The sequence below is a fragment of the Pseudohaemophilus parahaemolyticus genome, from assembly GCF_938021905.1.
GTDB classification, from domain to species: domain Bacteria; phylum Pseudomonadota; class Gammaproteobacteria; order Enterobacterales; family Pasteurellaceae; genus Haemophilus_A; species Haemophilus_A parahaemolyticus_B.
This window is the reverse complement of sequence record NZ_CALIFA010000030.1, coordinates 1-89,009: the sequence shown is the minus strand read 5'-3', so window position 1 is coordinate 89,009 and position 89,009 is coordinate 1. Positions and strand designations below refer to the sequence as shown.

General features: G+C 39.4%; 83 protein-coding genes and 2 pseudogenes. 58 read left to right on the top strand and 27 right to left on the bottom strand.

Annotated elements, in window-relative coordinates:
- Positions 1-67 precede the first annotated feature (67 nt).
- A pseudogene (locus QMF79_RS03205) lies at positions 68-1,073 on the top strand (tyrosine-type recombinase/integrase).
- On the opposite strand, the gene QMF79_RS03200 reads toward QMF79_RS03205, so the two are convergent.
- The gene (locus tag QMF79_RS03200; protein ID WP_281772742.1) at positions 1,070-1,396 is read right to left on the bottom strand and encodes a hypothetical protein; all 327 of its coding nucleotides are present in this window, start codon (positions 1,394-1,396) and stop codon (positions 1,070-1,072) included. The pseudogene QMF79_RS03205 and the gene QMF79_RS03200 overlap by 4 nt on opposite strands.
- A 27-nt stretch (positions 1,397-1,423) precedes the next feature.
- A pseudogene (locus QMF79_RS03195) lies at positions 1,424-1,600 on the bottom strand (IS1595 family transposase); the annotation flags it as partial.
- Positions 1,601-1,851: 251 nt separating this feature from the next.
- Between QMF79_RS03195 and glmU the strand changes: the two are divergent.
- The 16 genes from glmU to QMF79_RS03115 all read left to right on the top strand — a co-directional run bounded on the left by glmU (position 1,852) and on the right by QMF79_RS03115 (position 18,263).
- On the top strand, positions 1,852-3,219 hold the full coding sequence (gene glmU, locus QMF79_RS03190; RefSeq protein ID WP_281772741.1) for a bifunctional UDP-N-acetylglucosamine diphosphorylase/glucosamine-1-phosphate N-acetyltransferase GlmU: 1,368 nt from the start codon (positions 1,852-1,854) through the stop codon (positions 3,217-3,219).
- A 58-nt stretch (positions 3,220-3,277) separates the two neighbouring features.
- A complete protein-coding gene (gene fabI, locus QMF79_RS03185; protein ID WP_111427228.1) occupies positions 3,278-4,066 on the top strand; it encodes an enoyl-ACP reductase FabI in 789 nt (262 codons plus the stop codon).
- A gap of 74 nt (positions 4,067-4,140) precedes the next feature.
- Positions 4,141-6,132, top strand: coding sequence for an exoribonuclease II (locus QMF79_RS03180; RefSeq protein ID WP_281772740.1), 1,992 nt, complete (start codon positions 4,141-4,143; stop codon positions 6,130-6,132).
- Positions 6,133-6,212: 80 nt separating this feature from the next.
- Positions 6,213-6,839 carry a LysE/ArgO family amino acid transporter gene (locus QMF79_RS03175; protein ID WP_281772739.1) on the top strand — a complete coding sequence of 209 codons (627 nt, stop codon included), beginning with the start codon at positions 6,213-6,215 and terminating at the stop codon, positions 6,837-6,839.
- Between the two features lie 135 nt (positions 6,840-6,974).
- On the top strand, positions 6,975-8,027 hold the full coding sequence (locus tag QMF79_RS03170; protein ID WP_281772738.1) for a rod shape-determining protein: 1,053 nt from the start codon (positions 6,975-6,977) through the stop codon (positions 8,025-8,027).
- Positions 8,028-8,117: 90 nt separating this feature from the next.
- Entirely contained in the window at positions 8,118-9,182 is a 1,065-nt protein-coding gene (mreC, locus tag QMF79_RS03165) for a rod shape-determining protein MreC (RefSeq protein WP_281772737.1), read from the top strand.
- Positions 9,182-9,670: a rod shape-determining protein MreD gene (mreD, locus tag QMF79_RS03160; protein WP_281772736.1), complete on the top strand. Its 489-nt coding sequence runs from the start codon at positions 9,182-9,184 to the stop codon at positions 9,668-9,670. Before mreC ends, mreD begins: the two co-directional genes overlap by 1 nt.
- A gap of 11 nt (positions 9,671-9,681) precedes the next feature.
- The gene (locus tag QMF79_RS03155; protein ID WP_281772735.1) at positions 9,682-11,019 is read left to right on the top strand and encodes a replication-associated recombination protein A; all 1,338 of its coding nucleotides are present in this window, start codon (positions 9,682-9,684) and stop codon (positions 11,017-11,019) included.
- Between the two features lie 68 nt (positions 11,020-11,087).
- A complete protein-coding gene (gene znuB / locus QMF79_RS03150) occupies positions 11,088-11,870 on the top strand; it encodes a zinc ABC transporter permease subunit ZnuB (protein ID WP_281772746.1) in 783 nt (260 codons plus the stop codon).
- A gap of 1 nt (position 11,871) precedes the next feature.
- Positions 11,872-12,390, top strand: a complete 519-nt coding sequence (locus QMF79_RS03145; RefSeq protein ID WP_281772734.1) for a hemerythrin domain-containing protein — start codon at positions 11,872-11,874, stop codon at positions 12,388-12,390.
- A 4-nt stretch (positions 12,391-12,394) separates the two neighbouring features.
- Positions 12,395-12,865 carry a hypothetical protein gene (locus QMF79_RS03140; protein ID WP_281772733.1) on the top strand — a complete coding sequence of 157 codons (471 nt, stop codon included), beginning with the start codon at positions 12,395-12,397 and terminating at the stop codon, positions 12,863-12,865.
- A gap of 473 nt (positions 12,866-13,338) precedes the next feature.
- Complete coding sequence (locus tag QMF79_RS03135) at positions 13,339-14,271, top strand: ABC transporter permease (protein ID WP_281772732.1); 933 nt, start codon at positions 13,339-13,341, stop codon at positions 14,269-14,271.
- Positions 14,272-14,273: 2 nt separating this feature from the next.
- On the top strand, positions 14,274-15,071 hold the full coding sequence (locus tag QMF79_RS03130; protein ID WP_005705545.1) for an ABC transporter ATP-binding protein: 798 nt from the start codon (positions 14,274-14,276) through the stop codon (positions 15,069-15,071).
- An 86-nt stretch (positions 15,072-15,157) separates the two neighbouring features.
- A complete protein-coding gene (locus tag QMF79_RS03125) occupies positions 15,158-17,080 on the top strand; it encodes an ATP-dependent DNA helicase (RefSeq protein WP_281772731.1) in 1,923 nt (640 codons plus the stop codon).
- A gap of 176 nt (positions 17,081-17,256) precedes the next feature.
- The gene (locus QMF79_RS03120) at positions 17,257-17,568 is read left to right on the top strand and encodes a CidA/LrgA family protein (protein WP_370447475.1); all 312 of its coding nucleotides are present in this window, start codon (positions 17,257-17,259) and stop codon (positions 17,566-17,568) included.
- Between the two features lie 8 nt (positions 17,569-17,576).
- Positions 17,577-18,263: an LrgB family protein gene (locus QMF79_RS03115; RefSeq protein ID WP_281772730.1), complete on the top strand. Its 687-nt coding sequence runs from the start codon at positions 17,577-17,579 to the stop codon at positions 18,261-18,263.
- A 29-nt stretch (positions 18,264-18,292) separates the two neighbouring features.
- Here QMF79_RS03115 and QMF79_RS03110 read toward each other — a convergent pair whose 3' ends face one another.
- A complete protein-coding gene (locus QMF79_RS03110; protein WP_281772729.1) occupies positions 18,293-18,997 on the bottom strand; it encodes a 3-deoxy-D-manno-octulosonic acid kinase in 705 nt (234 codons plus the stop codon).
- 99 nt (positions 18,998-19,096) lie between these two features.
- Here QMF79_RS03110 and folE point away from each other — a divergent pair, with 99 nt between their 5' ends.
- Together folE and truA are read left to right on the top strand one after the other, a co-directional pair.
- Positions 19,097-19,771, top strand: coding sequence for a GTP cyclohydrolase I FolE (folE, locus tag QMF79_RS03105; RefSeq protein ID WP_425591878.1), 675 nt, complete (start codon positions 19,097-19,099; stop codon positions 19,769-19,771).
- A gap of 6 nt (positions 19,772-19,777) precedes the next feature.
- Entirely contained in the window at positions 19,778-20,563 is a 786-nt protein-coding gene (gene truA, locus QMF79_RS03100) for a tRNA pseudouridine(38-40) synthase TruA (protein ID WP_281772728.1), read from the top strand.
- A 73-nt stretch (positions 20,564-20,636) separates the two neighbouring features.
- Here truA and hpf read toward each other — a convergent pair whose 3' ends face one another.
- On the bottom strand, positions 20,637-20,921 hold the full coding sequence (gene hpf, locus QMF79_RS03095) for a ribosome hibernation-promoting factor, HPF/YfiA family (protein WP_005708841.1): 285 nt from the start codon (positions 20,919-20,921) through the stop codon (positions 20,637-20,639).
- Between the two features lie 170 nt (positions 20,922-21,091).
- Here hpf and QMF79_RS03090 point away from each other — a divergent pair, with 170 nt between their 5' ends.
- The 4 genes from QMF79_RS03090 to QMF79_RS03075 all read left to right on the top strand — a co-directional run bounded on the left by QMF79_RS03090 (position 21,092) and on the right by QMF79_RS03075 (position 30,009).
- The gene (locus tag QMF79_RS03090) at positions 21,092-22,036 is read left to right on the top strand and encodes a Kdo(2)-lipid IV(A) acyltransferase (RefSeq protein ID WP_281772727.1); all 945 of its coding nucleotides are present in this window, start codon (positions 21,092-21,094) and stop codon (positions 22,034-22,036) included.
- A 31-nt stretch (positions 22,037-22,067) separates the two neighbouring features.
- The gene (gene pepN / locus QMF79_RS03085) at positions 22,068-24,674 is read left to right on the top strand and encodes an aminopeptidase N (RefSeq protein ID WP_281772726.1); all 2,607 of its coding nucleotides are present in this window, start codon (positions 22,068-22,070) and stop codon (positions 24,672-24,674) included.
- 45 nt (positions 24,675-24,719) lie between these two features.
- A complete protein-coding gene (locus tag QMF79_RS03080; RefSeq protein ID WP_281772725.1) occupies positions 24,720-29,237 on the top strand; it encodes a S6 family peptidase in 4,518 nt (1,505 codons plus the stop codon).
- A 178-nt stretch (positions 29,238-29,415) separates the two neighbouring features.
- Entirely contained in the window at positions 29,416-30,009 is a 594-nt protein-coding gene (locus QMF79_RS03075) for an SGNH/GDSL hydrolase family protein (protein WP_281772724.1), read from the top strand.
- 34 nt (positions 30,010-30,043) lie between these two features.
- Here QMF79_RS03075 and QMF79_RS03070 read toward each other — a convergent pair whose 3' ends face one another.
- Together QMF79_RS03070 and yjgA are read right to left on the bottom strand one after the other, a co-directional pair.
- Positions 30,044-30,418, bottom strand: coding sequence for a SirB2 family protein (locus QMF79_RS03070; RefSeq protein ID WP_005705519.1), 375 nt, complete (start codon positions 30,416-30,418; stop codon positions 30,044-30,046).
- Positions 30,418-30,948, bottom strand: coding sequence for a ribosome biogenesis factor YjgA (gene yjgA, locus QMF79_RS03065; RefSeq protein ID WP_119222897.1), 531 nt, complete (start codon positions 30,946-30,948; stop codon positions 30,418-30,420). The genes QMF79_RS03070 and yjgA overlap by 1 nt, the downstream gene beginning before the upstream one ends.
- Before the next feature lie 100 nt (positions 30,949-31,048).
- Here yjgA and pmbA point away from each other — a divergent pair, with 100 nt between their 5' ends.
- Positions 31,049-32,398 (top strand): metalloprotease PmbA, encoded by a 1,350-nt coding sequence (gene pmbA / locus QMF79_RS03060; protein ID WP_281772723.1) that lies wholly within the window; start codon positions 31,049-31,051, stop codon positions 32,396-32,398.
- A 48-nt stretch (positions 32,399-32,446) separates the two neighbouring features.
- Here pmbA and QMF79_RS03055 read toward each other — a convergent pair whose 3' ends face one another.
- The 4 genes from QMF79_RS03055 to mazG all read right to left on the bottom strand — a co-directional run bounded on the left by QMF79_RS03055 (position 32,447) and on the right by mazG (position 37,554).
- Complete coding sequence (locus QMF79_RS03055; protein ID WP_281772722.1) at positions 32,447-34,369, bottom strand: MacB family efflux pump subunit; 1,923 nt, start codon at positions 34,367-34,369, stop codon at positions 32,447-32,449.
- A 109-nt stretch (positions 34,370-34,478) separates the two neighbouring features.
- The gene (gene cpxA / locus QMF79_RS03050; RefSeq protein WP_281772721.1) at positions 34,479-35,882 is read right to left on the bottom strand and encodes an envelope stress sensor histidine kinase CpxA; all 1,404 of its coding nucleotides are present in this window, start codon (positions 35,880-35,882) and stop codon (positions 34,479-34,481) included.
- A gap of 53 nt (positions 35,883-35,935) precedes the next feature.
- Positions 35,936-36,670, bottom strand: coding sequence for a response regulator (locus QMF79_RS03045; RefSeq protein WP_281772744.1), 735 nt, complete (start codon positions 36,668-36,670; stop codon positions 35,936-35,938).
- Between the two features lie 80 nt (positions 36,671-36,750).
- Positions 36,751-37,554 (bottom strand): nucleoside triphosphate pyrophosphohydrolase, encoded by an 804-nt coding sequence (gene mazG / locus QMF79_RS03040; protein ID WP_281772720.1) that lies wholly within the window; start codon positions 37,552-37,554, stop codon positions 36,751-36,753.
- A gap of 168 nt (positions 37,555-37,722) precedes the next feature.
- Here mazG and QMF79_RS03035 point away from each other — a divergent pair, with 168 nt between their 5' ends.
- The 8 genes from QMF79_RS03035 to yciH all read left to right on the top strand — a co-directional run bounded on the left by QMF79_RS03035 (position 37,723) and on the right by yciH (position 44,301).
- Entirely contained in the window at positions 37,723-38,796 is a 1,074-nt protein-coding gene (locus tag QMF79_RS03035; protein ID WP_281772719.1) for a trypsin-like peptidase domain-containing protein, read from the top strand.
- A 26-nt stretch (positions 38,797-38,822) separates the two neighbouring features.
- Complete coding sequence (gene cmk / locus QMF79_RS03030) at positions 38,823-39,494, top strand: (d)CMP kinase (protein WP_111313081.1); 672 nt, start codon at positions 38,823-38,825, stop codon at positions 39,492-39,494.
- 96 nt (positions 39,495-39,590) lie between these two features.
- A complete protein-coding gene (rpsA, locus tag QMF79_RS03025) occupies positions 39,591-41,252 on the top strand; it encodes a 30S ribosomal protein S1 (RefSeq protein ID WP_281772718.1) in 1,662 nt (553 codons plus the stop codon).
- Between the two features lie 131 nt (positions 41,253-41,383).
- On the top strand, positions 41,384-41,665 hold the full coding sequence (locus QMF79_RS03020) for an HU family DNA-binding protein (RefSeq protein WP_040216137.1): 282 nt from the start codon (positions 41,384-41,386) through the stop codon (positions 41,663-41,665).
- Between the two features lie 18 nt (positions 41,666-41,683).
- Complete coding sequence (locus tag QMF79_RS03015; protein WP_281772717.1) at positions 41,684-41,971, top strand: LapA family protein; 288 nt, start codon at positions 41,684-41,686, stop codon at positions 41,969-41,971.
- Positions 41,971-43,167, top strand: a complete 1,197-nt coding sequence (gene lapB / locus QMF79_RS03010; protein WP_281772716.1) for a lipopolysaccharide assembly protein LapB — start codon at positions 41,971-41,973, stop codon at positions 43,165-43,167. Before QMF79_RS03015 ends, lapB begins: the two co-directional genes overlap by 1 nt.
- Before the next feature lie 11 nt (positions 43,168-43,178).
- Positions 43,179-43,871, top strand: coding sequence for an orotidine-5'-phosphate decarboxylase (pyrF, locus tag QMF79_RS03005; protein ID WP_281772715.1), 693 nt, complete (start codon positions 43,179-43,181; stop codon positions 43,869-43,871).
- A 118-nt stretch (positions 43,872-43,989) separates the two neighbouring features.
- Entirely contained in the window at positions 43,990-44,301 is a 312-nt protein-coding gene (gene yciH / locus QMF79_RS03000; protein WP_281772714.1) for a stress response translation initiation inhibitor YciH, read from the top strand.
- Between the two features lie 290 nt (positions 44,302-44,591).
- On the opposite strand, the gene QMF79_RS02995 is transcribed toward yciH, so the two are convergent.
- Together QMF79_RS02995 and rpsO are read right to left on the bottom strand one after the other, a co-directional pair.
- A complete protein-coding gene (locus QMF79_RS02995; protein WP_281772713.1) occupies positions 44,592-45,449 on the bottom strand; it encodes a DUF808 domain-containing protein in 858 nt (285 codons plus the stop codon).
- Between the two features lie 71 nt (positions 45,450-45,520).
- A complete protein-coding gene (gene rpsO, locus QMF79_RS02990) occupies positions 45,521-45,790 on the bottom strand; it encodes a 30S ribosomal protein S15 (protein ID WP_039851642.1) in 270 nt (89 codons plus the stop codon).
- Positions 45,791-45,993: 203 nt separating this feature from the next.
- Between rpsO and glnE the strand changes: the two genes are divergently transcribed.
- Together glnE and QMF79_RS02980 are read left to right on the top strand one after the other, a co-directional pair.
- On the top strand, positions 45,994-48,855 hold the full coding sequence (gene glnE, locus QMF79_RS02985) for a bifunctional [glutamate--ammonia ligase]-adenylyl-L-tyrosine phosphorylase/[glutamate--ammonia-ligase] adenylyltransferase (RefSeq protein WP_281772712.1): 2,862 nt from the start codon (positions 45,994-45,996) through the stop codon (positions 48,853-48,855).
- Between the two features lie 59 nt (positions 48,856-48,914).
- The gene (locus tag QMF79_RS02980; protein ID WP_281772711.1) at positions 48,915-49,292 is read left to right on the top strand and encodes a YacL family protein; all 378 of its coding nucleotides are present in this window, start codon (positions 48,915-48,917) and stop codon (positions 49,290-49,292) included.
- A gap of 97 nt (positions 49,293-49,389) precedes the next feature.
- On the opposite strand, the gene bioD is transcribed toward QMF79_RS02980, so the two are convergent.
- Positions 49,390-50,109: a dethiobiotin synthase gene (gene bioD / locus QMF79_RS02975; protein ID WP_281772710.1), complete on the bottom strand. Its 720-nt coding sequence runs from the start codon at positions 50,107-50,109 to the stop codon at positions 49,390-49,392.
- 103 nt (positions 50,110-50,212) lie between these two features.
- On the bottom strand, positions 50,213-51,415 hold the full coding sequence (locus QMF79_RS02970; protein WP_281772709.1) for an ROK family protein: 1,203 nt from the start codon (positions 51,413-51,415) through the stop codon (positions 50,213-50,215).
- A 153-nt stretch (positions 51,416-51,568) separates the two neighbouring features.
- Here QMF79_RS02970 and rnd point away from each other — a divergent pair, with 153 nt between their 5' ends.
- The 5 genes from rnd (at position 51,569) to tsaB (ending at position 58,260) form a co-directional block, all read left to right on the top strand.
- The gene (rnd, locus tag QMF79_RS02965; protein ID WP_281772708.1) at positions 51,569-52,687 is read left to right on the top strand and encodes a ribonuclease D; all 1,119 of its coding nucleotides are present in this window, start codon (positions 51,569-51,571) and stop codon (positions 52,685-52,687) included.
- A gap of 15 nt (positions 52,688-52,702) precedes the next feature.
- Positions 52,703-53,185 carry a leucine-responsive transcriptional regulator Lrp gene (gene lrp / locus QMF79_RS02960; RefSeq protein WP_005705549.1) on the top strand — a complete coding sequence of 161 codons (483 nt, stop codon included), beginning with the start codon at positions 52,703-52,705 and terminating at the stop codon, positions 53,183-53,185.
- A gap of 11 nt (positions 53,186-53,196) precedes the next feature.
- Complete coding sequence (locus QMF79_RS02955; protein ID WP_281772707.1) at positions 53,197-56,175, top strand: DNA translocase FtsK; 2,979 nt, start codon at positions 53,197-53,199, stop codon at positions 56,173-56,175.
- A gap of 201 nt (positions 56,176-56,376) precedes the next feature.
- Positions 56,377-57,459 carry a 3-deoxy-7-phosphoheptulonate synthase AroG gene (aroG, locus tag QMF79_RS02950; protein ID WP_281772706.1) on the top strand — a complete coding sequence of 361 codons (1,083 nt, stop codon included), beginning with the start codon at positions 56,377-56,379 and terminating at the stop codon, positions 57,457-57,459.
- 105 nt (positions 57,460-57,564) lie between these two features.
- Positions 57,565-58,260: a tRNA (adenosine(37)-N6)-threonylcarbamoyltransferase complex dimerization subunit type 1 TsaB gene (gene tsaB / locus QMF79_RS02945; RefSeq protein ID WP_281772705.1), complete on the top strand. Its 696-nt coding sequence runs from the start codon at positions 57,565-57,567 to the stop codon at positions 58,258-58,260.
- A 29-nt stretch (positions 58,261-58,289) separates the two neighbouring features.
- Here tsaB and purK read toward each other — a convergent pair whose 3' ends face one another.
- From purK to purE, 3 genes are read right to left on the bottom strand one after another with little or no spacing between them, the layout of a single operon-like run.
- A complete protein-coding gene (purK, locus tag QMF79_RS02940) occupies positions 58,290-59,396 on the bottom strand; it encodes a 5-(carboxyamino)imidazole ribonucleotide synthase (RefSeq protein WP_281772704.1) in 1,107 nt (368 codons plus the stop codon).
- A 21-nt stretch (positions 59,397-59,417) separates the two neighbouring features.
- Positions 59,418-60,383: an asparaginase gene (locus QMF79_RS02935; protein ID WP_281772703.1), complete on the bottom strand. Its 966-nt coding sequence runs from the start codon at positions 60,381-60,383 to the stop codon at positions 59,418-59,420.
- A gap of 2 nt (positions 60,384-60,385) precedes the next feature.
- Complete coding sequence (gene purE / locus QMF79_RS02930) at positions 60,386-60,883, bottom strand: 5-(carboxyamino)imidazole ribonucleotide mutase (protein WP_281772702.1); 498 nt, start codon at positions 60,881-60,883, stop codon at positions 60,386-60,388.
- A 203-nt stretch (positions 60,884-61,086) separates the two neighbouring features.
- Here purE and sspA point away from each other — a divergent pair, with 203 nt between their 5' ends.
- On the top strand, positions 61,087-61,731 hold the full coding sequence (gene sspA, locus QMF79_RS02925) for a stringent starvation protein SspA (RefSeq protein WP_281772701.1): 645 nt from the start codon (positions 61,087-61,089) through the stop codon (positions 61,729-61,731).
- Positions 61,731-62,147 (top strand): ClpXP protease specificity-enhancing factor, encoded by a 417-nt coding sequence (locus tag QMF79_RS02920; RefSeq protein ID WP_119222878.1) that lies wholly within the window; start codon positions 61,731-61,733, stop codon positions 62,145-62,147. The genes sspA and QMF79_RS02920 overlap by 1 nt, the downstream gene beginning before the upstream one ends.
- Before the next feature lie 47 nt (positions 62,148-62,194).
- Here QMF79_RS02920 and QMF79_RS02915 read toward each other — a convergent pair whose 3' ends face one another.
- Positions 62,195-62,848: an NAD(P)H-dependent oxidoreductase gene (locus tag QMF79_RS02915; protein WP_425591877.1), complete on the bottom strand. Its 654-nt coding sequence runs from the start codon at positions 62,846-62,848 to the stop codon at positions 62,195-62,197.
- A 145-nt stretch (positions 62,849-62,993) separates the two neighbouring features.
- The gene (locus QMF79_RS02910) at positions 62,994-63,344 is read right to left on the bottom strand and encodes a helix-turn-helix domain-containing protein (RefSeq protein ID WP_281772700.1); all 351 of its coding nucleotides are present in this window, start codon (positions 63,342-63,344) and stop codon (positions 62,994-62,996) included.
- Between the two features lie 147 nt (positions 63,345-63,491).
- Here QMF79_RS02910 and QMF79_RS02905 point away from each other — a divergent pair, with 147 nt between their 5' ends.
- From QMF79_RS02905 to QMF79_RS02840, 14 genes are all read left to right on the top strand, one after another.
- The gene (locus QMF79_RS02905) at positions 63,492-64,277 is read left to right on the top strand and encodes an ion transporter (protein ID WP_281772699.1); all 786 of its coding nucleotides are present in this window, start codon (positions 63,492-63,494) and stop codon (positions 64,275-64,277) included.
- Positions 64,278-64,337: 60 nt separating this feature from the next.
- A complete protein-coding gene (locus QMF79_RS02900) occupies positions 64,338-65,228 on the top strand; it encodes a helix-turn-helix transcriptional regulator (RefSeq protein WP_281772698.1) in 891 nt (296 codons plus the stop codon).
- A gap of 36 nt (positions 65,229-65,264) precedes the next feature.
- Complete coding sequence (locus tag QMF79_RS02895; protein ID WP_281772697.1) at positions 65,265-66,449, top strand: hypothetical protein; 1,185 nt, start codon at positions 65,265-65,267, stop codon at positions 66,447-66,449.
- 52 nt (positions 66,450-66,501) lie between these two features.
- The gene (locus QMF79_RS02890) at positions 66,502-67,995 is read left to right on the top strand and encodes a hypothetical protein (RefSeq protein ID WP_281772696.1); all 1,494 of its coding nucleotides are present in this window, start codon (positions 66,502-66,504) and stop codon (positions 67,993-67,995) included.
- Entirely contained in the window at positions 67,976-68,239 is a 264-nt protein-coding gene (locus QMF79_RS02885) for a YkgJ family cysteine cluster protein (protein ID WP_281772695.1), read from the top strand. The genes QMF79_RS02890 and QMF79_RS02885 overlap by 20 nt, the downstream gene beginning before the upstream one ends.
- Before the next feature lie 104 nt (positions 68,240-68,343).
- Entirely contained in the window at positions 68,344-69,003 is a 660-nt protein-coding gene (locus QMF79_RS02880; protein WP_281772694.1) for a HEPN domain-containing protein, read from the top strand.
- 214 nt (positions 69,004-69,217) lie between these two features.
- The gene (gene pheS, locus QMF79_RS02875) at positions 69,218-70,201 is read left to right on the top strand and encodes a phenylalanine--tRNA ligase subunit alpha (protein ID WP_281772693.1); all 984 of its coding nucleotides are present in this window, start codon (positions 69,218-69,220) and stop codon (positions 70,199-70,201) included.
- 199 nt (positions 70,202-70,400) lie between these two features.
- A complete protein-coding gene (pheT, locus tag QMF79_RS02870; protein ID WP_281772692.1) occupies positions 70,401-72,788 on the top strand; it encodes a phenylalanine--tRNA ligase subunit beta in 2,388 nt (795 codons plus the stop codon).
- 18 nt (positions 72,789-72,806) lie between these two features.
- On the top strand, positions 72,807-73,100 hold the full coding sequence (locus QMF79_RS02865) for an integration host factor subunit alpha (protein ID WP_281772691.1): 294 nt from the start codon (positions 72,807-72,809) through the stop codon (positions 73,098-73,100).
- Positions 73,101-73,155: 55 nt separating this feature from the next.
- Positions 73,156-73,671, top strand: a complete 516-nt coding sequence (locus QMF79_RS02860) for an NlpC/P60 family protein (protein WP_281772690.1) — start codon at positions 73,156-73,158, stop codon at positions 73,669-73,671.
- A 267-nt stretch (positions 73,672-73,938) separates the two neighbouring features.
- Entirely contained in the window at positions 73,939-74,388 is a 450-nt protein-coding gene (nrdR, locus tag QMF79_RS02855) for a transcriptional regulator NrdR (RefSeq protein ID WP_005705531.1), read from the top strand.
- A 19-nt stretch (positions 74,389-74,407) separates the two neighbouring features.
- A complete protein-coding gene (gene pepP, locus QMF79_RS02850) occupies positions 74,408-75,694 on the top strand; it encodes a Xaa-Pro aminopeptidase (protein WP_281772689.1) in 1,287 nt (428 codons plus the stop codon).
- 83 nt (positions 75,695-75,777) lie between these two features.
- A complete protein-coding gene (hpt, locus tag QMF79_RS02845) occupies positions 75,778-76,320 on the top strand; it encodes a hypoxanthine phosphoribosyltransferase (RefSeq protein WP_005705584.1) in 543 nt (180 codons plus the stop codon).
- A gap of 91 nt (positions 76,321-76,411) precedes the next feature.
- On the top strand, positions 76,412-78,589 hold the full coding sequence (locus QMF79_RS02840; protein WP_281772688.1) for a transglycosylase SLT domain-containing protein: 2,178 nt from the start codon (positions 76,412-76,414) through the stop codon (positions 78,587-78,589).
- 55 nt (positions 78,590-78,644) lie between these two features.
- On the opposite strand, the gene QMF79_RS02835 is transcribed toward QMF79_RS02840, so the two are convergent.
- From QMF79_RS02835 to ybeY, 3 genes are read right to left on the bottom strand one after another with little or no spacing between them, the layout of a single operon-like run.
- Positions 78,645-79,841 (bottom strand): amino acid aminotransferase, encoded by a 1,197-nt coding sequence (locus tag QMF79_RS02835; protein ID WP_281772687.1) that lies wholly within the window; start codon positions 79,839-79,841, stop codon positions 78,645-78,647.
- Between the two features lie 46 nt (positions 79,842-79,887).
- Complete coding sequence (locus QMF79_RS02830) at positions 79,888-81,834, bottom strand: GNAT family N-acetyltransferase (RefSeq protein WP_281772686.1); 1,947 nt, start codon at positions 81,832-81,834, stop codon at positions 79,888-79,890.
- A 12-nt stretch (positions 81,835-81,846) separates the two neighbouring features.
- Positions 81,847-82,338 carry an rRNA maturation RNase YbeY gene (gene ybeY / locus QMF79_RS02825; protein WP_281772685.1) on the bottom strand — a complete coding sequence of 164 codons (492 nt, stop codon included), beginning with the start codon at positions 82,336-82,338 and terminating at the stop codon, positions 81,847-81,849.
- Between the two features lie 180 nt (positions 82,339-82,518).
- Here ybeY and QMF79_RS02820 point away from each other — a divergent pair, with 180 nt between their 5' ends.
- Positions 82,519-84,345 carry a monovalent cation:proton antiporter-2 (CPA2) family protein gene (locus tag QMF79_RS02820; RefSeq protein WP_281772684.1) on the top strand — a complete coding sequence of 609 codons (1,827 nt, stop codon included), beginning with the start codon at positions 82,519-82,521 and terminating at the stop codon, positions 84,343-84,345.
- A 233-nt stretch (positions 84,346-84,578) separates the two neighbouring features.
- Here the strand turns inward: QMF79_RS02820 and QMF79_RS02815 are convergent, their stop codons facing one another.
- The 5 genes from QMF79_RS02815 to QMF79_RS10405 all read right to left on the bottom strand — a co-directional run bounded on the left by QMF79_RS02815 (position 84,579) and on the right by QMF79_RS10405 (position 87,235).
- On the bottom strand, positions 84,579-84,785 hold the full coding sequence (locus QMF79_RS02815; RefSeq protein ID WP_281772683.1) for a hypothetical protein: 207 nt from the start codon (positions 84,783-84,785) through the stop codon (positions 84,579-84,581).
- A gap of 482 nt (positions 84,786-85,267) precedes the next feature.
- A complete protein-coding gene (locus tag QMF79_RS02810) occupies positions 85,268-85,414 on the bottom strand; it encodes a hypothetical protein (RefSeq protein ID WP_281772682.1) in 147 nt (48 codons plus the stop codon).
- 297 nt (positions 85,415-85,711) lie between these two features.
- Complete coding sequence (locus QMF79_RS02805) at positions 85,712-86,113, bottom strand: hypothetical protein (protein ID WP_281772681.1); 402 nt, start codon at positions 86,111-86,113, stop codon at positions 85,712-85,714.
- A gap of 275 nt (positions 86,114-86,388) precedes the next feature.
- Positions 86,389-86,733, bottom strand: coding sequence for a hypothetical protein (locus QMF79_RS02800; protein WP_281772680.1), 345 nt, complete (start codon positions 86,731-86,733; stop codon positions 86,389-86,391).
- 1 nt (position 86,734) lies between these two features.
- Complete coding sequence (locus QMF79_RS10405) at positions 86,735-87,235, bottom strand: toxin C-terminal domain-containing protein (protein WP_281772679.1); 501 nt, start codon at positions 87,233-87,235, stop codon at positions 86,735-86,737.
- A gap of 364 nt (positions 87,236-87,599) precedes the next feature.
- Between QMF79_RS10405 and QMF79_RS02790 the strand changes: the two genes are divergently transcribed.
- Both QMF79_RS02790 and QMF79_RS02785 read left to right on the top strand, forming a co-directional pair.
- Positions 87,600-87,920 carry a hypothetical protein gene (locus QMF79_RS02790; RefSeq protein WP_281772678.1) on the top strand — a complete coding sequence of 107 codons (321 nt, stop codon included), beginning with the start codon at positions 87,600-87,602 and terminating at the stop codon, positions 87,918-87,920.
- Between the two features lie 416 nt (positions 87,921-88,336).
- A partial coding sequence (locus tag QMF79_RS02785) for an acetate/propionate family kinase (RefSeq protein WP_281772677.1) occupies positions 88,337-89,009 on the top strand: 673 nt, incomplete at its 3' end.

The following is an 89,009-nucleotide window of genomic DNA, read 5'->3' as shown; positions in this document are numbered from 1 at the left end:
TATTTTGTTTATTTTTATTCTGGTTTATATTTTACTACACCAAAATTACACCAAGTGAGGGAATAAAATGGCAACAATAATTAAACGTGGGGATAAGTGGCGGGGGCAAATCAATAAAAAAGGTATTCGCAAAAATGCTACCTTTGCTACTAAAACCGAAGCAAGTAAATGGGCTTTATTTATTGAGTATTGAGAGTCAGATTGATGCGGGGGAATATTCGCCCGTTCCGAAAATGACATTTGCTGAATTGATTGATAAGTATGTCGACGAGGTAACACCAAGTAAAGGTGGGGCAAGGTCTGAAGCGTTGCGGTTAAATCGGATTGCAAAAACACCTTTGGGAAGAGTGCCTCTAGAAGAGTTGAGTAAAGCGGACTTTGAAAAATGGCAGGAACAGCGTTTGACCGAAGTGTCGGTATTAAGCGTGTTACGTGAACGGGTAAGTTTATCTGCGGTGGTTACGCAGGCAATTAAGTGGGAATTTCTGAAAAATAATCCACTTTCATTGGTGGAAAAGCCCAAAGAGCCACCTCCGCGCACAAGACGTTATTCTCAAGAAGAAATCGACCGCTTGTTGTTTGTATCTGGCTTTGATTTCGAGAACCTACCCGAAACAATGATCAGCAGGGTAGGTGCTTCTGTTCTGTTTGCGATTGAAACGGCAATGCGGGCGGGGGAAATCTGTCATTTAAAGTGGGAAGATGTGAATTTTGAGAAATCTACCGCTTTTTTGCCTAAAACGAAGAATGGGTTTGCCCGTACTATTCCGCTTTCATCAATGGTGCTGAAAATTTTGAAACATTTGGAAAGGGTGAAAAGTGAAGAAAATCCGACTGTGTTTCAGGTGAAATCAGGATCGCACGATGCTATTTTCCGTAAGATGAAAGAGTTGGCGGGCCTAGTAGAGGAGGATTTACATTTTCACGACACAAGAAGAGAGGCGTTATCTCGTTTGGCGAAAAAGGTTGATGTGATGACGCTTGTCAAAATATCAGGGCATAGAGATATTAAGATTTTGCTGAATACCTATTACGCCCCAGATATGAGTGATGTGGCAGGATTGCTGGATTAGGTGTATTTCTTGCGTTTGTGTCGGGCAAAAAAAGCCTTTATTTCCTCACTCACAAAGAGTTTTTTGGGGTCTTTATTGGTTCGGCTTTCAATATCTATGGGAGCAGGGAAACGTGGATCGGGGATAATGTTTTTGAATACGTGTCCATAAGAAAACCCCATATAATCGGCAATATCTTGAATTGTCCATAAGCCTTTTTCTACTTTTGGCTTGGTGAGCAACTTTTCCACTTCGCACAATTTAGCAAAAAGCTGGTTGTTGCTGATTGGTTGCTCATCAAGTTCTTGTTTTCTATTTGTTCCAGTTTTTCTCTCTTTTCCCACGGCACTGCGACCATGTTTGCCTTTTCAAGTACCGCCGAAATAGCTTTCATCGGCTTCAATCTCGCCTTCAAATATTTCCAAATGTGGGCTTGTTTGATAGATGAGTAAGCGTCATTGATGAAATTAATAAGCGGCTGTATTTTTGTTTACATTAACCAATTCACTGACTGTTCTTGCTGTGACACCTGCGACAAACAGTTCAATGAGTTTATTTTAATCTAAATGGGATTTTTAGTCGTTATCTAGTACAGCCCCCCTAGTTTAATTTTGTAAAGGGAAAGTAGTTTTTTGAGATGCATTTGAATTTTGCGTTTACCCATTAAGCAGGAAGAAAAAGTTTCGCAAATGAAATTCATATATGTAATTATATGATTTATAAGGTAATTTTGCCTACTGTTGTAGGGCTCTATTTTCTGATAGAATATGCCTAATTTTTCTTTTAAAAGGACATTTTTATGACACAACCATTAAGCGTGGTGATTTTAGCCGCGGGCAAAGGTACGCGTATGTATTCTGACTTACCAAAAGTATTACACCCAATTGCGGGCAAACCGATGGTAAAACACGTGATTGATACGGTAAAACAACTTGATGCACGTCAAATCAACTTAATCTACGGTCACGGTGCAGATTTATTAAAAGATCGTTTAGCTGCCGAGCCTGTGAATTGGGTTTTCCAAGCAGAACAGCTTGGCACAGGGCATGCGATGCAGCAGGCTGCCCCTTTCTTTGCAGATGATGAAAACGTTTTAATGCTTTATGGCGATGGTCCATTAATTCAAAAAGAAACATTAGAACGCCTCATTGCAGCGAAACCTGAAAATGGGATCGCATTATTGACTGTAGAATTAGACAACCCAATGGGTTACGGTCGTATTATTCGTGAAAATGGTTCTGTGGTGGCGATTGTTGAGCAAAAAGATGCGAATGCAGAACAGCTCAAAATCCAAGAAATCAACACTGGCGTAATGGTTGCAAGTGGTGCAAGTTTTAAAAAATGGTTGGGCAATTTAAATAATAACAACGCCCAAGGTGAGTATTACATTACCGATGTGATTGCGATGGCGAATGCAGAAGGCAATCAAGTGCAAGCAGTGCAAGCAACGGAATTTTTAGAAGTTGAGGGTGTAAATAACCGTCAGCAACAAGCTACTCTTGAGCGTTTTTACCAAAAAAAACAAGCTGAAAAATTGATGCTTGCAGGTGTGACTTTACTTGATCCAAATCGTTTCGATATTCGCGGAACGATTGAACACGGTAAAGATGTGACCATTGATGTGAACGTGATTTTAGAAGGCGACATTAAACTTGGCAACAATGTAAAAATCGGTGCAGGTTGCGTATTGAAAAATGTGGTGATCAGCGATAACGTTGAAATTAAACCTTATTCTGTGTTAGAATATGCGGTAGTTGGAGCTAGATCAGCGATTGGTCCATTCTCACGCTTACGCCCAGGGGCAGAATTAGCCGAAGAAGCACACGTGGGCAACTTCGTGGAAATCAAAAAAGCGATTGTGGGTAAAGGCTCAAAAGTGAATCACTTAACCTACATTGGCGATGCAGAAATTGGTAGCAATGTGAATGTAGGTGCGGGCGTGATTACTTGCAACTACGATGGAGCAAACAAATTCAAAACCGTTATTGGTGATGATGTATTCGTCGGTTCAGACAGCCAATTAGTTGCTCCTGTGGAAATTGCCAAAGGTGCAACCATTGGTGCAGGTGCGACCATTACCAAAAACGTAGGCGAAGGCGAATTAGTCATCACCCGCGTGGCACAAAAACATATTCAAGGCTGGAAACGTCCGACCAAGCAGAAATAATCCCCCAAGCGGTCGAAATTTCTATATAATTTGCAAAAATTTTTAAAGAGGAAAAATTATGGGTTTTTTAACTGGTAAACGCATTTTAATCACAGGTTTAGCAAGCAATCGTTCAATCGCATACGGTATTGCACAAGCGATGCACCGCGAAGGTGCGGAACTTGCGTTCACTTATTTAAACGATAAATTAAAAGGTCGTGTAGAAGAGTTCGCAAAAGAGTTCGGTTCAGACATCATTTTACCGATGGATGTTGCCGAAGATCAAAACATCACAGATTGTTTCGCACAATTAAGCCAACGTTGGGAAAAATTTGACGGTTTCGTTCACTCAATTGGTTTTGCACCAGCAGACCAATTAGATGGCGACTATGTGGCAGCAGCAACGCGTGAAGGTTTCCGCATTGCACACGACATTAGTGCATATAGCTTTGTAGCAATGGCACAAGCGGCTCGCCCATTTTTAAACCCTAACTCAGCGTTATTAACCCTTTCATACTTAGGTGCTGAGCGTGCAATTCCTAACTACAACGTAATGTGTTTAGCAAAAGCGTCATTAGAAGCAAGTACACGCGTAATGGCAGCAGATTTAGGTAAAGAAAGTATCCGTGTAAATGCGATTTCTGCAGGTCCAATCCGTACTTTAGCAGCTTCTGGTATTAAAGACTTCAAAAAAATGTTGTCTAATTTTGAGAAAACAGCTCCTTTACGCCGTACTGTAACGATTGAAGATGTGGGTAACTCAGCTGCATTCTTATGTTCAGACTTAGCTGGTGGTATTACTGGTGAAGTGGTTCACGTAGATGCAGGTTTTAGCATCGTGGCAATGGGTGATATTAGTGCGGAATAATTGCCTAAGTTGAACTAAAATTAACCATTTTTGCCCGCCCTTGTACAGGGTGGGCTTTTTATTAAGAGAGAATTATGTTTTCAAACAATCCCCTTTTGACTCAATTAAAACAACAAATGGAAGCTAATAAAGAATATGCGGAAGGACGCGTTAAAGCGACCGATAAATCTTACGGCTTTTTAGAATGCGAAAAAGAGAGCTTTTTTATTCCGCCTACGGAAATGAAAAAAGTGATGCACGGTGATACCGTAAAAACGGTGGTAAAACGTGAGGGTGATAAGGCTTCAGTAGAAATTGATAGCTTAATTGAACCGATATTAGAGCGCTTTATCGCTCAAGTTCGCTACAATCGCGAGGGTAAATTACAGCTTGTGGTGGATCATCCAAGCATTAAAAATATCATTTCAGCCAATACGCACAAAAGTGTAAAAGAAAAATTGGAAAATGGCGATTGGGTTGTGGCGCAACTTAAAACCCACCCATTGCGTGATGATCGCTTTTTCTTTGCTCAAGTGACGCAATTTATTTGCCACGAAAGCGATAATTTCGCCCCGTGGTGGGTAACGTTGGCTCGCCACGAACAACCGCGTGAGCCTGTGGCAACCGAGAAAAGTTATAGTTTAAATGATGAATTAACACGTCAAGATTTAACCGATCTTTATTTCACCACCATTGACAGCGAAAGTACGCAAGACATGGATGATGCTTTGTTTATCAAGCCAATTGAAGAAAATGGTACGCAAACAGGTTGGCGTTTAGTGGTGGCAATTGCCGATCCGACTGCCTATATTCCTGAAAATTCAGCGATTGAAAAAGCGGCTCGCCAACGTTGTTTTACCAACTACTTACCTGGCTTTAACATTCCAATGTTACCGCGTGAATTATCGGATGATCTTTGCTCACTTGTGCCTAATGCGAAACGCCCTGCATTAGTGGGTTATATCGAAACCGATTTAGCGGGTAATATCAGCAAAGAGGTGGAGTTTGTTTCTGCGTGGGTAGAGAGCAAAGCAAAATTGGTTTACGACCATGTTTCAGATTATTTGGAGAGCGTGGAAAATGCGTGGCAGCCTGAAAATGAACAAGTGAAACAGCAGATTGATTGGCTATATCAATTCACCCAAGCTCGCATCAACTGGCGTAAAGAAAATGCCTTGATGTTCAATGAGCAAGGCGATTATTCATTTGAGTTAAATGAAGATGGTTCTGTGCGTGAAATTCACTTAGAATTCCGCCGTATTGCTAACCAAATCATCGAAGAGTGTATGATTATAGCCAATATTTGTGCGGCACAATTCTTGGCAAATCACGCAAAAACGGGCGTATTTAACACGCACGCAGGCTTCGACCCGAAAAATATGGAAGCCGTTAGAACCTTCTTGTTAAATACTTTAACCGATGAAACCACAGCAGAAGATCAACTTTCTGAGCTTAATGATCGTTATTCGGCAGAAAAATTGGCAACATTAGAAGGCTATTGTGCAATGCAACGTGATGTGCGCGAGTTCCCTGAAAACTTCTTGGAACTACGTTTGCGTCGCTATCTCACGTTTGCTGAATTTAAAGCAGAAGTTGCTCCGCACTTTGGCTTGGGTATTAGCCATTATGCGACTTGGACTTCACCAATCCGTAAATATGGCGATATGGTAAATCACCGTTTAATTAAGCAAGTGTTGGTAGATAAAGAGGTACATGGTGTAGAGCAGAGTATTTTAGACCGCTTGCAAGAAGCACGTAAGCAAAACCGAATGGTAGAACGCGATATTGCAGATTGGCTTTACGCTCGCTACTTGCATCCAATGGTGGAACAAGCGGTTGAATTTGAGTGCGAACTTGCTGATGTTTCCCGTGGTGGTTTGCGTGCAAGAGTGATTGAAAATGGCGCCTCTATTTTTGTCCCGTTCTCAAGCCTTCACGATGAGAAAGCCGAAATGGATTTCCGCCCTGAAGAGTTAGCGATTTACATCAAAGGCGAAAAAACCTACCAAATCGGGCAGAAAGTGAAAGTAAAACTTACGGAAGTGCGTTTGGATACCCGCTCAATTGTAGGGCAAGTAGTTGAGTAATAAGTTGATTTAAAATATACAAGCGGTTGATTTTTGTAAGAGTTTTACGAAAATGAATCGCTTATTTTTTGGAGAGTATAATGGAGTTTTTTATTCAAGGTCTAATTGTTTGCTTTGGGTTGATTGTTTCCATTGGGGCACAAAATGCTTTTTTACTTAAGCAAGGCATTTTAAAACAGCACGTTTTTGCTGTTGCATTAATTTGTTTTCTAGGCGATGTGTTTTTGATGACGGTTGGTGTATTAGGGCTTGGAGAATTGATTAGTCGATTACCTGTTGTGAGCTTGCTTCTAGCTATTCTTGGAGCTGTTTTTCTTTTTACGTATGGAAGTCGATCTTTTCTAAATATATTTAAAGCAGATGGAGCTTTAACGCAGAGTAGTGAAAATATAACAAGTTTAAAACGTATCTTGATGGTTACTTTTGCGGTTACGTTTTTAAATCCGCACGTTTATATTGATACGGTAGCGATTTTAGGTGCGATTGGAGGAAAACTCGCTTTCAGCGAGAAAATTGCTTTTTTATTTGGAGCATTAAGTTGCTCATTCATTTGGTTTTTTGGGATAGGTTATGGAGCGGGATTTTTTGCCCCTTACCTTGCTAAACGCCATACTTGGCAGATGCTAGATTTTATTACGGGTGTGATAATGTTTGTGATTGCAGCAAGTCTTGTCATTTATGCTTGGCGTTTAATAATGCAACTTTAAGTAAAGTTTATCTCAAAACGTCCAAATTATTCGTTGAAATAAATGCCTATTTTTTGCTATATTATACGGCAATTTTTGGATCGCTTTGGAGCGGTCGGTGGTGCGTGAATAACAATAAATAACGGATTTCTTTTTATGTTTAAAAAATTTCTTGGATTATTTTCTAACGATTTATCAATCGATCTTGGTACAGCAAATACGTTAGTTTATGTAAAAGGACAGGGTATTGTGCTTGATGAGCCTTCTGTAGTGGCAGTGCGTCAGGATAGAATGGGATCGTTAAAAAGTATTGCTGCTGTTGGTTCAGATGCAAAATTGATGCTTGGTCGTACGCCAAAAAGTATTATGGCGATTCGTCCGATGAAAGATGGCGTAATTGCTGATTTTTTTGTAACAGAAAAAATGTTGCAGCATTTTATTAAACAGGTGCATAGCAATAACTTTATGCGTCCAAGCCCTCGTGTGTTAGTGTGTGTGCCAGCAGGTGCAACGCAGGTTGAACGCCGTGCAATTAAAGAGTCTGCAATTGGTGCAGGTGCTCGTGAAGTTTATTTAATTGAAGAGCCAATGGCTGCAGCTATTGGTGCTGGATTGCCAGTCCATGAAGCAACAGGTTCTATGGTTATTGATATTGGTGGTGGTACAACCGAAGTGGCTGTGCTTTCATTAAATGGTATTGTGTACTCAAGCTCTGTGCGCATCGGTGGCGATAAATTAGATGAAGCGATTATCGCTTATGTACGTCGTCACTTCGGTTCAGCAATTGGTGAAGCAACAGCAGAGCGCATTAAAAAAGAGATTGCCACAGCAAAAATCGAAAATGATGATGATATTGTAGAGATGGAAGTACACGGTCATAACCTTGCAGAAGGAGCTCCTCGTACGTTCACTTTAAATTCAAAACACGTGTTAGAAGCAATCGAACAGCCATTAACTGGAATTGTAGATGCAGTAAAAGCTGTGTTAGAACAATGCCCACCAGAATTAGCAGCTGACATTTTCGAACGTGGTATGGTATTAACTGGCGGTGGTGCTTTATTAAGAAATTTAGACCGCTTGTTATCAGATAGCACGGGCGTAATGGTGGTTACAGCTGAAGAGCCTCTAACTTGTGTGGCTCGTGGTGGCGGTAAAGCGTTAGATATGATCGATATGCATGGTGGCGATGTTTTCAGCCATGATGAGTAATATCGGCTAATTATTCAAAAATAGAAATGGACATCAGCTTATGTCCATTTTCTATTTAACCCCAACTCTTTTCATTTTATTAGCAACTCTATGAAGCCAATTTTTGCGAAAGCCCCCTCTTTAGGGGTTCGCCTCTTCTTTGCAATTTGTATTTCAATCACGCTGATTACATTAGATGGTCGAAGCAGTGCGATGATCCAAATTCGTAATATGCTCGAAACCGCAGTCAGTGGCTTATATTATTTTGCCAATACACCTCGCTCTGTGTTAGATGGCATCAGTGATAATTTTATTGATACTAACAAATTGCAGCTTGAGAACCGAGTGTTAAAAGAGCAACTTCGCGAGAAAAATGCCGATTTGTTGTTACTCGATCAGCTAAAAGTTGAAAACCAACGTCTGCGTTTGCTGTTAGGCTCACCATTGCGTCAAGATGAATATAAGAAAATCACTGAAGTTTTAACCTCAGAGATGGATGCTTATCGCCAGCAAGTAGTTATCAATCAAGGGCAAAAAACAGGTGCTTATGTTGGGCAGGCGGTAATTGACGAACGCGGTGTTGTGGGCCAAGTAATTTCTGTGGGCGAGAATATGAGCCGCGTGTTGCTGATTACCGATATTACTCATGCTGTGCCTGTGCAGGTATTACGTAATGATGTGCGAGGCATTGCAAATGGTACAGGGCATAATGACGAACTTGTTATCGATAATCTGCCTCGTTCGACTGATATTGTGAAAGACGATGTACTTGTTACTTCGGGCTTAGGTGGTCGCTTTCCAGAAGGTTATCCCGTAGCAATTGTAGAAAGTGTAACCAATGATACAAAAAGCCAATTTGCTCGAATTATTGCAAAACCGCTTGCTTCTTTAGACCGCTTGCGTTACTTGCTGTTACTTTGGCCAATTAACGACGAAATGCGTAAAGCCCAAGCCCTTTCTCCCCAAGAAGTGCGAGAGGTGGTTGAAGAGCGTCGTCGTAGCGTTAGCCCAATTGATCGTTTGCGTAATTTAACAAATAAGAAAGAGCAGGTTGAGGATAAGTCAGAAGAGAAACCAGAGGTTCTTGATCAAACAGATGAAGCTTCGGATAACCCTGCAGCCCAACCAGAACCTGTGCAAGACCAAGAACATCATACTGAACAGGGAGCAGAATAATGCGACAGCATCCACTTTTCCAAATTATTGTGTTGGCGTTTATTTTTGTGGTCGCCTTGATTTTAGAAATTATGCCTTGGCCTGTTGGTTTGCAAGGCTTTCGCCCTTCTTGGCTTATTCTTGTGTTGATTTATTGGGCATTGGCACTGCCTGATAAAGTCAGTGTGGGTACGGCTTTTGTAGCTGGCATCATTTGGGATTTGATTTTAGGCTCAGTGCTTGGTGTTCACGCACTTGTGCTTTCTATAGCGATCTATTTTGTTGCAAAACACCATCTTATTTTGCGAAATCTCTCTCTTTGGTTACAAGGTGTGATTGTAATTGCTTATATTATTGCCATTCGCATTTTTATCTATTTAATTGGAACACTGTTGCATTCTGCTACTTTCAATAGTCAAGAAATTATTGGAGCAGTAATTAGCGGTATTCTCTGGCCTTGGGTCTTCTTGCTCATGAGACAAATTCGTCGTCAATTACGTTTACGTTAGAGGAGGGAAAAATGAGCACTCTCTCTTTAGATTTTGCTGAAGATTTTCGACCGCTTTCAGCCCGAATGCGCCCTCGTACACTGACAGAATATCGTGGACAATCGCATCTAATTGCCGAAGGCAAGCCACTGCAAAAAGCGATTGCAATGCAACGAGCTCATTCAATGATCTTCTGGGGTCCCCCTGGCACGGGTAAAACCACATTAGCAGAGATTATTGCGTATCATCTGAATGCAGAAGTAGAGCGTCTTTCAGCAGTAACATCTGGCATTAAAGAGATCCGTGAAGCCATTGATAAAGCAAAATTAAATCAGCAAACAGGTAGAAGAACGGTGCTGTTTGTGGACGAAGTGCATCGTTTTAATAAAAGCCAACAAGATGCGTTTTTGCCTCATATTGAAGATGGCACGATTATTTTTATTGGTGCAACAACCGAAAATCCATCCTTTGAATTAAATAATGCCTTGCTTTCTCGGGCTAGAATTTACATTCTCAAACCACTTCAAAAGCAAGATATTCTAAGTGTATTAGAGCAAGCTTTGACCGATAAAGAGCGGGGCTTGGGTAGCGAGATTTTTGTATTTGAAGATGAAGTACTTGATTTACTTGCCGATTATGTGAATGGTGATGCTCGTTATGCATTAAATTGCTTAGAGTTAATGTCGGATATGGCGGAAACGACCGCAAAAGGCAAGTTACTCAATAAATCCTTGTTAACAGAAATTTTAGGCGAACGACAAGCCCGTTTTGATAAAGGAGGAGATCACTATTACGATCTAATTTCAGCACTACATAAATCTATTCGAGGCTCTTCGCCTGATGGTGCATTATATTGGTATGCCCGCATTTTAACTGCAGGCGGTGACCCACTTTATGTTGCACGCCGATTATTAGCCATTGCCTCTGAAGATATTGGGAATGCCGATCCACGTGCGATGCAAATTGCAATTAACGCTTGGGATTGCTATACCAGAGTAGGAGCTTATGAAGGTGAGCGAGCTATTGCACAAGCGGTCATTTATTTGGCTGTTGCCCCAAAAAGCAATGCAGTTTATACGGCGTTCAATGAGGCAAAACGTTTGGCAAAAGAGGCGAAAGATTATGATGTGCCAGAGCATTTACGTAATGCACCAACACAGTTGATGAAATCACTGGGTTATGGCGATGAGTATCGTTATGCTCACAATGAATTGAACGCTTATGCCGCAGGTGAAAATTATTTCCCACCTGAGTTGAAAGATACAGCATTCTATTTTCCAACTGAGCGTGGAATGGAAAAACAGATCAAAGAAAAAATGGCGTGGCTGAAGGTACAAGATATTCAAAGCCCACAAAAACGATATAGATAGTCCAATATAAATAGAGGAAAGTGGTGGGATTTGCAGAAATATTTGCAAATTTGACTGCCTGTAACATTATGCTTGATATTCTACTTCCTGCCTGGCTTGCAGGCTTATTACTCTCAATGATTACCGCACCGCTTGGTGCTTTTGTTGTTTGGCGGAAAATGGCGTATTTTGGCGATACGCTTTCTCACTCGGCACTGCTTGGCGTGGCACTAGGCATCTTTCTTGAGGTTGATCCTTATATTGCTGTGATCGTCATGACAGTTATTCTCGCAATGGCTTTAGTCTGGCTTGAGCACAAAACCAATTACTCAGTCGATACCGTACTCGGCATTATCGCCCATTGCAGCCTTTCGCTTGGGGTGATTACGATTAGTTTGCTTGATAATGTCCGCGTAGATTTAATGTCTTACCTATTTGGTGATCTTTTGGCGATCAACTTTAACGATGTTATTTTTATCGGTATTGGTGTCATTGTGATTGGTGGAATTTTAGCCTTCTTCTGGTCTAAACTACTTTCTATTACGATTAGCCCAGAATTGGCACAAGTTGAAGGATTGAATGTTGCTCGTGTGCGATTATTACTGATGCTTCTTACCGCATTAACAATTGCCTTGAGTATGAAATTTGTTGGGGCGTTAATTATTACTTCACTTTTAATTATTCCATCTGCCACGGCAAGACGTTTCGCTCGCACACCAGAAGCAATGGTTATTTATGCCACTGTTTTTAGCATTATTGCGGTCTCTCTCGGACTGCTATTTTCAGGGATTAAAGACACCCCTGCAGGACCATCAGTAGTAGTGTGTGCGGGGGCATTGTTTTTGTTAAGTTTATTTAAAAAAGAGGCATAATATGCAACAATTTGAACCACAACAATTCGCAACTTGGGCAGAGCCAGTTGATATGCTTTATGCTTGTCATAGTAAGGTAAAACGCTTTTGCAAGCAGTTACAAATTTTACCTGCTTATTTGGCTGAGCATGGTGTGAATCAGGCGGTAAAAAATGATGTACAACAGATTTTGACCTACTTTAACGTTTCTGCACCGTTGCATCATGAGGACGAAGAACGGGATTTCTTCCCCGCATTGGTGGCTGTTTACCCCCAAGCACAAGAACAGATTGATGCACTTGAAAGTCAGCATATTCATTTGCATCAGAGTTGGGATGCACTGGCGATTCAATTGAGAGAATTATTAGAGGATAAACGAAATTCTGTGGATGAGGCGTTAATCAAGCGGTTTATTTCGGGCTATGATTTGCATATTCCACTTGAGGAGCCATTATTTGAATTAGGAAAGGAACATCTCTCTCAAGAAAAATTAGCGGAAATAGGGCAAGTAATGGCAGAACGCAGAAAAATAAAAGGGTAATTAAATGAAATTATTAAACTGGATAGCCTTATCAACATTTGTTTTTAATGTTTCTTTTGCTATTGCAGCACCTAAAAACAGTGAAGTAAAAGAGAATCAAGCCTCGTATTCTATGCAAAATGCTTTGACTATTACAACACAAGAACGAGAGATAATTATTGACCAAAATGGGCAGGCATTATCTCAATTTAAATATAAGATTACGAATAATACGGATAAACCTATGGCTAACATTCAGTGGATCAGTGTTTATGTTCATAATCGCCAAGTTGTTTATAGTCAAGATATGCAGTTAGATCTAGAAAATACCTTACAGCCTAAACAGTCATTGTCACTCAATTTACAAATTCCTTTTGCGAAAATTGAAGAAAAGTATCGTCCTGCTTTTTTAAATACCCAAGAAAAAATTGAAGTATATAAAGTGGCAAGATTGATTGTATTTAGTGATAAAACGACATTAACTGAAAAGGAATAGAACTCGACCGCTTGATCGTTCCAGATGAAGCGGTTATTTTTTGCCAGAATTATGCGAAACTACCAATTAGATTTAACGGAATATCTTTGCCCAATGCCTCTATTATTCTTTAAAAAAAAGAGCAGGACTTATGTGAGACCTTGTCACGTTATACTTCTTCTTCGCCAAGAAAGTGTGCGAGATATTGAATTAGTATGTGATGAAGAAAATATTTTGCTCTTAGAAAAGAAAAAAATGTGTTCTTCCTACTTTTTTTTGAAACTAAAAATGATTTAAATAAATCTTTATGAATTTTAGTCAAATTGAACACTTTATCAATGGTAAGTCGTTAGTCTAAGATAGTAAAGTGAAGATTCTCTTCGTTTTTCTTTTTGGCTCAAGTGGCTAAATTTGCGGAAAAATTGCAAATTTTTGTGAAATCCCTTAAAATCACCGTACTAGTTTAGTAGTGTAATTTGCAAAATAATTTTACAATGGATATTCTCGTTCACTTTCTTCAGCAGTTTTTAAGCAATATCTCTTGGATTGGAGCGTTGGAGCTTGGTTTGATTTATGCTCTTGTTGCTTTGGGCGTGTTGATTTCTTATAAAATTTTAGATTTCCCTGATTTAACCGCAGATGGCTCTTTTCCTTTAGGTGGAGCAGTTTGCGTGGTTTGTATCTTGCAAGGTCTAAATCCTTGGATTGCGACACTTTTGGGCACATTAGCAGGTGCATTGGCAGGTGTGATTACGGCAAGCCTTTACATTGGCTTTAAAATCGAAAAATTGCTTTCCAGTATTTTAATGATGATTGCCCTTTATTCCATCAATCTTCGCATTATGGGAATGCCAAATCTTGCCTTACTTGGTGAAGCGACAATTTATGATGTGATGCCCATTGAAGATGATGTGCAACTTGCATTAGTGCGTTTGTTGATGGCGTTTTTTGTGGTGATTATTGCCAAAATTTTATTTGACCTTTTCTTCTCAACTCAAATCGGCTTGGCTGTAAGAGCGACAGGTACTAATACCCGAATGGCAAAAGCACAAGGGATTAACATCAATAAAATGACCATTTTAGGGATGGCAATTTCTAACGGCTTGATTGCTTTAGCTGGAGCATTGTATGTACAAAGCAATGGTGGAGTGGATATTTCCATCGGCGTGGGCACAATCGTAATTGGCTTGGCGGCGGTTATTATCGGCGAAGCATTATTCTCAGCAAAACGTATTATCTGGCTAACTACTGCAGTTTTAATTGGCTCGGTGTTGTATCGTGGTTTTATTGCATTAGCCTTGAATAATGAAGCGTTAAATTCGATTGGTTTCGGGCCGCAAGATCTGAATTTAATTACAGCACTTTTGGTCGTTTTTGTGTTAGTATTACCAAAATTAAAACAACGCTTTTTGGCAAAACGGGGTTAATGATGATTGAGCTAAAAAATGTATTCATTACCTTCAATAAAGGCACGGCAATTGAAAACTCAGTATTAAAAGGCTTATCATTAACAGTTGGGCAAGGCGAATTTGTTTCCGTTATTGGTAGCAACGGAGCGGGGAAGTCTACTATGCTGAATGCGATTAGTGGCGATTGTTCAGTGGATAGCGGTGAGATTTTAATTCAAGGTCAGAATGTGAATCAAAGTAGCAGCTGGCAACGTGCGAATCGTGTTGCTCGCGTGTTTCAAGACCCAATGGCGGGTACGTGTGAAGATCTTACCATTGAAGAGAATATGGCACTAGCTTATCAACGCGGGCAAAAACGTGGTTTTTCATTTGCTATTAAACGCCAACAACGTGAAATTTTCCGTGAAAAATTGGCTCTGTTAGGTTTAGGCTTAGAAAACCGCTTAACCGATCGAATGGGGCGTTTATCGGGCGGTCAGCGGCAAGCAGTGAGCCTATTGATGGCCTCGCTTCAACCCTCAAGTATTCTCTTGCTGGACGAACACACCGCAGCACTCGACCCAAAAACAACCGATTTTGTGATGCAACTGACTGATAAAATTGTTCGAGAACAGAAACTAACCACTTTAATGGTAACCCATTCAATGAAACAAGCACTAGAATATGGAGATCGCACTGTGATGTTGCATCAAGGGCAAGTTGCGTTTGATGTGTCTGGCGAAAAGCGTAAACAAATGGATGTGCCCGATCTATTGCAACTTTTCCAACAAAACCGCCACGAACAATTAGCGGATGATGGATTGCTGTTGGGTGTTTAATTTATTGATTAAGAAATTGTAGCAACTGTGTTGCTCTTAGCATAGGGGCGTGTTGAACACGCCCTTTTGTGATCTAGATAAATACGATGAAATACACAGACAAAATTGACCATGCTTTCAGTAAAGATGGCTGGTTAAGCACCAATATTCAAGGCTTTCGCCCACGGGCTGTCCAGCTTGAAATGGCACAAGCGGTCGGAAGAGCAGTAAAATTTGCAACTCCTGCGGTGGTAGAGGCTGGGACAGGCACAGGAAAAACCTTTGCCTATTTAGTGCCTGCCTTGCTTTCGGGCAAGAAAACGATTGTTTCCACAGGCTCAAAAAACTTACAAGATCAGCTGTTTAATCGCGATTTGCCAACCATTCAAAAAGCTTTGAAATATAAAGGCAAGGTCGCCTTACTTAAAGGGCGCGCGAATTACCTCTGTTTAGAACGTTTAGATCAGCTGATTGCGATGGGGGTGGCAGGCGATCGTTCGGTGCTTAATGATCTTTCAAAAGTGCGAAAATGGCATCAATCCACTAAAACGGGCGACTTAAGTGAATGTACGACGATTGCCGAAGATAGCCCGATTTTACCGCAATTGGTCAGCACAACAGAAAGCTGTTTAGGTTCAGACTGCCCGAATTATAAAGATTGCCACGTGGTACAAGCACGTAAAAAAGCGATGGATGCGGATATTGTAGTTGTCAATCATCACCTTTTTTGTGCGGATATGGCAGTGAAAGAAACAGGCTTTGGTGAGTTGATTCCTGAAGCTGAGTTGGTGATTTTTGATGAAGCCCATCAGCTGCCTGATATTGCCAGCCAATATTTTGGGCAATCGCTAACGTCCCGTTTGCTGTTTGATCTTTGCAAAGATTGCAACATCGTTTACCGCTCGGAGTTAAAAGATTTATCACAGCTTGGTAAAGCAGCCGATCATTTGCAGAAAACGGTACAAGATTTTCGTCTCTTAATGGGAACAGATGGGCAAGTGCGTGGCAATTTACGTGAACTCTTTACCGATCAAAAAGTGGTAAATGGTCTAACCAAAATTAGTGAAAATATCGATTTCTTGAGTGAAGTCATCAAAAAATCGCTTGGTCGTTCAGAAATGCTCGATAAAATTTTTGAGCGCCTTGCCGAAGTGAAAAATTTGCTCAAAAAATTTGGCGATACTACAGTAACAGGCTATTGCTACTGGTATGAGGCTAATGGGCGTTCATTTGGCTTACATATTACTCCATTAACAGTGGCGGATAAATTCAGCGAACAGATGAAAACATTGCAATCGGGCTGGGTTTTTACTTCTGCAACGCTTGAAGTTGGCGAAAGTTTCGATCATTTTTGCTATCGTTTAGGTATTTCAAATGCAGAACAACTGGTGTTGCAAAGCCCGTTTGATTATGAAAAACAATCTCTGCTTTGCGTGCCTCGTTATCTACCTGATAGTAATAAATCGCATACGCTCACAACGCTTGGTGAAATGCTTAAGCCTGTGATTGAAGCCAACAAAGGGCGTTGTTTTTTACTTTGCACTTCTTATTATATGATGCGAGGGTTTGCCGATTATTTGCGTGAGCATACCAACCTGAATGTATTACTGCAAGGCGAAACTAGCAAAGCAAAACTGCTTGAGAAATTTGTCAAAGAAGAGCACTCTGTGCTGGTGGCTACTCAAAGTTTCTGGGAAGGCATTGATGTGCGAGGCGATGATTTGTCACTGGTGATTATTGACAAACTGCCGTTTACCTCGCCTGATGAACCATTATTTAAAGCAAGAATGGAAGATTGCCGCTTGCAAGGTGGTGATCCGTTTAACGATATTCAAATTCCAGAAGCAGTTATTACCTTAAAACAGGGGGTTGGGCGATTGATTCGCGATGTTACTGACCGCGGTGTGGTGATTATTTGCGATAACCGTTTGGTAATGCGTAACTATGGTGCAACCTTCCTCAAGAGTTTACCGCCCTCAAAACGCACAAGGGATTTAGGGAAAGTGGTAGATTTTTTGAAAAAACCTTAAGCTAAATCAAATTTTCTTACTTCTAAAGCGGTATAATTTGGCTTATTTTTTACAAATCATAAAAAAATTCGATTGTGATTTGCAAAAAGTAAGTGAAATGATACCGCTTGTTTTTAGGAGGAACTGTGATTTTTAAAGTCATTCGCCTTTTACTCTCACTTGCTTTGCTCTTTGGAATGCTTTATCTAGGGAAGCTGATTGCCTACTTAATTCCAATAGGTATTTCAGATAGCATCTGGGGAATGTTATTACTCTTCGCTTGCCTTGTGATTGGTGTGGTTAAAGTGGAGTGGGTTACGCCGAGTGCTCGTCCATTAACGCGTTATATGACCGTGTTTTTCATCCCTGTCTGTGCAGAAATTATTGAACACGTGGATGTGTTATATTCGCACGCAGTCTCATTCTTGCTCGCTAATATCCTTAGCACTACCTTATCGTTAGTGTTAATCGGTTTATTCGCACAAAAAATGTTCCATCGATATAAATAGGGGCAGCTATGATTTATCTCTTTTCTCTCCTAACCATTTTTGCTTTTCTTGCAGGGCAACAAATCAGCAGAAAATTGCGTTCTAGCGTGCTAAATCCATTCCTGATTGCGTTGGTGATTGTGGTGGCATTGCTCTATTTTTGGGATATTCCCTATCATTCTTACTATCAAGGTAATTTCCCGCTAAATAATTTACTTGGTGTTTCGGTTGTTGCTTTAGCTTTACCCTTTTATGAACAGCTCCCACAAATTCGCAAAAAATGGAAGCCTATTATGGCAGTATTACTTTTTAGTACCTTTGTCGCAATGTTCACAGGTGTATTCTTTGCTGTAATTCTGGGGGCACATCAAGATATTTTAGCGACTATTATTCCTAAATCCGTTTCAACACCGATTGCGATTGCGATTGCAGGACAAATTGGCGGAAGCTCTGCGATTACTGCTGTGGGTGTAATGATTGCAGGTTTATTGGGTTCTGTTTTTGGTTTCTCTATTTTACATTGGTTGGGCGTACGAAATGTACGTGCAATCGGTTTAACGATGGGATCAGTTTCCCACGCATTAGGTACGGGGCGTTGTATGGAATACAGTGTAAAAACAGGGAGTTATAGCTCAATTGCACTAGTGGCCTGCGGTGTACTTTCTTCTATTTTTGCTCCAATAATGTATAAATTAGCTATATGGATTTTCTATTAGTAGAGAGTAAAAGATGGGGTATCTATCTTTTATGCTTTTTGATACCCATTCATCAAAGCCTGCCAATTCTGTTCACTAAAGTGAATATTTAGTCGGTTTTGCTCTTTGTGAAACGATCTTAACAAGCGGTCTAAATTGTGTTTTTTCCAGCTATCGCCTTGTTGAATATAGCACTTGTCAAAATCGATAAGCCAAAATTGACCGCTTGTATCTTGTAAAATATTGTGAATATTAAGATCTGTATGGTGCACTTGATGATTGTGCAGTTGTCGGATAAGTTTTCCGATTTGCTGATATTGTTCATCAGTTAGTGTTCTATTTCGTAAAATCTGGCTTAAATCACGCGTATTTTCAACTTTTTCGATCATAATATCGGCACGGTAACAGCAATACTTTTTCTCAATTTGAATAGCAATTGGGCGTGGAACAGGAAGTCCCCAAGTGTGCATTTTTTCTAGCAAGTTAAATTCTTGAAAAGCTCGTGTGTGTTCAATGCCGTTGAAAAAGTAGTGATCTTTGATCATTTTGCCAAATAATCCCCCTCTTCGATAATGGCGTAAAACGCTGTTTACTCCTAATTCCGCTTGAGTATTTAAAAACCACGTAATGCCTCGCCCTTTTGAAAAACCGAGTAAGCGGTCAGATTTTTCAAAATTTTTGCAAGTGAAAAGTTGTTCAAGTAACTTTTCTTGATGTTTTGGAACAAGGTTTGCATTAAAACGGTAGTAAAACATAGGAAGAATAAGGCTATTAAATCAATTCCCTAGATTTTAGAGCTATTTTTTTCGATGTCAATTTGTTAAAATTCCCGCCTTAAATTGAGAGGAAACCAAATGACAACGATCTCACCTATTTTAGGTCTTTCAGACGAAGCACAGAAAGTGCGTAATGCATTGCTTGCCAAAGGCATTGAAACGCCCACTGTGCCACACACCAAAGATAAAGACAGCCGTCGTGCTGAAATTCAAGTGCATATGCGTTCAGTATTGGAATTGCTAGGGTTAGATTTGCAAGATGATAGCCTTGAGGAAACGCCAAATCGTTTAGCGAAAATGTATGTTGATGAAATTTTCAGCGGCTTGGATTATGCTACTTTCCCGAAAATTACTAACATTGAGAACCGTATGAAGGTAAGCGAAATGGTATTGGTGGATGATATTACTTTGACTTCTACCTGTGAACACCATTTTGTGACCATTGATGGTAAAGTGGCTGTGGCATATTATCCGAAAAAATGGGTGATCGGGTTATCAAAAATCAATCGTGTGGTGCAATTTTTTGCACAACGTCCGCAAGTGCAAGAGCGTTTTACTGAGCAGATTTTAACTGCTTTTCAGACGATTTTGGAAACCGAAGATGTTGCGGTGTATGTAAAAGCAACCCATTTCTGCGTGAAATGTCGTGGTGTGAAAGATACGAATAGTTATACAGTAACATCGGCTTTTGGTGGCGTTTTCTTAGACGATCGTGATGTTCGTAAAGAATTTTTAACATTAATTAAAAAATAAATTCAAATGAAAATCGCGTTAGGGATTGAGTATGACGGCAGTCAATATTTTGGTTGGCAGCGTCAAGAGAGTGTATTAAGCGTACAACAAAAACTAGAAGAGGCGTTATCCGTTATTGCTAATTCTCCGATCGAAGTGTTTTGTGCGGGAAGGACAGACTCTGGCGTACACGGTACGGGGCAAGTCGTGCATTTCGAAACTGAGGTGCAACGTCCTTTAGAAAGTTGGTGTTTCGGTACAAATGCACATCTGCCTGATGATATTTCGGTGAAGTGGGCGGTGGATGTGCCTGAAAATTTTCACGCACGTTTTAGTGCAACTGCTCGTCGTTATCGTTATATTATCTTAAGTTGCAAACTACGTTCTGCGATTTTACCGCACGGTGTTTCCCATTATCACTGTGACCTTGAGCACGAAAAAATGCATGAAGCTGGGCAATTTTTATTGGGTGAAAATGATTTTTCGTCTTTCCGTGCAGCCAAATGTCAGTCACATACGCCTTGGCGAAATATTCATCATCTCAATGTATCTCGAATGGGAAATTATATTATCGTGGATATTCAAGCGAATGCTTTTGTGCATCATATGGTGCGTAATATTGTGGGCAGTTTGATTGAGGTGGGTAAAGGGGCTCAGCCTGTCGAATGGATTAAGTGGTTGCTTGAACAAAAAGATCGCAAGTTAGCTGCACCAACGGCAAAAGCAGAAGGTTTATATTTGGTCGATGTGAATTATCCTGAGCATTTTGGTATTCCTAAAACTGCACTAGGGCCGTTATTTTTACCAGAGTAAAGATACAAAAAAAAAGCCAAATGGCATTTTGTTTTGCCACTTGGCTTTTGTATTTTATTTTATCGATTAAAGATTAGTGCTCTTTTTTCTCTTTTAATTTAATGAGCTGAGCTTCTAATTTTTTCGCAAGATCATTGATTGCATTATACAGATCTTCATTTTCTGCTTTAGCAACTAAATCACCTAGAGGCGAACCAATGGTTGCATCCACTTCATAGCTATTAGGCTGTTTAATAATAATGAAATGTGGGTTAATCAATTGGAGTTGAAATTTATCGAATTTCGCTAAACGCTCCTCAATATGAGTACGGATTGCAGGGGTAATGTCCATTTGTTTGCTAGAGATATTGAGTGACATAACGTTTTCCTCTTCGTTAGTTTAGTTGTTCTTGATGGTTTTAAAATATGCCTTTTGCTCCAACCTTTCAAGAATAATTTTTCATTAAATTTCAAATTTGTGATCAACTTAACATTTTTTATTGTCTTTTGGCTATAATTTAGCACTACAGAAATCAACATACATAATCTATGATAGAAAACAAACAACTTCCTCCTTTTCAGTCTGCTTTCTTAAAACCTCGATATTGGGGCTTATGGTTTGGGCTTGGTATTTTTAAGCTTATTTTAGTGCTGCCTTACCCCGTATTGGTATTTTTAGGTAAAGGATTAGGCAAACTATTTTCCAAATTTAGCTTTGGAAAACGCCGTATTTGTATCGCTAAACGTAATCTTGAATTGTGTTTTCCTGATTATTCTCAAGAGCAAATTGAACAAATTTTAGCGAAAAACATTGAATCTGTCGGAATGGCTATTATTGAAACAGGAATGGCGTGGTTCTGGTCAGATAAACGTATTTTAAAATGGTCTAAAGTGGAAGGCATTGAGCATTTAAAAAATGTACCTAAAGATACAGGGATTCTTTTCGTCGGCGTGCATTTTTTAACACTTGAACTAGGCGCAAGAATTGTTGGATTACATCATCAAGGGATAGGTGTTTATCGCCCTAATGATAATCTGTTACTCGATTGGCTCCAATTTCGCGGTAGAATTCGCTCAAATAAAGCAATGCTCAATCGTAGCGATTTACGTGGAATGATTAAAGCATTAAAAGCTGGAGAAACCATTTGGTATGCTCCAGATCACGATTACGGTCGAAAAAACAGCGTATTTGTTCCCTTTTTTGCGGTAAAAGAAGCTTGCACGACAGCAGGAACAAGAATGCTTTTAAAATCTGCTCCACAAACAAAGGTTGTGCCATTTTCGCCAATACGAAATGAGGATTTTTCGGGTTATACTGTAAAAATCAGCCCAGCAGTTGATTTTTCAGATTGTGAAGATGATGTTCAAACTGCAACTAAAATGAATAAAGTAGTAGAAGGCGAAATTCTCAATGCAATCGAACAATATATGTGGTTGCACCGTCGGTTTAAAACACGACTGAATGAGAGTGATCTCAATCTATATGAAGAGTAAGTGGTTGATTTAATAAATGAAAGGACAATATATGCAACCAAAAGCAAAATTCCGTAAGGACTATCGTGCTCCTGATTTCACGATCACGGAGATTTATTTAGACATTCAACTTGATGCAGACAGAACATTTGTAACTTCTGTACTCAATGTTGAGCGTAAAACTGAAGGGGCGACTCATCTGAAATTAGATGGGCATAGTTTTGATTTTCTCTCGTTAAAACTGAATGGGCAAGAACACGTTGAGTTTGAACGAGATGAGGAATCATTGACGGTGAATGTAGCAGAGCAAGCGGATAAATTCCAATTGCAAATTGAAACTGCCTTAAATCCTGCACAAAACACCTCATTGCAGGGCTTGTATCAGTCGGGCGATGGAATTTGTACGCAGTGCGAAGCAGAAGGTTTCCGTCAAATTACTTATATGCTAGACAGACCAGACGTCCTTGCAAAATATCGTACAAAGATTACTGCTAGCAAGGAAAAATATCCGTTCTTACTTTCGAACGGTAACCGCATTGCACAAGGTAAATTAGCGGACGGTCGCCATTGGGTAGAGTGGGAAGATCCGTTCTTCAAACCAAGCTATCTGTTTGCGTTGGTGGCAGGTGATTTTGATTTATTGCAAGATAAATTCATCACGAAAAGCGGGCGTGAAGTGGCACTTGAGATCTATGTTGATAAGGGTAACTTAGACCGTGCAGGTTGGGCAATGGAGAGCTTAAAACGTGCGATGAAATGGGACGAAGATCGTTTCGGTTTAGAATACGATTTGGATATTTATATGATTGTCGCAGTTGATTTCTTCAATATGGGTGCAATGGAGAATAAGGGCTTGAATGTCTTTAACTCTAAGTTCGTATTGGCAAAACCAGAAACTGCAACTGATGAAGATTACACCAATGTCGAAAGTGTGATCGCACACGAATATTTCCATAATTGGACGGGTAACCGCATTACTTGTCGAGATTGGTTCCAGTTAAGTTTAAAAGAGGGCTTAACCGTATTCCGCGATCAAGAATTTACCTCTGACTTGTGGTCTCGCTCTGCAAAACGTATTGAAGATGTGCGTTTGTTACGTACCGTACAATTTGCCGAAGATGCGAGCCCGATGGCACACCCAATTCGCCCTGAAAAAGTGATTGAGATGAACAACTTCTACACGGTGACCGTTTACGAGAAGGGGGCGGAAGTGATTCGAATGATTCATACGCTTTTAGGTGAAGAGAAATTCCAAAAAGGAATGCAACTTTATGTGGCAGAAAACGATGGCACAGCAGCGACTTGTGAAGATTTTGTTTCCGCAATGGAACGTGCTTCTGGCGTGGATTTAGCCCAATTCCGCCGCTGGTATAGCCAATCAGGTACGCCAATTTTAACGGTAACCGATGAATATGATGAAGCTCGTCAAGTTTATCGCTTACACGTAAGCCAACATACGCCAGCAACAGCAGACCAAGTCGAAAAACTCAGCTTGCATATTCCGCTTAAAGTGGCATTGATTGATCCGACAAGCGGTCAAAATTTACCGCTAAGAAGCGAAGCCGCGGAAATGTCGGATATGTTAAATGTGACTGAAAGCCAACAAACATTTGAGTTTTTTGGCGTGAAAACGAAGCCAGTGCCGGCGTTATTGTGCGATTTCTCTGCCCCTGTGAAGTTAGATTTCAGCTATAGCAAATCTCAATTGATTAGTTTATTGAAATTTGCGGAAAATGATTTTGTCCGTTGGGATGCGATTCAATCGCTCTTTAATGGCGAATTAAAAGAGAATTTAACCCGCTTGCAACAAGGCGGAATGATGCAATTCTCACACGAGTTTGGCTCTGCGATTGAGATGTTACTTGATAATGTGAAAGATCCGCAGCTTACCGCATTAATGTTGACGATGCCGAAAGAAACCGATTTTGCCGAGTTATTCGACACGATTGATCCTGTGGGTATTGCGAAAGTACGTGAGTTCCTCATTGAGTCAATTGCGGCTTATTTTGAAGACCGTTTATACAAACTTTACAATGCGAATAAATGCGGTACATATCGCGTTTGCGAACAAGATATTGCAAAACGTGCGTTGCGTAATGTTTGCTTGTCTTACCTTGCCTTTACCGATTTGGGTGAGAAATTGGTTAAAACTCACTACGATCAAGCGAATAATATGACTGATACGCTTGCGGCACTTTCCGCTGCAACCAAAGCAGAATTAGAGTGCCGAGATGAATTGTTAGCTGATTTTGAGGCGAAATGGTATCAAGATGGCCTAGTCATGGATAAATGGTTTGCTCTGCAAGCGACTCGTCCTGATGAAGATGTATTGAATGTCGTTCAAGGCTTGTTAAATCATAGAAGTTTCAATTTTAACAATCCAAACCGTGTGCGTGCAGTCGTGGGAGTATTTGCTAGCCAGAATCCTAAAGCCTTCCACAACATTGATGGTTCAGGTTATCGTTTCTTAGTGGACGTGTTGATTAAATTAAATGAGAGCAATCCGCAAGTTGCATCACGTTTAATTGAACCATTAATTAAACTTTCTCGTTATGATGGGCAGCGTCAAACCTTAATGAAACGAGGGTTGGAGCGCTTAAAAGGGTTAGATAATCTAGCCCGTGATTTGTTCGAGAAAATTGACAAATCTTTACAATAACCTTACAATCACCCTCAGTAATAACCAGATTCTGAGGGTTTTCTTATGTCTAAATCAAACATTTTTCGTCCAACTTTTATTGCGTTAAATGTTGCTGTGATGTGTGCAGGAATGCAAGCCTCAATGGTTCGCAATGATGTGGACTATCAATATTTCCGCGATTTTGCTGAGAATAAAGGACAATTCTTTGTCGGCGCAAAAAATATTCCTATCTTGGATAAACAAGGTAAATCAGTAGGTACCATGTTACCGAATTTACCAATGCCAGATTTACACGTAGCTAGCCGAGTAAGTGGTGTAGCAACCTTGTTTAATCCTCAATATATCGCTAGTGTTAAACACAATAGTGGCTATGGCTCTGTGCAATTTGGTGAAAATAGTAATAATCCAGATAGCCATCACTTTGATTATTTGATTACTGATCGCAATAATCACGATAAATACGACTTCCATTCCCCTCGTTTGCATAAACTGGTTACTGAAGTTACTCCAATTCCATTGAATAATATCGCTTTTGATAACAATAGAAAAACAGGACCGAAAAATGGTGCGTTTTTAGATAAAGAGCGTTACCCGTATTTTGTCCGAGTGGGATCTGGGCGCCAATATTTACGTAGTAAAGATGGTAAAGAAAAGACATCTCTTACTTCCGCTTATAATTATCTTACAGGAGGTACTCCGCTTAAACCAAATAGTTCAATGGATAATTGGGTATTATTTAGTGGTGATCTTTATGAAATGTTGGGTACTTATGGCTTACCAGGTGATAGTGGTTCGGCTTTACTTGCTTATGATGCTAAAGAGCAGCGTTGGGTATTGGCGGGTGTACTTTCTACTTTCAATGGCTATGATGGTGCAAACAATATTTATACAATTGTACAGCCAGATTCTATTAAACGTGCATTTGAAAATGATGAAATGACCGTAAGCCTCAATGGCTCAACTTACTCGTGGAGAAATCAAAATGCGGGCAGAAGTGTCTTACAAAGTGGCAATCAAGCGGTCGAAATTCCTGTTACAAATGTAAATGTGGCGTCTAAAGATGAATATCGCCAACGCCCGTCTTTAGATAATGGAAAAACGGTGCATTTTACTGGACGTGATGGTTCAACTCTTGTGTTAAAAGAGAGTATTAACCAAGGTGCAGGTGCCTTGCATTTTAACCAAAATGCGATAGTTAGAACTGATGGTAATGATGTGACTTGGCTTGGAGCTGGAGTTGTGGTTAATGGCAATAAAACGGTTAATTGGCGTGTGAAAAATCCTCAAAATGACCGCTTGTCAAAACTCGGTACAGGTACGCTCTATGTGGATGGTCAAGGCAAAAATTTAGGGGATATTAGTGTAGGTGAGGGCACAGTTGTTCTTGACCAAAAATCGTTAAATGGTCAGCAACAAGCTTTTAACCAAGTGGGGATTACTAGTGGACGCGGCACGGTAGTTTTAGCGAACGACAAACAAGTAAACCCTGATAATATTTACTTCGGTTTTCGTGGTGGACGTTTAGATGTAAATGGCCATAATCTTACTTTCCACCGAATTCAAAATTCGGATGATGGTGCAAAAATTGTTAATAATAGCCGTACTCAAGCAGCCGAAATTAACGTTATTGGGCGTGATAATTTTGCTCAACAAGATATTGAATGGGTAAATTGGGGGCAACAGCCAACGACATCATTAGCGATTTATGAATACAAAAATAACCATAGGAATAACCGATTAGATTATTTTCGTTTAAAAGAAGGAAAAAATCCTAGAGCCTATTTCCCTTGGGATATGGAAACCACAAATGACTGGGAATTTTTAGGAAATAATAAATCTGAGGTTATTCAGAGAGTATTAGCAGAAGCTAACGCCCGAAAACATCTAGATACGTATAGCGGATTTTTTGGTGAAACTGATCAGCAATATCATAATGGAAGATTATCAATTGCTTATCGTCCTCAAGTTGCAAATAGTATTTGGGCTTTAACGGGAGGAGCGAATCTTAATGGTAATATTTATGTAGAAAACGGGGAATTGCTATTGTCAGGTGTTCCTGTTCCGCACGCCTATGACCATCTTAATAAAAAAGAAGTTATTGAAGAAGGAAATTGGATTAACCGCCAGTTCAAAGCAAATGAATTTGATGTGGCAGGCAATGCAACTCTTGAGAGCAGTCGTAATGTTAGTGTATTAGAAGGTAACTTTAATGCACGCCATCAGGCTCAAATTCAACTTGGATTTGCACAAGGTAAGTCTGATGAATGTATCCGAGAAAGTTATAGTGGTACAACAAAATGTTCAGAAAAGGCCGTTATTTCTCAAGCTGCATTTAATAGTATTCCTATAACAAGTATATATGGCGATGTTTCATTAGAACATCAGAGCCAGTTTAGTTTAGGCAAAGCTCATTTAATGGGGCGTATTAATTCAGTAGGTGCAGAAACACAAGTTAATTTGTTACCACATAGTGAATGGACGTTAAATAATAATAGTGTGGTTGGAAATTTATTTCTTGCACCTAATAGCCAGATAACGCTCAATAGTTTATATGATGAGATGAGTTCTACTTACAAAGGATGGGTGAAATTCAATCAGTTGGTGGTGGATGGGCAATTAACAGGTAATGGACATTTTCGTTTCTTAGCAAATGTAGCGGAAAGCCGTAGTGATAATGTGGTTGTCAATGGATTAGCCTCTGGGAATTATTTACTATCACTGAAGAATACAGGGGAAGAGCCGAAAAATGTAAATCCATTAAGTTTGGTAAAACTGAATCATCCTAATCAGCATCGTCAAAATGCACATTTTGCTTTGGAAAATGGTTTTGTGGATTTAGGTGCATATCGCTATATTTTAGCTAACTTCAACAATGATTACCGTTTATATAATCCACTGCGTGATGCTGAATTACATTTTGGCAGTAATTCGGAGTCAGTAGCAAATAGTCAGCGTGAGTTTCATGTTGTACATCAAGCTTTAGTAGATAAGGAGCATGAATTAGCACGTTTACAAAGATCATATACACAAGCGGAAGGTGTGAATAAAATAGATCAGAATCGTGCAAGTCGTCTATTAGAGGAGATTCACAATACGACTAATAGCTACAACCAAGCTACTTCAGAGTATAATCGAACAGCCCGTATTCGTTTTATTAAACGTGGTAAACTATATAAACAATTTACTCAATTAAAGGTTTTATTAGAAAGACAACGCAATGAATATCGTGGCTTGAGTGAGCAAGAGAAACGTAGCCAACAGGAAGTTCAAAAGTTATTGAATCTAGTCAATCAAACAAAAACAGATTTGCATTCACTTGAATCTCGCCAAGATAATGTATTGGAGGAAATGAATCGTTTACAGGCTGGTTTGTCTAGTAGTATAGCTCGAGCTCAACAGCTTTGCGAAGCTCAGAATTTATCTTCTGATATATGTCGGAAAGTGGCTAAAGTAGCGAATGAAGGTAATGTTACTTTATTTGAAGAGGAAATTGATGCAAGTATTGAACGTATAGAGTTGGCTCAACAAGCATTAGCTAATGCTCAAGGTAACCAAGGTAAGACGGATATTGCACAGTCTTCCTTAAATGAGTCGGTATTAGCATTATTAGATAGCCTTAATAAGGCTTACCAAACTGAGCAAGAAATTCAACAATTTTTAAGTACGCAATCAGGAACAGTGTCCATACCAGTTCAATCACAGTTGATCAGTCGTTATTCAAACACGGCATTATCTGAACTTTCAGCTAATGTAAATGGTGCATTGCAAATAGGGCGTAATTTAGATCGCCATTTATCGAGTGGGGATCCATCAAATGTGTGGATGAATACAGAATCAACTAAACAGACTTATCGTTCTGATTATTATCGTCCTTATAAACAGACAATGACGCTCACTCAAATTGGTGTTGCTCAAGATGTGTCAGATAATGTAAAAATTGGTGCAGTACTTTCTCATTCTCGTGCAAATAATGAGTTTAATGAGAATGTTTCTGGTAAACATCGTTTTACATCAGTAAATGCATTTATGAAAGGTAACTGGGAGAACGGTATTTTTGCAAGTTTTGACTTAGGTTATGGTCGTAGTCGCAATACAGTAACATTTGACGGTAAAGATAACGTATTTCACCGCAATATTTTTAATGTAGGTGGAAACTTAGGAGCAAATTGGGATCTTAGTGGTTGGTTAAATGTACAACCATCTATTGGTGTACGTTATTACCGTTTATCTGGAGTAACTTATAATCTCTCTGAAGCGAAAATCGCCAGCAAAGCTTTGCGTTTAACTACTTATCGTGTAGGCGTGCTGTTGGATAAAACCTTCGATATTAACGGTGTGAAAGTAACGCCAAGTTTCACAACAAACTACTATGATGCAACACAACGTAAATTAGCGATTGATGGTGCATTAAGCGTAAATAATGTAGTAATGAAGCAACAATTCGGACGATATTTTACTCATGAAGTTGGCTTAAGTGCCCAATTCCATAGATGGAATATCAGCACCCATATCGGGATGCTAAAAGGCTCTGATGTTGCTCCGCAGAAATTTGGGGCTGTGAAAGTAGGCTTTACTTGGTAGATCTCATGTTTAATGAAAACCCAGTTTCGACTGGGTTTTATTTTTTACAGGCGGTAAAATTTAATAAGTAATTTGCTAAACTGTGACCCTGCTCACAAAATTGGAATTTCGTTCTAGAGCAATACACTAGATGCATTATAATAATTGGGTGTATATTCCTATTTTTCAGGAGAGAGTTATGCTGAACGATCAAGATATTTTCAATCGTTATAAAACCAAACAAGTTGAGTTTGAAAAACGTGCTAACGTCACGTTAATTGGACATTCTTTGTTTGATATGTGGGAAGGTTTTGAGAAGACTCTAACATTAAAAGGGCTGAGTGTGGCGAATTTGGGAATTTCTGGTACGAGTACACGACAATATTTAGATGTGATTGTCAAGCCGAAACATATTCAGCATCTAGGTAAAACAGTGTTTATCTTTTTGGGCGTAAACGATATTGTGAAAGAACCCAATTATTCGCCACAGCAAGTTTTGGATTGGATTTCACAAATTATCGAAGAAACAGAACCGTTTGCACTGCCTAATACACGGTATTTCTTGTTAGAAGCAACCCCAGTAAACCATATTGAAACCGTAGCTAATACAGACATTCAGGCAATGAATACTTATTTCAAAGCTCATTGTCCCGCACCTTTAACCTTTATTCCAACTTATGGAAAGTTCTTGGATAATGAGGGAAATTTGGATCGCTATTTGACTATAGATGGATTGCATTATAACGAGAAAGGGTATGCAATTTTAAGAGAGATTTTAGAAACTTATTTGTAAGATGAAGGCGTGAATTTTCTTCCACGCCTTTCTTTTAATGATGTGCTGCAATAAACATAGCGAGCATAAAACTCACGACTGAAAGCAGATAGAATTTGATGGAATAAGGTTGGTTTTTCTTAAAGGCTTTTGTGGAAAAAATCACATAAAGCACAATAAATAAAAATTTTCCAAGTAACCAACTTAATTCAGAAAAAGTGTAAATGCCTTCAGAAGTATAAGTATAAACCACCGTTGCACCGCTTAATAACAACAAGGTGTCGATAATATGTGGGGAGATTTTTAATATTTTATATTGTCGCCAGTCGACTTTTCTTGCACTCAACGCCCCTCGAGTTAAAAGCAAAATCAGGCTTAAATAAGCAAAGCCTGCGTGGCTGTGAATAAGTTTTGGTAAAATATCAAGCATTATGCCTCCGCAATTTCAGTTTTTAAGTATTGGTAAATATCACGATACGCTTTAGGCGGTTTATTCGTTTCTTTTTCTTTTTGAGCAATACGTATCAAGTTACGTAAATGTTGACGATCTAAATGCGAATATTCGTTCATTAAATGATTTAACGCATTATCACCCATTGCAATCAGCTGATCACGCACAAGTTCCAGTTTATGTAATAATGCCTGTTGTTGGTTGTGCCGATTTTTTACTTTATTCAATGCATCTTGAATTGGCTCAGGATCACGGTTGCGGAGTAGCTTGCCGATAAATTGGATTTGACGGCGACGAGCTTCCAATTTGAAGTTTTGTGCTTGGCGAACTGCCTCTTTTAAATCCTCATCAAGAGGAATTTTCGCTAAATTCTGTGGGCTAAGTTCAATTAACTCTGCACCTAATTTCTTCAATTGTTCCGAATCCCGTTTGATTTCACTTTTACTGACCCAGATGATTTCCTCTTCTTCATCTGTCCAGTCGATCTCATTATGACGTTTTTTAGCCATTACCTCTCCATTATCGCTCGTTCGAGCAGTTAAAATGGCGTTATTTTATCAAAATTTTCAGGTAGAATATACCTTATTCCATTCATAATAAGGTAAAACTATGTCCTTTATTACTAAACAAGAATTACAAACTCAAGAGCAAGAACTTCGTCAAGCGGTCGAATTTGCCTTAAATTTTGCGAAAAAAGCAGGGGCGGAAGCCGAAGTTGGCGTAACCAAAGTAGCAGGACTTTCGGTTTCTAGCCGTTTGAAGCAGGTGGAAAATATTGAATTTAACAACGATGGTTCACTCGGTATCTCTGTCTATTTAGGTAAACGTAAGGGCAATGCTTCCACATCAGATTTACAATCAAAATCAATTCAACAAGCGGTCGAATCTGCTTTAGCCATTGCAAAACATACCTCAGAAGATGATTGTGCAGGTTTGGCAGATAAAGAATTAATGGCATTTGATGCGCCTGATTTAGAGCTTTATCATCAAGCAGATTTATCGGTAGACCAAGCATTAGCCTTAGCGATTGAAACCGAAAATGCAGCACTTAATGCCGATGAACAAATCGTCAATAGCGAAGGAGCAACTTTCAATTCACACAGTGGCGTTCGCGTGTATGGCAATACGCATGGAATGTTGCAAAGTAACCTTTCCAGCCGTTATTCGCTTTCGTGTAGCGTGATTGCTGCTCATGGCGAACAGCTAGAACGTGATTATGAATACACCATTTCACGTGAGTTTGATAAGTTACAAGCACCGCAATGGGTAGGGCAGCAAGCGGCATTTAAAGCGGTTGATCGCCTTAATCCGCAAAAGATCAAAACGTGTGAAGTGCCTGTAATTTACTACAACGATGTGGCAACAGGATTAATTGGGCATTTAGCAGGGGCGATTAGTGGTGGTGCTTTGTATCGCAAATCAAGCTTTTTACTTGACCATTTAGGAAAACAAGTGCTACCTGATTGGTTCGAAATTTCCGAACGTCCACATCTTTTACGTCAGCTTGCTTCAACTGCATTTGACAGCGAAGGTGTGATAACGCAAGACCGTGAAATCATTACTGATGGCGTGTTACAAACCTATTTAATGACCAGCTATTCAGCTCGTAAAATGGGTTTAAAAAGCACAGGGCACGCAGGCGGTATACACAACTGGCTTGTTAAACCAAACCGTGAAGGTGGCTTGGATACTCTTTTAAAAGAGATGGATACAGGCTTGCTTTTAACTGAATTCTTAGGTTCGGCAATTAACCCTGTTACAGGCGAATATTCGCGTGGGGCTGCAGGTTTTTGGGTAGAAAAGGGTAAAATTCAATACCCTGTAGCAGAAATTACTGTCGCAGGTCAATTGCAAGAGATGTTTAACAAAATTGTTGCAGTAGCTGATGATGTGGAGCATCGTTCCAATATCCAAACTGGATCGATTTTGATTGAAAAAATGAAGATTTCGGGGGAGTAGTTATTTCATAATCGTAAATAAGCGGTCAAATTTGACCGCTTGTACAGATTATTCTTGAGATAACGCGGTAATCGGGTTTAACTTCGAGGCGTTTTTGGCTGGCATATAACCGAACACTACTCCGATTAAGGTAGAGCAGAATACGGCAAGTATAACGGATTCAGGCGAGAGCACCATTTTAAAATCGCTGCCAAGTGTGTTAAATGCTGTGATAATGGCAACGGCAAAAAGAATACCAATCACGCCACCAAGTAAGCAGATTAGCATTGCTTCAATCAAGAATTGTTGCAGAATGTTACTCTGTTTCGCTCCAATCGCCATCCGCACGCCAATTTCTTTCGTGCGTTCGGTCACTGAAACTAACATTATATTCATCACACCGATTCCACCCACAACAAGCGAAATCAACGCAATCGAGGAAATCAGTAACGTCATTGTGTTAGTGGTGCTGGTAATGGTTTGTTTGATGGTGTCTGAGTTCATAATAAAGAAATCTTTTTTGCCGTGTTTAGCTGTAAGCAACTCGGTAATGCTTTTCTCAGCCGTCTGACTTTCCACATTATCTTTAATTTTGACAGTGAGCGAGTCAATAGACTTCTCGCCAGAAATACGTTGCATTAGCGTTGTGTAAGGTGTCCAGAGCTTAAGACTGGTTTGGTTCATATTGTTAGACTCTTCCGCCAAGCCGATAATGCGAAGCGGCTTTTTACCAACCAGAATAATTTTACCTTCAACAGGTGAAGTTAATCCAAGATCTTTCTGTGTATTGGCATCAATCACTACCACTTGAGCCGCTTCGTTCACTTCATCTTCACTGAAAAAACGCCCTGAGTGCATTTTAATGCCTCGCACATCGGCATATTGCTCGCCTACGCCATTTACGGAGCCAGTTACATTCGTATTGCCATAAATCAATGTTGTGCTAAATGAACTAGAAGGGGTCGTACTATCCACGAAATTCTGTTTACCTAGCATCACTGCATCGCTAATCGTAAGGTTTTTAGTCAGATTGGCTCGTCGGTCACCAAAGCCTGTACCATTCATGATCGTCATTGTATTAGTACCAAGGTTATTGATGTTGGATAAAATCTGTTCTTGTGACCCACGCCCTAATGCCACTACGGAAATAACAGAAGTAATACCAATGACAATCCCTAACATCGTTAATAGTGCACGTAATTTATGAGCGAAAATAGCATTAATTGCCATTTTGAACGATTCAGCAAGTTGATCAAAAAAGCGAGGTTTTTTATGCGGTGGAGGAGTTGATTGCGGTTCTACGGCATAAGGTTGTTGGCGTTCATCTCGAATAATTTGCCCATCTTTGATTTCAATCACACGGTTTGCGGTTGCGGCAATTTTCGGGTCGTGGGTTACCATAATAATGGTATGCCCTTCTTTATGTAGATTTTGCAAAATACCAAGTACAACTTGACCGCTATGAGAATCCAGTGCCCCCGTAGGTTCATCAGCAAGAATAATTTCTCCACCATTCATCAATGCACGGGCAATACTGACCCGTTGTTGTTGTCCGCCCGAAAGTTGGTTCGGTCGATTTTCAGTTTTATCTACAAGCCCAAGTTTGTCTAACAGCTGATTTGCTCGTGCTTTACGGGCAGTACTTTCCATTCCTGCATAAATCGCTGGCAGAGCAACATTTTCATTCGCATTTAAGGAACTCAAGAGATTGTAGCGTTGAAAGATAAAACCGAATTTACGTTGGCGGAGTTCTGAAAGTTCATCCGTAGTCATTAATTTGGTTTCTTTGCCTGCAATGCGACAAATACCAGAACTTGCAGTATCAAGGCAGCCAATAATATTCATTAGCGTTGATTTACCTGAACCCGAGGCTCCGATAATCGCCACAAAATCGCCTTGCTGAATACTAACATTCACATCTTTTAAAATGTGTGCTCGGTTTTCACCTTCGCCAAAGTATTTGTTGAGCTGTTCAATTTCGATTACGTTCATAAGTGTTTGTAAAAATTTAGGAAAAATTAACCGCTTGTGAGTTACCACAAGCGGTCAAAAAGAGAAAAAAATTTGCTTATTCGACTAACAAAAAAGCAATAAGTTCAGCTTATTCTATCCAGAGTGGTAGGCGAATTTCGACACGTAAACCACCTAACTCACTTTTTATTGCCTTGACTTTACCTTGGTGTTGTTGAACAGCATTGGCTACGATTGTTAAGCCTAATCCCGTTCCCCCTGTTTGTCTTGCTCGTGCTTCATCAACACGATAGAACGGTCGGAAAATATGTTCTAATTCGTGATCTGGTACGCCTTCGCCATCATCATCTGTTGCAATAAATAGAAGATTCTGCTCTTGCTCTTGAATAATGGATATCTGGACTTTTACGATATTTTTTGCATATTTTTGTGCATTACGAATAATATTTTCTAGTGCACTTGATAATAAGTTGACATTGCCATTTAATGTATAAAGTTCTTTATCTTTAATCTGATCTTCGATAAATAATTTTAAACCATATTGTTCGATTTCAAAGCGAGTATCTTCTAATATGTTTTTCCATATATCTTCAGCCGGAAAGAGTTTTCGGGAAATATGTTGATTTAATTCCAAGCGAGAAAGTGAGAGTAAATCAAGCACCATGCTATTCATTTTCTGAATTTCATTTTCAATTCGCTCCGTTTCTTTTGTCTCGCCATTTTTCTTTTTTAAAATAGCAGTGGCAAGTTGTAAGCGTGCTAATGGTGTTTTAAGTTCATGTGAAATATCTGAAAGTAATTGTTGTTGATGGTTATTTAAAGTTTGCAATGAACGAATCATATAATTTAAACTACGACCAACTTCTCTAAATTCTTTAATTCCTCGAGATTCAATCTTAGGATTGATTATCAGTGAACCACGAGCAACAGCATTTGCAGTGATTCGGAGATTGTTTAATGGTCGAGTAATGAGCCAAGATAAGATAAAAATTGTTGGAAGCACCAAAATAATTAATAAAATAATTATTTGAATGGGGTTGTCATATAGGTTGTTTAACCACTCTTTTTGTGCTTGAATTGGGTATAGAAAGTAGGCTTTATATGTACGGTGTTCTGTGCCTAATAAAAATGGCCCATTAATACGTAAATCATCAAAGCTACGAGCCATTGGTACACCATTATCTTCAGTTTGATATAAGAATGAAAGCAGAGGACGAATGTTAGATTGTTCCATTCCGCTTACAATATTTGTTTGTTGGTCAACTAAAACCAGCTCTAAGCCACTAGGCGTGTGAATGGAAAGATCTTTTTCAAAAACCTCATCAAAGTTATAGCGATGTTTAAGTTTAGTAATTTCGTTATTAAGAAAAGTAATATCATTTTCAACGAGAGGAATTAATTTTCGGTCATCAAGATTAGAAAGAAAAAAAGTTAGAAATAGAACGAAAATAAAAATGCCACTGAAGTAGAAAAAAAGTTGAAAAAATAGGTAATTATTAACTAATGGAAATAAGGAAACGGATTTTTTTTGCATATAGTCTCTCAAATAAGAACCCTCGCTAGTAATAATTTAGCGAGGGAAAATAATTATTTCCCTGTTACTAGTAAGTAGCCACGCCCACGTAAAGTCTTAAACCACGGTAAATTATCTTCACGCTCAGGTAATTTCTTACGTAAATTAGATATATGCATATCAATAGCACGATCATAAGGGGTTAATGTTTTTCCTAGAATTTCAAGATTTAATAGTTCACGAGACAGAATGACGCCTGGATTCTGAATAAGAATTTGGAGCAATGAAAACTCTGTTCCAGTTAGTTCTAAATCCCGTCCGTTATAAGTAGCTTGTTGACGACCTGAATGTAATTCTATCCCATTAAAGGAAAGTGGTTTTCCTTTATGTTCTTCTGGACTATTGTTTGTTTTAATTGGCTGTGTAATTGGTTGTGGAGTAAGCGAAGCCGTAGAACGGCGTAAAATCGCTTTAATACGTGCGACCAATTCACGATCATTAAATGGTTTAGGTAAATAATCATCAGCACCTAATTCTAACCCAAGGACACGATCAATATCATCATCTCGAGCACTCAGCATTAGTACGGGCATGTTTGAAGTCTTACGCAGTTGTTTGAGTGTTTCTGTACCATTTAATACTGGCATCATAATATCTAACAACATCATGTCAAAAGATTGGGTTGTCAAAAGCGAAAGAGCTTCCTGTCCGTTATGGACAACGGTTACGTTGAATCCTTCTAGTAAAAGTAATTCTGCTAAGAGTTCTGTCAGTTCTAAATCATCATCGACAAGCAAAATTTCAGGCATAATCATTACCTTTTGTATATTTCCATGTTTATCCATTTAAATTCGACAAATAATGTATAACTTTAGATTAAATTGTCAAATTATTCGCGAGATTTGATTTCATTCCACAATGCATCTAATTCATTTAAGCTACAATCTGAAACTTGTTTTTGTTGAGATTTGACTAATTGTTCTACGCCACGAAAACGGCGTTCAAATTTAGCATTGGCTTTGCGTAAACAGCTCTCGGCATCAATACCATAATGGCGACAAAGGTTAGTGCTAACAAATAATAAATCACCTAGTTCTTCTTCTAATTTCTCGGCTTGAACAGGCGATTGTGCCATTTCGTTCCAGACTTCTTGTAATTCTTCTTCAACTTTATGAAAGACTGATTGTGGGTTATCCCAGTCAAACCCCACTTTAGCACAACGTTTTTGTAATTTATATGCTCGTGTCAGTGCAGGTAAGGCGAAAGGTAAATCATCTAAAATTGAATTATGAGCCTGATGCTTCTCATCATTCGCTTTTTGTTCTTCCCACGTTTTTAATGCTTCTTCGCTGTTTGCCGCTTTTTTATCGCCAAAAACGTGTGGATGGCGATAAATCAGCTTATTATGAATATCAGTCAGCACATCATTAAAATCAAAAGATCCCTCTTCTTTAGCTAGTTGACTGAGGAAAACAACTTGAAGGAGCAAATCGCCTAATTCTTCACGTAAAGCGGTGCGATCTTGCGTATGAATTGCTTCTGCAACTTCATAGGTTTCTTCTAATAAATGTGGAAGCATCGTATCGAAGTTTTGGGCAAGATCCCAGGGGCAGCCTCCTTTAGGATTGCGAAGTTGAGCTACGAGGTTTAAAAATTGAAACATAGTTGGCTGTTGATAATTTTCTATTTTCATAAGTACAAACCATAATATATTTGGATGATTTTTATCAATTTTAGCATAATGTGCCTAAAACAGAAAATATATCAACTTTAAATGCGGAAATAAATTTTGATTACTTTTTTTAAGAAAAGAAAATGATATACTAAAGTAAAATTAATGAAATTAAATGAGAAAAATAGAATGCTAAAGAAGGTCATACAAGCGGTGATATTTGGGCTCTGTTTTGCAGGGCTGATTTTGCTTTTTCCTTGGGTTGGGAAGCAAGTCAAACAGTTGAATGTATTTCAGCCTGATGTCTTTAGCTATTCGGAAGCCGTACAAAAAGCCTCGCCTGCCGTGGTAAATATTTATACGCAGATTTTAGATCAATCTAGCAGCAACGGCTCTCGATTGAATTTAGGTTCGGGCGTGATTATGACAGAAAACGGTTATGTATTAACCAATAACCATGTCATTAAAGATGGCTATCAAATTGATGTTTATTTGCAATCCGGTAAAGGCTATTCGGCAACCTTGGTTGGATTCGATGTATTAACTGATTTGGCGGTACTGAAAATCGATGGTGGAAAATTACCTACTATACCTCAAAATCCTCAACGAGAATCCAAAGTAGGGGACGTAGTGTTGGCAATTGGTAATCCTTATAATTTAGGGCAGAGCGTTACTCAAGGTATTATTAGTGCTAAAGGGCGGAATACGATTTCTGACCGCACAAGACAGAACTTTATTCAAACTGATGCACCGATTAGTAAAGGAAATTCAGGTGGAGCCTTGATCAACACTGCTGGCGAATTGATTGGAATCAACACGATTAGCCTGAAAAATAGTGGAGAAATTCGTGAACTTAGTGTAACAGGCTCAGATTCAATTGCAGAAGGCTTGAATTTCGCTATTCCAATCAGTCAAGCAATCGAAATTATGAATAAAATCATCAAAGATGGACGCGTTATTCGTGGCTACTTTGGCGTGCGAAGCGATATTTTCTTTAGTGCTCAACAAATGGGGGTAGAAAAGGGCGTTTTGATTACAGGCGTGAATCCGAATGGTCCTGCTGAAAAGGCTGGCATCCATGTTGGTGATATCATTTTAAAAATTGATAATATTGAGGCTGTTTCGGCTTCGCAAATGATGGAAGCTTTGGGAAATATTAGCCCAAATACGAAAGTGAGAGTATTATTGCTTCGACAAGGTAAAGAGCTAGAATTTAATGTAATAGTGGGTGAGTTTCCTGAGTATCAACCCGTTGATGAATAATTTAAAAAGTTAAAAAGGCAATGATGATGAAAAATGTAATTATTACTGTGGATGGTCCGAGTGGAGCGGGTAAAGGAACACTTTGCTACGCTTTAGCCGAAAAATTAGGCTTTGATTTTTTAGATTCTGGGGCGATTTATCGTATTACGGCATTAGATGCACTAAAAAAACAAGTGAATTTAGAAGATGAAAATGCGGTAGCGGAAATTGGGCGAAATTTGAATGTGCAATTTGTGCCTAATAATGGAGAGGTGAATGTAATTTTAGATGGCGAAAATGTGGGTGACCAAATTCGTACTGCTGAAGCGGGTCAGAATGCCTCTAAAGTAGCAGCTTTCCCAAAAGTGCGAGAAGCATTGTTACAACGCCAACGTGATTTTGCAAGCTCAAAAGGTTTGGTAGCGGACGGACGAGATATGGGCACAATAGTTTTTCCAGAAGCTCAAATTAAGCTCTTTTTAGATGCTAGTGCAGAAGAACGTGCAAAAAGACGTGTAAAACAGTTGCAATTCAAAGGATTTAATGCTAACTTTGATAAAATTTTAGATGAAATTAGAGAGCGTGATTATCGTGATAGAAATCGAGCGGTTGCACCTCTCGTTCCAGCGAAAGATGCGTTAGTGTTGGACTCAACGCATTTGTCGATTAGTGAAGTTATTAATCAAGCCTTGGAATATATTTCTTCCAAAGGTTTTTAATTTTTCCTGAGTAAAACACGGATTGTTTTACTTTTATTACTAACCCCATTTAACATGATGTTAAGTGGAAGTTCATTTTTATTTAAGAAGAAAATTATGTCAGAAAATTTTGCTCAACTACTTGAAGAATTCTTTTCAAACGAAGCTCGTTTAGGTTCTGTTGTTAATGGTACCGTAGTCGCTATCGAAAAAGGTTATGTAATCGTTGATACTGGTTTCAAATCTGAATCACGTATCGAAGCGTCAGAATTCACGAACGCACAAGGTGAATTAGAAGTTCAAGTTGGCGATCAAGTTGATGTTGTATTAAAAGCAACAGACGACGGTTTCGGTGAAACAGTTGTTTCTCGTGGTGATGCAAAACGTAACGAAGCTTGGATTGCATTAGAAAAAGCATTTGAAGAACAAGCAACTGTTGCAGGTTACGTAAATGGTAAAGTGAAAGGCGGTTTCACTGTTGAATTAAACGGTGTTCGTGCATTCTTACCGGGTTCATTAGTAGATGTTCGCCCAGTTCGTGATTCTTTAAATCTTGAAGGTCAAACTTTAGAACTTAAAGTAATCAAGTTAGACCAAAAACGTAACAATGTGGTTGTATCACGTCGTGCAGTAATCGAAACAACTAACTCAGCTGATCGTGAAGAAGTATTAGCGAACTTAGTTGAAGGCTCAGAAGTTAAAGGTATCGTTAAGAACTTAACAGACTACGGTGCATTCGTAGATTTAGGTGGCGTTGATGGTTTATTACATATCACTGATATGGCATGGAAACGTGTTAAACACCCAAGTGAAGTAGTTACAGTAGGTCAAGAAGTAACTGTTAAAGTTCTTAAATTTGACAAAGAGAAAACTCGTGTATCATTAGGCTTAAAACAATTAGGTCAAGATCCATGGGGTGCAATTGCACAAAACCACCCAGTAAACAGCAAATTAACTGGTAAAGTAACTAACTTAACAGACTACGGTTGCTTCGTTGAAATTTTAGACGGTGTTGAAGGTTTAGTTCACGTTTCAGAAATGGATTGGACAAACAAAAATATCCACCCATCTAAAGTAGTAAGCGTCGGTGATGTGGTTGAAGTAATGGTACTTGAAGTAGATGAAGAACGTCGTCGTATCTCATTAGGTTTAAAACAATGCAAAGCTAACCCATGGGAACACTTCGCTGAAACTCACAACAAAGGTGATAAAGTTTCAGGTAAAATCAAATCAATCACAGACTTCGGTATCTTCATCGGTTTAGAAGGTGGTATTGACGGTTTAGTACACTTATCTGACATCTCTTGGGATGTTCAAGGTGAAGAAGCAGTTCGTAACTACAAAAAAGGTGACGAAGTAGAAGCGGTCGTTTTACAAGTTGATGCAGTAAAAGAGCGTATCTCTTTAGGTATCAAACAATTAAACTCAGATCCATTCACTAACTTCATCGATTCAACCAAAAAAGGTGCAATCGTTGCAGGTAAAGTAACAGCAGTAGATGCTAAAGGTGTTTCTGTTGAATTAGATGGCGTTGAAGGTTTCATCCGTGCAAACGAAGCAACACTTGACCGCGTGGAAGATATTACTTCAGTAATCTCTGTAGGTGATGTAATTGAAGCTAAATTCACAGGCGTTGATCGTAAAGCGCGTGTAATTAACTTATCTGTTCGTGCAAAAGCTGAAGCTGAAGAATCAGCAGCAATTGCTCAAGTGAACAAACAAGAAGTTGAAGTACCAAGTGCAATGGCAGCAGCGTTTGCTCAAGCTAAAGGTGAATAATTCACGCTTCTAGTGTAATTAAGGCGGGTATGTGTTTAAGCATATCCGCTTATTATGATGTTATATTGTGACTGATTATATTTAAGTAAAGGAAGGATATTTAAATATAATTAGTTCATAGGGTAGAAAATATGACTAAGTCAGAATTAGTGGCTAACTTAACAACACTTAATCCATTACTTCCTTCTAATTTAATTGAAGAGGGGGCTAATGAAATTTTAGAAAAAATTGTTTCTGCATTAGCAATGGGGAAGCGTATTGAAATTCGAGGATTTGGTAGTTTTTCCATTCGTGATAGAGAAGAACGTGTTGCTCGTAATCCTAAAAATGGGGAGAGTGTTACACTTGAAGCCAAAACAGTGGCATATTTCAAAGCAGGAAAAAAACTTAAAGAGTGTGTGGATTTAGTCTAATTTTTAATGAGGGTAGAGATGATTAAGTATATTTTAGGTTTTGTGATTGCAGTAGCGGTAATTTTAGTTGGCATTACTATTGGAGCGAATAACGATCAGCTCATCACATTCAACTATGTTATTGCACAAAGCGAATTACGCTTATCTACTCTTGTTGCCACCTTGTTTGGATTTGGATTAATTTTAGGTTGGTTAATCACAGGTATTTTCTACCTTAAAATCAAATTGCAAAATATTGCATTAAACCGCCGTGTGAAACGTCAATCTCAGCAAATTACAGAACTGACCTCGCCTAAGGCTGAATAATGCTTGAATTATTGTTCCTTTTACTTCCAGTTGCGGCTCTCTATGGTTGGTATATGGGGCGGAGAAGTGCTAAAAAGGATCAAGAGACTGTTCAAAATCAATTTTCCCGTGATTATGTAACGGGATTAAACTTCTTATTATCTAATCAACAAGAAAAAGCGGTTGATCTTTTTCTTTCAATGTTGCAAAAGCAAGAGTCTGAAAATCAAATTTCTCAAGAATCACAATTCGAAGCAGAATTAACATTAGGTAATTTATTCCGTTCACGTGGCGAAGTCGATCGTGCTTTACGAATCCATCAAGCCATAGATTCCAGTCCAGATTATTCTATTGAGCAGAAATTATTAGCAAAGCAGCAACTTGCTAAAGATTTCTTAGCAGCTGGTTTTTATGATCGTGCAGAAAATTACTATATTTTATTGCTTGATGAGCCTGATTTTGCGGTAAATTCTCTTACACAATTAATGACTATCTATCAAAAAACCAAAGAGTGGAAAAAAGCAATAAATGTTTCGGAAAAATTACTGCAAATTTCTCCTGACACAGACAAAAAACCTCTAGCTCATTATTATTGTGAATATGCTCAGGCAGTAAAAAATGATGATCAAAAAGCTTTCTTGGATGCCTTAAATAAAGCATTATTTCATTTGCCAAGTTGTTCTAGAGCTTCTATGTTGTTAGGAGAATTTCACCTAGAAAATAAGCAATTTCGTTTAGCCGCAGATTATTATGAAGCAGTGCTTAGTCAAAATGTAGATTATATTGGCGAAGTACTAGATAAGATTAAACATTGTTATTTAACATTAAATGATCTCTCTGGCTATGAGCTCTTTTTAATTAAAGCAAATCAGGTAAAACAGAACCCAAACGTTGATTTAGCATTAACGCAGTTGATTGATGAAAAAGATGGTAAAATTGCTGCACAATCCAAGCTATATCAACAGTTACGCCAATTCCCGAATATGCTCACTTTCCATCGTTTTATTTATTACCAAATTAACGAAGCAGAAGAGGGGAGCGGTAAAGAGAGTTTGATTTTGTTATATAATATGGTAGGCGAGCAGATTAGAAAAAGTTTTAAGTATCGTTGTTCAAATTGTGGCTACCAGAGTTACCGTTTAAGTTGGTATTGCCCATCTTGTCGTCACTGGGAAACGATTAAAGCTATACACAGTATTGAACCACAATCCCATTAATTGGAGTTTTTATGAATAATAAAGTTATTGTTGCACTTGACTATGAAACAGAGCGTGAAGCGCTGAATTTTGTGGATCAGGTTGATCCTTCACTTTGTCGCCTTAAAGTAGGCAAAGAAATGTTCACTACGCTCGGCACAAATTTTGTGAAACAACTCCACGAACGTAAGTTTGATGTGTTCCTAGATTTAAAATATCATGATATTCCAAACACTGTAGCTCGTGCGGTGCGTTCGGCAGCAGACTTAGGTGTATGGATGGTTGATCTTCATGCTTCTGGCGGTTTAGCGATGATGGAACAGGCCCGTAAAATTCTTGAACCGTACGGTAAAGATGCACCATTATTGATTGCAGTAACTGTATTAACTAGTATGGAAGATTTAGACTTGTTACAAATCGGCATTAACGCTTCTCCAATGGAGCAAGTAATCCGCTTAGCTCACTTGGCTCAACGTGCGGGCTGTGATGGCGTAGTTTGTTCACCACAAGAAGTAGAAGTATTACGTACACACTGTGGTAAAGATTTCAAACTTGTGACTCCAGGTATTCGCCCAGAAGGAAGTGATTTTGGTGACCAACGCCGTGTAATGACACCAAAACAAGCGATTGAAACGGGTTCAGATTTCCTTGTCATCGGTCGCCCAATTACTCAGGCAGAAGATCCGCTTGCCGTGCTTAAAAGCATTAAGGCAAGTATTGCTTAATTAGAAAATAATCCATCCCCTCGCTTGAGGGGATTTTTATGATGTTCATCGTAGGGACAGGGTTTATCCCTGTCCAATCGTTTACAAAATACAATAAAGTTTAGTTTACAAGGAAATTATGACATTAGTCTATTCAACAGAAACAGGCAGAATTAAGCCAGAAAAAACCAAAGAAGAACGCCCAAAAGGTGATGGCATCGTTCGTATTCAACGCCAAACAAGCGGACGAAAAGGCAAAGGCGTTTGTATTATTACAGGTTTAGGTTTAGAAGATACCGAATTAAAACTCCTTGCTGCAGAATTAAAAAAACGTAGTGGCGTAGGTGGTTCAGTCAAAAATGGTACAATCGAAATTCAAGGCGATAACCGAGAGTTACTCAAGCAAGTTTTAGAGCAGAAAGGTTTTAAGGTAAAATTAGCTGGGGGTTGATGTTAGCCTGAAAATATTAAAAAACTAAATATAAAATTTAGTCGAAATTTAACCGCTTGTAGTGAAAGCTACAAACGGTTTTTGAGGCTTAACCATTTCACTATTATGGGATTAGTTGGGTATGTATATACCAAACTAAACAATACTGAAGAACCTTATTGTAAGGTTAAAAATAGCACAGTTTTGATTTAAGATGCTTAGGTTTTGAGAATGCTTATTCTCCAAGCTGATTCAAAAATTATTTAAGAATCTTCAATTTGTTTTACATGCTCTGAAGTCTATCTAATTTTCTATTTCTTACTGAACAACTTCATCGTAGGTAAAATTACCGCACAAGCGATAGTGCCAACGATAATTCCAATCACAAAATCAATGACAGAAGAGAATGATAGTGGAACTATAAAATGTTCTATCCAGTGATGAATTGCAGGTACGTTATGCGAGAAAATACCGCCACCGACCAAAAACATAGCAATGGTGCCAATCATAGATAATGATTTCATAAACCACGGCATAATAAAGAGTAAGCTGCGTCCTATGAATTGCGATAACGAGCCTTTCTTTTTCATCAACCATAAACCGATGTCATCAAGTTTCACGATTAAACCCACAAAGCCATAAACAAATACAGTAATACCGATTCCAACCGCAGAAAGTGAAAGGATTTTGGTTATTGTATTACTTTCTTGTAATACTCCGAGGGCGATAATAATAATTTCAGCTGAAAGAATAAAATCAGTACGGATTGCCCCTTTGATTTTATCTTCTTTTGAAACGCTATTTTCGTCTTCAGCATTTTCTGCGTGATGTAAGAATTTATGCAATAATTTTTCCACGCCTTCGAAACAAAGATAAACACCGCCAATTATCAATAATACTGTGATGGCTTGCGGTAAATAGATAGATAGCAGAAGAGCAAGTGGAATTAAAATCGCCTTGTTAAGAATCGAACCTTTTGCAACCGCCCAAACAATCGGTAATTCTTGTTCAGGTAAGATATTTTTCCCGCTGACTTGATTTGCATTTAAGGCTAAATCATCGCCAATCACGCCAGTAGTTTTCTTTGCTGCTATTTTAGTCATAATAGAAACATCATCCAATACAGCAGCAATATCATCTAATAAGGTAAAGAGAGAGCTAAAAGCCATAGTATTCCTTAAATAAATCTATAAAAAAACCGAGCAAAATTGCTCGGTCTTCAAATTCCAAATTTCGGAAATTAGCGACGTAAACCTAAACGTGCAATGATTTCTGAATATTTAGCAAGATCAGTACGTTTTAAGTAGTCTAATAATTTACGACGACGTGAAACCATACGCAATAAACCGCGACGACCGTGGTGATCTTTTTTGTGTGTAGCAAAGTGAGCTTGTAAATGGTTGATTTGAGCAGTTAATAATGCAATTTGAACTTCTGAAGAACCAGTATCTTTTGCATCACGACCAAATTCAGCAACGATTTGTGCTTTTGCTTCTACGCTTAGAGACATCTTAATTTTCCTTTTTGTTAAGGGTTGAACATACATCAATAGCCGATCTCTAACTCAGCTATGATAAGAAGCACACATTCTAATGTGAAATACCTAACAATGCAAGTCTAAATTAACTAGATAGAGATAAGAAAGTAAGCGTTGCGATTTTGTTTTACAAGAAGTAAATTAAGTACCGAATTTGACTAAATCTCGGAGCTTTTATGCCACTATCCCTATTCCCTCCAGCACTTTCGCAAAAAATCGCAGAAAATCTACCGCTTATGAATGCGATTTCAATGTCTAGTTTTGTAAAACGCACGCTTTTATCTCAGCCTGAATTATTAAATCAATGGTTTGAACATTCGCCTAGTCCACAAGATTGCAAACATTATACTGAGCGTTTAGCTCAAGTGCTGCAAAATGTGCAAGATGAGGAACAATTAGGCAAGGAACTTCGATTGTTTCGCCATCGTGAAATGGCAACACTTAGCTTTATTCAATCGAACAAATTAGCCAGCGTTGAGTTTGTTTTTCAAGCCCTTTCTGATTTGGCGGAGACGATTATTTTACAGGCGCGTGATTGGCTCTATCAGCGTTGCTGTGCGGAATATGGCGTGCCAATGAATAGTCTGAATGAACCGCAAGAGTTGCTGATTTTAGGAATGGGGAAATTGGGCGGGCGGGAGCTAAATTTCTCGTCAGATATTGACCTGATTTTTGTCTACCCTGATGCAGGTGAAACCGTGGGTGGGCGGAAAGCGGTCGAAAATAGCAAGTTTTTTACCAGACTTGGGCAGCGTTTAATTCGGACATTAGATGAAGTAACTGCCGAGGGCTTTGCATATCGCACCGATATGCGGTTGCGCCCGTTTGGAGATAGCGGAGCATTAGTGCTTAGTTTTGCCTCAATGGAAGACTATTACCAAGAGCAGGGGCGAGATTGGGAACGTTATGCGATGATTAAAGCGAAAATCTTGGGCGAAGATTTGAGTAATCTCAACCATCGCTATTTAAAGCAGATGTTGCGTCCATTCGTTTATCGCCGCTACTTGGATTTTAGTGCGATCCAATCGCTACGAGAAATGAAAGAGAAAATCAGCCGTGAGGTGGTACGTCGTAATCTGATAGATAACATCAAACTTGGTGCAGGTGGCATTCGGGAAGTGGAATTTATCGTGCAAACCTTTCAAATGATGCGAGGTGGTCGCGATAAAATCTTGCAAGAACGCAGCCTTCTCACCGTGTTGCCACGTTTGGCAGAGCTGAATTTACTGACTCTAGAACAAGTGGCAAATCTACGCACGGCGTATCTGTTCTTCCGCCAAGTGGAAAATGTGTTGCAGGCGATTGATGATAAGCAAACTCAAACCCTACCAACCGATGAACAAGCGCAGCAATGCCTGATTTTAGCTACGCAAAAATACTTGATTGAAACCGAGCAAGGCGAAACCTGGATCGAGCATTCGATCCAAAATTGGGCAGATTTCTTGCACGTATTGGGGCAATATCAGCAAAAAGTACGCGCAGTGTTTAATGAGCTGATTGGGAAAGATGAAGAGGAAAATCCACCGCTTGTAAACGAGCAAATCGTGCTGTGGCGGGATATTTTGAACTTAGAAATGAGCGAGGAAGATTTAGCCAGTGTGCTGAAAGAGTATGCCGTGCAAGAGGTGGATTATGCCGAAATTTTCCGTTGGCTTGCCACAACGCTACAAGATTGGAGCCGTAAGCCGATTGGCGTGCGTGGGCGTGAGGTGCTGAGAACCTTGTTACCGAAGATGCTTGATCAAATTTTCAGCCAGCCGAATTACCTGATTTTGCTTCCTAGATTACTCAATATTTTGGACAAAATCACCACCCGAACCACCTATTTGGAATTACTTGCGGAGAAAGAGCAGATTTTGCCACAGCTGATTACGCTTTGTGGTCAATCGATTATGATTGCCGAGCAGATTGCCCGCTACCCAATGTTGCTCGATGAGTTGATGAGCAATAAAGGGCTTACGCAAGTGATTGATTTCCACAATTATGAGCCTGCATTGAACGACTATTTGATTCGTATTCCTGAAGAGGACGAAGAGGCATTGATTGATGCGTTGCGACAATTCAAACAGAGCCAGATTTTACGCATCGCTTCAGCTGATATTATGGGCGTGTTGCCTGTAATGAAAATTAGCGACCATCTCACTTACCTTGCCGAAGCGATTATCGGAGCGGTAGTAAATATGGCGTGGAAAGCGGTCAGCCAGCGTTTTGGCGTGCCAGAGCATTTGAGCGAAAATGAAAAAGGTTTTGCGGTGATTGGCTACGGAAAATTGGGCGGTATTGAGTTGGGCTACAATTCCGATTTAGACTTGGTTTTCCTACACAATGCCCCTGAAAATAGCGAAACAGTTGGCGGACGGAAATCGGTCTCTAGCCATCAGTTTTACTTGAAATTAGCTCAAAAAATCAACTCTATTTTTAACCTCAATACTAGTGCAGGCGTGTTATACGAGGTGGATATGCGGTTGCGACCATCAGGCGAGGCAGGGCTTTTAGTCAGTACTTTCAATGCCTACGATTTCTACCAGAAAAACGAGGCGTGGACGTGGGAAAGCCAAGCACTTGTGCGTGCAAGATGTGTTTATGGTACAGAAAGTCTAAAAGCTGAATTTGATCAAATTCGTCAATCAACTTTAGCAAAAAAACGTGATGTGGTGACGCTTAAAGCAGAAATTACAGGAATGAGAGCCAAAATGTATCAGCATTTAACCCAACCGCAAGCGGTCGAATTTAACTTAAAAACCGACAAAGGTGGCATTACTGATATTGAATTTATCGCCCAATATTTGGTATTAGCGAATGCAGAAACCTCACTAGAAATGGCGGTTTGGTCGGATAATGTCCGCATTTTCGACACGGCAATGGCGTGTGGCATTTTAACCGAACCAGCAGGTGAACAGCTCAAATATTGTTACACGGCAATGCGAAACCGTATTCATCACTTGAATTTATTACGCCAACCAAGTTGCGTACCGATGAGTGAATTTAAAGCAGTGCGGGATTTTGTAGGGAAAATGTGGTCGCAAATTTTTCAGTAAAAACAACCGCTTGAAGTAGATAAGCAGCGTATAATAAGCCAATTTTAAACGGAGGAAAGATGGAATATCAATTTACCCATACGATGCACGGTGTGATTGTCCGTTGCTCAATGGATCACGAAGCATTTGCCCGTTGGCTAAACAATGAAATCGCAGGCGATCATAAAACTTTAGATGCTATTTTGACTGAAATTGAACGTTGCAGAGCGGTTTATCCAAACCAGTATGAATTTGTGTTTGAAGGTAAGGAATACAGCCTTTATTTTACTAACGATGAAGTGATGGTGAAAGCGAATAATTTAGAAGATGATTTTGATGAATCTCTGATGGAAGAGGGCTTTAATTTCTATAACGAAGAAAGCATTGCCTTTTGTGGGCTAGATGATTTTGAAGCCTTTTTGAAAGCGTATCACAAATTTATGAAGACCTATCATTAAGGAAAGTAAAAAGAGCGTTTAGCTTGATCTAATCTTTAATCAGTGAGAAATTTAGCCCTACTTTGGGGTGTGGTTCATTTAAAACGCTCTTTTTCTTTTATGCTTTGAAAAACTCCAACAACGGTTCTGGATGTTGAATGTATTGCACCAGATCTTTTTGCTCAGGGTGTCCGATATATGGAATTTGTCCGAGAAGAGGCGCGTGAATTTTTTGCTTAAGCATTTCAATCAATTCCATATAGTGCCGCAATCCAGGGTTGATGCGGTTTGCGATCCAACCTAAAAGCGGAACGCCGCTATCTTTTATCGCTTGAGCGGTTAATAAGGCGTGGTTGGCACAGCCTTCTTTGATGCCAACAACTAAAATCACAGGCATATTATTTTTTTGTACCCAGTCAGCAAAACTCAAATCTTTGTTAATCGGAGTAAGCCAGCCGTAAGTGCCTTCCACTAAAATATTGTGGTAGCTATTTTGTAAGCGTGCGAGATCGACATCCAATTTTTCCACGTGGATATTTCGAACTGCATCAAGGGCGGCAAAAACAGGGGTGCTAGAATGAATAAAGGTGTAGCTGTTGATTTCACGATAGCCAACAGGCACTGCAGTGCTGTTTAAAAGCGTGACAACATCGCTATTATCTTCGCTGGCATAGTCATCTAAATTTGGCTCTGTGGGTAATTCTTCTGCTCCCCCACAAGCGATTGGTTTATAAGGCACAGCCACGATATTGTTTGCAGTTAAAACTTGCAATAATGCACGGGTTACAATCGTTTTGCCCACGTCGGTGTCTGTCCCTGTAATAAATAAAGAGGGCATAGGGTATCCTTTGATTAGCTGGTTTTTAATTCACCAAGAAATAAAATAGAAAATGGTGGGCTTAAGACCCACCGGATGAATACCCTTTAGTTTATCAAATTTTTTAATCAGGAATTATGTTCTTGATCAAACTTCCTTCATAAATTCCCTGTTTTATCATTGCACACGGGATCAACGTGCTGTTTTTATCAAAATGGCTTGTCACTAATTGCACATTGAGATCGCGATTGAGCATTTTTTCATTCAAATTTTGTGTAATTTGCTCAAAGAGAGGGGCTTTAATGCGTAGTAGTGGAGAATCAAACAAAATTTTTTCGGTAGAGAAAATATTGACTAAATTCATTAACATATAGGCTAAATTGCTACTAATATGCTCTAAAATAGCCAGTGCTGTTGGATTTTTTGCTTCCACTTGTTCGCAGAAATGGCTAATTTTTGCCTCTTTCAAATGCTCGTCATCCATCTCAAAGTTTTTGGGTAGATGTTTGTCGATCAATTGAATTAACGCTTGTAAGCTCGCTTGATTGTTGAGTTGATAGCGTTCGATGCTGTCTAATTCAGGGTAAATCTCATCACTTAATGTACTAAAACGAGGCATAAGCATATGATCTACATTCATATTCTGCTCGTGTAATAACGCACCACGCAACAGAATGCTGAGACGAATCGCATCATCGACTTGTAAGAAGATCACATTATCATCGCCAATTAAACTACCTAGCGTAGATTCCGCCAATAGCCAGAGATGGAAATGCTCATTGAGCAAAATCGGTTGAGAATAGATCGCTTGTAATTTCTCAACAATGCGACATTTCAAAAAATGTTGCCCAAGTTGAACGATGGCGTTTTTCTCAGCGTTAATGCGTCCAACAACCGCAATGGAAAGCGCAAGGATTTGGGCATCGTTAAGCGGTTGATTTTGACGGAAATTTTGCAAGTTTTCGGCAATAATCTCATCTAAGTTAGGATAATCGCTTAAAGAAAAGGTATAATCTTGGCGATGAATGACTGAGCCATCTAATTTACAAAGCGAAATGGTAAGATGGTCTGCAAAAATCGTGAGGCAGAGCTGTTTCCAGAAAAAAGTAGAAACAGAAAGCCCGACTGCTGGTCTGCCGCGAGAGTTACAATCTTGCACGCTACATTCTAGAATAAATTGTTTATCAATCAACTGTTTTGTAATGTTGGTAATTGAAGCGGGGGCAAGCCCTGAGAGTTTAGCAAGATCAGTACGAGAGATGAGCTCAAACTGTTCGGTTAGACGATAAATATTACCTATATTTTGAATTTTATTGCTAGTAATCATTAATTGACGTTCTCCATAATTTATTTTTTATTTGCTCCATTTGTTTTTATATTTTGCGGGAATTTTGTAGAAGTACAACCAATTTATCCGCATAATGTGATCTAGTTCACATATTTATTTTTAAATTTAAAGAAAATCACGAGAAAAGCCGAAATGAATTCATCAATTCACTACCTTTGGGTGGAAAATGAGCAGCAATTAGCTGAAGTTTGTCAAAATGCCCGCCAAGTATCTGCAGTAGCATTGGATACGGAATTTATCCGCGAGCGAACGTTTTACCCGAAATTGGGGTTAATTCAGCTATTTGATGGTAAGCAAGTCAGTTTGATTGATCCAACGGTGATTAACGATTTCAGTCCTTTTGTTGCATTGCTTGCGGATCAAAAAGTCATCAAAGTGTTACACGCTTGCAGTGAAGATTTGGAAGTGTTTGAATGTGCTTTTAACCAATTGCCTACACCGTTGGTAGATACGCAAGTAATGGCAACTTTCTTAAATTTAGGTACATCCGTTGGCTTTGCTAAATTAGTGTTGCATTATTTAGATGTTAAGCTCGACAAAGGAGCTTCACGCACAGATTGGCTTGCCCGTCCATTAAGTGAAACCCAATTGCAATATGCCGCAGCGGATGTATGGTATTTGTTGCCGATTTATCAGAAAATGCAGACAGAATTGGCTCAAACAAACTGGCAAAATGCCGTGAATGAAGAGTGTTCCGCTTTTTTAACGAAGCGTGAACGCGAGGAAGATTTAGACAAAGCTTACATCAAAATTTCAAATGCGTGGCGGTTAGAACCGCAGCAGCTAGCTGTGTTAAAATTACTGGCAAAATGGCGGGCGGAAGAGGCACAAAGCCGCAATTTAGCTTTGAATTTTGTGGTAAAAGAATCGAATTTATATGAAATTGCTCGTACATTACCGAAAAATCCTTCGCAATTGTTAGATTTTATGCACCCGAATGAAGTTCGCAGACACGGCAAAAAAATCTTACGTTTAGTAGAGCAAGGCTTGAATACCCCTATGGAACTTTATCCTGTCAAAATTGTACGTTTAATGGATGAGCCTAATTACAAATATAGCTTAAAAGCCTTGCAGCAAAAACTTGCCGAAATTCGACCGCTTGATCTGCCTGCTGAACTGGTGGCAAGTAAGCGTCAGTTAAATCAGCTGTTTAATTGGCATATTAAAGGGCGATCTTCTGATCGTTTGCCAGAGTTATTATGTGGTTGGCGAAAAGAATATGGCAAGCAATTGGTGAATGTATTTAATTAAAATGAGATAAACACTATGGAAGCAAAAAAATTACCCCGAGCATTAGATGCGATTGATTTAAAAATTCTGAATGAACTCCAACGCAACGGCAAAATTTCTAACATCGAACTTTCTAAAAGAGTAGGGCTTTCGCCAACGCCTTGTCTTGAACGGGTTAAACGTTTAGAAAAACAGAACGTGATTATGGGCTATCGTGCCTTGCTCAATCCTGAACTGCTGGAAGCACCGCTTTTAGTTATTGTGGAAATTACGCTGGTGCGTGGTAAGCCTGATGTATTTGAGGAATTTAACCAAGCGGTGCAGCAGTTAGATGAAATCCAAGAGTGCCATTTAGTTTCGGGCGATTTCGACTATTTACTCAAAACGAGAGTTGCCGATATGGCGGCTTATCGTAAGTTGCTTGGTACGACACTTTTGCGTTTACCAGGTGTGAACGATACTCGCACTTATGTGGTAATGGAAGAAGTGAAACAGACAAATTATTTGTTGCTTAAATAAAAGGAAACATTGTGATTAGACGACTTAAAGGAAAAGAAACCGCCTTTAATTTTCTTTTTGCCTTTTGTGGCTTGTTTGGGATTTATCTTATTCTCGCTTGGGCAAGTTATAGCCCGTTAGATAATGCGTGGTCGGTAGCGAGTACCGCTACGAGTGAGCCGTTAAATAAAACGGGGGTGTTTGGGGCATGGATGATCGATTTGCTTTATGCTTTTTTTGGCAAAGTGGCATTTCTCTTGCCGTTTAGTTTAACGGGATTTTCTGCTTATATGTTACTCACACAAGGGGCAGCAAATGCAACCTTGAAAGGCCTTTTGCTCCGTAGTTTGAGCTTTTTTATGCTGATGATTGGTTTGGCAGGCTTAGCGAATACGATTTTATCGAACACGCCGAATTATCTGGCGGGCGGTTTTGTAGGGGCGATGAGTCAAGGCTTGATGAGTGAGCATATCGGACAATTCGGTGGTTTGTTCGTGGCAATGTTGTTGACTGTAACTGGATTCTATTTCTGCTCAGGTCAAACCCTTATTCCATTATTAATTCATTTCTATGATTGGGTAAATGCGAAAGATGCTACAGCGGAAGAAAAACCTTTGCAAGTTAAATCCGTAGCCGAAGTTAAGCCAACCGAAGATGATTTGCAATTAGGTAGTGAAAACTCACCGCTTGCAGCTGAAGAACCAACAGACGAGCATGTAGACACTGTCATTTCGATAGGTGAACAGTTAACAGATCTTACAATATTTAAACGCCCAAATATCAGTGGGCTACATCAATCTTCTTCTATTGAAAAGGTTTCCGCTGAGCCTTCTTCTGAAATGAAGCCAACGATGGTTGTGGAAACAGCGGAGATGCATTTGTTTAATCCTGCCGATATTCATACAGAGCTTCCACTGCCGAAAATTAATTTACCTGAGATTGAAACGGAAGTGCTGCCAGCCAAAACCGAAAATAAGATTGGGTTGAATGTTGAACTACCCAAAGTGCGTTTAAATCCGATTGAACCACAAGCGGAGAGCGTAGAACAAGCGGTGGATTTTGCAGAAAATCTCGCAAATTCGACTGTGCAACCCCAAATTAGTGTGCGTTTAGTAAATGAAGATCCTGAACTTGATATGGCTGAGCAAGTGGCATTTGAGCCTGAAATGCCGCATTTTATGCAATCGTCACCTGTGATTAAAGTGATGGCGGAGACGGAAGAAAGCGAAGAGCAAGATGAAGATTTTGATGCGATTCGTGAACGTGAGTTTGCGGAAATGGAACGCCAGCGTTTAGCAGAACTTGAGGCTCGAGCAAAAGCGGTAGGCTTAGAGCATACTTTTAATAAGATTACGGAAGGTTCAAGCCATTTTGAAACGACTTTACCAACTAATGTGCAAATTCGCACAGAACCTACGCCATCAAAATTTACAACGCCATTAAAAGCAACGGTGGGAGTGGAAGGGAATACCCCCCCCGACTATCCCCGAGGTGGCTATGGCGAAACCTTAATTCATCCATTATTGCAAGGCAGTAAAAAATTGGAAAAACCAACAACCCCATTACCCACATTAGATTTATTGGAAGAGCATCAACCAAGTGGTCAGCAGATGACAGAAGGAGAAATTATTGCGACATCTCGCCGCATTGAAACTGCATTGGCAAACTATGGCGTAAAAGCAACGGTTGAAGATGTATTAGTGGGGCCTGTGGTAACCCGTTACGAAATTAAACCCGCAGTGGGGGTAAAAGCGGCAAAAATCACCTCTTTAGCGAGTGATTTAGCTCGTGAAATGATGTCTACCATTCGTATTACCGATGTGGTGCCAGGTAAGCCTTATATGGGCATTGAAGTACCGAATCCACATCGTGAAATTGTGTGGTTGCGAGATTTGATCGCAAGCGATGAATTCCGTTATACCGAAGCCAAATTGCCGATGATTTTGGGGAAAGATTTGGCGAATAAACCTGTGATTATGGATATGGTGGATACACCACATTTGCTTGTGGCAGGACAAACGGGGGGCGGTAAATCGGTTGGGATCAATACAATGATTTTGAGCTTGCTTTATAAGCTCACACCTGAACAAGTTCGCTTGATTATGATTGATCCGAAACAGGTTGAACTTTCGGTGTATAACGATATTCCACACTTGCTAACGCCAGTGGTAACCGATATGAAAAAGGCGGCAAATGCCTTGTGCTGGGCAGTAGATGAGATGGAGCGTCGCTACACTTTACTGACTCATTTAAATGTGCGTAATATTACAGGCTACAATAATAAAATTGATGAAGCTGAAGCAATGGGAATGCCAATTGCGGATCCAAGTTGGAAAGAGGGCGATTCAATGGATAAAATGCCGCCTGCGTTGGGCAAACTCAGCTACATTGTTTTGGTGGTGGATGAGTTTGCTGATCTGATGATGACCGCAGGCAAAGAGGTGGAAGAATACATTATGCGTATTTCACAAAAAGCACGTGCAATTGGTATCCATCTAATTTTGGCAACGCAACGCCCATCAACCGATGTCATTACAGGCGTGATTAAAGCGAATATTCCAAGCCGTATTGCGTTTACGGTAGCAAGCCCTTACGATTCTCGCACTATTTTAGATAGCATTGGTGCAGAAAATTTGCTAGGTCGAGGCGATATGCTTTATTCCAAAGCAGGTAGCCCAGAGTTGGTACGTGTACATGGGGCTTATATGAGCGATGATGATGTCGTGAATGTGGCGGATAACTGGAAAGCACGAGGCAAGCCAGAATATATTGAGAGTATTTTGGAGTCGCCTGCCGATGAAGAGGTAGGAGAGACGGGCGGTAGTGGCGATTTAGATGAGCGTTTTGATGAGGTAGTTGCTTTTGTACAAGAAACAGGCATTACTTCGGCTAGTGGTTTGCAACGTCATCTTCGTTTAGGTTTTAACCGTGCAGCACGTATTTTAGACCAGATGGAACGCGAGGGGATTTTGTCTTCACCAGATAAACGCGGTAAGCGTGAAATTATGTAACGTTGGTAGAAACAAGCGGCGATTTTTGCTGAGTATTTTGCAAAAAATCTTGTTAGAATCACCGCTTATTTATGCCACTTGTATAAATTTTACTAATCAAAGTAATTTTGTACTACTATAATAGTACAAAGTGTTTGACATTTTAATTTGATTACACTACCTTTATAGCCACTTACTCATAACACAACAAGAGAGAACACAATGTCTTACAAAAATGATGACCTTCGTATTAAAAATATTGAACAACTTTTACCACCGATTGCTTTATTAGAGCGTTTTCCTGCAAGCGATTTTGCAGCAGAAACAGTGGAAAAAACACGCCAAGCAATTCACAGAATTATTCACGGTGCAGATGATCGCTTATTAGTGGTGATTGGGCCTTGCTCGATCCACGACCCCAAAGCTGCACTTGAATATGCTGATCGAATTAAAACAATGCGTGCAAATCCAAAAATTAATCAAAATCTTGAAGTGGTGATGCGTGTGTATTTCGAAAAACCACGCACTACTGTGGGCTGGAAAGGCTTAATCAATGACCCATATTTGAACGAAACTTACGCATTAAACGATGGTTTGCGTTTAGGTCGTAAAGTACTTTCAGATATTAATGATTTAGGCGTGCCAGCAGCGGGTGAATTTTTGGATATGATCACGCCACAATATATGGCAGACTTTATGAGTTGGGGGGCAATTGGTGCTCGTACGACAGAATCACAAGTACACCGTGAATTAGCCTCTGGTTTATCTTGTGCAGTAGGTTTCAAAAATGGTACCAATGGCAGCGTAAAAATTGCATTAGATGCAATTGCTTCAGCAGAATCACCGCACCATTTCTTGTCGGTAACCAAATTTGGCCATTCAGCAATCGTCTCGACTGAAGGCAATCAGGATTGCCATATCATTTTACGTGGCGGGGAGAAAGGTACAAATTATGATGCAGAATCAGTTGCGGCAGTGTGTGCAGAGATCGAAAAATCAGGTCATCGTCCACACGTAATGGTGGATTTCAGCCACGCGAACAGCAGTAAGCAGTTCAAGCGCCAAATGGATGTGTGTGAAGATGTTTGCAAACAAATTGCTGGCGGTTCGGATTTAATTTCTGGCGTGATGATCGAAAGCCACTTAGTGGAAGGTCGCCAAGATCTGAAATCAGGTCAAACGCTTGAAGATTTAGTTTACGGACAAAGCATCACCGACGGTTGCATAAGCTGGGAAGATAGCGAAAAAGCACTATTCGCTTTAGCAGAAGCGGTTGAAGAGCGTCGTCGTAAACATCAAAAATAATCTTTAAAGCATTAAATCGTAAGGACGGAGTTTATCCCCGTCCTATTTTCATTTTATAAGGGCAGGGATAAGCCCCGCCCCTACGTACAAATTAGAGAGTTTAGAATGAATCATACCCTTCTCGCCTTAGATACTGCCACTGAAGCTTGTTCAGTGGCTTTGTTGCATCAAGGCAATATCACTTTTGAAGATGAACTTAGCCCAAGAACACACACGCAACGCATTTTACCGATGGTAGATGGTTTATTAAAAAATGCTCATCTTTCTATCAAAGAGTTGGATTATTTAGTCTTCGGTCGAGGCCCTGGCAGTTTTACAGGCGTACGTGTAGGCGTGGGGGTAGCTCAAGGTCTGGCACTGGGTGCAGAACTTGATGTTGTGCCGATTTCAAATCTGACCACAATGGCAGAGCAGGCTTATCAAGAGCTAGGTGCAACAGAAGTGATTGCCTTAATTGATGCCAGAATGAACGAGGTCTATTTTGCGCAATTAATTCGTACCGAAAACGGTTGGCTGGAGAAAGTAAAAGAGCAAGTTTGCTCGCCAGAACGTGCGTTAGAGCAGTTTCAATTAGATGACGAAAAGATTACCGTGGTGGGCACAGGTTGGGTTGCTTATCCGCAATTTGCCGAGCAGAATCTACCGCTTGTAATCAGTGAAATTACTTTGCCTTCAGCAAAATATATGCTTGCTTTAGCCGAACAAGAAATTGAGAAAGGCAATGTGAAATCAGTAGATGAAATTGAACCTGTTTATTTACGCAATGAAGTCACTTGGAAGAAGTTGCCGCATAAGCAGTAATAAAAAGCAGGCATTTGCCTGCTCTTTCTTTATACTCTCAATTTTTCAACTACCCAATCCAATCCAGAATTAAAATCTTCGGTAAGAGCAGGGCGGAGTTGTTCGAGTAATTTAATCAACTCTGCTTTATCTGGATGGGTGAGATTAATATGCCCCACTTTGCGACCCGCACGAACCTCTTTGCCATACCAATGCAGTTGTGAGAACGGTAAATTTAGCCATTCATTATTATGTTCAATGCCGATAAGATTTACCATTACACTTGGTACAGTGGTTTCGAGTTCTGGCGTTGGGAGATCTAATAGCGCTCTTAAATGCAATTCGAATTGAGAAATTGAACAGCCTAGTTGCGTCCAATGTCCACTATTATGAACGCGTGGAGCAAGTTCGTTGATGAGCAATTTATCACCTACTACAAAACATTCCATTGCCATTACACCGACATATTCTAGTTCTTGCATAATGCTGCCTAGCATTTGTTCGGCTTGTTGTTGGAAAATCACTTGTTTAGGCAGCGTAACATCTGACACGCTGTAACGCAAAATACTATTTTGTTGTAGGTTATGAGTAATAGGGTAGAAACGGGTTGAACCATCTCTAAATCTTGCTCCAACAATCGAAATCTCGCCATCGAACGGAATAAATTTCTCCGCAATCACTTCACCAAACAGATCTGGTGTGATTTGTTCGATATTTTCTTTGGTGACAATCCATTGTCCTCGTCCGTCGTAGCCACCAGTACGGCGTTTAACCACGACTTTTTCACCAATATTTTGGAAAACTTGCTCCCATTGATTAGGGCTTTCTAGTAATTGCCAAGGCGAAGTAGAAAGATGAAGCTGATCAAGTAATGATTTTTGCGTGAAACGATCGGCTAATCGCCCAAACACATTGAGGTTCACGAAGTTTTTGTGATTGCTAAGCAGCTGCGTTAGCGGTGTATCTGTCCAACGTTCGATTTCTGCGGTAATAATGCCGTTTTCTGCCAGTTCAAAGACAGGTGCATCAAAGGCGAGAGGGATAACATCAATATCCAGTGGTGCCCCCGCATAACGTAGCATTCTGCCTAATTGTCCGTTGCCAAGCACATAAATAGGAGGGTAGATTGTGCTTTGAGTTTGCATCGTTTTTTTCATAATCGTGAACCTAAATCAGAGTTAAAAATAGTGAGAAAGTGGTTTTTCGCGTTGTTGGTTGAGTAAAACCAACAATTTAATGCGTGCTTTTTGTCCGCTTAAACCTGTAGTAAAGATCACCCCTTGTTGCTTGAGTTCTTTACCTCCACCAAGATAGTCGTATACATCTTGAGTTACACCGTGGAAAGCTCGTGATACGAGCACCACAGGAATATTTGCTTCAAGTAATGCGTGCAAGCCTTTAAGTGAAGTTGGCGGAAGATTGCCCGCGCCTAAAGCTTCAATTACCACACCATCGCAGCCGTGATGGGCAAGCTGCTCGAGCAAAAAGCTATCCATTCCCGCATAGGCTTTAACTAATTGAATATTATTTTTGGTAATTTTTTGCACTGGGAAACTTTCGTAAGCGGTTAATTTTTGGAAATAGATTACGTTGTTTTTAGTAATCAATCCGCAAGGTCCAAAAGTAGGTGTTTGGAACGTTGCCACATTAGTGGTGTGCGTTTTGGTCACAAATTTTGCGTGATGGACTTCATCATTCATGACCACCAATACGCCTTTGCCTTTCGAATCCTCGCTTAATGCCACCAAAATAGCACTTTGCAAGTTAATTAACCCGTCTGAACCGAGTTCATTGCTTGAGCGCATTGCTCCAGTAATAGCAATAGGCACGTTGATATTGAGGGCTAAATCAAGAAAATAAGCTGTTTCTTCAAGCGTGTCTGTACCGTGAGTAATCACGATGCCATCGAAATGTTCTTCATTGGCTGCTTTTTCAATACGATATTTTAGTACAAGCCAGTGATCGAGCGTGATGTGTGGAGAAGGCACGTTAAAAACAGATTCTTGATGTAATTCAGCAGGGTGATTAAGGCGTTCTAACGCATCTAACAATGGATTACGAGCTGAAGGCGATACTTTACCATTTTCGCCTTCCTTCATCGAGATCGTACCGCCCGTGTGTAAAATGAGCAATCGTTTTGCCATATTTATTCTACTCGTGGATCAGGATTATTTAGCACGAGCTCAGTTTGAGCTTGGCGAAAAGCGTGGAGTTTTTGAGCAAGCTCAGGATTAAACGCAGCAAGAATTTGAACGGCTAATAAACCCGCATTAGCAGCACCTGCAGGGCCAATTGCTAGTGTACCAACGGGAATGCCTTTTGGCATTTGCACGATAGAGTAGAGGCTATCAACCCCACTTAGCGTAGAGCTTTTTACTGGCACACCAAGCACAGGTACAATCGTTTTCGCTGCAATCATCCCTGGTAAATGAGCCGCACCGCCAGCACCTGCAATAATCACTCTATAGCCATTTTTTTCTGCATTTTCCGCAAAAGTGAACAGTTTATCTGGCGTACGATGAGCAGAAACCACTTCAACGTGATAAGGTAACGAAAATTGGTCTAAAATTTGGGTTGCTTCGCTCATCGTTGCCCAGTCACTTTTAGAGCCCATAACAATGGCAATTTCAGCTTTATTAGTCATATTTTTTCTCTATTTGAATTAAAATTTTACGTAGGATACCACAAAAAGCAAACGGTTGCTTTGCTTTTTCAAGCGGTGAGATTTTATCGTCCTTTCCCCAAAAAGTACAAAAAATAAAACCTGTGATTTTATCAAGCTGTTATGCTACAATACGCTACTATTTTTAGCAGATTTAATGTGCTTGAATTATTGGAGAAAGATAAATGACGAGTAGTGCAAATAAACGTTCGGTAACCACCTTATTTTCAGAAAAAAGTGATATTTATAGCCACCAAGTTCGCATCGTGTTAGCAGAAAAAGCTGTGCCTTATGAAATTGAAAATATCACGCCAGATGCTATTTCGGAAGATTTAATGGAAGTAAATCCATACGGTAGCGTGCCGACATTGGTTGATCGCGATTTAGTATTATTCAATTCTCGCATCATTATGGAATATCTTGATGAGCGTTTTCCTCATCCGCCACTTTTACCTGTTTATCCCGTTTTACGTGCGAAATGCCGTTTAACCATGTTCCGTATTGAACAAGATTGGTATTCTTTAATTGATATCGTAAATAAAGATCCCGCTTCAGCCCAAGGTAAAAAAGCATTAGCTCAACTTCGTGAAGAGATTTTAGCATTAGCCCCTGTTTTTGATGCGATGCCTTATTTTATGAGTGAAGAGTTTGGTTTAGCTGATTGTTATATTGCCCCATTACTCTGGCGTATGGTTAACTTAGGCGTAGAATTTACTGGTCCTGCGGCAAAACCTGTGAAAAACTATATGAACCGCGTATTTAAACGCGATAGTTTTATGCAATCTGTGGGCGGTGCAGCCCCTAAACATTTAATGGATGATAAAGATTAATGAAACCATTACGCCCTTATATTTATTACGCTTATTACAGTTGGATTTGCGATAACAACAGCACTCCTTATTTGTTGGTTAATTGCGATTATCCTGATGTGGATGTACCGATTGAGTTTATCCGCGATGGAAAAATCATCTTAAACATTTCGCCACGTTCCATTGGTAATTATGTGGTAGATGATGAAGGCATTTCATTTAGTGCGAGATTTCAAGGAATGATTCGCGATTTGTACGTTCCATTTGGTGCAGCTGAAGCACTTTATGCTCAAGAAACAGGTGACGGCACAATGTTCCAAGAGGAAGAATATTACAGCGAAGAAAGTTATCTTGCTCGTACTGCTAAAAAATCGGAAGAAGAGAAACCGAAAAAAATCGTGAAGAAAAAACCAACACATTTGAAGTTGGTAAAATAAATAAGTAAAAAAGCGGTCATTTTTGACCGCTTTTCTGTACAATTTCCTTACTCAACCCACTCAATCACTTCTTCAGTAGGCTTGCGATATTTCTTCTTAATTTCTTTGGCACGATAACCAAAAGTAACCATACAAGAAACGCCCCATTCATTCGGATCGAATAACCCCTCTTCGGCTAGAATACGATTCACTTCAGGGTAACTAAATCCTTCAATTGGACAGGAATCAATGCCAATCAGTGCTGCCCCTGTCATCATATTACCTAATGCAATATAGGTCTGTTTACTACACCAATCAAACAAAGTCCGTTCGCTTTCTAACACTTGAATATCATCGGTTTGAAACGTTTTATAACGAGCAATCGTTGCGCTCATCTGTTCAGGCGTTAAGCCTCGTTTTTCAAGCGAAGTGCGGAAAAAGTCACTATCAAAACGGGCATTTTTCTTCGCTAAAATTACCACTAAATGGCTCATTTCATTCATTGGGTGTTTAATGCCCCACGAAACAGGTGCGATTTTCTCTCGAATTGTCACATTTTGTAGTACTAAAAATTTCCACGGCTCAGAACCTACCGAACTTGGCGAAAGACGACCTAATTCCAAAATATAGTCCATATCCTCACGGCTAATTTTGCGAATAGGATCGTAAGCACGGCACGCTGCACGAAAATGAAAAGCGTCTAAAACTTGTTGTTTGTTCATTGTATCAATTCCTTTATTACCAAAAGAGTAGCTGTATCATACACGCATATGATTGATTTGCCAAAAATAGTGGGAAAAATTGGGAATAGTGTTATCAATAGGAATGTAGAAGCCGAGAGATTACTTCCATGATGGGAAAGGCACGTTATAAATGGTGCATATGTTTCCACTTCAGCATACGTTCAATAAGGCTCAATAGCTCAAAACGTTCATTATCATCAAGGTTTGCAAGCATTCGTTCTAATTGGCGAGCTTGATCAGTTGGGCGATGGCTGGCATCAGTAACGAGATCAGCAATTTCACAATGAAAAATATCCGCGAGTTCTAACAAGCGAGTGATAGTCGGAGTTGTTGTGCCTCGTTCCATACGAGAAACTGCATCATTACCAATGCCTAAAATTTCAGCCAGTTGTGCTTGTGTTAACCCTGCGGCTTGGCGATATTTCGCAATGGATTGCCCAATGGTATAAATTAATTGTTGTCGTTTCTCTGACACAAGGATTCCCCCAAAAATTACAATGGAGAAATTATAAAAATTCAGTTTTTATCATAAAGGGCTGACTATACTTGCACTATACTTTTAAAGTATAATGCAAACGTTTTTCTGATTAAATAGATGGAAAGAGTGCGTATGATGAGGAAAATGATCGAGAAAATCGTTAAAAGCCATTATTTCTATAAATTTGTGTTAACCAGCATTGTGCTAAATTCTATTATTATTGGCATCGATCTCTCGCTTCCGACGGAAAGTCATTATCACTCCAGCTTAATCTTCTATGATAAAATTTTTTCCTATCTCTTTTTATTCGAGCTTGTACTGCGAATATATACCTATCGCCTCGCTTTCTTTAAAAGCGGGTGGAATATTTTTGACTTTATCATCATTGTTTCCAGCTCTCTTATTTTAGAAAGTGAAATCTTTTTCGTTTTTCGTACTTTTCGCATTGTGGAAGTACTTCGCCTTATTTCCATCATTCCCAAAATGCGAATGGTGTCTCAAGCCTTATTTAAAACTCTACCTTCCATGCTAGGAATTTGCATTTTATTGCTCAACCTGTATTACGTATATGCCATTATTGTCACCTATCTTTATGGCAAAGACTTTCCACATTGGTTCGGCTCCATTGGCGATAGTTTCTACACACTCTTTCAAATAATGACGTTTGAAAGCTGGTCAATGGGCATTGTTCGCTCTGTAATGGAGGTTCACCCTCACGCTTGGATTATTTTTGTGAGCTTTCTATTGATTGCTAGTTACATTATCTTAAATATTGCCATTGGTGTTATTGTGGACTGCGTAGGGGAAATTCGCGTTAAAGAAGAGAAAGATGAAGAAGCAGTATTATTAAACAAAATGCAATCACTTGAGCAAGAAATTATCGAACTTAAACAATTATTAAAAATAAAAATTACCAACGACAAAACCTGACGTACTTTTTTGAGAAAGATGTGTTAATTTATTGCCATTGACAACCAACAACGAATCCAAATGAAAAGAAGTCAACAACTGGCACAACGCCTAAGTCAAATTTTAGCCCGCTTAAATCAAGGTGAACGCCTTGATATAACTTTGCTTGCCGATGAATTTGGCTTATCGATCCGCACCCTCCAACGCGATATTAACGAACGCCTCAATTTCCTTGAATGGGAAGAAAAGGGCGGTCGTTTTTACAAAATAAATCAACAAAAATCCGGTTTCCTGACCGAAGAGGATATTAGCCGCTTCGCCTTATTCGCAAGCATTGCCGATTTATTCCCCAAAATAGATCGCGAGTTTTACCAAGAAAAACTCACCCAAAGCGTGCAAGTTAAAGGCTTTCAATATGAAGATATTAGTGGAAAAGAAAAAGAATTTGACGCACTAAATAATGCTATTAAAGAAAATTTAAACATTAGTTTTAAATACACTAAAAACAGTACACAAGAAACCAAATATTATCAAATCTCGCCTTATAGTTTATTAAATAAAAACGGCATCTGGTATTTAATCGGCACAGAAAATAATAAACAAAAAACTTTCTGTTTTACCCAAATTCACGATCTTCTTGTATTAAAAGAGCGGTTCATTCCGAATGAAAATTTACAAAACGAAATCCGCCAAAGCGATAGCCTCTACCACGGAAACCAACTTGCAGAAATTATTATTAAAGTAGAAAGCACCGTCAGCCATTATTTCTTACGACGAAATTTACTGCCTAACCAAAAACTGGTGCATAAATTAGACGACGGTGGCTTGTTACTTTCTTGTGAAAATGTGAATGAGCAGGAAATTGTGCCGTTAGTGCAGTATTGGGTGCCACATTTGACGATTGTCAGTCCTGCGGAGTTGCAAGAAAAGATGAATGAAAATTTGAAATTATATCTAACGAAACTGAAGTAACAATTTTATTAACACTAAGCTATATAGGAGATAATCATGGCTTTACCATTTATTATTGCAGGAGCTGCTATTGCAGCAGGGGCATTTGGCGTTAAAAAAGGCGTAGATGCGAAGAATGATTTAGATGATGCAGAGCGTTATCAGCGTTGGGCTAAGCAAGAAGCTGAAGAGGCTAATAATAAGCTAGAAAGCCAAAAATCAGATACTCAATCTAGTTTAGAAAACTATGGGAAAACTAAAAAATTGGGAATTGAACATATCAACTTGTTTGATTCTTTAATTTGTTATCCTGGTGGTGAACGCAAAGGTTCTCAATTAGCTATCGGTCGAAATATGGCTGAAAAATTAGGACGTATTGTGATTACTAAGGAAGAAGAAATCCAAATTCTTAAAAAACTTCATCTTATTGATCAAAATATGAGCATTAAAGATGCTGAAAATAGAATTAGAGCTGAACGTGTTGATATGGCAAAAATGACAAATGCTTTAACGTCTGCAGTAACAGGTTCTTTAGCTGGCTTAGCCGCGAGTGGTGGGGCGTATTTAGGCGTGGGAGCATTAGCAACAGCATCCACAGGTACTGCAATTAGTGGCTTATCTGGTGCAGCGGCAACTAATGCTACATTAGCGTGGCTTGGTGGTGGTTCTTTAGCTTCTGGAGGTTTGGGTATGGCTGGCGGAATGGCAGTAATGGGAGGTTTAGTGGCTGGTCCTTTACTTGCGATTGGTGGTTCAATCTTTGCTTCTAAAGCCGCAGAGAAAAAAGAAGAAGCCTATGAAAACTGGAAGAAAGTAGAAGCAGCTGCGGAAAAATTAAAAGTTGTCGTAAGTAAATTAAATGCGATTGCTAAATATACCAGAGAATGTAATTCAACTTTTAAAGCATTAGATGAATATTGGGCTAATGAACAATTAGTTAAATTGCAGGGAATTGCTTCTCGTGATGTTCGTTTTAAAGATTTATCTGATAATGAAAAAACAATTGTTTATGCTAACTATGAACTTCGATATGTATTGAATGGGCTGGTTTATGAACCAACAATGAATGAAACAGGAGACGATGTTCTATCCTCTTCAAAACGCGAAGCATTCCAAAGAGCTAATAAGACAGAATATACAGAATTGTATGAAGAAGAAGTTGAGCCAGAATCTTCATTCGCCTCTACTTTTTTTAAAGCTTTTGGACTTAAGAAAAAAATTATTTTAGCTAGAAATAAATAATAGAATAAATAGAAGAGGTATATGCCTCTTCTATTTTATATTGGATAGTATCATGAATGATTTATTAGAATTTAATCAAAAACCATTAGATAGCTTACTTAAAGATGAAAATAAAGATTTAAGTCGATTAGAGGATATTATTAAAAGAGAACAATACTCTTCATTTAATGAGATATTGTTAGCTCACAACGTTACCTTAGATAAAATTTCCCAAAGAGAGAAAGAGCTTAATCAACGTCTAGCTCAAATTGAAGCAGATCTAAAAATTAATAACGAATGTGATAAGTGGGATTATATCTTTGCAACATCGGCGGGCGTGATAGCAGGGCTTATTGATTCTTTTTGTGTAGGCTCACCAACTGATTCTAAATGGCTGAAAATGTCGGATAATGCAACTAATTCATTAGTAGAACGATTTGCAAAATTAAATGGTTGGAATGGTCCAAAAGGTAACTCTGATCCGACTAAAAGTGCGATTGGATTTTTGGAAAGAAATTTCAAAGTTAATTATGATCATCAGCATGGAAGTTTAGTAAATGATTTTATGTCGATGTCAGCAAGTAACCATCATTTAAAATCATTAGCCCATTCGCCTAGTCCATTAGGATTGATTTTCTCTTTATTAGATCAATTCAGAGGAACGGCAACTTTTATTGATAATGGACAACTAATAACCGTTACTGCAGAAAGTCAGTTACAAGGTTCAAACTTTGTAAGTAAACTGTTCTGTGGATTTACTAACTGGATTGGGCATTTAATGTCTGATATTGCTGGCTCTTCGGGAGCAAGTGGGCGTGGCAGTGGTATTCCTATACCATTTTATGAATTATTACAAACATTAAATGTAGGTAGCTTTGATTATAATGGTGAGAAAAAGCACTTTGCAGATATTGCTGTTAAGGTATTTGAGAAAGGTTATGACCTACGGTTTGGAGCGGTACAAAGTATTCCTGTCTTATTAGTTGAATTATTTATCCGTATTTTCTGCATCCTTAGACATCGTTATCAATATAATCGAGAATGGAAAGATTGTTTACAATTCTTAAATTTCGATAAGAATGCTCGTTTACGTAAAATGTTATTAGTTGGGCAAGGCACATTATGCCTAGTTGATGCTGGCGATGCGTTTATTCGTAGTGGATTTGCAGCAAACTGGGTTGAGTTTTTTAGTCGAATGAATTTTGTGGCATGGATGCGTTTTTCTTATTTAGGACTAATACATTTATGTTCTATCCTAAGAAATGATATAGAAATTCAACGCTATAAACTTCGAGCAAAAGAATTTGATTTATATGTTGATGATGTTAGAAATATTGTTGATACATTCTTAGTTGAGCATAATAGAAAAGTGACTAAATTCTTTCTTGAACGAAGAAAAGAATTAGATTCATTGATGAGTTCTATAGAAATAGCATCTAAAAACAATGATCATCTTCAAGTTGCTGAATCAGTTAGAAAAATTGGAGAGATGTATAATATTAAAGGCAGTGGAATCTCCTTTGAAGAATTTGCCTCATTAGATGACGATGATGACGACTATTACTAAGTCTTTCCCTTGCACAGCCTGCGGCAAATGCTGTCAAAACGTAGATAAAAGTGAGCAAACAAAATTTCTAGATCGCGGAGATGGCACTTGTTACCATTTTGATGAGAACACTAAATTATGTTTAATCTATGAAAATAGACCGCTTGTTTGTCGAGTAGAGCAATATTATCAAACCTATTTAAAAGAAATTTATGAATGGGAAGAATTTGTTAAACTTAATTTAGAAATCTGCCAAAAGCTATAAAATCATGCCCCAAAACCGATCCAAGCGGTCGGTTTGCTTTTAAAATTTACAAACTTGCCAATCTGTACCATAATAGCCTAATTTTGACTATATTGGAGCCTATTATGTCACTGACAGAACAATTAGAAAATTTAAACGATTACTACAAAGAAAATCGTGATACTTTTAACGATAACTTTCGCCTAAAAATGCACCGTACATTGAGCTGGTTAAAAAAAGCCAATGAAGAAGAAAATTTGGATTTCAAATTTATCGCCCTTTGGATTGCCTTTAATGCAGCGTATGCTGATGAGTTAAATAAAGAAGAGGTTGAACGTAAGGTGTTTCACCAGTTTATTACACGCCTTTGCGAATTGGATACCGAACGTTTGCTTTATGGGATTATTTGGGATGAATTTCCCGGTGCAGTAAGAACATTGTTGGACACGCCTTACACATTCCAGCCATTTTGGGATGCACATAATGGCTTGCTAGCAGGCAAAGAGTGGAAAACAATGTTTGCGGCTGCAAAGAAAAAAGCAAATTTTGCATTTGAAGAGCAAGAAACAGCAGAGGTGTTAGAAGTTGTCTTTGGGCATTTATATACGCTCAGAAATCAGCTTATACATGGTGGTTCAACTTATGAAAGCCGTGCGAACCGTAAACAATTGGAAGATGCCTGTGCGTTGCTTTCCTTATTTGTGCCTGCGATGGTAAAAATTATGCTGCGTAATGATGATGAGCCTACTTGGGGTAAGCCGTATTATCCTTATGTTCAACAATAACAATAAAGTCGGTAGAGTATTTAACTCTATCGACTTTTTTCTTTTAGCATTTACAACTTTTGTTAAAAAGTTGGCCGCTTGAAGGTTTGCTTAAAAGCAAAGAACCCTTGATTTAAAAGGAAAATTTTTGGCTTGAACTTATCTTCGCGTTTACATTCCGCCTGCAAAGTATTATTATCTCTACAATTTTTCATCAGTAATTTTAGAGGATAGAATGCAAAACTTAGAAAGTTTGGTGGCACAGGCAGTTGAAGCGGTGAATGCAGCTTTAGATGTGGCTGTACTTGAAGCATTAAAAGTAGAATATTTTGGCAAAAAAGGACATTTCACGTCGTTAATGCAAGGCTTACGTGATGTGCCTGCAGAAGAGCGTCCTGCGGTAGGGCAAAAAATCAATGATGCAAAACAAATTGCACAAAATGTGTTAAATGCGAAAAAAGAAGCGTTAGAAACAGCAGAGTTAAATGCAAAATTAGCGAACGAAAGCATTGATGTTTCATTACCTGGTCGTAAAACTGAATTGGGCAGTTTACATCCTGTTTCTATTACGATTGAGCGTGTGGTGAAATTCTTCTCTGAGTTAGGTTTTACCGTGGCAAACGGTCCTGAAGTGGAAAGCGATTACTACAACTTTGATGCGTTAAATATTCCTGCACACCACCCCGCACGTGCTGATCACGATACTTTCTGGTTTGATGCAAACCGTCTATTACGCACCCAAACTTCTGGCGTGCAAATCCGTACGATGGAAAAAGTCCAACCACCACTTCGCATTGTGGCACCTGGTCGTGTGTATCGTAATGACTACGATCAAACCCATACCCCAATGTTCCACCAAATCGAATTACTTTATGTGGATAAAAAAGCGAATTTTACCGAGTTAAAAGGTTTAATCCACGATTTCTTAAAAGCGTTTTTTGAAGAAGATTTACAAGTGCGTTTCCGTCCGTCATTCTTCCCATTCACAGAGCCTTCAGCCGAAGTGGATGTGATGCGTCAAAATGGTAAATGGTTGGAAGTATTAGGTTGCGGAATGGTTCATCCAAGCGTGTTACGCAACGTGGGTATCAACCCTGACGAATATAGCGGTTTCGCCGTTGGTATGGGCGTGGAGCGTTTAACTATGTTACGTTATAACGTAACCGATTTACGTTCGTTCTTTGAAAACGATTTACGTTTTTTAAAACAATTTAAATAATTATTCATTTCCTGATGGGATTTCGCTCCCTCCTGTTTACGGAGGGAGCTGTCGCGAAGCGCCTGAGGGAGGGATTGCAACGAAGTTGCAAGATACTCAGGTAAATTAACCGCTTGTTTCCCCTCCCTCCGCCTTCGGCACCTCCCTCCGTAAACGGAGGGAGGGAAGAAAAACGAATAGAAAAATTAGAGGATATAAAATGAAATTCAATGAATCTTGGTTGCGTGAGTGGGTAAACCCTGCGATTTCAACGGAACAGCTGTGCGACCAAATTACGATGTTAGGTTTAGAAGTAGATGGTGTGGAGCCTGTGGCGGGTTCGTTCACAGGTGTGGTGATTGGTGAAGTAGTGGAATGTGCACAACACCCTGACGCAGATAAATTACGTGTAACAAAAGTGAACGTGGGCGGTGATCGTTTATTAGATATTGTGTGTGGTGCACCAAATTGCCGTTTAGGCTTAAAAGTGGCGTGTGCGACAGAAGGTGCGGTGCTACCTGGTGATTTCAAAATTAAAAAAACCAAATTACGCGGCCAGCCGTCTGAAGGTATGCTTTGCTCATTCTCTGAATTAGGCATTAAAGAAGATCATAGTGGCATTATCGAGCTTCCTGCTGATGCACCAATCGGCACAGATTTCCGTGAATACTTAAACTTAAACGATGTGGCAATTGAAATTAGCTTAACACCAAACCGAGCAGACTGCTTGAGCATTGCAGGTATTGCACGTGAAGTGGGCGTGATTAACCGTGCAACAGTAAAAGCACCCGCGGTTTCCCCTGTTCCTGCAACCATTGCCGATAAAGTTGCAGTTGAATTACAAGCCCCAGAGGCTTGCCCACGTTATTTAGCTCGTGTGGTAAAAAATGTGAACGTGAAAGCAGTATCGCCATTATGGTTACAGGAAAAATTACGCCGTTGCGGTATTCGTTCTATCGATCCAATTGTGGACATCACAAACTTGAGCTTGCTTGAGTTAGGTCAGCCAATGCACGCGTTTGATGCGGCTAAAATTAATGGTGCAATTCAAGTGCGTATGGCGAAAGCAGACGAAGAATTAGTGTTGTTAGACGGCACAACGGCAAAATTACAGCCGAATACGCTTGTAATTGCTGATAGCAAAGGTGCATTAGCAATGGCAGGGATTTTTGGTGGTAAAGCTAGTGGCGTGAATGAAGCAACCAAAGATGTGGTATTAGAAGCCGCATTCTTTGCACCACTTGCGATTACGGGACGTGCACGTCAATACGGCTTACACACCGATGCTTCACACCGTTTTGAGCGTGGTGTCGATCCTGAATTAACTCGCCAAGCAATGGAACGTGCTACCGCATTATTACTTGAAATTTGTGGTGGTGAAGCGGGCGAAATTGTAGAAGCGGTTGCAAAAGAACATTTACCAACTCGCCAAACTGTGAGCTTACGCCGTAGCAAATTAGATTCGGTGATCGGATACCATATCGAAGATAAAATCGTGACCGATATTCTCACTCGCTTAGGCTTGAATGTTGCCTTCGCGAATGACACTTGGACAGCGGTTGCCCCAAGCTGGCGTTTTGATATTGAAATTGAAGAAGATTTAATCGAAGAAGTGGCACGTATTTATGGCTACAACAACATTCCAAATAATTCGCCATTAGCCCACCTTAAAATGAAAGGCACGCCAGAGAAATTATTGGAGGCCATTCGTGTGCGTACGGCGTTAGTCGATAGCGATTATCAAGAGGTGATTACTTATAGCTTCGTTGATCCGAAAATCCAACAGCTTTTACATCCAGACCAAGAAGCGTTAATTATGCCGAACCCAATTTCAAGCGAAATGTCGGCAATGCGAGTGTCGCTCTTAACGGGCTTGTTGGAAACCATCGTGTATAACCAAAATCGCCAACAAAACCGCGTACGTATTTTTGAAGCAGGACTACGTTTTATTCCTGATGCAAATGCAGAATTAGGCGTACGCCAAGAGCCTGTATTTGCGGCAGCTATTGTGGGTGATAAACGAGCGGTTCACTGGGAAAACAAAGCCGAAGCGGTAGATTTCTTCGACTTAAAAGGTGATTTAGAACGCGTGCTTTCTTTAACAGCAATACGTCAAGATCTGCAATTTGTAGCAAAACCATTCCCAGCCTTACACCCAGGTCAATCGGCTGCAATTATGCTTGATGGTAAAGAAATCGGCTTTATTGGTACGGTTCATCCTTCAATCGTGCAAAAACTGGGCATTAAAGGCAAACCTGTAGTGTTTGAATTATTAGCTTCAGCAATTTCGGAATGTCCTGTGCCAGCAGCAAAAGAGATTTCTAAATTCCCTGCGAATAATCGAGACATTGCGGTAGTAGTTGATGAAACTGTTGCAGCGGGTGAAGTGCTTGAAACTTGCCGTAAAGCAGGCGGGGAAAAATTGGTTGGCGTGAATTTATTTGACGTTTACCAAGGCACAAACCTTGCAGAAGGTAAGAAAAGTTTAGCGATTAGCTTAACGATTCAAGATACCGAAAAAACCTTAGAAGAAGACGAAATTAATGCGGTAATGCAAGCTGTGTTAGCAGCACTTGCAAAACGCTTTAATGCAGTACTTCGTGACTAATTCGTAAAAGGATATTCTATGGCTCTCACTAAAGTTGAACTTGCGGAAGCATTGATGGCAAAAGGATTTGATAAACAAGCCGCAAAATTGTTTATTGATCAATTTTTTGACGAAATTAGAAAAACATTAGCCTCAGGTGAAGAGGTAAAACTATCTGGTTTTGGTAATTTTACCTTACGTGAGAAAAAAGCACGTCCAGGTCGCAATCCGAAAACGGGTGAAAGTGTTACGATTTCTGCTCGTCGTGTGGTAGTTTTCAAAGCAGGACAAAAAATGCGTGATCGTGTAAGTTCAGCACAAAAGAGTAAGTAGAGAGCCAAAACTAAAAGGTGCTCAAATGTTTTTGGGCATTTCATTGGGTGGAGCTATGAAAGCATTTTTAAAAAAACATTTATCGAAAGCGATGATGCTAAGTTTAGCAGCCATTTTGACTGCTTGTTCTTCAGGTCCATCATCTCAATCGCAAGCAAACAAAATTTATCGCACACATAAAACCAGCTTAGGCGATCCCATTATGGTCATGGAGAATTTAAGCGAGCATCAACAAGCTTGGAAAGGCACGCGTTATAAGCTAGGTGGAAATTCTCGTAGCGGGGTTGATTGTTCTGGTTTTATGCAAATCACGTTTAGAGACTTGTTTGGCATTGATTTGCCAAGAATGACGGTTGATCAAGCTAAGGTGGGCAGAAAAATCGAGAAACACGAAATCAGAACGGGCGATTTGGTTTTCTTCAATACGGGGCGAGGACCAAATGGTAAGCACGTTGGAGTTTATGTGAAAAACGGGCAATTCTTACACGCTTCAACTAAAGGTGGGGTTATTTATTCCAGTATGAATACGCCATTTTGGACAAAAGCTTATTGGCAAGCACGCCGTTTATAGAGTTTAATTTGATTAAAAAATGATCGAGTTAAAAATAAAAATTTGAACTCGATCACAAATTTAAACATTGGTTTTCTGTTTTTGTAAAATGCGTTTGAAAAAGCAAAAATTTTCGAGTATCTTTGCAAGCAACAAAAACTAGAGTTGTGTTCAACAACCTATTTCATAAATTTGCTTTCCGAGTAGCCCCTTTCAAGGGGCTTTTTTTATTTATTTGAATGTTTTTTATACTAAATAAAAACACAATTTAGAACATGAGAGAGAATTATGCGTTGTCCATTTTGTAGTAAAGAAGAGACTAAAGTGATTGATTCGCGCTTAGCGGAAGATGGTTATCAAATTCGCCGTCGTCGTAAATGTACAAGTTGTAAAGAGCGCTTTACCACTTTCGAGTCAGCTGAGTTTTTTATTCCTTATATTGTAAAAAATAATGGTAACCGCGAACCTTTTGATGTCAATAAATTACGTATTAGTTTAGTCAAAGCATTGGAAAAGCGTCCAGTGAGTACTGATGACCAAGAGCGTGCTATTAATCAGATAATTATGCAACTGCGAGCCACTGGCGAACGTGAAGTGCCAAGTAAATTGGTAGGCACGTTAGCAATGAATGCATTAAAAGAGTTGGATAAAGTGGCTTATATCCGCTTTGCTTCTGTCTATCTCAGTTTTGAAGATATTGACGAATTTATTAAAGAAATTGAACAGTTAAAAGCCTAATAGGGCTAAGAGAGGAACTATGGATCTCGCCTATCTTGCTGAACTTCCACGAGAAGAATTCATTATCCGCCGCAAAAAAGTTTTTGCTCAAATGCAAGACAATTCCGCCTTTATTATTTTTACAGAAACCGAAAAACGCCGTAATAACGACTGCAATTACCACTTCCGTCCAGATAGCTATTTCTGGTATCTCACAGGCTTTGCGGAGCCAGAGTCAGCGTTGTTGTTAATTAAGCGAAATGGAGAATATGAAAGTACCATTTTCTTACGCAAAAAAGATCGCGAAAAAGAGATTTGGACTGGTCGTCGCTTAGGTGTGGAAGCTGCACCAGAAATCTTAAAAGTTGATGCTGCATTTGAAATTGAACATCTTGACAAAACTTTTGCAGAAAAAATACAAAATTTGACCGCTTGCTACTATGCCCAAGGGTATCAAGCATGGGGCGATAAGGTTGTTTCTGCTCAGTTTAAAGAAGTGATTGACTGGCGACCAATGCTTTCAGAGATGCGTTTAATTAAGTCAACCGCGGAAATTGCACTTATTCAACAGGCTTGTCATATTTCAGCATTAGCTCATATTCGTGCAATGAAACAGACGCGTCCAAATCGCTATGAAATGGAAATTGAGGGCGAAATTCAGCACGAATTTAACCGCTTTGGAGCACGTTTTCCTTCTTATAATTCGATTGTTGCAAGCGGTGAAAATGCGTGTGTGCTTCACTATGATGAGAATAGTGCGGTAATGAAAGATGGGGATTTGTTGTTGATTGATGCAGGGGCAGAGTTTGCTTATTACGCAGGTGATATTACCCGCACATTCCCTGTAAACGGTAAATTCAGCGAGTCGCAAAAAGCGATTTATGAATTAGTTCTAAAAGCCCAAAAAGAGGCGATTAAGCTGTTAGTGCCGAATAATTCCATCAAAATCGTAAATGATCGTGTGATGGAAATCTTTACTGAAGGTTTGGTAGAACTCGGTATTCTAAAAGGTGATGTAAAAACATTGATTGAACAAAAAGCGTGCCGCCAATTTTATATGCACGGTTTAGGCCATTGGCTTGGTTTAGATGTACACGATGTTGGCGATTACAGTAACGAACGCAGTCGCCCATTAGAAATCGGTATGGTAATTACTGTTGAACCTGGTTTATATATCGCCAGTGATGCAGATGTGCCAGAGCAATATAAGGGCATTGGTATTCGCATTGAGGATAATTTATTGATGACCGAGTACGGAAATAAAAACCTGACCAGCAGTTGCCCGAAAGAGATTGAGGATATTGAAGAGATAATGTCTGCAGCCTAAATAAAATTGCAAACGTTTGCAAACAGCTAGTAAAATGAATTGAATTTTGCTAGAGTAGCAAAAATTTTTAAAGAGAGCATTTTATGAAAAAACATCACATTGAAACGCTAATCTCTCGTGAAGATATTCAATCTCGCGTAAAAGAGTTGGCACAAGAAATTAACCGTCATTATCAACAGTTTGAGCATTGCCAAAACTTGGTGGTTGTCGGTTTATTGCGCGGTTCTTTTATGTTTATGGCAGATTTAGTTCGTTATCTCGACTTACCTGTTGAAGTAGATTTTTTAACCGCTTCTAGCTATGGATTAAGCACAGAATCAAGTCGTGATGTCAAAATCCTAAAAGACTTAGACAGCGAAATTCAAGGTAAAGATGTATTAATCGTGGAAGATATTATTGATACAGGCTTTACGCTTAATAAAGTGCGTGAAATTTTAAAACTTCGTGAGCCACGTTCAATTGCTATTTGTACTCTTTTAGACAAACCATCTCGCCGAGAAGTAGAAGTGCCTGTAGAATGGGTTGGATTCACTATTCCTGATGAATTCGTGGTGGGCTTTGGCATCGATTACGCACAGCATTACCGCAATTTAGATTATATTGGTAAAGTGGTTATTGACGAGTAATCTGTTCTACCAAAGAAAACGCTTGAGGCTTGCAACTTCAAGCGTTTTTTGTATTCAAAGAAAAGAAATTATTTTTAAGGAAAGAGATAAAATGTGGAAAAAAAGCTATCTTGCCCTTTGCTTGGCAACCCCCTTGGTTTGGGCAAATAATCCCAAACCTCACTCTTCAACTGAAATACAAAATATCGCGACCATCAATATTGCGGATTGGGAAAAAGGTTGGAAGCAGGCTCAACAATCCGAGCAACGAACAAGACTGATGCAACGTAATAATTTTCTACAACTTGAAGGATTACTTAAAGCCAGTGAACAACAAAAGAATTTATCGCCAAATATTTTGGCATTGGTTCAGCAACTTCAGATGACTTTAGTTGGATATCCATTATATGAAGATGCTCAATGGGCATTGATAAGAGCCAAAATTAAGGCAAATATACTGACTGATGAGGAATTGCAGCAGTTTATTGCACAATATCCGAACATCGCGAAACGCAATCAGCTTGCACAACGCCCGTTTGAAACGCTTTATCAACAACAAAAATGGGCAGAATTGTTGGCTTATGGACGAACGGTAAGTGCAACAAGCGTACTTAATCAATGTCGTCTATTTTCTGCTCAATTTCAATTGTTAGCCGAGCAGTTACAAGTCAATCCTGAAGCAGCTCAAGCTAATCAAACCGCAGAGCCAAGTTCAGAGGAGATGAATAAATTACTGACGAAATTTGATCAATTTTGGCAAGGCAATAACCCTGAAAATAATGATTTTTGGATGACACCAAGCAATGTAGAGCCGAATTATTGGAAGACAAACGGACAATTGCCATTAGAATGTGCAGGAATTGAGGCTTATTGGCGAGATCAAGGCTTACGAACGCCTGAGAAAATCAGACAGAAAGCGGTCAATTTTTTCCATTTAGAAGCAAAACAAGGTTTAGCCAATTTGCTCACTCAAACTCAAGATCCTGAATTGCAAACTTGGTTAACTGCGGTTCAAGCATTACAGAACAATCCAAACAGCTTGCAGAATTTTATTGAAAATCAACCGCTTACCGCTGAAAACAAACGAATTGTGCTAGCCGTTTTCCCCAAATGGATAAACACTTTAAGTGAGCAAATGCCAAACCCAAGTTTTGCACTTTATCAGCAATGGGCGGATAAATGGCAACTGTCAGCAGATGAAATTCGGGATTGGAAAGTCGGTTTTATTAGCCGTCTGTTTGACCATTCAGATCCGAGTTTCCAACTGTGGCGAGATACACAATTGAAGGAACTTAAGGCGGATAATCTCACTGAGCGTCGTTTACGAATGGCAATTTGGCAACAAAGCGATCTCAAACCTTGGCTAGCATTACTTAGCGATGAAGGGAAAAATAAGGCGGAATGGCGTTATTGGCAGGCAAAGACCTTACCAAAAGAAGCACAACAAAAGGTGTTGGCTGCATTAGCTAAAGAGCGAGGCTTCTATCCAATGTTAGCCGCTGAGCAATTAGGACAAGCCTACCAAGTTGAAATGCCAACGGTTACACTACTGACAGATTTGCAAAAATTACAATGGAAACAACCGCTTGAACGCATTGCCGAACTGCGCGAATTAAACCGTATGGCACAAGCAAAAACCGCTTGGATTGAGCTATTACAAGTGGTTGGTTTTGAGGAAAAACTTGCAATTAGCCAATTTGCCCTTGAGCAGAATTGGTATGATTTGGCGGTAGAGGGGACAATTCAAGCCAAAGCGTGGGATTACATTCCGCTTCGCTTGCCGAATGCTTATACCGATTGGTTTGCGATGAATTTGCAAGGAAAACCGATAACGCAAACTTTTGCAATGGCAATTTCTCGCCAAGAAAGTGCGTGGAACCCACAAGCACGCTCACACGCCAATGCGATCGGTTTAATGCAGATGTTACCAAGTACAGCAAGTAATACAGCGAAAGTGAATGAATTAATTTACACGGGCGAGCGTGATTTAATCGAGCCTTTTCGAAATATTATGCTCGGCACCGCGCATTTGGCGGAATTAAATGAGAAATACCCACAAAACCGTATTCTAATTGCCTCTGCCTATAACGCAGGGCAGAATCGCGTAACCCGTTGGTTAGATCGTGCTGGCGGACGATTGGCAATGGATGAATTTATCGCCTCTATTCCGTTTTTGGAAACTCGAGGTTATGTGCAAAATGTAGTAACTTACGATTACTATTACCAGTTATTGCAAGGAGTAGAAAAGCGGAGGATGTTTAATCCTGAAGAGATTGAACGGAAATATTAAATGCTAGAGAGAAGCCAGCGGTTGCTGGCTTTTTCATATTCCTTTAAAACTTACCTTACAACACCTTTACAATCGCTTCTGCTAATTTTTCGATGTTGCTATCAACGATACCTGCTACGTTAATACGTCCTGAACGAACGGCGTAAATGGCGAAATCTTCGCGGAGTTTATCGACTTGCTCTGGTGTTAAACCGCTGAAAGAGAACATTCCGTTTTGCTCGTTGATAAATGAGAAGTCTTGAGTTGCGCCTTTCTCTTTTAATAATTCCACCAAACGGCTACGCATTGATTTGATGCGGTTACGCATTTCGGTTAATTCTGCTTCCCAAGAGGCTTTTAATTCTGGATTACTTAATACGGTTGCAACTGCACTTGCTCCGTGTGAGGCTGGGTTAGAGTAGAGGGTACGGATAATTGCTTTAATTTGCGTGAAGGCTTTATTTGCCACTTCGGCATTGTCTGCAATCAGTGTGAAAGCACCTACACGTTCGTTGTATAAACCAAAGTTTTTCGAATAAGAACTTGCGACTAATAATTCGCGGTGATTTTTCACGAAAGCACGCAATCCGTAGGTGTCTTCCTCTAAACCATTTGCGAAGCCTTGATACGCGAAGTCGAATAGAGGTAACCAACCTTTTTCAGCTGACATTTTAGCTAATTCGTCCCATTGTGCGGGTGTTGGATCGATTCCTGTTGGGTTGTGACAGCAACCGTGGAATAACACGACATCGCCTGCTTCTGCTTGGCTTAAATCTGCGATTAAATTATCCCAATCTAGGCGTTTAGTGGCTTCATTGTAATAACGGTAATGTTTTATGGTTAAACCCACGGCGTTTACAATTGCATTGTGGTTTGGCCAAGTTGGGTTAGAAATCCAAACGTTTTTGGCAGAAGTATGGCGTTTGATAAATTCAGCAGCAATGCGTAATGCACCTGTGCCCCCTAAACTTTGTGCCGTTTTTGCACGACCCGAGGTAATTACTTCAGCATTTTCACCGAAAAGTAATTTTTGCGTATAAGCGTTGTGGGCTTGCACGCCGTCAATGGTTAAGTAGTTTTTGGTTGTTTCATTGGCTAATAATTGGCGTTCGGCTTCTTTTACCGCTTTAACGATCGTTGTTTTGCCTTCCGCATTCATATAAACGCCGATCCCTAAGTTGATTTTACCTTCTCTGGTTTCTGCTTTGAATGCTTCGCCTAAGCCTAAAATTGGGTCAGCGGGCGCTGCTTGGATATGATTAAACATTGACATTTTGACCTCTCAAGGTTGTGTTTGATTAAAAAATAGAATAATAGATTTATAAAACTAAATAGGGCGTTTTGCAAGTGTTTGCATTGAATAATTTGTGCTGAACCGTTTCTTTCCATTTCGCTATTTGCAACTTGCTATATTTATAGCCGATTGGTTGTTCAAAAATCTCAGCAAGCTCGGCAAATTGCAAAGTATCAGACAAATACAACCGCTTGAGGCTGGCATAACAAGCGATTAATGTTCGCTGATGATTTGCGAATCCGTTTAAGTTTTGAAGATCTTCCTCGCTAAAAGTTACATCTGCATTTTCCTTTCTTAAAATCACCGCTTGATCGGATTGGAAACGTTGTGCCGCTTTTTCACAAAAGGCTTTACCTTGTTCCGTTAAAGGGTAGAGCATCATCGCGCTTGGGTAACCGCTGCTGGCTTCTTTATTCGGTGTTATTTGAACCAACTCAAAGCCTGCCTGTTGCCAAAAATGCAACAGATTTTCAGCCATCCCAAAGCTTACTGACACAAAATCGACAAGCGGGTGTTTTTGTTGGCGGATTTGCAAAATAAACTCAGAAATTAACCGCTTGCCAATACCTTGATTTTGTAATTGAGGCGCGATAGCAATTCGCGAAATTCGCACTGAATGAAGTTCGCAAGCCTCAGGTAAATTAGCTTGAAAGCAAAGATATTGCGCGACTAGGCTCCCTTGTGGACGGCGTTCTCCTCGCCAAATTGCTTGGGCAAGTTCAGGCGCTAAACCGCCTTCATTTATCGCCCAAATGCCACCAAGCAGGGTGTGATGATGTAATACGCGGAAAAATTGCTGATTGCCACCATCAAACAGGCGGCGAAGATCTGTTGGTGTCGTTTTATAATGTGCTTGTGCAAGCAAGGTGTAAAAGGCCTTTTTCTCATCCAAACGCATAAGCGCTGAGGAGTAGTGGAGATCGTGGGATCTTGCTTTCTGTAAGGTAGATGAAAGATCTTCATCTAGCAGCAAAAGCATATTTACAAAGGCTTCAAGCGGATCATTTGTTTTCCAGCGAAGCGGTTGGGTTAATTGCCAATGTTTCGCTTGGCGGTGAAGTTGAAGTAAGAATTTCAGCGAAAAACCTCTGCCCGTGCCTTCGTAATTATGCGTTGTTGTCGTTAAAACAACCTTGTCGAAATAGTGACAAAATTGATGCAAAAATGGCAAAGGCAAACTTGCGGCTTCATCAATAAAAAGCCATTGATGAGGCGAAATCGATTTTTCTTCCACTTTCTGCAATAACGCATCAGGAGCGAAAAATGTCACTTGTGCCTCGTCTGAAATTTTCCAGAAATTGGTTAATGCTGAGCGACTTCGAGCGGTAATCACAACATTGTGTCCTCGGGCAATTTGCTCGGCTAATTTTCCTGAAAGAGTTGATTTCCCTCGTCCACGTGGTGCGGTAATCAGATGGATACTTTCACTTGCAAGCGGTAGATTTTGAAAAATGTGTTGCTGTTCTTCTGTTAAATTTGCATCTGCTAGTTTGCAAAATGTTGTTCTATTTTGACCGCTTGGTAAGTCATCTTGTGTTAATGTATTTTTAACAGAAAAATCGAAATGTTCTACTAATGTTTTAAAATGTTGGAAAAAAGCAGGGCAGGGGATAGAGCGATTTTCGTTCCAACGTAACGTATTATAATCAGTGACGGTTTCGATTTTATTCCAATTTGGGCAAATTAAATATAAACAGCCTTGTTGTTCAATAGTACCTGCTAAAATGGCAAAAGCATCCAGATTGAAATAAAGAGAGTCTGTGCCTGTAAAATAAAAAGCGAAAGGGTGTTCTGAACCGAGTAAGGTTTTGGCATTAGAAAAAGTAATGAATTGATATTCTGTTTGCGTATGTTGAAAATAAGGTAAGAAAATCCCTTCTTGAATAACATTATTTCGATGCGTTGTAACGCTTTCCCTAAAATTATCGTATAGCCAAGAAGGGATTTGAGTAAGAATAATTAGTTTACGCATTGTACTTGCTAATCATTCTTCAATCATTTTTTCAGAAAGATAAGGATCGTCAAAACCAAGTTTTTGCATAATCTCTGTTTCTAATCCTTCCATTTCTTCAGCTTCTTTATCTACGATGTGATCATAGCCAAGCAAATGTAACGTACCATGTATTGCTAAGTGAGCCCAATGTGACTCAAGGCTGATTTGTTGTTCTTCGGCTTCACGCTCAACCACTTGGCGACAGATCACTAAATCGCCTAATAAGGCAAGCTCCACTTCATCAGGCACTTCAAATGGAAAAGAGAGCACGTTGGTTGGTTTATCTTTACCACGATAAGTGAGGTTCAAATGGTGGCTTTCTTCTTCATCTACGATGCGGATAGTCATTTCCGTTTCGGGGAAATCGTCAGTTTGAGCTTCGAAAGCAAGGGCAGTTTGCACCCAGTGGGTAAACTGCTCAACCGTTGGTAAACCTTCTTGGTTTTCGCTGGCAATTTGCAAATCAATAAATGGGGTAGTCATCGTTATTTTCCTAATATCATTAGAGGGAAGTTTCATTATTTTATCACTATTTAGTAAATTTCTTAAGGCGATTAAAGAAAACGGTAAAAGTTCGGTAAATGTCAAGATTTTAGCTAGAAATTTAAGCGATTTTAGCCGATAATGAAGGCATCTTTTCGTTTTTATTTTTTAAGGAGTGTTATGGCGGCTGAAGGGGCAAGTCAATTATTAAGTGTCGTGACTTTATTAGGGGCGGCAATTGTTGCAGTACCGATTTTCAAGAGAATTGGTTTAGGCTCGGTTTTAGGCTATTTAGCCGCAGGTTTGGCAATTGGTCCATTTGGATTTGGACTTTTTTCTGACCCGCAATCTATCATTCATATCGCTGAACTCGGTGTGGTGATGTTCCTCTTTATTATTGGCTTGGAAATGAAGCCTTCACATTTGTGGGGTTTACGCCGTCAGATTTTCGGCTTGGGTAGTGCACAGGTTGTCGTAAGTGCGATTTTATTAACCTTCGTGGCGATGGCATTTGGTTTCCCTTGGCAAGTGGCGTTTATTGCGGGAGCGGGTTTTGTTTTAACCTCAACGGCAATCGTAATGCAAGTGTTAAGCGAACGTGGCGATATGGCAAGCTATCGTGGTCAAAAAATGATTTCGATTTTGCTTTTTGAAGATTTAATCATCGTGCCATTGCTTGCAGTCGTATCATTCCTCGCGCCAGCCGATGCAACGACAGTAGTTGATACACAACCAATTTGGCAGAAAATCGGGATTGCAGGCTTATCAGTTACCGCGTTAGTAGTGGCAGGCATTTGGCTCTTAAACCCGTTATTCCGCATTTTAGCGAAAACCAAAATCCGTGAATTGATGACTGCTGTGGCGTTATTTGTGGTACTTGGCTCAGCGTGGTTGATGGAAGAGGGTGGTTTATCGACCGCAATGGGGGCGTTTGTTGCAGGTGTGTTGCTTTCAGAATCGAGCTTCCGTCACCAATTAGAAGCGGACATCGAACCGTTCAGAGGCTTATTGCTTGGGTTATTCTTCCTCGGTGTAGGGATGGCGCTAGATCTCAACGTGGTATTCAATAACTGGTTGCTGATTCTATCTGCGGTTGTTGCGATGATGTTTGTAAAATCATTAGTGATTTTCGGTATCGCAAAACTGGCGGGAAGTTCAAATGCAAATGCGATGGACAGAGCAGTGGTAATGGCACAAGGCGGGGAGTTTGCCTTCGTATTATTTGCTGCAGCAACGACAAAAGGCGTAATCAATGCAGAAATTCAAGCAAATTTAACCGCTATTGTAGTGCTTTCAATGATTTTTGCGCCTGTTACCATTTTGCTTCACAATAAATACGTTGCACCTCGCTTAACCGCAAGCAACGATCAGCTGGATGATCATATTGATGAGCAGCGTTCCATTATTTTGGTGGGTATTGGTCGTTATGGTCAAATTGTGAACCATATTTTAACGATGTCGGGCTATCACGCGACAGTAATTGATATGGATGCTAAACTGGTTGAAGGCTTGAAAAGTATGGGCGTGAAAAGCTATTATGGCAACGCAACGCGTCCAGAATTACTGCGTAATGCGGGTATTGAAACCGCTGATTTAATGATTGTCGCAGTTGATGACAAAAAACAGGCTCTACATATCGTAGAAACAGCGCGTGCGTTAAATCCCAATATTCGCATTTTAACCCGTGCGTATGACCGTCGCCACGTGTTTGAGCTTTACAAAGCAGGAGCAGATGTGCAAGTGCGTGAATTATTCGATTCATCCGTTCGTATGGGACGCAAAGCACTTGAAGAACTAGGCATTGAATATGAAGTAGCAGATGAGATCTGTAAATATTACTTCGATAAAGACCGTCACCGTGTGAAATTGATGGCTGAAGTTTATGACCCTAAATTGGAGAGCTTCAAAAACGAAGCAATGCGTAAAATTGCGTTAGATGAAGACCAAGAGATGATGGTGGAAATCCAACATATTTTGGAACGTGCGAAAGATAAGCATCACGAATAATAAAAACTAGAAGAACAAAAACCTAGCTGCAAAAAATGTCGCTAGGTTTTTCTTTATAGAGGTTATAGAAACATATGGAGTATAGTTATTTTGATTATTCCTGTATTCTATTTAACATAATCTACATTATGCGAAATAAAGTAATCTAAGTAATAGTGATAAAATAACGAAAATTCTCTCTCACAATAAATAATTGATATATAAAGATTTATTTTCCATCAGAAGCTTGAGCCCTATGCGGTGGCTTTTTCCGGATTTTCTTTCTCGATAGCGTCCGCTTCTTGGCGTTTTTTATCCGCCTCTTCGAGCTTATCACCCACAAGATGATTAATTCCCGCCTGCGTCACCTGTGCCATTTCTTGACGCTCCTGCACAGCCTGTAAATCCTGCTTCTCCAGTTTTTGGTTCGCATTTTGTGTATCTCGGTTTAGGCTTTGCAAGGTTTCTTCTGCCGTTTTGCCTGTTTTCTGTTTTTGGGCTTCATGTCGGTAATTTGCACATTGATATTTGAGCTAATCGCCGATTGCGTTTGGCTGCGTTCGCTTTCTCTTCTATAAATTTATATGTTTTTTCTAAAGCCTAAAAAAAACAAAAAACCTCAGAAAAAGAGTTGACTATAATTATAATCAACTCCTTTATCTACCATTATAAATTTTGAATTATTCCTTTAAAAATTTCTTTCCAATCCATTTCCTAATTAGAACTACTAAATAAAGAATAACTGACATTATCAATATATCTCTATTAGCATCTTCAGCCCAATATAATATATCATATTTAACTACTCCATAAATCAATAACCCTATGTGCTTCAATGAGCAAATCAATAAAATCAAAGTGAAAATTTTAACTTGAGATAAAAACATTTACTTCACCTCTTTATTTAATATTTTGATGTTATCTAGGTTTTTACTTCTACTTTCTAAATCTGCATAACTTGATAAGCAATCGCCAAATTATTTATTTCCGATTCAAGTTTTTCTTTTGAAATAGAAGGGGCGGATTGTTCATTATTAAAAATCATCGCTAATCCAGCTGAAATCAACTGATTTTCTTTTTCATCATTCATTGCAGAAGTCACTAATGTCAGTTGTTCTTCCCAATATTCGGATCTTTCCCTTTTTCTTTCACTAACTCCTTAATTCGTTGTTTTTCGGTTGGATGAAGTTGTCTATTAAATTTCTCCGTTCTCCACGCTATCTGTGCCGATTGGTTTACCGTGTTGCTGTCGCCGCCTAAACTCGCATCGATTAACGCCCCTAAGCTGTATTACCCCTGTGTTCCACATTATGTAGAGTATTTTTTCACATACTCTTTCATACTTATTTCTCTTAACCAGAAAGGTTTCGCATTATTTGGCAAATTATCAAGAAATGACTCGGGAAGTTTCTTTTCCTCTATACAATAAGGTAGCATCAAATGGATGCTGTATTTTGACATCGTCTTCACCTAATTCTAAAAGCTCTAAAGAATCTAAAGAAATTTTATTAAGAGCTCTAAAGTATTCTCTGTATGTTTCAAATTTTGAATTTGAATTCAAATAACCAATAAACCCTATTTTTATAGAATCTAGTAGCAAACAGAGGTCTTTTATATTTTCTTTTGCTATATACTTCCTATACAATCTATCTGAAATAAATTTATGATTATTGATACAATTAATATATAAGTATTTTATTAAACAACGAAAGAAAGAATCTAACTCCATTCTATCATTAGATGAAAAATAATGAGTTAATAATGAAGAAGAAAAACCTGCATATATCATTTTTCATTCTCCATAAAATGAATATTTCTTTTATCAAGAATTCCATTGCTGTTTAGTATAATTTTATTTCGTATATCAATAAGATCTTTATTACTATAAGATTGCCCTCTTAGATCAATATATACTTCCTGTGACATACCTTTAATCACTTGTATCCTCCTGTGTTCCACATTGTATGCTGTGAAAAATTCTCATAATGAAGAAACTTGTATTTTCAATGCTTCTAATAAGGTCAAATTATAAACAGCATACTTTGTGGAATATCTCTCCAATATCTACTCAAAATAATATTTTTTATCCAAATAAGAATACATTCCAAGAAGTATGCCTATTAATATACTAGCTCTATCACTATAGTGTTTTAGTTTTTCTGTACTTATATTTTCAACTTCAAAAATATCACTTTCATTTATATGAAACTGGAAGCTAGAAGCTATAGATGTAGAGAAAAAATAAAATATTTCTACTATTTTTTTTTCTATTTTATCCTCTTCACGGTACAAAAATGAAATTTCCAATAGTTCTTTTTCTATCTCTGAATAATTATTCACATCAAAAAATCCTTCATCTAGTAATAAAACAAAGTTATCCACTTTAGATTTAAGCAATGTATATTTCATACTAATCTCCTATTCTATTCAAATTAGCATCGTAAGTTCCCATTCTTGTTTCTTTTTTTCCTAGATTTTTAATAGAATCAGCCATTTTCCAAACTCCTCCATTATGGGCTCCGCCTTTATTCCGACCATTACCTACATCTACTGTAATATACCTTCCTTTATTATCTTTATAGATAGCTTCTCCTTTTATTGTTTGATTCGTTTTTTCAAATCCTAATTTCTTAGCTGCCTCTGTTGCCTCTGGAGTTGTATAATAAACCTCACCTTTTGTAGCCAACGCTCCATTCCTATTTGGACAATAGTCAACTGCTTTAACGTTCACATTAATTGGATTGTTTGGAGAATATACTTTGGGGTTATAATAACGCCCATCACTTCCTTGATAAGCTGTAACTTGATTACCTTTCTCATCCTTAAAAGTATAAAGTTTTCTTCCACCAGGCGTAGTTTTTCCTGTTTCTATCGCACTTTTCGGCAATTTATTCCAACAATCATTATGCACCCATACACCTTGACTATCAATCTTAGCACCTTTAATAAAGTATGTATGATCTTCATCCCAGTGAGGTTATATGCCTGCAATTTTTCTGATTGGATAGTCACTTTGTAAACCGTTTGCTATTCTCCACTTTCAGGGGGCGACAAGGGAAATGTCGGCACATTTTGGACTTTGCCGAGACGGTACAGCAAACAGGTGAATGGCTACTGATTCGCCCTAAGCAAATTCACCATTTTGCAGGTGTAGCAGACTGGGACGGATGGGTAATTTCCTTTGCTCCACAAATACTGACCACAGACATTTCGGACAAGTTGAGACAACTGCTTCCCAAGGCAAAGTGGTGCCGCAACACGTGCCGCTTACCTAGATGATGTATACCCTCTCTGATTTACGCTATGCGGACGATTTGACACAATCCGCAAAAGCCACGCTGGTACAGCAGCAACTCGGTGTATTTTTAACTTGGCTGTCGTCGGTGTATTCGCCGCAAAAAGCCCTGCCTAACCTCTCCAAGCAGCGTTGGCGGGAATTTTGTGCGTTGCTGGAAATGCATTTTTCCACACAGCACCAAACTTGCCGGCAATATGCGGGGTTAACGGTAAAACAGTTCATTAATCAAAGGATTTTACTGGGAAGCAAGCGATTGTTAGCCTATACGAAAGCGTCCGTCAAAGAAATCGCGTGGTAACTCGGCTTTGAAGAGGCTACGCATTTCGGCAAATTTTTAAGAAAGAAATGCAGAAAACACCGTTGGCATTTCGTAAGGAATTTCAGCAGTCGTAGCCTAGTTCCGACAAATACCTTAACAAGCTACAGCTGACATTCCAATGTATTTAAGTCAATGACGATTTAAACATAAAAGTCCGTCTGAAATTAAGTTTCATACAGCCTTCTCATTCCAAAGTGCGGTCAATTTTTCAGATGTTTTTGCAAAAATTGTTTTTATAACTCTTTGACTGTATTTTGCTAATCTAAATCAAATTTTTTGCATTTACGCTTTAATTCAGATTATGAAACGTGATATTCTATACCTCATATTTCACGCTTTGCGTGTCTTATCTATCTTTCTTAAAACGAAACCCTAACGAAACTAAGGTATTTGACATGTCTAAAAATTTAATTCTTATCCTTAACTGTGGTAGCTCATCTTTAAAATTCGCTATCTTAGATCCTAAAACAGGTGATGAAAAATTATCTGGTTTAGCTGAAGCATTCCATTTAGAAGATGCACGCATCAAATGGAAATTACACGGTGAAAAAGGCAACGCAGAATTAGGTGCAGGCGCTGCACACAGCGAAGCACTTTCTTTCATCGCAAATGAGTTATTATCAGAAGAATTAAAAGCAAGCATTGGTGCTATCGGTCACCGTATCGTTCACGGTGGAGAGAAATTCACTTCATCTGTAGTAATCAATGACGATGTTGTTAAAGGTATTGAAGATGCAATCCAATTTGCACCACTTCACAACCCTGCTCACTTAATCGGTATCAAAGAAGCATTCCGCATTTTCCCTGAATTAAAAGAGAAAAACGTTGCTGTATTCGACACAGCGTTCCACCAAACTATGCCTGAAGAAGCATTCTTATATGCACTTCCATACTCTTTATATAAAGAACACGGCGTTCGTCGCTATGGTGCACACGGTACAAGCCATTTATTCATCTCTCGTGAAGTGGCTGAGCGTGTGGGCAAACCAGTTGATCAAACAAACGTTATCGTATGTCACTTAGGTAACGGTGGTTCTGTTTCTGTGGTTCGTAACGGTAAATGTATCG

Coding starts and splice junctions, on each gene's coding strand:
- QMF79_RS02890 (WP_281772696.1), top strand. CDS start 66,502: ATGAATGATTTATTAGAATTTAATCAAAAACCATTAGATAGCTTACTT.
- QMF79_RS02820 (WP_281772684.1), top strand. CDS start 82,519: ATGGCGGCTGAAGGGGCAAGTCAATTATTAAGTGTCGTGACTTTATTA.
- QMF79_RS03015 (WP_281772717.1), top strand. CDS start 41,684: ATGATTAAGTATATTTTAGGTTTTGTGATTGCAGTAGCGGTAATTTTA.
- pyrF (WP_281772715.1), top strand. CDS start 43,179: ATGAATAATAAAGTTATTGTTGCACTTGACTATGAAACAGAGCGTGAA.
- QMF79_RS02995 (WP_281772713.1), bottom strand. CDS start 45,449: ATGGCTTTTAGCTCTCTCTTTACCTTATTAGATGATATTGCTGCTGTA.
- fabI (WP_111427228.1), top strand. CDS start 3,278: ATGGGTTTTTTAACTGGTAAACGCATTTTAATCACAGGTTTAGCAAGC.
- yciH (WP_281772714.1), top strand. CDS start 43,990: ATGACATTAGTCTATTCAACAGAAACAGGCAGAATTAAGCCAGAAAAA.
- QMF79_RS03115 (WP_281772730.1), top strand. CDS start 17,577: ATGATTTATCTCTTTTCTCTCCTAACCATTTTTGCTTTTCTTGCAGGG.
- QMF79_RS03080 (WP_281772725.1), top strand. CDS start 24,720: ATGTCTAAATCAAACATTTTTCGTCCAACTTTTATTGCGTTAAATGTT.
- QMF79_RS02810 (WP_281772682.1), bottom strand. CDS start 85,414: ATGAATGATGAAAAAGAAAATCAGTTGATTTCAGCTGGATTAGCGATG.
- hpt (WP_005705584.1), top strand. CDS start 75,778: ATGAAAAAACATCACATTGAAACGCTAATCTCTCGTGAAGATATTCAA.
- mreC (WP_281772737.1), top strand. CDS start 8,118: ATGAAGCCAATTTTTGCGAAAGCCCCCTCTTTAGGGGTTCGCCTCTTC.
- QMF79_RS03070 (WP_005705519.1), bottom strand. CDS start 30,418: ATGCTTGATATTTTACCAAAACTTATTCACAGCCACGCAGGCTTTGCT.
- QMF79_RS02830 (WP_281772686.1), bottom strand. CDS start 81,834: ATGCGTAAACTAATTATTCTTACTCAAATCCCTTCTTGGCTATACGAT.
- QMF79_RS03090 (WP_281772727.1), top strand. CDS start 21,092: ATGATAGAAAACAAACAACTTCCTCCTTTTCAGTCTGCTTTCTTAAAA.
- QMF79_RS03075 (WP_281772724.1), top strand. CDS start 29,416: ATGCTGAACGATCAAGATATTTTCAATCGTTATAAAACCAAACAAGTT.
- QMF79_RS02885 (WP_281772695.1), top strand. CDS start 67,976: ATGATGACGACTATTACTAAGTCTTTCCCTTGCACAGCCTGCGGCAAA.
- pepP (WP_281772689.1), top strand. CDS start 74,408: ATGGATCTCGCCTATCTTGCTGAACTTCCACGAGAAGAATTCATTATC.
- lapB (WP_281772716.1), top strand. CDS start 41,971: ATGCTTGAATTATTGTTCCTTTTACTTCCAGTTGCGGCTCTCTATGGT.
- QMF79_RS02920 (WP_119222878.1), top strand. CDS start 61,731: ATGAAACCATTACGCCCTTATATTTATTACGCTTATTACAGTTGGATT.
- rpsA (WP_281772718.1), top strand. CDS start 39,591: ATGTCAGAAAATTTTGCTCAACTACTTGAAGAATTCTTTTCAAACGAA.
- QMF79_RS02905 (WP_281772699.1), top strand. CDS start 63,492: ATGATCGAGAAAATCGTTAAAAGCCATTATTTCTATAAATTTGTGTTA.
- pheT (WP_281772692.1), top strand. CDS start 70,401: ATGAAATTCAATGAATCTTGGTTGCGTGAGTGGGTAAACCCTGCGATT.
- QMF79_RS02860 (WP_281772690.1), top strand. CDS start 73,156: ATGAAAGCATTTTTAAAAAAACATTTATCGAAAGCGATGATGCTAAGT.
- QMF79_RS02880 (WP_281772694.1), top strand. CDS start 68,344: ATGTCACTGACAGAACAATTAGAAAATTTAAACGATTACTACAAAGAA.
- QMF79_RS02970 (WP_281772709.1), bottom strand. CDS start 51,415: ATGATTACTAGCAATAAAATTCAAAATATAGGTAATATTTATCGTCTA.
- glnE (WP_281772712.1), top strand. CDS start 45,994: ATGCCACTATCCCTATTCCCTCCAGCACTTTCGCAAAAAATCGCAGAA.
- QMF79_RS03110 (WP_281772729.1), bottom strand. CDS start 18,997: ATGTTTTACTACCGTTTTAATGCAAACCTTGTTCCAAAACATCAAGAA.
- QMF79_RS02900 (WP_281772698.1), top strand. CDS start 64,338: ATGAAAAGAAGTCAACAACTGGCACAACGCCTAAGTCAAATTTTAGCC.
- QMF79_RS03035 (WP_281772719.1), top strand. CDS start 37,723: ATGCTAAAGAAGGTCATACAAGCGGTGATATTTGGGCTCTGTTTTGCA.
- folE (WP_425591878.1), top strand. CDS start 19,097: ATGACAACGATCTCACCTATTTTAGGTCTTTCAGACGAAGCACAGAAA.
- cpxA (WP_281772721.1), bottom strand. CDS start 35,882: ATGCAAAAAAAATCCGTTTCCTTATTTCCATTAGTTAATAATTACCTA.
- truA (WP_281772728.1), top strand. CDS start 19,778: ATGAAAATCGCGTTAGGGATTGAGTATGACGGCAGTCAATATTTTGGT.
- bioD (WP_281772710.1), bottom strand. CDS start 50,109: ATGCCCTCTTTATTTATTACAGGGACAGACACCGACGTGGGCAAAACG.
- purK (WP_281772704.1), bottom strand. CDS start 59,396: ATGAAAAAAACGATGCAAACTCAAAGCACAATCTACCCTCCTATTTAT.
- rpsO (WP_039851642.1), bottom strand. CDS start 45,790: ATGTCTCTAAGCGTAGAAGCAAAAGCACAAATCGTTGCTGAATTTGGT.
- QMF79_RS03135 (WP_281772732.1), top strand. CDS start 13,339: ATGGATATTCTCGTTCACTTTCTTCAGCAGTTTTTAAGCAATATCTCT.
- sspA (WP_281772701.1), top strand. CDS start 61,087: ATGACGAGTAGTGCAAATAAACGTTCGGTAACCACCTTATTTTCAGAA.
- QMF79_RS03175 (WP_281772739.1), top strand. CDS start 6,213: ATGGAGTTTTTTATTCAAGGTCTAATTGTTTGCTTTGGGTTGATTGTT.
- QMF79_RS03125 (WP_281772731.1), top strand. CDS start 15,158: ATGAAATACACAGACAAAATTGACCATGCTTTCAGTAAAGATGGCTGG.
- QMF79_RS03145 (WP_281772734.1), top strand. CDS start 11,872: ATGCAACAATTTGAACCACAACAATTCGCAACTTGGGCAGAGCCAGTT.
- znuB (WP_281772746.1), top strand. CDS start 11,088: ATGCTTGATATTCTACTTCCTGCCTGGCTTGCAGGCTTATTACTCTCA.
- QMF79_RS02800 (WP_281772680.1), bottom strand. CDS start 86,733: ATGAAATATACATTGCTTAAATCTAAAGTGGATAACTTTGTTTTATTA.
- nrdR (WP_005705531.1), top strand. CDS start 73,939: ATGCGTTGTCCATTTTGTAGTAAAGAAGAGACTAAAGTGATTGATTCG.
- pepN (WP_281772726.1), top strand. CDS start 22,068: ATGCAACCAAAAGCAAAATTCCGTAAGGACTATCGTGCTCCTGATTTC.
- QMF79_RS02805 (WP_281772681.1), bottom strand. CDS start 86,113: ATGATATATGCAGGTTTTTCTTCTTCATTATTAACTCATTATTTTTCA.
- QMF79_RS03045 (WP_281772744.1), bottom strand. CDS start 36,670: ATGCCTGAAATTTTGCTTGTCGATGATGATTTAGAACTGACAGAACTC.
- pheS (WP_281772693.1), top strand. CDS start 69,218: ATGCAAAACTTAGAAAGTTTGGTGGCACAGGCAGTTGAAGCGGTGAAT.
- tsaB (WP_281772705.1), top strand. CDS start 57,565: ATGAATCATACCCTTCTCGCCTTAGATACTGCCACTGAAGCTTGTTCA.
- pmbA (WP_281772723.1), top strand. CDS start 31,049: ATGTCCTTTATTACTAAACAAGAATTACAAACTCAAGAGCAAGAACTT.
- QMF79_RS02980 (WP_281772711.1), top strand. CDS start 48,915: ATGGAATATCAATTTACCCATACGATGCACGGTGTGATTGTCCGTTGC.
- QMF79_RS02895 (WP_281772697.1), top strand. CDS start 65,265: ATGGCTTTACCATTTATTATTGCAGGAGCTGCTATTGCAGCAGGGGCA.
- QMF79_RS03155 (WP_281772735.1), top strand. CDS start 9,682: ATGAGCACTCTCTCTTTAGATTTTGCTGAAGATTTTCGACCGCTTTCA.
- lrp (WP_005705549.1), top strand. CDS start 52,703: ATGGAAGCAAAAAAATTACCCCGAGCATTAGATGCGATTGATTTAAAA.
- rnd (WP_281772708.1), top strand. CDS start 51,569: ATGAATTCATCAATTCACTACCTTTGGGTGGAAAATGAGCAGCAATTA.
- QMF79_RS03020 (WP_040216137.1), top strand. CDS start 41,384: ATGACTAAGTCAGAATTAGTGGCTAACTTAACAACACTTAATCCATTA.
- purE (WP_281772702.1), bottom strand. CDS start 60,883: ATGACTAATAAAGCTGAAATTGCCATTGTTATGGGCTCTAAAAGTGAC.
- yjgA (WP_119222897.1), bottom strand. CDS start 30,948: ATGGCTAAAAAACGTCATAATGAGATCGACTGGACAGATGAAGAAGAG.
- QMF79_RS02915 (WP_425591877.1), bottom strand. CDS start 62,848: ATGAACAAACAACAAGTTTTAGACGCTTTTCATTTTCGTGCAGCGTGC.
- QMF79_RS02865 (WP_281772691.1), top strand. CDS start 72,807: ATGGCTCTCACTAAAGTTGAACTTGCGGAAGCATTGATGGCAAAAGGA.
- QMF79_RS02840 (WP_281772688.1), top strand. CDS start 76,412: ATGTGGAAAAAAAGCTATCTTGCCCTTTGCTTGGCAACCCCCTTGGTT.
- QMF79_RS02835 (WP_281772687.1), bottom strand. CDS start 79,841: ATGTCAATGTTTAATCATATCCAAGCAGCGCCCGCTGACCCAATTTTA.
- glmU (WP_281772741.1), top strand. CDS start 1,852: ATGACACAACCATTAAGCGTGGTGATTTTAGCCGCGGGCAAAGGTACG.
- QMF79_RS02790 (WP_281772678.1), top strand. CDS start 87,600: ATGATGTATACCCTCTCTGATTTACGCTATGCGGACGATTTGACACAA.
- QMF79_RS03120 (WP_370447475.1), top strand. CDS start 17,257: ATGCTTTATCTAGGGAAGCTGATTGCCTACTTAATTCCAATAGGTATT.
- ybeY (WP_281772685.1), bottom strand. CDS start 82,338: ATGACTACCCCATTTATTGATTTGCAAATTGCCAGCGAAAACCAAGAA.
- QMF79_RS03170 (WP_281772738.1), top strand. CDS start 6,975: ATGTTTAAAAAATTTCTTGGATTATTTTCTAACGATTTATCAATCGAT.
- QMF79_RS03140 (WP_281772733.1), top strand. CDS start 12,395: ATGAAATTATTAAACTGGATAGCCTTATCAACATTTGTTTTTAATGTT.
- hpf (WP_005708841.1), bottom strand. CDS start 20,921: ATGTCACTCAATATCTCTAGCAAACAAATGGACATTACCCCTGCAATC.
- QMF79_RS02935 (WP_281772703.1), bottom strand. CDS start 60,383: ATGGCAAAACGATTGCTCATTTTACACACGGGCGGTACGATCTCGATG.
- QMF79_RS03130 (WP_005705545.1), top strand. CDS start 14,274: ATGATTGAGCTAAAAAATGTATTCATTACCTTCAATAAAGGCACGGCA.
- mazG (WP_281772720.1), bottom strand. CDS start 37,554: ATGAAAATAGAAAATTATCAACAGCCAACTATGTTTCAATTTTTAAAC.
- QMF79_RS03180 (WP_281772740.1), top strand. CDS start 4,141: ATGTTTTCAAACAATCCCCTTTTGACTCAATTAAAACAACAAATGGAA.
- mreD (WP_281772736.1), top strand. CDS start 9,182: ATGCGACAGCATCCACTTTTCCAAATTATTGTGTTGGCGTTTATTTTT.
- aroG (WP_281772706.1), top strand. CDS start 56,377: ATGTCTTACAAAAATGATGACCTTCGTATTAAAAATATTGAACAACTT.
- cmk (WP_111313081.1), top strand. CDS start 38,823: ATGAAAAATGTAATTATTACTGTGGATGGTCCGAGTGGAGCGGGTAAA.
- QMF79_RS03055 (WP_281772722.1), bottom strand. CDS start 34,369: ATGAACGTAATCGAAATTGAACAGCTCAACAAATACTTTGGCGAAGGT.